Source organism: Erythrobacter sp. S267 (assembly GCF_057365045.1).
Map to the genome: position 1 here is coordinate 1,289,247 of NZ_CP200298.1, position 112,526 is coordinate 1,401,772.

The 112,526-nt window shown below is 60.0% G+C and carries 111 protein-coding genes and 3 tRNA genes (2 of these 114 cut by a window edge); 73 read left to right on the plus strand and 41 right to left on the minus strand.

Going from position 1 to position 112,526, the window contains the following annotated elements; genetic code table 11:
* The 5 genes from cysK to AC0V6X_RS06020 form a co-directional block, all read left to right on the plus strand.
* On the plus strand, nt 1-229 hold the end of the coding sequence (gene cysK / locus AC0V6X_RS06000; protein WP_486183680.1) for a cysteine synthase A. It extends 689 nt beyond the left edge of the window; the window shows 229 of its 918 coding nt (coding positions 690-918); its start codon lies off the left edge, out of view; its stop codon occupies nt 227-229.
* A 726-nt stretch (nt 230-955) separates the two neighbouring features.
* Nucleotides 956-3,082: a beta strand repeat-containing protein gene (locus AC0V6X_RS06005; protein ID WP_486183681.1), complete on the plus strand. Its 2,127-nt coding sequence runs from the start codon at nt 956-958 to the stop codon at nt 3,080-3,082.
* Between the two features lie 244 nt (nt 3,083-3,326).
* Nucleotides 3,327-4,463, plus strand: coding sequence for an FAD-dependent oxidoreductase (locus AC0V6X_RS06010; RefSeq protein WP_486183682.1), 1,137 nt, complete (start codon nt 3,327-3,329; stop codon nt 4,461-4,463).
* 108 nt (nt 4,464-4,571) lie between these two features.
* Nucleotides 4,572-4,644: transfer RNA gene (locus tag AC0V6X_RS06015), tRNA-Arg, on the plus strand.
* 24 nt (nt 4,645-4,668) lie between these two features.
* On the plus strand, nt 4,669-6,801 hold the full coding sequence (locus tag AC0V6X_RS06020) for a hypothetical protein (RefSeq protein WP_486183683.1): 2,133 nt from the start codon (nt 4,669-4,671) through the stop codon (nt 6,799-6,801).
* Nucleotides 6,802-7,119: 318 nt separating this feature from the next.
* Here the strand turns inward: AC0V6X_RS06020 and AC0V6X_RS06025 are convergent, their stop codons facing one another.
* From AC0V6X_RS06025 to AC0V6X_RS06040, 4 genes are all read right to left on the minus strand, one after another.
* A complete protein-coding gene (locus AC0V6X_RS06025) occupies nt 7,120-8,925 on the minus strand; it encodes an acyl-CoA dehydrogenase C-terminal domain-containing protein (RefSeq protein ID WP_486183684.1) in 1,806 nt (601 codons plus the stop codon).
* Nucleotides 8,926-8,981: 56 nt separating this feature from the next.
* A complete protein-coding gene (locus AC0V6X_RS06030; protein ID WP_486183685.1) occupies nt 8,982-9,443 on the minus strand; it encodes a MerR family transcriptional regulator in 462 nt (153 codons plus the stop codon).
* Between the two features lie 66 nt (nt 9,444-9,509).
* Complete coding sequence (hisI, locus tag AC0V6X_RS06035; RefSeq protein ID WP_486183686.1) at nt 9,510-9,929, minus strand: phosphoribosyl-AMP cyclohydrolase; 420 nt, start codon at nt 9,927-9,929, stop codon at nt 9,510-9,512.
* A 409-nt stretch (nt 9,930-10,338) separates the two neighbouring features.
* Nucleotides 10,339-10,983, minus strand: coding sequence for a ComF family protein (locus AC0V6X_RS06040; RefSeq protein WP_486185520.1), 645 nt, complete (start codon nt 10,981-10,983; stop codon nt 10,339-10,341).
* Between the two features lie 107 nt (nt 10,984-11,090).
* Between AC0V6X_RS06040 and AC0V6X_RS06045 the strand changes: the two genes are divergently transcribed.
* On the plus strand, nt 11,091-11,849 hold the full coding sequence (locus AC0V6X_RS06045; protein WP_486183687.1) for a methyltransferase: 759 nt from the start codon (nt 11,091-11,093) through the stop codon (nt 11,847-11,849).
* 2 nt (nt 11,850-11,851) lie between these two features.
* Here AC0V6X_RS06045 and ppdK read toward each other — a convergent pair whose 3' ends face one another.
* The 3 genes from ppdK to AC0V6X_RS06060 form a co-directional block, all read right to left on the minus strand.
* Nucleotides 11,852-14,539: a pyruvate, phosphate dikinase gene (gene ppdK, locus AC0V6X_RS06050; RefSeq protein ID WP_486183688.1), complete on the minus strand. Its 2,688-nt coding sequence runs from the start codon at nt 14,537-14,539 to the stop codon at nt 11,852-11,854.
* A gap of 75 nt (nt 14,540-14,614) precedes the next feature.
* The gene (glyS, locus tag AC0V6X_RS06055) at nt 14,615-17,113 is read right to left on the minus strand and encodes a glycine--tRNA ligase subunit beta (protein ID WP_486183689.1); all 2,499 of its coding nucleotides are present in this window, start codon (nt 17,111-17,113) and stop codon (nt 14,615-14,617) included.
* Entirely contained in the window at nt 17,113-17,982 is an 870-nt protein-coding gene (locus tag AC0V6X_RS06060) for a glycine--tRNA ligase subunit alpha (RefSeq protein WP_486185521.1), read from the minus strand. The genes glyS and AC0V6X_RS06060 overlap by 1 nt, the downstream gene beginning before the upstream one ends.
* A gap of 334 nt (nt 17,983-18,316) precedes the next feature.
* Between AC0V6X_RS06060 and AC0V6X_RS06065 the strand changes: the two genes are divergently transcribed.
* From AC0V6X_RS06065 to ychF, 13 genes are all read left to right on the plus strand, one after another.
* On the plus strand, nt 18,317-18,676 hold the full coding sequence (locus AC0V6X_RS06065; protein WP_486183690.1) for a UrcA family protein: 360 nt from the start codon (nt 18,317-18,319) through the stop codon (nt 18,674-18,676).
* A 186-nt stretch (nt 18,677-18,862) separates the two neighbouring features.
* Complete coding sequence (locus tag AC0V6X_RS06070) at nt 18,863-19,306, plus strand: hypothetical protein (RefSeq protein WP_486183691.1); 444 nt, start codon at nt 18,863-18,865, stop codon at nt 19,304-19,306.
* Nucleotides 19,306-19,701, plus strand: a complete 396-nt coding sequence (locus AC0V6X_RS06075) for a hypothetical protein (RefSeq protein WP_486183692.1) — start codon at nt 19,306-19,308, stop codon at nt 19,699-19,701. The genes AC0V6X_RS06070 and AC0V6X_RS06075 overlap by 1 nt, the downstream gene beginning before the upstream one ends.
* 4 nt (nt 19,702-19,705) lie before the next feature.
* The gene (locus AC0V6X_RS06080) at nt 19,706-19,906 is read left to right on the plus strand and encodes a helix-turn-helix transcriptional regulator (protein WP_486183693.1); all 201 of its coding nucleotides are present in this window, start codon (nt 19,706-19,708) and stop codon (nt 19,904-19,906) included.
* Entirely contained in the window at nt 19,903-20,535 is a 633-nt protein-coding gene (locus AC0V6X_RS06085; RefSeq protein WP_486183694.1) for a hypothetical protein, read from the plus strand. The genes AC0V6X_RS06080 and AC0V6X_RS06085 overlap by 4 nt, the downstream gene beginning before the upstream one ends.
* Nucleotides 20,536-20,606: 71 nt before the next feature.
* Nucleotides 20,607-21,542: a TraB/GumN family protein gene (locus AC0V6X_RS06090; RefSeq protein ID WP_486183695.1), complete on the plus strand. Its 936-nt coding sequence runs from the start codon at nt 20,607-20,609 to the stop codon at nt 21,540-21,542.
* On the plus strand, nt 21,542-22,435 hold the full coding sequence (locus tag AC0V6X_RS06095; RefSeq protein WP_486183696.1) for a TraB/GumN family protein: 894 nt from the start codon (nt 21,542-21,544) through the stop codon (nt 22,433-22,435). Before AC0V6X_RS06090 ends, AC0V6X_RS06095 begins: the two co-directional genes overlap by 1 nt.
* Nucleotides 22,436-22,547: 112 nt before the next feature.
* On the plus strand, nt 22,548-23,219 hold the full coding sequence (locus AC0V6X_RS06100) for a 50S ribosomal protein L25/general stress protein Ctc (protein ID WP_486183697.1): 672 nt from the start codon (nt 22,548-22,550) through the stop codon (nt 23,217-23,219).
* 344 nt (nt 23,220-23,563) lie between these two features.
* Nucleotides 23,564-24,133 (plus strand): aminoacyl-tRNA hydrolase, encoded by a 570-nt coding sequence (pth, locus tag AC0V6X_RS06105; protein WP_486183698.1) that lies wholly within the window; start codon nt 23,564-23,566, stop codon nt 24,131-24,133.
* Between the two features lie 23 nt (nt 24,134-24,156).
* Entirely contained in the window at nt 24,157-24,774 is a 618-nt protein-coding gene (locus AC0V6X_RS06110) for a CPBP family intramembrane glutamic endopeptidase (RefSeq protein ID WP_486183699.1), read from the plus strand.
* Nucleotides 24,775-24,818: 44 nt separating this feature from the next.
* Nucleotides 24,819-25,811 carry an SDR family oxidoreductase gene (locus tag AC0V6X_RS06115; RefSeq protein ID WP_486183700.1) on the plus strand — a complete coding sequence of 331 codons (993 nt, stop codon included), beginning with the start codon at nt 24,819-24,821 and terminating at the stop codon, nt 25,809-25,811.
* Between the two features lie 147 nt (nt 25,812-25,958).
* Nucleotides 25,959-26,183: a PEP-CTERM sorting domain-containing protein gene (locus AC0V6X_RS06120; protein WP_486183701.1), complete on the plus strand. Its 225-nt coding sequence runs from the start codon at nt 25,959-25,961 to the stop codon at nt 26,181-26,183.
* A gap of 169 nt (nt 26,184-26,352) precedes the next feature.
* Entirely contained in the window at nt 26,353-27,453 is a 1,101-nt protein-coding gene (ychF, locus tag AC0V6X_RS06125) for a redox-regulated ATPase YchF (protein WP_486183702.1), read from the plus strand.
* Between the two features lie 34 nt (nt 27,454-27,487).
* On the opposite strand, the gene AC0V6X_RS06130 is transcribed toward ychF, so the two are convergent.
* Both AC0V6X_RS06130 and mutL read right to left on the minus strand, forming a co-directional pair.
* Entirely contained in the window at nt 27,488-28,003 is a 516-nt protein-coding gene (locus tag AC0V6X_RS06130; protein WP_486183703.1) for a PilZ domain-containing protein, read from the minus strand.
* 708 nt (nt 28,004-28,711) lie between these two features.
* Nucleotides 28,712-30,568, minus strand: a complete 1,857-nt coding sequence (gene mutL / locus AC0V6X_RS06135) for a DNA mismatch repair endonuclease MutL (RefSeq protein ID WP_486183704.1) — start codon at nt 30,566-30,568, stop codon at nt 28,712-28,714.
* Between the two features lie 204 nt (nt 30,569-30,772).
* On the opposite strand from mutL, the gene AC0V6X_RS06140 reads away from it, so the two are divergent.
* The 10 genes from AC0V6X_RS06140 (at nt 30,773) to AC0V6X_RS06185 (ending at nt 39,955) form a co-directional block, all read left to right on the plus strand.
* Nucleotides 30,773-31,816 (plus strand): rod shape-determining protein, encoded by a 1,044-nt coding sequence (locus AC0V6X_RS06140; protein WP_486183705.1) that lies wholly within the window; start codon nt 30,773-30,775, stop codon nt 31,814-31,816.
* 59 nt (nt 31,817-31,875) lie between these two features.
* Nucleotides 31,876-32,781, plus strand: coding sequence for a rod shape-determining protein MreC (locus AC0V6X_RS06145; RefSeq protein ID WP_486183706.1), 906 nt, complete (start codon nt 31,876-31,878; stop codon nt 32,779-32,781).
* The gene (locus AC0V6X_RS06150; RefSeq protein ID WP_486183707.1) at nt 32,778-33,338 is read left to right on the plus strand and encodes a rod shape-determining protein MreD; all 561 of its coding nucleotides are present in this window, start codon (nt 32,778-32,780) and stop codon (nt 33,336-33,338) included. The genes AC0V6X_RS06145 and AC0V6X_RS06150 overlap by 4 nt, the downstream gene beginning before the upstream one ends.
* The gene (gene mrdA, locus AC0V6X_RS06155) at nt 33,335-35,440 is read left to right on the plus strand and encodes a penicillin-binding protein 2 (protein ID WP_486183708.1); all 2,106 of its coding nucleotides are present in this window, start codon (nt 33,335-33,337) and stop codon (nt 35,438-35,440) included. The genes AC0V6X_RS06150 and mrdA overlap by 4 nt, the downstream gene beginning before the upstream one ends.
* Before the next feature lie 50 nt (nt 35,441-35,490).
* Nucleotides 35,491-36,564 carry a rod shape-determining protein RodA gene (gene rodA / locus AC0V6X_RS06160; protein ID WP_486185522.1) on the plus strand — a complete coding sequence of 358 codons (1,074 nt, stop codon included), beginning with the start codon at nt 35,491-35,493 and terminating at the stop codon, nt 36,562-36,564.
* A 141-nt stretch (nt 36,565-36,705) separates the two neighbouring features.
* Nucleotides 36,706-36,781, plus strand: a tRNA-Lys gene (locus tag AC0V6X_RS06165).
* 116 nt (nt 36,782-36,897) lie between these two features.
* Nucleotides 36,898-38,148 carry a 3,4-dihydroxy-2-butanone-4-phosphate synthase gene (gene ribB / locus AC0V6X_RS06170; protein WP_486183709.1) on the plus strand — a complete coding sequence of 417 codons (1,251 nt, stop codon included), beginning with the start codon at nt 36,898-36,900 and terminating at the stop codon, nt 38,146-38,148.
* Between the two features lie 19 nt (nt 38,149-38,167).
* Nucleotides 38,168-38,590: a 6,7-dimethyl-8-ribityllumazine synthase gene (gene ribH / locus AC0V6X_RS06175; RefSeq protein ID WP_486183710.1), complete on the plus strand. Its 423-nt coding sequence runs from the start codon at nt 38,168-38,170 to the stop codon at nt 38,588-38,590.
* Nucleotides 38,591-38,746: 156 nt separating this feature from the next.
* Nucleotides 38,747-38,950, plus strand: a complete 204-nt coding sequence (locus AC0V6X_RS06180) for a hypothetical protein (protein ID WP_486183711.1) — start codon at nt 38,747-38,749, stop codon at nt 38,948-38,950.
* A gap of 327 nt (nt 38,951-39,277) precedes the next feature.
* A complete protein-coding gene (locus tag AC0V6X_RS06185) occupies nt 39,278-39,955 on the plus strand; it encodes a winged helix DNA-binding protein (RefSeq protein WP_486183712.1) in 678 nt (225 codons plus the stop codon).
* 119 nt (nt 39,956-40,074) lie between these two features.
* Here the strand turns inward: AC0V6X_RS06185 and eno are convergent, their stop codons facing one another.
* Nucleotides 40,075-41,358 carry a phosphopyruvate hydratase gene (gene eno, locus AC0V6X_RS06190; protein WP_486183713.1) on the minus strand — a complete coding sequence of 428 codons (1,284 nt, stop codon included), beginning with the start codon at nt 41,356-41,358 and terminating at the stop codon, nt 40,075-40,077.
* A 204-nt stretch (nt 41,359-41,562) separates the two neighbouring features.
* Here eno and AC0V6X_RS06195 point away from each other — a divergent pair, with 204 nt between their 5' ends.
* From AC0V6X_RS06195 to AC0V6X_RS06220, 6 genes are all read left to right on the plus strand, one after another.
* Complete coding sequence (locus AC0V6X_RS06195) at nt 41,563-42,192, plus strand: hypothetical protein (RefSeq protein WP_486183714.1); 630 nt, start codon at nt 41,563-41,565, stop codon at nt 42,190-42,192.
* Nucleotides 42,193-42,234: 42 nt separating this feature from the next.
* Entirely contained in the window at nt 42,235-42,702 is a 468-nt protein-coding gene (locus AC0V6X_RS06200; RefSeq protein ID WP_486183715.1) for a phage holin family protein, read from the plus strand.
* Nucleotides 42,699-43,103: a hypothetical protein gene (locus AC0V6X_RS06205; RefSeq protein ID WP_486183716.1), complete on the plus strand. Its 405-nt coding sequence runs from the start codon at nt 42,699-42,701 to the stop codon at nt 43,101-43,103. The genes AC0V6X_RS06200 and AC0V6X_RS06205 overlap by 4 nt, the downstream gene beginning before the upstream one ends.
* Nucleotides 43,093-43,668, plus strand: a complete 576-nt coding sequence (locus AC0V6X_RS06210) for a glycine zipper domain-containing protein (protein WP_486183717.1) — start codon at nt 43,093-43,095, stop codon at nt 43,666-43,668. The genes AC0V6X_RS06205 and AC0V6X_RS06210 overlap by 11 nt, the downstream gene beginning before the upstream one ends.
* A gap of 109 nt (nt 43,669-43,777) precedes the next feature.
* Nucleotides 43,778-44,008, plus strand: a complete 231-nt coding sequence (locus AC0V6X_RS06215) for a DUF4170 domain-containing protein (protein ID WP_486183718.1) — start codon at nt 43,778-43,780, stop codon at nt 44,006-44,008.
* Between the two features lie 20 nt (nt 44,009-44,028).
* Nucleotides 44,029-44,517: a GNAT family N-acetyltransferase gene (locus AC0V6X_RS06220; protein ID WP_486183719.1), complete on the plus strand. Its 489-nt coding sequence runs from the start codon at nt 44,029-44,031 to the stop codon at nt 44,515-44,517.
* A gap of 19 nt (nt 44,518-44,536) precedes the next feature.
* Here the strand turns inward: AC0V6X_RS06220 and greA are convergent, their stop codons facing one another.
* The 6 genes from greA to carA form a co-directional block, all read right to left on the minus strand.
* Nucleotides 44,537-45,013, minus strand: coding sequence for a transcription elongation factor GreA (gene greA, locus AC0V6X_RS06225; RefSeq protein ID WP_486183720.1), 477 nt, complete (start codon nt 45,011-45,013; stop codon nt 44,537-44,539).
* 121 nt (nt 45,014-45,134) lie between these two features.
* Complete coding sequence (gene carB / locus AC0V6X_RS06230; RefSeq protein ID WP_486183721.1) at nt 45,135-48,464, minus strand: carbamoyl-phosphate synthase large subunit; 3,330 nt, start codon at nt 48,462-48,464, stop codon at nt 45,135-45,137.
* Nucleotides 48,464-48,988: a hypothetical protein gene (locus tag AC0V6X_RS06235; RefSeq protein ID WP_486183722.1), complete on the minus strand. Its 525-nt coding sequence runs from the start codon at nt 48,986-48,988 to the stop codon at nt 48,464-48,466. Before AC0V6X_RS06235 ends, carB begins: the two co-directional genes overlap by 1 nt.
* Nucleotides 48,985-49,371 carry a hypothetical protein gene (locus tag AC0V6X_RS06240; protein ID WP_486183723.1) on the minus strand — a complete coding sequence of 129 codons (387 nt, stop codon included), beginning with the start codon at nt 49,369-49,371 and terminating at the stop codon, nt 48,985-48,987. The genes AC0V6X_RS06235 and AC0V6X_RS06240 overlap by 4 nt, the downstream gene beginning before the upstream one ends.
* Nucleotides 49,368-49,820: a hypothetical protein gene (locus AC0V6X_RS06245; protein WP_486183724.1), complete on the minus strand. Its 453-nt coding sequence runs from the start codon at nt 49,818-49,820 to the stop codon at nt 49,368-49,370. Before AC0V6X_RS06245 ends, AC0V6X_RS06240 begins: the two co-directional genes overlap by 4 nt.
* The gene (gene carA, locus AC0V6X_RS06250) at nt 49,817-50,998 is read right to left on the minus strand and encodes a glutamine-hydrolyzing carbamoyl-phosphate synthase small subunit (protein WP_486183725.1); all 1,182 of its coding nucleotides are present in this window, start codon (nt 50,996-50,998) and stop codon (nt 49,817-49,819) included. The genes AC0V6X_RS06245 and carA overlap by 4 nt, the downstream gene beginning before the upstream one ends.
* Nucleotides 50,999-51,146: 148 nt before the next feature.
* On the opposite strand from carA, the gene AC0V6X_RS06255 reads away from it, so the two are divergent.
* From AC0V6X_RS06255 to rpoD, 4 genes are all read left to right on the plus strand, one after another.
* On the plus strand, nt 51,147-51,599 hold the full coding sequence (locus tag AC0V6X_RS06255) for a GatB/YqeY domain-containing protein (protein WP_486183726.1): 453 nt from the start codon (nt 51,147-51,149) through the stop codon (nt 51,597-51,599).
* A 56-nt stretch (nt 51,600-51,655) separates the two neighbouring features.
* The gene (locus AC0V6X_RS06260; protein WP_486183727.1) at nt 51,656-52,066 is read left to right on the plus strand and encodes a hypothetical protein; all 411 of its coding nucleotides are present in this window, start codon (nt 51,656-51,658) and stop codon (nt 52,064-52,066) included.
* 76 nt (nt 52,067-52,142) lie between these two features.
* Entirely contained in the window at nt 52,143-53,984 is a 1,842-nt protein-coding gene (gene dnaG / locus AC0V6X_RS06265; protein ID WP_486183728.1) for a DNA primase, read from the plus strand.
* An 87-nt stretch (nt 53,985-54,071) separates the two neighbouring features.
* On the plus strand, nt 54,072-56,090 hold the full coding sequence (gene rpoD / locus AC0V6X_RS06270) for an RNA polymerase sigma factor RpoD (protein ID WP_486183729.1): 2,019 nt from the start codon (nt 54,072-54,074) through the stop codon (nt 56,088-56,090).
* A 23-nt stretch (nt 56,091-56,113) separates the two neighbouring features.
* Here the strand turns inward: rpoD and AC0V6X_RS06275 are convergent, their stop codons facing one another.
* Entirely contained in the window at nt 56,114-56,542 is a 429-nt protein-coding gene (locus tag AC0V6X_RS06275) for a hypothetical protein (RefSeq protein ID WP_486183730.1), read from the minus strand.
* Between the two features lie 182 nt (nt 56,543-56,724).
* Between AC0V6X_RS06275 and parA the strand changes: the two genes are divergently transcribed.
* Nucleotides 56,725-57,375, plus strand: coding sequence for a ParA family partition ATPase (parA, locus tag AC0V6X_RS06280; protein WP_486183731.1), 651 nt, complete (start codon nt 56,725-56,727; stop codon nt 57,373-57,375).
* A gap of 6 nt (nt 57,376-57,381) precedes the next feature.
* On the opposite strand, the gene AC0V6X_RS06285 is transcribed toward parA, so the two are convergent.
* On the minus strand, nt 57,382-58,059 hold the full coding sequence (locus AC0V6X_RS06285; protein ID WP_486183732.1) for a hypothetical protein: 678 nt from the start codon (nt 58,057-58,059) through the stop codon (nt 57,382-57,384).
* Nucleotides 58,060-58,218: 159 nt separating this feature from the next.
* Between AC0V6X_RS06285 and rpiB the strand changes: the two genes are divergently transcribed.
* The 7 genes from rpiB (at nt 58,219) to AC0V6X_RS06320 (ending at nt 63,232) form a co-directional block, all read left to right on the plus strand.
* The gene (rpiB, locus tag AC0V6X_RS06290) at nt 58,219-58,698 is read left to right on the plus strand and encodes a ribose 5-phosphate isomerase B (RefSeq protein WP_486183733.1); all 480 of its coding nucleotides are present in this window, start codon (nt 58,219-58,221) and stop codon (nt 58,696-58,698) included.
* Complete coding sequence (gene glyA, locus AC0V6X_RS06295) at nt 58,695-60,005, plus strand: serine hydroxymethyltransferase (RefSeq protein WP_486183734.1); 1,311 nt, start codon at nt 58,695-58,697, stop codon at nt 60,003-60,005. Before rpiB ends, glyA begins: the two co-directional genes overlap by 4 nt.
* Nucleotides 60,006-60,019: 14 nt before the next feature.
* Nucleotides 60,020-60,493 carry a transcriptional regulator NrdR gene (gene nrdR / locus AC0V6X_RS06300; RefSeq protein WP_486183735.1) on the plus strand — a complete coding sequence of 158 codons (474 nt, stop codon included), beginning with the start codon at nt 60,020-60,022 and terminating at the stop codon, nt 60,491-60,493.
* Nucleotides 60,493-61,257, plus strand: coding sequence for an RNA methyltransferase (locus AC0V6X_RS06305; RefSeq protein ID WP_486183736.1), 765 nt, complete (start codon nt 60,493-60,495; stop codon nt 61,255-61,257). Before nrdR ends, AC0V6X_RS06305 begins: the two co-directional genes overlap by 1 nt.
* Before the next feature lie 73 nt (nt 61,258-61,330).
* A complete protein-coding gene (locus tag AC0V6X_RS06310; protein ID WP_486183737.1) occupies nt 61,331-61,699 on the plus strand; it encodes a hypothetical protein in 369 nt (122 codons plus the stop codon).
* Nucleotides 61,700-61,877: 178 nt separating this feature from the next.
* Nucleotides 61,878-62,492: a 30S ribosomal protein S4 gene (rpsD, locus tag AC0V6X_RS06315; RefSeq protein ID WP_486183738.1), complete on the plus strand. Its 615-nt coding sequence runs from the start codon at nt 61,878-61,880 to the stop codon at nt 62,490-62,492.
* A gap of 107 nt (nt 62,493-62,599) precedes the next feature.
* Nucleotides 62,600-63,232 carry an NAD(P)H-dependent oxidoreductase gene (locus AC0V6X_RS06320; RefSeq protein WP_486183739.1) on the plus strand — a complete coding sequence of 211 codons (633 nt, stop codon included), beginning with the start codon at nt 62,600-62,602 and terminating at the stop codon, nt 63,230-63,232.
* On the opposite strand, the gene AC0V6X_RS06325 is transcribed toward AC0V6X_RS06320, so the two are convergent.
* The 10 genes from AC0V6X_RS06325 to AC0V6X_RS06370 all read right to left on the minus strand — a co-directional run bounded on the left by AC0V6X_RS06325 (nt 63,229) and on the right by AC0V6X_RS06370 (nt 72,232).
* Nucleotides 63,229-63,543 (minus strand): chorismate mutase, encoded by a 315-nt coding sequence (locus AC0V6X_RS06325; protein WP_486183740.1) that lies wholly within the window; start codon nt 63,541-63,543, stop codon nt 63,229-63,231. The genes AC0V6X_RS06320 and AC0V6X_RS06325 overlap by 4 nt on opposite strands.
* Before the next feature lie 56 nt (nt 63,544-63,599).
* Nucleotides 63,600-65,630: an alpha/beta hydrolase family protein gene (locus AC0V6X_RS06330; RefSeq protein ID WP_486183741.1), complete on the minus strand. Its 2,031-nt coding sequence runs from the start codon at nt 65,628-65,630 to the stop codon at nt 63,600-63,602.
* Between the two features lie 57 nt (nt 65,631-65,687).
* Complete coding sequence (tgt, locus tag AC0V6X_RS06335) at nt 65,688-66,815, minus strand: tRNA guanosine(34) transglycosylase Tgt (RefSeq protein WP_486183742.1); 1,128 nt, start codon at nt 66,813-66,815, stop codon at nt 65,688-65,690.
* 4 nt (nt 66,816-66,819) lie between these two features.
* On the minus strand, nt 66,820-67,587 hold the full coding sequence (locus AC0V6X_RS06340; RefSeq protein WP_486183743.1) for an ABC transporter permease: 768 nt from the start codon (nt 67,585-67,587) through the stop codon (nt 66,820-66,822).
* Entirely contained in the window at nt 67,584-68,525 is a 942-nt protein-coding gene (locus tag AC0V6X_RS06345; protein ID WP_486183744.1) for an ABC transporter ATP-binding protein, read from the minus strand. Before AC0V6X_RS06345 ends, AC0V6X_RS06340 begins: the two co-directional genes overlap by 4 nt.
* A gap of 38 nt (nt 68,526-68,563) precedes the next feature.
* Nucleotides 68,564-69,613: a tRNA preQ1(34) S-adenosylmethionine ribosyltransferase-isomerase QueA gene (gene queA, locus AC0V6X_RS06350; RefSeq protein WP_486183745.1), complete on the minus strand. Its 1,050-nt coding sequence runs from the start codon at nt 69,611-69,613 to the stop codon at nt 68,564-68,566.
* A gap of 84 nt (nt 69,614-69,697) precedes the next feature.
* On the minus strand, nt 69,698-70,408 hold the full coding sequence (locus AC0V6X_RS06355; protein WP_486183746.1) for a peptidylprolyl isomerase: 711 nt from the start codon (nt 70,406-70,408) through the stop codon (nt 69,698-69,700).
* Nucleotides 70,409-70,517: 109 nt separating this feature from the next.
* Entirely contained in the window at nt 70,518-71,030 is a 513-nt protein-coding gene (gene coaD / locus AC0V6X_RS06360) for a pantetheine-phosphate adenylyltransferase (RefSeq protein ID WP_486183747.1), read from the minus strand.
* A 16-nt stretch (nt 71,031-71,046) separates the two neighbouring features.
* The gene (locus tag AC0V6X_RS06365; RefSeq protein ID WP_486183748.1) at nt 71,047-71,961 is read right to left on the minus strand and encodes a polyprenyl synthetase family protein; all 915 of its coding nucleotides are present in this window, start codon (nt 71,959-71,961) and stop codon (nt 71,047-71,049) included.
* A gap of 1 nt (nt 71,962) precedes the next feature.
* Nucleotides 71,963-72,232, minus strand: a complete 270-nt coding sequence (locus AC0V6X_RS06370; RefSeq protein WP_486183749.1) for an exodeoxyribonuclease VII small subunit — start codon at nt 72,230-72,232, stop codon at nt 71,963-71,965.
* A 65-nt stretch (nt 72,233-72,297) separates the two neighbouring features.
* Here AC0V6X_RS06370 and AC0V6X_RS06375 point away from each other — a divergent pair, with 65 nt between their 5' ends.
* Nucleotides 72,298-72,702 carry a DUF2177 family protein gene (locus AC0V6X_RS06375; RefSeq protein WP_486183750.1) on the plus strand — a complete coding sequence of 135 codons (405 nt, stop codon included), beginning with the start codon at nt 72,298-72,300 and terminating at the stop codon, nt 72,700-72,702.
* 125 nt (nt 72,703-72,827) lie between these two features.
* Nucleotides 72,828-73,454 (plus strand): hypothetical protein, encoded by a 627-nt coding sequence (locus tag AC0V6X_RS06380; protein WP_486183751.1) that lies wholly within the window; start codon nt 72,828-72,830, stop codon nt 73,452-73,454.
* 84 nt (nt 73,455-73,538) lie between these two features.
* On the opposite strand, the gene AC0V6X_RS06385 is transcribed toward AC0V6X_RS06380, so the two are convergent.
* On the minus strand, nt 73,539-74,009 hold the full coding sequence (locus AC0V6X_RS06385) for a YbjN domain-containing protein (protein WP_486183752.1): 471 nt from the start codon (nt 74,007-74,009) through the stop codon (nt 73,539-73,541).
* Nucleotides 74,010-74,184: 175 nt separating this feature from the next.
* Between AC0V6X_RS06385 and purL the strand changes: the two genes are divergently transcribed.
* The 3 genes from purL to AC0V6X_RS06400 are packed head-to-tail and all read left to right on the plus strand — an operon-like array spanning nt 74,185 to nt 78,018.
* Complete coding sequence (purL, locus tag AC0V6X_RS06390; protein ID WP_486183753.1) at nt 74,185-76,440, plus strand: phosphoribosylformylglycinamidine synthase subunit PurL; 2,256 nt, start codon at nt 74,185-74,187, stop codon at nt 76,438-76,440.
* Complete coding sequence (locus AC0V6X_RS06395) at nt 76,425-76,763, plus strand: DUF6122 family protein (protein ID WP_486183754.1); 339 nt, start codon at nt 76,425-76,427, stop codon at nt 76,761-76,763. The genes purL and AC0V6X_RS06395 overlap by 16 nt, the downstream gene beginning before the upstream one ends.
* Nucleotide 76,764: 1 nt before the next feature.
* A complete protein-coding gene (locus tag AC0V6X_RS06400) occupies nt 76,765-78,018 on the plus strand; it encodes a TCR/Tet family MFS transporter (protein WP_486183755.1) in 1,254 nt (417 codons plus the stop codon).
* Here AC0V6X_RS06400 and AC0V6X_RS06405 read toward each other — a convergent pair whose 3' ends face one another.
* On the minus strand, nt 78,019-78,810 hold the full coding sequence (locus AC0V6X_RS06405) for a Coq4 family protein (protein WP_486183756.1): 792 nt from the start codon (nt 78,808-78,810) through the stop codon (nt 78,019-78,021).
* Nucleotides 78,811-78,945: 135 nt separating this feature from the next.
* Here AC0V6X_RS06405 and AC0V6X_RS06410 point away from each other — a divergent pair, with 135 nt between their 5' ends.
* Nucleotides 78,946-79,632 carry a nitroreductase family protein gene (locus AC0V6X_RS06410; protein ID WP_486183757.1) on the plus strand — a complete coding sequence of 229 codons (687 nt, stop codon included), beginning with the start codon at nt 78,946-78,948 and terminating at the stop codon, nt 79,630-79,632.
* Between the two features lie 28 nt (nt 79,633-79,660).
* Here the strand turns inward: AC0V6X_RS06410 and AC0V6X_RS06415 are convergent, their stop codons facing one another.
* The 3 genes from AC0V6X_RS06415 to serB all read right to left on the minus strand — a co-directional run bounded on the left by AC0V6X_RS06415 (nt 79,661) and on the right by serB (nt 83,390).
* Complete coding sequence (locus tag AC0V6X_RS06415; RefSeq protein WP_486183758.1) at nt 79,661-80,494, minus strand: Coq4 family protein; 834 nt, start codon at nt 80,492-80,494, stop codon at nt 79,661-79,663.
* A gap of 131 nt (nt 80,495-80,625) precedes the next feature.
* Nucleotides 80,626-82,521: an acyltransferase family protein gene (locus AC0V6X_RS06420; RefSeq protein WP_486183759.1), complete on the minus strand. Its 1,896-nt coding sequence runs from the start codon at nt 82,519-82,521 to the stop codon at nt 80,626-80,628.
* Nucleotides 82,506-83,390, minus strand: coding sequence for a phosphoserine phosphatase SerB (gene serB / locus AC0V6X_RS06425; RefSeq protein ID WP_486183760.1), 885 nt, complete (start codon nt 83,388-83,390; stop codon nt 82,506-82,508). Before serB ends, AC0V6X_RS06420 begins: the two co-directional genes overlap by 16 nt.
* Here serB and miaA point away from each other — a divergent pair.
* The 8 genes from miaA to AC0V6X_RS06465 all read left to right on the plus strand — a co-directional run bounded on the left by miaA (nt 83,383) and on the right by AC0V6X_RS06465 (nt 91,191).
* Nucleotides 83,383-84,354, plus strand: a complete 972-nt coding sequence (gene miaA / locus AC0V6X_RS06430) for a tRNA (adenosine(37)-N6)-dimethylallyltransferase MiaA (RefSeq protein ID WP_486183761.1) — start codon at nt 83,383-83,385, stop codon at nt 84,352-84,354. The genes serB and miaA overlap by 8 nt on opposite strands.
* 300 nt (nt 84,355-84,654) lie before the next feature.
* On the plus strand, nt 84,655-86,379 hold the full coding sequence (gene ilvB, locus AC0V6X_RS06435) for a biosynthetic-type acetolactate synthase large subunit (RefSeq protein ID WP_486185523.1): 1,725 nt from the start codon (nt 84,655-84,657) through the stop codon (nt 86,377-86,379).
* 25 nt (nt 86,380-86,404) lie between these two features.
* Nucleotides 86,405-86,920, plus strand: coding sequence for an acetolactate synthase small subunit (gene ilvN / locus AC0V6X_RS06440; RefSeq protein ID WP_486183762.1), 516 nt, complete (start codon nt 86,405-86,407; stop codon nt 86,918-86,920).
* A 52-nt stretch (nt 86,921-86,972) separates the two neighbouring features.
* Entirely contained in the window at nt 86,973-87,992 is a 1,020-nt protein-coding gene (gene ilvC / locus AC0V6X_RS06445) for a ketol-acid reductoisomerase (RefSeq protein ID WP_486183763.1), read from the plus strand.
* 16 nt (nt 87,993-88,008) lie between these two features.
* A complete protein-coding gene (locus tag AC0V6X_RS06450) occupies nt 88,009-88,608 on the plus strand; it encodes a DUF4329 domain-containing protein (RefSeq protein ID WP_486183764.1) in 600 nt (199 codons plus the stop codon).
* A gap of 517 nt (nt 88,609-89,125) precedes the next feature.
* Nucleotides 89,126-90,274, plus strand: a complete 1,149-nt coding sequence (locus AC0V6X_RS06455) for an alpha-hydroxy acid oxidase (RefSeq protein ID WP_486183765.1) — start codon at nt 89,126-89,128, stop codon at nt 90,272-90,274.
* A 34-nt stretch (nt 90,275-90,308) separates the two neighbouring features.
* Nucleotides 90,309-90,668 (plus strand): I78 family peptidase inhibitor, encoded by a 360-nt coding sequence (locus tag AC0V6X_RS06460; protein WP_486183766.1) that lies wholly within the window; start codon nt 90,309-90,311, stop codon nt 90,666-90,668.
* Between the two features lie 43 nt (nt 90,669-90,711).
* Nucleotides 90,712-91,191, plus strand: coding sequence for a hypothetical protein (locus AC0V6X_RS06465; protein ID WP_486183767.1), 480 nt, complete (start codon nt 90,712-90,714; stop codon nt 91,189-91,191).
* Between the two features lie 96 nt (nt 91,192-91,287).
* On the opposite strand, the gene AC0V6X_RS06470 is transcribed toward AC0V6X_RS06465, so the two are convergent.
* A complete protein-coding gene (locus tag AC0V6X_RS06470) occupies nt 91,288-91,848 on the minus strand; it encodes a YHS domain-containing (seleno)protein (RefSeq protein WP_486183768.1) in 561 nt (186 codons plus the stop codon).
* Between the two features lie 342 nt (nt 91,849-92,190).
* Between AC0V6X_RS06470 and leuA the strand changes: the two genes are divergently transcribed.
* Nucleotides 92,191-93,861 carry a 2-isopropylmalate synthase gene (gene leuA / locus AC0V6X_RS06475; protein ID WP_486183769.1) on the plus strand — a complete coding sequence of 557 codons (1,671 nt, stop codon included), beginning with the start codon at nt 92,191-92,193 and terminating at the stop codon, nt 93,859-93,861.
* Between the two features lie 28 nt (nt 93,862-93,889).
* Here leuA and AC0V6X_RS06480 read toward each other — a convergent pair whose 3' ends face one another.
* Nucleotides 93,890-94,105 carry a hypothetical protein gene (locus AC0V6X_RS06480; protein ID WP_486183770.1) on the minus strand — a complete coding sequence of 72 codons (216 nt, stop codon included), beginning with the start codon at nt 94,103-94,105 and terminating at the stop codon, nt 93,890-93,892.
* 169 nt (nt 94,106-94,274) lie between these two features.
* On the minus strand, nt 94,275-94,484 hold the full coding sequence (locus tag AC0V6X_RS06485; RefSeq protein WP_486183771.1) for a hypothetical protein: 210 nt from the start codon (nt 94,482-94,484) through the stop codon (nt 94,275-94,277).
* A gap of 379 nt (nt 94,485-94,863) precedes the next feature.
* On the opposite strand from AC0V6X_RS06485, the gene AC0V6X_RS06490 reads away from it, so the two are divergent.
* Together AC0V6X_RS06490 and AC0V6X_RS06495 are read left to right on the plus strand one after the other, a co-directional pair.
* Nucleotides 94,864-95,910: an amidohydrolase family protein gene (locus tag AC0V6X_RS06490; protein ID WP_486183772.1), complete on the plus strand. Its 1,047-nt coding sequence runs from the start codon at nt 94,864-94,866 to the stop codon at nt 95,908-95,910.
* 66 nt (nt 95,911-95,976) lie between these two features.
* The gene (locus AC0V6X_RS06495) at nt 95,977-96,981 is read left to right on the plus strand and encodes an NAD(P)H-dependent flavin oxidoreductase (RefSeq protein ID WP_486183773.1); all 1,005 of its coding nucleotides are present in this window, start codon (nt 95,977-95,979) and stop codon (nt 96,979-96,981) included.
* A 5-nt stretch (nt 96,982-96,986) separates the two neighbouring features.
* Here the strand turns inward: AC0V6X_RS06495 and AC0V6X_RS06500 are convergent, their stop codons facing one another.
* The 3 genes from AC0V6X_RS06500 to AC0V6X_RS06510 form a co-directional block, all read right to left on the minus strand.
* Entirely contained in the window at nt 96,987-97,517 is a 531-nt protein-coding gene (locus AC0V6X_RS06500) for an AHH domain-containing protein (protein ID WP_486185524.1), read from the minus strand.
* Nucleotides 97,518-97,554: 37 nt separating this feature from the next.
* Nucleotides 97,555-98,259 (minus strand): hypothetical protein, encoded by a 705-nt coding sequence (locus tag AC0V6X_RS06505; RefSeq protein WP_486183774.1) that lies wholly within the window; start codon nt 98,257-98,259, stop codon nt 97,555-97,557.
* A 258-nt stretch (nt 98,260-98,517) separates the two neighbouring features.
* Entirely contained in the window at nt 98,518-99,000 is a 483-nt protein-coding gene (locus tag AC0V6X_RS06510; protein WP_486185525.1) for a flavodoxin family protein, read from the minus strand.
* 120 nt (nt 99,001-99,120) lie between these two features.
* Here AC0V6X_RS06510 and recJ point away from each other — a divergent pair, with 120 nt between their 5' ends.
* The 8 genes from recJ (at nt 99,121) to phoB (ending at nt 107,796) form a co-directional block, all read left to right on the plus strand.
* Nucleotides 99,121-100,908, plus strand: coding sequence for a single-stranded-DNA-specific exonuclease RecJ (gene recJ, locus AC0V6X_RS06515; protein ID WP_486183775.1), 1,788 nt, complete (start codon nt 99,121-99,123; stop codon nt 100,906-100,908).
* Between the two features lie 105 nt (nt 100,909-101,013).
* Nucleotides 101,014-101,088, plus strand: a tRNA-Glu gene (locus AC0V6X_RS06520).
* An 87-nt stretch (nt 101,089-101,175) separates the two neighbouring features.
* Entirely contained in the window at nt 101,176-102,453 is a 1,278-nt protein-coding gene (locus AC0V6X_RS06525) for an ATP-binding protein (protein ID WP_486183776.1), read from the plus strand.
* 123 nt (nt 102,454-102,576) lie between these two features.
* Entirely contained in the window at nt 102,577-103,962 is a 1,386-nt protein-coding gene (gene pstC, locus AC0V6X_RS06530) for a phosphate ABC transporter permease subunit PstC (RefSeq protein WP_486183777.1), read from the plus strand.
* Complete coding sequence (gene pstA / locus AC0V6X_RS06535; RefSeq protein ID WP_486183778.1) at nt 103,955-105,244, plus strand: phosphate ABC transporter permease PstA; 1,290 nt, start codon at nt 103,955-103,957, stop codon at nt 105,242-105,244. The genes pstC and pstA overlap by 8 nt, the downstream gene beginning before the upstream one ends.
* Before the next feature lie 41 nt (nt 105,245-105,285).
* Nucleotides 105,286-106,032 (plus strand): phosphate ABC transporter ATP-binding protein PstB, encoded by a 747-nt coding sequence (pstB, locus tag AC0V6X_RS06540; RefSeq protein WP_486185526.1) that lies wholly within the window; start codon nt 105,286-105,288, stop codon nt 106,030-106,032.
* A gap of 266 nt (nt 106,033-106,298) precedes the next feature.
* Nucleotides 106,299-106,967, plus strand: coding sequence for a phosphate signaling complex protein PhoU (phoU, locus tag AC0V6X_RS06545; protein ID WP_486183779.1), 669 nt, complete (start codon nt 106,299-106,301; stop codon nt 106,965-106,967).
* Nucleotides 106,968-107,106: 139 nt separating this feature from the next.
* Nucleotides 107,107-107,796 carry a phosphate regulon transcriptional regulator PhoB gene (gene phoB, locus AC0V6X_RS06550; RefSeq protein WP_486183780.1) on the plus strand — a complete coding sequence of 230 codons (690 nt, stop codon included), beginning with the start codon at nt 107,107-107,109 and terminating at the stop codon, nt 107,794-107,796.
* A 12-nt stretch (nt 107,797-107,808) separates the two neighbouring features.
* On the opposite strand, the gene AC0V6X_RS06555 is transcribed toward phoB, so the two are convergent.
* Nucleotides 107,809-111,498 carry an error-prone DNA polymerase gene (locus AC0V6X_RS06555; RefSeq protein WP_486183781.1) on the minus strand — a complete coding sequence of 1,230 codons (3,690 nt, stop codon included), beginning with the start codon at nt 111,496-111,498 and terminating at the stop codon, nt 107,809-107,811.
* A 265-nt stretch (nt 111,499-111,763) separates the two neighbouring features.
* Here AC0V6X_RS06555 and AC0V6X_RS06560 point away from each other — a divergent pair, with 265 nt between their 5' ends.
* Nucleotides 111,764-112,327: a phosphoribosyl-AMP cyclohydrolase gene (locus AC0V6X_RS06560; protein ID WP_486183782.1), complete on the plus strand. Its 564-nt coding sequence runs from the start codon at nt 111,764-111,766 to the stop codon at nt 112,325-112,327.
* A gap of 90 nt (nt 112,328-112,417) precedes the next feature.
* Here the strand turns inward: AC0V6X_RS06560 and AC0V6X_RS06565 are convergent, their stop codons facing one another.
* Nucleotides 112,418-112,526 carry the end of a PilZ domain-containing protein gene (locus tag AC0V6X_RS06565; protein ID WP_486183783.1) on the minus strand. Its footprint extends 242 nt past the window's final position, so only the last 109 of its 351 coding nucleotides appear in the window; its start codon lies off the right edge, out of view; its stop codon occupies nt 112,418-112,420.

The window sequence follows — 112,526 nt, forward strand, 5'->3', positions numbered from 1 at the left end:
CACCGATGCGATTGACGGCGCGATCAAGGTCGATGCTGAAGATGCAAAGGAAATGGCCCGCCGTGCAGCGCGCGAAGAAGGCATGCTGATCGGCATCTCCTCGGGCGCGACCCTCGCCGCCATCGCACAAAAGCTGCCGGAGCTCGCCGCAGGCACCCGCGTGCTTGGCTTCAATTATGACACGGGCGAGCGCTATCTTTCGGTGCCGGACTTCCTGCCGGTGGAATAGCACCTACTCTTAGGGGCAGCGGTCTGTTTCCGCGCACCCCTATTACGCCGTTCATATTCACGCCAATGGGTTGTCCAATTTTGGGACTACGGGCCCGCATACGCGGAATCCGCTAGACTCCCTCGCAGGGACAACTAGTATTTAGTTAACGACTCGTTAAGTCGTTGATGGGTGCCGGCAAGCTTTGAAAGTTTGCTCATTCCGGTGTTGCAGCCGGACAGTTTGGGGGAAATTGTTGCACTAAGGGGCATTGTCCAAAATTCGTTGTGACTTCAGGTTGCTCCTGTGGTCTGTGAAGCTTGCATTACCAAGCTCGCGCCAACGCATTTGTGATGTTCTTTAGCTGCAAGATGCCGTTCGCGACGGCATTTGAAAACGCGTCTTCCAATCGATCCATCTCTTACGCGTTCCGGATTTTCCGGAGCGTGGCTGCGCCTGCTTGGGAAGCCCCTTTGCAGGCCAGCTTGAATGTCTGAGACCACCGAAGGTTTCCATCGGTGGTTGGGGTGGGTCGTGGAACAAGTCCGACTGATGGGTCCGTGTAACCCATTGGCAACCCAATAAAAAAGCAAGCGCAAAAGCGCTGCCGGGTACGCAATTGGCAATCGCATGGTGGGACACACTCCGCCACGCGGGAGCCATGTCGCAACGTTGATGAGCCGCCTCCCACATTCCGTGCCGAGGTGTCCTCACCAATTTACGTGTTCAACATGGAAGGCAATTCAAATGAAAAATGTGCTCTTTTTAGGTGCGTCCGCCGCCGCTTTGGCTGTGGCAGGCCCTGCTCTTGCGCAATCGCAAGAGTCGGTCATCATTCAGAACGGTGCTGACAACGCAGCAACCGTTACTCAGGACGGCAATGAAAACCTGTCCGACATCGATCAGGACGGTACCAACAACACCGCCACGGTCGATCAGGACACGGCGCCTCCGGGTTCGGAGAATTTCAGCGTTGCAGCGAACGACTCCGACATCACTCAGACCGGTTCGTACAACACTGCGACCGTCGATCAGGACAGCGACAATCAGTTTGCTCAACCCAACTCTGTCACCATCACTCAGAACGGTGACGGCATTGACGGCACGGAAGCCAACGTTGCTGATGCGACCCAGTTTGGCGACAGCAACACGACGATCATCGATCAGGGTTCTGCGGGCCTTTCGACCGGCAACAGCAACTTTGTGTCGACCAGCCAGGACGGTAGCAACAACTCGATCGATGCCGCTCAAATCAATGACAGCGCGAGCGCCGACATCATGCAGACCGGCACCGGCAACTCGTCGAGCTCTAGCCAAGGTCGCAACAACGCAGCGGCAACCACCGCTGATCAGGTCCTGATCGTCACCCAGAACGGGTCGGGCAACGTCTCGAACGCCGACCAGCGCGGCGCTCAGAACTTCGCCAGCGTCAATCAGGACGGTAACGACAACACCTCGACCGTCAATCAGCCTGGCTTCGACAATGATGTAGGCGATTCCGGTCTTGTGACTGTGGGCGTCAATCAGTTTGGTGACGACAATGTCAGCACCGTTCTGCAGTCGGCGAACTTTGGTGTCGTGACTGTTGACCAGCTGGGCGACAACCAAACCAGCGACGTGAGCCAGACCGGCCGTTCGAACAACTCGGAAGCTGACGTCAACCAGAGCGGCGCTGACCACACCAGCTCGATCGCTCAGTTTGCTGATGCCGCTCCGACCGGACCAGGCCGTCAGATGTTTGCTGAGGTCAACCAAAGCGGCACTGGCAATGACAGCATGATCAGCCAGACCAACACTCTGGGTGCTCCGCCGGTTGCCAACAACTCGGCAATTGTCACGCAAAGCGGTGTGTCGAACATCTCTGATGTGATGCAGGACGGCCATGACAACAGCGCGACCGTTGATCAGAGCAACTCGATGAACGACAGCTTTGTCTCGCAGTTCGGCAATGCTAACCTGGCTATCATCCGTCAGACTGGTTCGGACAACGGATCGATTGTAAGCCAATCGCTCGACAACCAGCAGGCTCTTATCGAGCAATCCGGTAACGGCAACTCGTCCGATGTCACTCAGTCCGCAACTGATGGGTTTGGTTTTGTTGGATCTGGCTTGTTCTCACCGGATCTTCCGACAGGCATCACGTCGCAAGCAGTTGTCCGCCAATCGGGTGATGACAACGATTCAACCGTCAGCCAGACGGGTGCGTCGAACTTTGCGCTTATCGATCAGTCCGGCAACGGCAACACCTCAGGTGTTGACCAGACCGGCGATACGACATTCGCGAACATCAACCAGTCGGGTAATGACAATATGTCGACTCTGAACCAGTCGGGCTTCGGCACCAACTTCACGTTGGCTGTTGGTATCAACCAGTCCGGCAACAACAACATCTCGGATGTCACGCAGAGCGGTTCGCTTTCAGACTTCTCTTTGCCACGGGAAAACACCGTCGATGTGAACCAGTCCGGCGATTTCAACGAGACGCTGGTGAACCAAGGTGGCGCTGATAACGTCGCTACGATTGCTCAATCGGGTAGCGATAACCTCGCTGATGTCGAACAGGCCGGAACGTTGGATATTGCTTTTGTCGAGCAAATCGGCAGCGGCAATGACTCCTTCATCGACCAGCTCGATGCAGGCGGTTCGGGCAACCAAGCCAACGCCACTCAGACCGGCGATGATGGTTACTCTGAAATCGACCAGTCGGGCACGGACAATCTTGCCACGCTGAACCAAGGCGGATCGTTGAACGAATCGTTCATCACGCAGAGCGGTTCGACGAACCAGGCCTTCGTGACGCAGAACGGAACGGACAACTACTCTGCCGTTACGCAAAGCGGCATGGGCAACATTGCCACCGTAACGCAGAACTAATCGTGCTGGCCGGCGGGGACCTTTTCAAAGGTCTCCGCCGGCAACCAGCCAACGGGCGACCCGTTGGCTCAATTCAGCGACACACTTTGCTGACGCGGAAGGTCAGCACAAAGCGCCAAATTTCCGCTGTCATGTCGCGACTTTCCTGCCCGACCGGTCTTGGCATAGGCCGGTTCGACAAGGGCCCATCTCGAACTTGCAAGACTGATTGGCTATTCCTTGTCGCCTAAGGACAGGGGAAATCATGCACACCACTCGGCGATTAGCCATGGCTGGCGGCGCTGCCGCTTTTCTGGGAGCGTGCAGCCGGGCGCCGGGTCTCGCGAGCGCGAGCGCACCCCTCGCCCCTCCTCGTATTGAGCCGCTGCGAGCCAATCTTCAGAACCTGATGAAAGTGACCGTCTGCACCCGGCCTTTCCGACCTGCCGGTCCACGTCTTGAAGTAGAGCGCTTTGGCGAGAAGACCGTCGTGCACAATTACGGCCATGGCGGTTCGGGTTGGTCGCTAAGCTGGGGCTGCGCGGCTGAGGCGATGGCCCTCGCACGCTCTCAAGGAGACGGCGAGTTCGCGGTCATTGGCGCTGGCGTTATCGGGATGACGAGCGCCATCCGTCTCGCGGAAACCGGCGCCAAGGTCACGATCTATGCAAACGAATTCCCCGCCGAAACCCGCTCCGCCCGCGCAACGGGCGTGTGGTCGCCAAGCAGCAGGATTGCTCTTCAAAGCCAAGCTCCGGCAGGTTTCGCCGAACGCTGGGAACGATGGGCACGCTATTCCTACGCCAAACACATCCAGATGGTAGGTCTGGACGACGATCCGGTCGAGCATCTGACCCAATATGCCCTGCGCGGCGGAAGTTTGGACATGGCCCCCGCCTCGCGCGACTTCCTGCATCTAGATCGCCGCTTAAGGGGTCTCACCCCGCCGTGGAGCGATGCAGACCCAGAGCGAGACCCCTTCCCAGGCAAAGCGCGGCGCAAGGGTCAGGTGATGACGTTTAACGTCGCGCGCTATTCGGATCGGTTGATGCGGCGCTTCCACCAGCTTGGAGGTAAAATGGTCCGCCGGGCCTTTCCAGACCGAGCGGCGGCATTGGGTCTTGCTGAGCCCGTGATCGTCAACTGCATGGGTTATGGCGCGAAGGACTTCTGGGACGAGACCCTTTTCCCCGTACGCGGTCAAATCAGCTGGCTGCTGCCCCAGCCATCCGCTCGCTACGCCCTCTGGTATGACGGCGTAATAGCCATCTCCCGCCGCGACGGAGTGATCGTCCAATATGCCGGCCCCAACGACGATTACGGCTACGGCGATGCAAGCGAAGAGGTCGATCCGGATGAGACCGAGCGCGCGCTGGCGACTTTGCGAGAAGCGTTTGCATAAGCTTGCGCGTGAGCGCCAATGGCCACTGGTCTACCGCTCGCGTCTCCACAGCAGCGATGGCGTGTAGCTTGCCGTTCATAGCTTTCTTGATATTCTCGCGCGTCTTGTTCCGAGGTAGCTTAGTAGGAAAAGCGCCGGGCTTCTGACCCGGAGAGCGCGGGTGCAATTCCCGCCCTCGGACCTTCACAAATTGGAGAAAGTCTGAATGAACGACAGGACGGGTGACACATATGCCTTCTTGCAGTTCATCAAGGCCAAAGAGAGTGGACAAACCGAAAAGGCGCGGCGGTGGTCCGAGGTGTTATCAGGCATACTCACCGGTGAGCTGAGGATTGGCAAACGCAACCCGGTCCAAGACATGCCCATCTGGGCCACGCCCGAAGTCCTGCGTGGCGGCTTTGCTTCGGGCGCCTATGCGGCAGGTGGCCCGCTGCTCCCTCAAGAATTGGTTCTCGCCAAAGAGCTGGAGATTGGCACCAAAGACGTCGCCACAGTGCGAGGCACGCTCAACAGATGGTTCTTGTCGGATGAAGGTCTTGAACGATTGTTCGAGTGGATCGATGAGCAGCGCTATGAAGCAGGAACGCCAGAGGAAATGGCGCTGGTTTCCGTCGCATTGCTGGCTGACAATGATCCCGAAACCGCAAAAGAAATACTGAATGAAGTCGCCCCCTACTTCGATCGGCTGAGATTCTATCCAAGGGCTCGTCTCTCGCCGCGCCCAGAGGGGCTGCGTGTCCGCAGTGTCGCTGAGTTGCGCGACGCTCTAAAAACCGTCACCCCGCGCAAAGATATTCGGGTTCAGAACGCATCGCTCAAAACATGGCTGCCGCTATATGATCGCTTGATGGATTTGATTCTTTCGCAAGACGCTGGCCTCGAAATCGATCAGGCCCAGGTCTGGCTATCCGACTACGAGGCAGCCGATAAGTCGCACATGGCAGCGCGGTGGAAAAAGGCGGGCAGTCGTTTTCAGCGATGCCGCGAAATTCTGGCCAGCCTCGCAAAAGGGGAAACACTCAAACCAGACGACCAGCGGTTTCTGGACCAGCATCGGCAAGACTATCTCGCCAAGTATGGCGACGGCGAAGAACGTAGCGCCTGCCGACAGGCTCAAAAGGCCCAAATCGTTCACAATATGCATGACGCTTTGGCGGAAATTGTGACTGATCGTCTCATCGCTCATGAGGACACAGATGGCCTAGTGGATGTGGAAGAAATCGCTGAACCGGTCAAAAGCTCAGAAGCGAGGCCCGGTGCGAGCACTGGGACACGGATGCCCCCGTCAATCCGCCGCAAGGTATGGTTGGCGCAATTGGGAAGCGTGGAGGCTCTGATCGAAAACGGGCAGATCCGCTCACCCGAGACTTTGGGCGCAGTCTTGCCCGGTTTGGCGGGCGAATTGTATCGCAGCCAGTTCCGCGATCCGCGCCACGGTTTTGCCTTTGCCAACGCCTACGAGGCTTTTCATCGCCGGCGATCTCTCCTCCTGCTCAACCTTGAATTGCAGGTTCGTCTTGAAGAGCTGCCCTGGGTTGCCGCGCTGACACGGTTCCGGGACGATAGTGATTGTGCATCGCGGCCAGAGCTCGATCTGCTTGATCGGCTTGTCTCCTTGCTGATCACCCATTTCCCTCAAGTGCAATTCCCTAATCCTGTGATTGAGCAGATGCAGGGCCTGGGCAATAGCGCGGGGCTCAAGATACCCTTTGTCAGTGAGATTGCCGCCGACATTTTCATGGGCCAGTTCTCCAATTCGTTTGGATTGGCCGCAGCGGCCGCGGTCAAACACTTCAATGGCTCACTCTACGCGCGGTATTATGATCTACCATCGACCCTATCGCCAGATCGCTTTGGCCAGCATTGCTTTGACCGAGCGGGCAAAGGCCCGGATCAGGGTTGGTCTGTCGCCTACAATGGCAGGGTGATCGAGCAGGCAATGATCCTCACCTCTCACAATATGGCAGCGGTGTTTGAGCAGCTGCCGCTGCGCGGTGTCGACTTTTCTCAAGCAGCGCTTGCAACCTTCGAATGGATCACGCGCAAGCTGCAGCAGAAGGCCGCCCACCGTCATGCAAAGCTGCTCGCGATCAAACAGTCCGCTTATGCGTGGCGGCAAATGGTGGCCTATATGTCGCGCCTCGAAGTGAGCGAGCAAATGCGGATCTGTGGTTTGATGAAGGGGCAGATTGCGGATTTTCCGGCGGATTTGCGGGAAAAGCTCACTCCTATGGTGGAGCGCCTCGAGGATGCTGCCGAGGGCAAGCACGGGTCAGCCCTCGGCGCAGAATACTTCGTTGGGTGGGACTTGGGCAATCACCCGCTGATGGATGAGTGAGAAGGCTCTGGTCAAACTCGCTGCAGCAAGGCCATACCTGCGAGCAGCTCGCTTACTCGCCAACTTGTGACATCCCAATTTCCTACAGACACAGCTTTTGCTACGCCTCGGAAAAGCCACTGCTCTTTAACAATCAAATCCCCCCGCCCCTTCGACCCCGCCCCATACTGGCGGGGTTTCGTGCGTCTTGGGGCCGTCAGCTAGATACAGCGATCTCACGGATGTGCTTCATCAACTTGCATGATCTGCAACTGGCAAAGAAAAGGCCCAGCTCTTCCCCAAGAGCCGGGCCTGATCCTGACGAATTTTTGGTGGGTGTTATGCCGCCGTTGCAAACGCCTCTTCCGGCAGTGCCATCATATTGTCGCTACCCGCCTCCAGCTTGCGACGCAGAGCGCCAGCATCCGGCAGGAAACGCTCGGCATAGTAAGCCGCCGAAGTCAGCTTGGCTTCGTAGAAGGCCTTATCGCTCGGGTCTGTTGCCAGCACCGCGCTCGCGGTCTTGGCCATTTTGAGCCAGAACAGGCCAAGCGTCACAATGCCCATAATGTGCATGTAATGGTGAGCGCCCGCCCCAAGGTGGTTCGGGTTCGCCATCGCGTTCTGCATGAACCACATGGTCGCTTGCTTTTGCTCTGCCAGCGCCTTGTCCAACTTCTCAGCCAAAGGCGCGAGTGCCTGGTCAGTTTTAGCCGCTGCAATCTCTTCGTCGATCATCTTGAAGAAAGCCTGGATCGCGCGCCCACCTTTGGAAGCAAGCTTGCGCCCACACAGATCCATCGCCTGCACGCCATTGGTGCCCTCATAGATCATCGCAATCCGGCTATCGCGCACAAATTGCTCCATGCCCCACTCGGTCACATAGCCGTGCCCGCCATAGACCTGCTGCATGTTGTTGGCGATGTCATAGCCCTTGTCAGTGCCGTAGCCCTTGATCACCGGCGTCATCAAGCCGATTAGATCGTCGGCGAGCTGGCGCTCTTCCTCGGTCTGGGCCTTGTGCGTCAGGTCCACTTGCAAAGCGCCCCATAGGCACAGAGCGCGCATTCCTTCGTTAAAGACTTTGGCGTCCATCAGCATCCGTCGCACATCGGGATGCACGAAGATGGGATCGGCCTTCTCGTCAGCTTCCGCCGGACCAGTCAAAGCGCGACCTTGACGCCGGTCAAGCGCATAGGTGACGCCATTCTGGTAGGAGACCTCTGCCTGAGCGAGACCCTGAATGCCCACTCCCAAACGCGCCGCGTTCATCATTACGAACATAGCAGCGAGGCCTTTGTTCTCCTCACCGACCATATAGCCGGTCGCCTCGTCATAGTTGAGCACGCAGGTCGCATTGCCGTGAATGCCCATCTTCTTCTCGATCGAGCCGCAGGTGACGCCATTGCGCTCACCCGGTTCGCCATTTTCGTCGAGCACGAACTTGGGCACGATGAAGAGCGAAATACCCTTCGCGCTATCCGGAGCGCCCGGCGTCTTCGCCAGCACAAGGTGAATGATATTGCTGGTCAGGTCATGCTCGCCGGCCGAGATGAAAATCTTGGTGCCTGTGATCTTGTATGAGCCATCGGCCTGAGGCTCCGCCTTGGTGCGGATCATTCCGAGATCCGTACCGCAATGCGGTTCCGTCAGATTCATGGTGCCCGACCACTCGCCCGAGATCATCTTGGGCAGGTAGGTTTCCTTCTGCTCCTGCGACCCAGCGGCTTCAATCGCGGCCGCCGCACCGTTGGTAAGGCCGGGATACATGCCAAACGCCTGGTTGGCCGAAGCCGTAAACTCTTCGACCGCAAAACCCAGCACATGGGGCAAATTCTGGCCGCCAAATTCCTCCGGCTTCGCCAGAGTGCCCCAGCCCGCTTCGACATAGGCGTCATAGGCTTCCTTGAAACCCGGAGGCGTCGTTACGCTCCCATCTTGATGACGTGTGCAGCCATGCTCGTCACCTGCCTGATTGATCGGCGCGAGAACTTCGGAGCAGAACTTGCCTGCTTCATTCACCACGGTGTCGATCATGTCCTGCGAGGCGTTTTCGAAGCCCGGAAGATTGCCATAACTAGCAAGGTCCAGCATCTCGTTGATGACAAAGCGGGTGTCGCGGGTCGGAGCGGTGTAGGTGGGCATCAGGCAATCCCTTTGCTGAGCGGAGGTTGAATAAGAAGTGGCCTTGAAGGGCTGAACTAACCGAGGTCGAGTTCCTCGATATCGGCTACGAATTGAGTGAGTTCCTTGATCGAAGAGTCGATATCGGCGCGCTGTGCTTTCAGCTTCGCGATATGCGTTTTGCACTTCTCTATCGTGACACGGCGTTGTTCTACACGGCCATCATCAAGGTCATAGAGATCGATCATCTCGCGAATTTCGGTCAGGCTGAAGCCGACATTCTTCGCTCGCATAATCCACGCAAGTCTCGCGCGATCGCGCTTTGAATAGACGCGGGTCAGGCCAACACGAGCAGGACTGATCAGCCCTTCATCCTCATAGAAGCGCAACGCGCGAGCCGTACATCCGAACTCAGACGTCAGATCAGAGATGGAGAATTGCTCGCGTGCCAGCTTGTCCGGACGATCGAGGTGAGCACCAGTGTTAAGGCCGTCCTGTGCCTGATCCGGGCTCGACTTGGAGTTGGGTGCGGTAGCCATGAAACACGGCATACCTTCCCTTTACGTGAACGTCAAGGCTTGACCTTCACGGGAGCATGGTTGGCGTCAATCATCGCAACAGGGCGACGACAATGGCGGACTTAGAGCCACGTCGTCTGGCGCACTGGGATCAAGCTTACGATAAAAACAACTCGGACGCCCCGTGTGACATGTTGGCCCTGCGGGATGCGCATAAATTACCAGAGCGTCTTGATCGCAATCGACCAAAATCTCCTCGACCGTTAGCACATTTCCGGAAGTCTCGCCCTTCATCCAAAGCTTTCCGCGTGAACGTGACCAGAAGGTGACGTGGCCCGTCACGCGCGTCCTGGTGAGCGCCTCGGCATTCATAAAGGCAACGACGAGAACCTCTTTTGACTGCGAATTGAGGATGACGGCGGTCAACAGCCCATTCGCATCAAACTTGGGCGCAAAGTGAGACCCGGTTTCACGCTCCGAGATTGAGAGAGAGGATGAATCCGACACGAATGGGCTCCTTGAAGAGGGGATAGGCCGCCCGAGAGCGGTAAGAGGTTCACCTTATGCGACAGTTTGTTGCACGATAACAACAGATGCGGATCAAAATTGGCCAAAGAAATTGTTTTACCTTCCGATTGGTAAGCGCTTTTGGAACAAGACCGTCATTGAGCGTTTCGGCGCTCACCCACGAACATGCGGCGATGCTGTAACGCAAGTCACGGCAAGCCAGGTTCAGGGGGTGACTGATTGGAGCCAACAGCGGGGTGTTGGAGCAATCAGTTGAACGAATGAGGGACATGGTCCTGATAGCGAAGTTAGGGGGTCGCTATCTGAGCTCTTTTGAGCGGATCTGAACGATTTCGTCACGTGGCGCCCGGGGTCCTTACGGACCTCGGGCGTTTCGCTTTTCTGGGTCCTACCTGCCCTTTCCACTAGGCCGATGACCATCCGCAACCTTGGCAAAGCAAGCCACACGAACTGATTTGGCTCCCGCTTGAAGCAGGGCCTTGACGCAGACATCGCTTGTCGCGCCGCTAGTCAACACGTCATCGACCAGCACAATATCGCTTCCAGCTATGCGATCACGGGCGCTGCGCTTCGCCCGAATCGCTCCTGCCAATGCCTTCTCGCGTTGAGCACGCCCCAACCCGCCAAGACTTGGTGTGCGCTTGTGCCGCTCAAGCCCGTCGATCAGCAGTTCACCTTTGCCCATTTTCGATAGCTCAGTCGCCAATAGCCCAGCTTGGTTGTACCCCCTGCCCCACAGGCGCAATCGGTGTAGCGGGACGGGGACAAGCAAGGCGGGAGGCTGATCTACATCGGGTAACTTTGATGCCAAAAGCCGCGCGAGCAACGGTGCCAGAGCAATCTTCCCTCCATGCTTGAAAGCGAGGATCAATTTGCGAGAGGCGTCATTATAGATCGTGGCTGCGACCACTGCGTCATCGGGTTCGCTATCCGCGAACTCCAGCAGACCCCAGCAATCAACACACAATGCTCCGTGGTTGGCAACTGACACACCGCACATCGGGCAGCGGGGCGGGTAGACGAGGTCGACCACCGGCGCCAAGCCAAGCCCAATTCCTTTGGTAAGTTGCGACCCCCACCTCATGAGATGCAGTGTGCACCTCTTGCGTGTCCCCTGCAAGCTCGGCAGAGGCTAAGCACATGAGCAGCACCCCGCCCATCATCTTCTCGAAGTCGCGCAAGCTGGCCCGATACAATCGGGCCCAGCACTTGGCAGCGAAGTCCCGTACCGCCGAATTTCTCTTGCAGGAGATGGCCGAAGACATCTGCGAGCGCTTGGCCTTTGTGCGCTATGACGGGCATGATGTCTTCACCCAGGGGTTCGGAGCAAAGCATCTTGCAAGTCGCTCGCCTTGGCCGCCCGAGACGCGCGTTTCCTATTCTGCCGAGGATTTCGACACTCCCTTAACATCCAAGGCGCACAGTTTCGACTTGGTCGTCAGCATCAACAGCCTCGACAGCGTCAACGACTTGCCAGGCGCACTGATCCAGATGCGCGAGTTGCTGCGCCCTGGCGGCCTTGCGATTGCAACGTTCATTGGCGGCCAGAGTTTGCTCAAGCTTCGCCATGCGATGCTCGCCGCTGAGCCCAAACGCCCCGCAGCTCGGATGCATCCACTCGTAGATCCGCGCTCGTGCCCGCAGCTGCTTCAACGCGCGGGCTGGGGGGATCCAGTGGTCGACAGCCACGTTCTGACCGCGCGCTACTCGACGATTGACAGACTTGTTGCCGACCTGCGCGAACAAGGCATGGGAAGCGTCTTGGCAAAGACTGCACCGCCTCTCAACAAGACCGCAGTCGCCCGCGCACGCGCAGCATTCGACAAGCAGGCTGACGATGACGGAAAAGTGAGCGAAACCTTTGAGATCATCACCCTCACAGGGCGGCGCAAAGGCTAGGCTCAGCCTTTCAGTGTCGCCTGAGCCGCAGCCAACCTGGCAATCGGTACGCGATAGGGTGAGGCGCTCACATAATCCAAGCCGACTTTCTCGCAGAATGCGATCGAGGCTGGGTCGCCGCCATGCTCGCCGCAAATGCCGAGCTTGATGTCAGGCCGGGTCGCCCTGCCCCGCTCTGCTGCGAGCTCAACCAACTGTCCTACGCCGTCCACATCGATGCTCACGAACGGATCGCGAGGGAATATTCCTTTTTCGACATACGGAGCGAGGAAACGCGCAGAATCGTCGCGGCTCACACCTAGGGTTGTCTGGGTCAGATCGTTGGTGCCAAAGCTAAAGAAAGCGCCCTCATGCGCGATCTCACCCGCCATCAAGGCGGCACGCGGCAGTTCGATCATTGTGCCGACAAGGTAATCGACGCGCGCGCCCTTCTCGGTGAAGACCTCTTCAGCAACCTTCTCGACCAGCGCTCGGAGCAATTCGAGTTCACGTCGAGTGGCGACGAGCGGGATCATAACTTCGGGGATCGGCGCTTCGCCCGAGGCTGCTTGCACATCGCATGCCGCTTCAAATATCGCCCGCGCCTGCATCTCGTAAATCTCGGGATAGGTGATGCCGAGACGACAACCGCGATGACCAAGCATCGGGTTAAACTCGTGGAGCTCACCTGCTCGGCGTTTCAAGTGATCGACGCCCAGCCCCGTTGCATCGGCAAGATCCTCGAACTCCGCATCCTGCGTGGGCAGGAATTCGTGAAGCGGCGGGTCAAGCAGACGGATCGTGCAAGGCAGCCCTGCCATTGCCTCGAAGATCGCGGTGAAGTCACTGCGCTGTTCGGGCAACAAGACTTCAAGCGCCTTGCGCCGCCCGCGCTCGTCTTCCGCCAGAATCATCTGACGCACTGCGCTTATTCGGGACGCGTCAAAGAACATATGCTCAGTCCGGCACAAACCGATACCTTCCGCTCCAAACTGGCGCGCCATCCGGCAATCGGCAGGCGTCTCTGCATTGGTGCGAACCGCCATGCGGCGAAGGCCATCGGCCCACTCCATTAAGACGCCGAAGTCACCGGCAAGCTCGGGCTCTACCGTTGGCACGATGCCGAGCATGATCTGTCCGTTGGCTCCGTCGAGTGTGATCTCGTCACCCTCTTTGAGTTCATGAGACCCGATCCGAAGTGTCCTCGTGCCACGGTCAATTGACACAGCACTCGCGCCCGAGACGCAAGGACGGCCCATGCCGCGCGCAACCACGGCAGCATGGCTCGTCATCCCACCGCGAGCGGTGAGGATGCCTTGCGCTGCGTGCATGCCATGAATGTCTTCGGGGCTGGTTTCGACGCGGACGAGAATGACCTTTTCCCCGCGCTCGGACCATTGCTCTGCTGTATCCGCGTCGAGCACGATCTTGCCCGCAGCAGCACCTGGAGATGCCGGAAGTCCGGTGCCCAGCACGTTGCGATCTGCATCGGGGTCGAGCGTCGGGTGGAGCAGTTGGTCGAGAGCCATCGGATCAACCCGCCGCACGGCCTCTTCGCGGTCGATCAGCCCCTCGCCTTCCATATCAACCGCCATTTTGAGCGCCGCTTTTGCTGTGCGTTTGCCCGAGCGGGTTTGGAGCATCCACAGTTTCCCGCGCTCAACGGTGAATTCAATGTCCTGCATGTCGCGATAGTGCTTTTCGAGCAGGTCGAAGACGTGGGCCAGCTCGGAGTAAGCCTCGGGCATAGCCTCTTCCATCGAGAGCGGTTTCGCGCCAGCGGCTTCGCGGGCGGCTTTGGTCAGATATTGCGGGGTGCGGATGCCGGCGACCACGTCTTCGCCTTGCGCGTTGATCAAATACTCCCCGTAATAGGCTCGTTCACCGGTGGCTGGATCGCGGGTGAAGGCTACGCCGGTGGCGCTGGTTTCGCCCATATTGCCGAAGACCATGGCCTGCACATTTACCGCAGTTCCCCAGTCAGCGGGGATGTCGTTCAACCGGCGGTAGACCTTCGCGCGGTCGCTGTCCCAGCTGTCGAAGACGGCTCGGATGGCGCCCCAAAGTTGATGAAACACATCCTGAGGGAAAGGTTCACCAAGTTCGCTTTCCGCGATGCTTTTGAACTGTGCGACGATGCCTTTCCAATCGTCTGCGGAGAGTTCGGTGTCGTTGTAGAAACCGTTATCTTCTTTAGTGATTTCAAGGGCTTCCTCGAACAGGCCGTGATCGAGTCCGAGCACCACGTCGGAGTACATCTGGATGAATCGGCGGTAGCTGTCCCATGCGAAACGTTCATCGCCCGATGTCGCGGCAAGCCCTTCGACCGTTGCGTCGTTCAGCCCGAGGTTGAGCACCGTGTCCATCATCCCCGGCATCGAAACGCGAGCGCCCGATCGCACCGAGACCAGCAGCGGATCCGAAGCATCGCCAAAGCTCTTGCCCACGGCCGCCTCGATATGCGTCAGGGCCTCTGCCACCGCGCCGCGCAGTTCGTCGGAGAAGCCTGTCCTGAGCTTTGCCGAAGGGTCAGCGCCCTCTTGCAGGTAGCGCACGCATTCCTCAGTCGTGATCGTGAAGCCCGGAGGGACCGGCAGGCCGATGCTCGCCATCTCGGCAAGGTTCGCGCCCTTGCCGCCCGTGACCTCTTTGTCAGCCTGGCGGGGATCATCGTGGGCGGCGGCTCCGCCAAAGGGGTAGACTGTCTTCACGCTGTTTTCATCCTAAGCTTGCCTAAGCCGTGTCCCGTCGGCCGGAAGGGGTATGTATGATGGGGTTGAGCGCACTCACCCCTCAATCCTGCTGAAATCCGCCACGCGGCCAACGGCTGTGGTGAAAGCGCTGAGCAGATTGAGCCGCGCCTCCCGCTTGGCCGGGTCATCATCGTTCACGGTCACATCTTCGAAGAAGGCGTCAATCGGCGCACGCAAGGTCGCCAGAGCCGCCATCGAATTGCCAAAGCGCTCCTCCGTCACCGCGCTCTCCGCTGTCGGAGCCGCTTGCCCAAGCGCATCGATCAGAGCCTGCTCTGCGGGTTCAGGGGTATATGGGAGGTCATTGCCTACAATCTCGTCATCCCGGCCCCAAAATCCAATGGCTCGCCGGGATCCCGCTTCTTGTGCTCCATCAGAAGTAAAGCTGGACCCCGGATCAAGTCCGGGGTGACGGTTGGAAGCAGTTTCCCATTCCTCTTTCTTGAGGATATTCGCCGCACGCTTGTAGCCGGCAAGGAGGTTCGTGCCGTCCTCGGTCTCGATGAAGCTTTGGAGGGCATGGACGCGGGCGAGCAGCCGGACAAGATCGTCCTCCCCGCCAAGCGCGAACACGGCGTCGATGAGGTCGTGCCGGACACCTGCCTCGCGCTGTTGGACTTTTAGGCGGTCGGCGAAGAAGTCGAGTAATCCTTCTATAACTGTCTCTCGGCGCATGAGGAATTGCACTGCTTTCTCAGCAAAACGAGGCGACAAACCTTCCGCAGCTTTTTCCATTGTTTCGGAATTGACGGTTGGCGTAGCGGCCTTTATGGCCAGCAGAAGCGTTGTTGCGTCGGCAGAAAGCTCCCGAGACAAGCGATCCACATTTGAAAAGTTCAGTTGCTCCGTCGCGATCTGATTGATTGATAGTCTCAACTGAGAGGCCGCAATGATCGCCAAAGCTCCCACTGCTGCTCGCCTCAATGCAAACGGGTCTTTCGAGCCAGTCGGCCTCTCTTCAATGTCGAAGAAAGAGAATAGCGTGTCCAACTTATCCGCCAACGACACCGCCACCGTCACCGGAGCAGTCGGAACTTCATCCCCCTGCCCCACGGGTTTGTAGTGGTCGCGAATGGCGTCGGAGACTTCGCTCGAAAGCCCCTCTTTCTCCGCATAGTAGCCGCCCATCAGGCCTTGCAGCTCGGGGAACTCTCCGACCATTTCGGTGACAAGGTCGGCCTTGCACAGGCGCGCGGCCTGTTCGGCGTAGTTGGCCAGTTCCTCCTTCGTCATCCCGGCCCCCGAGCCGGGATCCCGCTTTTCTTCTGTTGTGCTTGAAGAAGCGGGACCCCGGATCAAGTCCGGGGTGACGACATCTTCTTCAACCAACCACCGCGCCAGCTTCGCAACCCGCTCAACCTTGTCGGCGACGGTGCCAAGCTTCTCGTGGAAGGTGATCCGCTCCAGACCCTTGGCGTGCTCTGCCAAAGTCTTCTTCTGATCTAGCTCCCAAAAGAAGCGCGCATCGGACAGGCGCGCGGCGAGCACCTTGCGATTGCCGTCGACCACCACGGCGGGGTCGATTGAGGCAAGGTTGGCGGTGCAGATGAAGGCGTTGGCGAGTTCCTCCCTCTCCCCTTCAGGGGAGGGGGCCGGGGGGTGGGGAGCGGCGGCTGAGCTGCTCGCTGCGCTCGCCCCCTCTCCCAACCCTCTCCCCTCAAGGGGAGAGGGCTTTCGGCACACAAAATATTTCTGGTTCACGCGCGCGGTGAGCTGGATGACTTCGGGCGGCACGTCGAGGTAATCCTCGTCAAACCGCCCCAGCAGCGGCTCCGGCCATTCGGTGAGGCCGGCATTTTCGACCACCAAACCTTCGTCCTCAACCAGATTGAGGCCAGCTTGTTCAGCAGCTTTACGCGCGCCTTCGCGGATGATGTTGGCGCGTTCCTCGTGGTCGACGATCACGCTCGCCTCGCGCAAGTTTCCGGCATAGACGTCCGCGCTTGATATCTCGATGGGGCCTGCCGAATGGAACCGGTGTCCCATGGTGGTCCGACCACTTGCCAGCCCATCGGTGACGCAGGGGACAACCTCTCCATCGAGCAGAGCGATGATCCCAGACAAAGGCCGCACCCAGCGCGTGCTTTCGCTGCTGATCGAGGCCTCGCCCCAGCGCATCGATTTCGGCCAGCTGAAGTCGCGGATGATGACGGGGATCGCGGCGGCGAGGAGGTCGGCAACCGCCTGCCCCGGCTTCTCGATCACGGCAAAGTAGGTCGCGCGGCCCTTTACCTCGCGCTCTTCCAGCTGATCGCGGGTGACGCCGTTCTTGCGGCAGAAGCCGTCGACCGCTTGATCGGGAGCGCCAACCGGAGGCCCCTTAGCCTCGTCGCGCACAGCCTCGGTTTCGGTCGGAAGGTCACGCGCAATCAGAGCGAGACGACGCGGAGTGGACCAGATGGTGAGCTCGCCGGTTGCGACGCCTGCGGCCTGCATCTCGCGGGTGAAGAGTTTCTCCAGCTCCTTGCGAGCGCCCGCCTGCATCCGGGCAGGGATCTCTTCACAGCGCAGTTCGAGAAGGAAATCGGCCATCAGTTGAGGCTCCATTCCGGATATTTCTCGGCCCATTCGGGCGCCATCTGCTCGGCATAGGCGGCGCAGGAACCGCGCGCCAGATCGCGCACGCGGCCCATGTAAGAGGCGCGCTCCTGCACGCTGATCACGCCGCGCGCTTGCAGCAGGTTGAAGATATGGCTTGCCTCGACCGCCTGCTCATAAGCGGCAATGGGGACATTGTTGGCGAGCGCGTTCTGGCACTCAGCCTCCGCCTTGCCGAACAGGTCGAACAGAGCGTCGGTGTCGGCGACCTCAAAGTTCCACTTCGACATCTGCTTTTCGTTTTCGAGGAACACCTCGCCGTAGCTCACGCCGCGTCCGTTGAAGTCGAGGTCGTAGACGTTGTCGACGCCCTGAATATACATTGCGAGCCGTTCGAGCCCATAGGTCAGCTCGCCTGCGACCGGCTTGCAGTCAAAGCCGCCCATTTGCTGGAAATAGGTGAACTGGGTGACTTCCATCCCGTCGCACCAGACCTCCCAGCCCAGGCCCCATGCGCCGAGCGTCGGCGATTCCCAGTCATCCTCAACAAAGCGGATGTCGTGTTTGAGCGGGTCGATGCCGATCGCGGAGAGGCTGGCGAGGTAAAGCTCCTGAATGTCGCTGGGCGATGGCTTCAGGATGACTTGGTACTGATAATAGTGCTGGAGCCGGTTGGGGTTCTCCCCATAGCGGCCATCAGTGGGCCTGCGGCAGGGCTGCACGAAAGCGGCGTTCCACGGCTCAGGCCCAAGCGCGCGCAGGGTGGTCGCGGTATGAAACGTGCCCGCACCCATGCGCATATCATAGGGCTGCAAGATCACGCATCCTTGCGCCGACCAGAAATCGTGCAGCGTCAGGATCATGTCCTGAAAAGACTTGGTGGGGTCGCGCGCCGGGATCGGCTTCGCCTCAAGCTCGGTATCCATGGCGCATGCCCATTCCCGATTCGCCGTGCGGGGTCAATGGTGCACTGCACAAGGATGCGATTCGACACACAGGTGAGCGCGGTTTCTGACGTGTTTTGGACAGGCGAAAATGGCGGAATTCTGCGGTTTTGGTCATGCTCACCTTACACGAAGTCAGGTTGTCTTGACATTGTCAGCGACTCGCTACATAAAGTAAGGGCAACCTGACATTTCGGAAGGTTGATACGACAAACAGCTCTCCCTCCCCAGGAGACCTAACCGGAGAAATCCCATGCGTTCTTTCGTTCTTATCCCCGCCCTGATCGCCGCCACCCTGATTGCCGCACCGGCCACCGCATCGGCAGGGTCGAGCGACTTTGCGATCGATGTCCAAACCAGTGATCTCGACCTTGCTGATGCAGGCGATGTGACGGAACTCAACCAACGGATTAACGCTCAGGTCCGCCGCGCTTGCTCCACCGGAAGCCGCGACATGGCGTCGATCCGCCTTGAGCGCGAATGCCGCCAAAGCGCGCTTGCCGCCGCCGAGCCGCAGGTTCGTCTTGCCATCGCTCAGGCCCGCCTCGACCGCGTTCGCCTGGCTGAGAATGCTTCCCCGCAAGCATCAAGCACGGCCACTCCAGGCGCTTGATGCCCTTGTCCGCCTCCGCTTGGCTCGGGTCCACCCTGACAAAGAGCCTAAGCGGAGGCGGCACCCCCTTCCCTCCTCGCGAGATTTCAACATCCCGCTTCCCCCCTCGAATTGCTCTCAAGCCCCCAACCCGCAACACTCCGCCGCAGTGCCAGATCGGCAGCAACGCATCGTCAGGAGCCGTAAGTGAATAAAGAGCCAGCCATCTCTGACCGCCAGCGCAAGGTCGACCGCTTCTTCCGAGCGGCCCTTATCGGCGGCGTAGCTTGGACAGTGTCCTTCGTGATGTATCTGAGCCTGCTCGCGCTCGGTATGGCTCAAAGTTCGGTGGTGACCTGGCTCAATTTCGGACTGTTTCTCATCGCGTTCACAGCTGTCATCATCCAGTTCCGCAATCGCGATGCGGATGAGTTCACGGCAGAGCACTGGAACGCCGCAGCGAGCTGGGCCTTTATCGCGACCGCGGGATGGATGTTCTTCGCCGTGGTGATCGAGCGCTCTCTGGCCTCTGCCCTGTTCTATTTCACCGGCACCACGTTTCAGCCGGTCTACGCCTATTTCCTCGCCTTCCACGTGCCGATGTTCACCTTCTACGCGGTGTTCTTCGTGCGCCATCTGAGAGAGATGTGATGAACAAAGCCACCATCTTCATGAATGCCGGATGGGTTGGATTGGCATGCCTTGCCGTCTGGGCTGTCAGCGCGAGCGTTGAGCTGCCCAAGGCTGTGGGTGTGTCATGCGCGATCCTGACCGTTCTGGCCTGTTGGGTAATGCTCTTCACCCGCAACGCGGATGAGTACACGCGCGGCCTGTGGACCTCGGCTGCAAGCTTTGCCTTCGCTGCGATGTTGCTGCTTTTCCTTGGAATGCCCTTTGTGGAAGGCTTCTATGACGGATTGCGCAGCGGGTTCGATGACGAGAACCGTGACACTTACAGCCAAGATTTAACCCCAGAAGTCAGCATCGTGGTCGCCATCGGCGCCTTCTACGTTGGCCTCTTCTGGAAACGTGTGCGGGGAGGTTGAGCCGATGAAAAACCGCCTCAAAGTCTTACGCGCCGAACGGGACTGGTCGCAGGCTGAGCTAGCCGGGCACCTCGATGTGTCGCGCCAGGCTGTGAACGCGATTGAGACCGGCAAGCACGACCCTTCCCTCCCCCTCGCCTTTCGCATTGCTCGTCTGTTCGACATGAGCATCGAGGAAATTTTCGACGACGGAGACGCCGCATGAACAACGATGAAGAAACCGGCATGCCAGCCTCTCTCAAGAAGCTCCTGATCGCATGTATTGGCGGCGTTGTGATGCTGTTTATCGCCGGAATGCTGGCGGGCTACACGGCCAAGGCGCTGGAATATGATGAGCTTATCCTGCGAGATTATGGCTATATTGGCGGGCTTTCAGCACTGCTGATCCTGATCGCTTTTGTTTGCTGGAAGCTTTGGCCCGAACGCAGCGATGAGATCGTCGCTGAAAGCACGCGCAAATCGACGCTGCTCCTCCAATTGTCCTGCGGCGTGGGCGCCTTGATAGCTGTGGCCTTACTGTTCACCGAAGGCGCTGAAGATTACTCGCTGTTCTCAAACGGGCCAATCAGCCCCGGCTTCGCATTGTTTGCGATTGCAGTCTGGTTCGTTCTTGTTCCACCTCTCACCTGGAAGTGGTGGCGCACCGTCGATGAGCATGAGGCTTCTGCCTACGCCGATGGAGCACTCGTCGCGGGCCATGCCTACATCTTTATTGCTCCGGCCTGGTGGCTGGCGACGCGCGCCGGATGGTTGCCCGCGCAAGATCCGATGATCGTGTTTTTGATTGTCTGTTTTATCTGGACCGCCGTCTGGTTCTATCGCCGCTATTTCTAGACCCGGCTCCCTTGTTCACCCCTCCCTCATTCAATTCCCCTAACCCCGACCCTTCGAAAGGAAATCCCCCGATGAAACTTGCCAAATTGCTCTCGTCCTCAACCGCTGTCGCTGCATTGATGTTTGCGCCGCCCGTTTGGGCTGATGACCACGCTGAGGCTCCTGTTGAAACCGCAGCAGAGGCGCTCCCAAGCGGCCCCGAAGGCCCAGCGCTTTGGAAGGTCGCCGACGAAGACACGACGATCTACCTGTTCGGCACGATCCACGCGCTCGACCCGAGTGTTGTGTGGTATGATGCGGAGATCGACGCGGCGCTGCAATCATCCGACACGGTTGTGACCGAGGTGTTGATGGACCCGCAGAATGAGGCTGCCGCACAGCGCCTGATGCTGGAGCTTGGCACGTTTACTGACGGCACCACGCTGCGCTCGCTTCTGAACGAAGAGCAGAACGCAGCCTATGCCGCAGCCCTCGGAGGTCTCGGCATTCCAGAGGCCGCCTTGCCGCAAATGGACATTTACGAGCCATGGCAGATGGGTCTGACGATGGTTTACCTGCCGCTGCTGATGCAGGGCTATGACCTTAATGCAGGCGTCGACAAGGTCATCCTGTCCAAGGCCGGCGACAAAGAGCGCGGCGCATTGGAGACGCTCGAATATTCGCTCGGCGCGCTTGATGGCCTCAGCATGGAAACGCAAATCGAATTTCTGATGCTGAGCGTCGAAGGCGTCGGCGAAGTGCGTCAGGCACTCGATGCGATGGTCGCCACTTGGGTCGCGGGCGATGCAAACTCGCTGGCCGTGATGATGACCGAAGGGATGGATAACCCCGAAATGTTCGACGCCCTGTTCACCAAGCGTAACGCCAATTGGGCCGAGTGGATCGACACGCGCATGGATGAACCGGGCACGGTCTTCATCGCTGTGGGTGCAGGCCATCTGGCGGGCGACAAAAGCGTGCAGGACTTCCTTGCCCAGCGCGACATCACGGTTGAACGGGTCCAGTAATGCTGGCCATTCGCTCTGCCGCATTTACCCTGCTCGGGCTGCTCGCCCTTTCTGCGTGCAGTCCGGGCGAGGATGCGGCTGAGCCCGACTGGCCCTCGCCTGACCCGCTCATTTACGAAATCACCAACTCGCAAGGAGAGGTTGAGGGCTGGATGCTCGGCACGATCCATGCCCTGCCCGATGGCGTTGAGTGGCGCACGGAGGCGATTGACACCGTCGTGGCTGAGGCTGACCTGCTGCTTGTCGAAGTGGCAGAGCTGAACGACGCAGCGGCGCTTGCCACAACCTTCACTTCGCTGGCGACCACGCCCAATATCGGCCCGCTAGAGCCGCGTATTGCGCCTGACTTGCGCGATGATCTGGACGCGATGCTGGAGCGTTCTTCCTATGCTTCATCCGATTTCAACGATGTCGAAGATTGGGCCGCCGCCATCATGCTCGCCCGCGTCGATGCAATGGGGGATCCTTCAAACGGCGTCGACAAGGCTTTGATCGCCGATTTTGCAGACCGCGATGTGCGCGGGTTTGAAAGCGCTGGCGGCCAGCTCGGCATCTTCGATCGCCTTGGGCCAGAGGATCAGCAGGACTTGCTCGAAGGGACAGTGCGCGAGTGGTCGGCGGCGCGGAAGAACCCCGGCAGGCTGATGACCGCGTGGATTGCGGGCGATGAAGCCACTCTGCTCGACGCGACCCGCACCGGGATCATGGCGGACCCTGAACTGCGCGCTGCTCTGCTGACGGACCGCAATGAGGCTTGGATTGCCCCGCTCACTCAGACGCTGGATAGCGATCCCCGCCCCCTCGTCGCGGTGGGAGCTGCGCATATTATCGGGCCGGATGGGCTGGGAACCATGCTCGAAGCCCGCGGCTATACCGTCCGGCGCGTAGAATAATGTTGCGTTTTCCCGCATAATCGCTATCTGCCCGCGCTTCGGCGCTCTGGTCATCCCTGGAGGCGGGGCGTTACGAAGCAACACTGAAATATGCATTCGAAAGGCTGATATTATGAGCGACGCTCTGATTTTGCCCGCCGAAGCGCGCGAACGGGCAGGCAAGGGAGCCTCCCGTGCACTTCGCCGCGAAGGTCGGGTTCCTGCTGTGATTTACGGCGGGAAAGAAGAACCCACAACGATCCACATCGAAGAGAAAGAGCTGGTCAGGCAACTGAACATTGGCGCCTTCATGAACTCGATTGTGAAGATCGATATCAACGGCGAGCAGGTCCGTACCCTGCCTAAAGACGTTGCTCTGCATCCGGTCACTGACCGTCCGACGCACGTAGACTTCTTCCGCCTCGCTCGCGACGCCAAGATCGAAGTCTCGATCCCGGTTGTCTTCGTTGGCGAAGCAGACTCGCCGGGCCTTACCAAAGGCGGCGTTCTCAACGTGGTGCGTCACGATCTTGAACTGATTTGTGAAGCCGACAAGATCCCGGGCGAGATCGAAATTTCGGTCGAAGGCAAGGATGTCGGCGATTCGATCCACATCAGCGAAGTGAACCTGCCCGAAGGCAGCGTAAGCGCGATCACCGACCGCGACTACACCATCGCCACTCTGGTTGCTCCTTCCGCCCTTAAGAAGGAAGAGGAAGAAGAGACCGAAGGCGAAGAAATCGCAGCTGATGAGGTGGAAGCCACCGCACAGAAAGGCGACGAAGGCGAAGAAGGCGGCGAATAAGCCCCTACCCGTTTGCCTCAAACGCAATCACCAAAGCGCCGAGCTGGGAAACCAGCTCGGCGTTTTTGTTTTACGCCCTCAGACGCCGGGCGGCGGCCATCCGGCCGCCTTGGCTTCGCCGCAGTGGCGGCGGCGCGCGGTCGCGCGCTGGCTCGCCTAACGGCTCGCGATCAGCGCCGCCCTTGCATGTTGCACCAAGAATTCCCGGGCGACATTGAAGGCTTGGTCTGGTTCGGTCCGCGACCAGCGGACCGCAAGGGCGACCGCCCGCCCGCAGCGACGCGACCTTCAGGTCGTGTGAGCGAGGAGATTGCGGGCGCGGATGCGCCTGCTAAGGGAGAACAATGCAAATCTGGACAGGCCTTGGAAATCCCGGACCCCAATACGCTCTGCACCGGCACAATGTCGGCTTCATGGCGATGGACGTCATTGCGGACATGTTTGATTTCGGACCCATCCAGAAGAAGTTTCAGGGCTGGGTTCAGGAAGGCCGGATCGGGACGGAGAAAATCCTGCTCCTCAAACCCGCCACATTCATGAATGAAAGCGGGCGCAGCGTCGGAGAGGCGATGCGCCTTTACAAGCTCGACTTGGACGCCCTCACCGTTTTCCATGACGAACTCGACCTCGCACCCTTCAAGGTCAAGGTGAAGCGAGGCGGCGGGACCGCTGGCCACAATGGCCTGCGCTCGATCGACAAACATCTGGGCAAGGACTTCCGCCGAGTGCGCCTCGGCATTGGTCATCCGGGGCATAAGGATCGGGTGAGCGGCTATGTGCTGGGCAATTACGCGAAGGTTGAACAGGACCAGCTAGCCGCCATGCTTGGCGCGGTTGGTGCGGAGGCGGAGTGGCTCGCGAAAGGCGATGACCCGCGCTTTATGAGCGATGTCGCTTTAAGAATGCAGGAATAGCCGTGGCCCATCCTAGCGATGAAATGGCCGCAATGCCCCTGGGCAAGATGCTGGGCCTGGTTTGCGTTCAGGCGGCGCTCTTTACCTTTCTGGGCCTAGGGCTCTGGATGCTGTCCGGCCGTGAAGCCAGCCAGTTCGTCACCTTCGCCCCGCACGAATTCGCCTATGGGATCGCCATCGCCCTCGGTTTCATCCTCAGCGGCCTCATAACCTTCAAGGTCTTCCCAAAGTTTGGCGAACAGATGATCCGGGATCAGGCCTACAGCCTCGCATTCCTAAAGAACAAACTGGGTTTCGGCCCGATCATCGTACTCTCGCTGAGCGCAGGGATTTGGGAGGAGGCGCTTTTTCGCGGCGGTCTTCTGACGCTTGGCAGTGACTATATGCCCTTTTGGCTCGCGCTCGTCGTCAGCTCTGCGCTGTTCGCAGCAATCCACTTGGCCAAAGCGCGCGTTGCGATCTTTATCTTCGTCATCGGCTGCGTGTTCGGCGTGCTGTTCATGCAACTGGAAAGCTTGCTCGCGATGATGATCGGCCATGCGCTCTATGACGTATGGGCCATCTGGTACGTTCAGAATGAGATGGAGCGCCTGCGCGTGTTCGAAGACGATACTGACAAGCTCGACGAAGCCGCTGTCTAGCACTAGGCTCCCGGCCAAACCTGAACCAATTAAGGACGACACCCATGCCCAACATGAACCGCCGCACATTGCTCGCCGGAGCCGCCGCGACCACCGCCTTCGTTGCAGCCGCCAAAGTCGCTGCAGACGATCACGTCTCGGTCGAGCCTGACATGACCGGCAAGAGCGTTCTCATCACGGGCTGCTCAACCGGATTTGGTCGTCTCGCCGCAGAGGATTACGCCCGCAAAGGCGCGCGCGTCTTCGCAACCATGCGCAACCTGCCGCGCGCCGAAGCTGACGAGCTGACCGCCCTTGCCAAAGCGGAAGGCCTCGACCTCCATGTCATCGAGATCGACGTCCAATCCGACGAGCAGGTCGAAGCAGGCGTCGCCAAGGCGATGGAGATCAATGGTGGCCCCATTGACGTGCTGATCAACAATGCCGGCATTTCCTATGGCGGACCGATTGAAATTCAGGACATGAAGGCGACCCAGCACACTTTCGACACCAATGTCTTCGGTCCCCAACGCATGATCCGCGCCTGCCTGCCCGGAATGCGCGAGGCCAAGAGCGGGCTTATCATAAACGTATCCTCACAATTGGGCCGCGTGATCGTGCCTGCTTATGGACAATATTCGCCAAGCAAGTTTGCGCTGGAGGCGCTGAGCGAAGCGCTCGCCTATGAGCTGGTGCCGCACGGCATCGATGTGACAGTGATCCAGCCCGGCGGCTACCCCACCATGATCTGGAAGAACTCCAACGAAAACAGCCTCGCTCTGCTTGGCCGTGCAGAAGAGAAGCACACCGATGGCTACGCCGCGATGATTGAACGGCTGGGCCAGCGCACCGGCGGCGGGACGACCGATCCGATGGATGTCCCCAAGGCCATGGCCGAAGTGATCGCTATGCCCGCAGGCACGCGCCCCCTTCGCCGCGCAGTCCATCCCGGTGCAAAGCCGCAACTCGCAATCAACACGGTCAGCGCCGAAGTGCAGGTCGGCTGGCTGGGCGAATCCGGCTATGGTCCGCTGATCAAGGCTGTGCACAACGTGTGAGGTTAAAGGTTGCGCGGCCACCTTGCTTCAGATTGAGACACGGCCCCGACAGCCCCAAGACGCCCGCATAGTTTTGGGTTAGCAAGCTCTTAATTCTTCACCGCACCTCGTTTCCACGGCGCGGCGTCAGTTGGGATCTTTCTAACCATGCACCTCAAGCCGTTTCACGTGCTGATTATCCTCGCAGCCATTGGCATCGCCGCCACGCCTGCGTCAGCTCTGAAGCCACCACCGCAGGACCCACCGGCGACTGGTTCGTCGGGCAGCTCTTCCGGCGGCACGGCTGTGCCAGAACCTTCGACATTGCTGCTGTTTGGTGGCGGTGCGGCAGCATTCATGATGACAAAGCGTCGTCACAAACAGGCCAAGTAATTGGCATCCAGTTTCTGACTGAGCCCTTCCAGGCACAGTCTTCGGGGCGTTCTCTGCAATTCACGCAGAGAGCGCCCTTCCCGTATCTTGAGCCGCGCTCCCTCTGGTCAAGCGTGCCGACCAGCGCTAAGGCGCTCGCTTCCTAGTCCAATTTCACGAAAGACAACCCATGGGTTTCCGTTGCGGGATTGTGGGACTGCCCAATGTTGGCAAGTCCACTTTGTTCAATGCTCTCACCGAAACGCAGGCTGCACAGGCTGCGAACTATCCGTTCTGCACGATTGAGCCCAATGTCGGCCAAGTCGCGGTCCCGGATGAACGGTTGGAGAAGATCGCCGCCATCGCGAAAAGCGCGAAGGTGATCGCAACGCAGCTCGCATTCGTGGACATTGCAGGCCTTGTGAAGGGCGCAAGTCAGGGCGAAGGTCTGGGCAACCAGTTCCTCGGCAACATTCGTGAAGTGGACGCCATCGTCCACGTGCTGCGCTGCTTTGAGGATGACGATATTCAGCACGTCTCCAACCACGTTGACCCCATTGCTGACGCCGAAGTGGTCGAGACAGAGCTGATGCTGGCTGACCTTGAAAGCCTCGAAAAACGCGTCTCCAATGCGGAAAAGCGCGCCACGGCAGGCGACAAGGATGCCAAAATCCTCGCCAGCGTGTTGGGACAGGCTTTGGAACTGCTCAAAGACGGCAAGCCCGCCCGCCTTGTCGAGCCCAAGGATGACGAGGAAGCGAAGGTCTTCGCGCAGGCCCAGCTCCTCACTGCAAAGCCCGTGCTCTATGTCTGCAACGTTGCAGAGGACGAAGCAGCGACCGGGAATGCCTTGTCGGAAAAGGTCTTCGCAAAAGCCGCTGACGAGGGCGCTCAGGCCGTCGTGGTCTCCGCTGCCATCGAAGCTGAGCTCGTGGGCATGGAGATGGAGGACCGCTCCGAATATCTGGCTGAGCTTGGCCTTGAAGAAAGCGGCCTCGCCCGCGTTATCACCGCTGGCTACACGCTGCTTGGCCTCAAAACCTTCTTCACCGCCGGCCCCAAGGAATCGCGCGCATGGACCTTCCCAGACGGCGCAAAGGCTCCGCAGGCCGCAGGCGAGATCCACACCGATTTCGAAAAAGGTTTCATCCGCGCAGAGACCATCGCCTACGATGATTACATCGAGCTAGGTGGAGAAGGCCCCGCGCGTGACGCCGGCAAATTGCGGCAAGAGGGCAAGGAATATCTGGTCCAGGATGGCGACGTGATGCTGTTCAAGTTCAACGTCTGAGGCGTTGCGTGGCTCGACCAGCTCGGGCCGCACCTTAGCTTCCGCGTCCAAGCCGTTTGACTTGCGGCATCGCTGACCGCTTTGCGCTCTCGTCACCGCCAAGGGCATCATCAAGCTTTTCGACCAGTTCGGCCAGCTCCTCACGTAACTTCTTAAGCTCCGACTGATCGCGCTCATCCTTGCGGACCTTCCGGTCTGACACCAGACTGGCCTCTGTCCCAACCGAGGGGCTAGCCGACGCATTCCCCTCCTTCACAAGCCTGGCGAGGACATGCGCGTCGAGAGGCGCTGTAAACTGGCAGCCACACGCGCCGGTCTTGGTCCACACAATCTCGCCTGCGAGCGACTTGTAGCCTGGGATCGCGATGATGACCCGGTGATTTGGATCGAGCGGTGCCATGCACTCAACCTTGCAACCGCCGCGCGCAATGTCCGTGACAATGGCCGACAATTCCAAACCAACCGCGAATTGTTTTACCCGGACCCGCAGTCGAACCAGGTGCCGCTCATCGCGATCAAAAAACTCGATGTATTTTTGACTAGAGGCCATTGATCACTTTCGCTTCCAAGTCCAACTGGCAAGTCCAATTGGCTTGATAGAAGGTCATGGCTTGCAGCGGATTGAGGCTCGCCTCCGGACTTACCCCTAACGCGCTGTGGCAATGGCGTATCGATCTGGGGGCGTGATGTCTTTCAGCCTCAATGGCCAACTTGGTCCGACAGTTTAACCGCCGCCTATGCCCGCTATGTGTAGTCAGTCGTTTCTGATTTCGAAGCTAATTGCGACACGCTCATCCAAGCTTGTCACATTGGCAACTACGTTCGCTTTTCTATGGTAACGGCCCAAAATGAAGGGCTCCCACCCCTCATCTACGAAGCATGCCCGAAGGCGAGACGCTTCCCGTTCATTGTTGGCCTTACCCTCCCGATAGCGATTACAGCTTATCTCGACGTTTCCGTCTGTCTCCCAAAAAAACGTCAGCACGTAGCACTCGTATCCGGGGATAGGTTGGCTCTTAAGCTCGCAGCGGTAATCCGCACACTCACCACTTAGCGGTCCATCAATCCACTGCATTCGGCTTGCCGCTGTCATTTGCGCCTTCAACGAGTTGAGCATCGGGACAAGACTATCGAAGTCGGGGCAAGTCGACTGCGCTCTGGCCATTGCCGGTGTCAGCGCAAAGGCTCCCGCGAAAAACAAGCTTGCCAAACCTCGCATTTTTTCCTCCCAAGATACTCGTGCCCGCGGTCGCTACGCTCAATGCCGCCCAAACAGTTTCTCGACATCCTCCATGTCGAGCTTCACCCATGTGGGCCTGCCATGATTGCATTGCCCTGAGCGGGGCGTGGCCTCCATTTCGCGCAGCAGTGCGTTCATCTCGGCGACGGAGAGCACTCGCCCTGCCCGCACCGATCCGTGGCAGGCCATGGTGGCGAGGACATATTCGAGGCGTTCGGCGAGCAGCAGCGATCCGCTTTCTTCCTGCTTGCCATGCTTGGCAATGTCGTCGGCGAGGTCGCGCAGCAGCTTGCCCGTATCCGCCTTCGCGATCGCGCTGGGCACGGCGCGCACCAACATCGCGGCAGGACCGAAGCGTTCGACTGCGAGGCCAAAGCGCGCAAGGCCTTCGGCCGCATCTTCGAGCCTGTCGCAATCCGCCTCGTCCATTTCGACCACATCGGGGACGAGCAAGGCCTGCGAACGCTTGGTCGCCTCCTCCGCGCCCGACCGCTTCAATCGTTCGAGCACTAGGCGTTCATGCGCGGCGTGCTGGTCAACGAGGATCAGTCCGTCCTTGCTCTCGGCGATGATGTAGGTGTTGGCGACTTGGCCGCGCGCAATGCCGAGCGGGTAGTCCTGCGCGTCTTCAGGCAGCGGTGCGGCAGCCTCGGCGCGACCTTGCGGGAGTGCGGCGTCGCGTGATTGCGGGGCTTGCCCTGCCCAATCCGTCCGGGTCTCAGCGACACTATGAGCAGGGCGCTGTTGCGGAGCAGTCCAGTCACGACCCTCGAAAATTGAGCGCAAGGCGGGCGCTTCTTCGCGCGCAGGTTCCTGCTGCCACCGCTCCATCGCCGCGCGGTCTGGTCCTTGCGCGCTGCGCCTGTCTCCGGTCGCCAGCGCCTGACGAAGCCCTGAGACGATAAAGCCGCGCACGCCCTTTGCATCGCGGAAGCGCACTTCGGTCTTGGCCGGGTGGACGTTCACATCGACATCCTCAGGCGGCACGTCAAGGAACAGCGCGAGCACAGCGTGACGGTCGCGGGCGAGCATGTCCGAATAGGCCCCGCGCACCGCTCCGGTCAGCAGCTTGTCCTTCACCGGACGGCCATTGACGAAGAGATATTGGTGATCGGCGACCCCGCGATTGTAGGTCGGCAGGCCCGCAATGCCGGAAAGCCGCATCGAGCCACTCGGCCCTTCCCGCTCCAGCGCAATTTCAACCGCATTGTCTTTCAGCTCGCGCGCGATGATTTGCGCGACACGGGTGGAGAGCTCCTCATCGCTCTGTGTGGCCAGGGCCTTGCGTGTCTTGCCCTCCGCGCCGTTCTCCAGCGTGAAGGCAACATCGGGCCGGGCCATCGCCAGACGCCGCACAATGTCGAGCGCGGCGATATACTCGCTGCGCGCAGTGCGTAGGAATTTGCGGCGCGCGGGCACTTTTGCAAATATCTGCTCGACCCGTACGCGCGTGCCGACCGGCAGAGCGGCAGGCCCTTGATCAACCACTTCGCCGTGATCGACCATGATGCGCCAGCCATCTTGAGCGCCCGCCACCCGGCTCTCCAATGTCATCCGCGCAACGCTGGCAATGGACGGCAGAGCCTCTCCGCGAAAACCCAACGTGGTGACTTGCTCAATCGCTTCGTCGGGGAGCTTGGAAGTCGCATGGCGTTCCAGCGCCAACGCCAATTCATCCGCGCTCATCCCGCAGCCATCGTCAGTGACCTCGAGTCGCGTCAGCCCGCCATCGGTCAACACAACACCAATTCGCCGCGCGCCGGCATCAATCGCGTTTTCAACCAGTTCCTTAAGCGCCGCAGCAGGGCGTTCGACCACTTCACCGGCGGCAATTCGGTTCACAAGGTCACTGGGAAGGCGGCGAATTTGGGGCATTTGTCGCAAGCTAGCCCTCAGTGACCGCAAATTCGAGGGCTACCGGGGAAAATACTGACCCTCGTCAACAAAAATTTTAGCAATTTTGGCAAGCTTTCGCTAGGCGACAGGAGGTCGCGTCAATTTTGGGATCGATTGACGAGGCAAGCCACCTTTCAGGCGCTTCAGATACCCCACGATCCAGACAACGGAAACGACATAAGAATGAGCTTCTGGAACAACCTGTTCAAATTCGGTTCGCAGAACATGGCGATTGACCTCGGCACGGCGAACACGCTGGTCTATGTCCAGGATCAGGGCATTGTCCTCAACGAACCCAGCGTCGTCGCGATTGAGACGATCAACGGGATCAAGCGGGTCAAAGCCGTGGGCGATGATGCAAAGATGATGATGGGCAAGACGCCCGACTCAATCGAAGCTATCCGCCCGCTTCGCGACGGTGTGATCGCCGACATCGAAATTGCGGAGGAGATGATCAAGCACTTCATCCGCAAGGTGCATGGTCGCAAGAACCTGTTCCGTTATCCAGAGATCGTGATCTGCGTTCCCTCAGGCTCTACCTCGGTTGAAAAGCGCGCGATCCGCGATGCGGCGTCGAATGCTGGCGCTTCCGAAGTGCACCTGATTCTTGAACCGATGGCTGCAGCGATTGGCGCGGATATGCCGGTGACTGAGCCGGTTGGCTCCATGGTCGTGGACATTGGCGGCGGCACGACTGAGGTTGCGGTGCTCTCACTGCGCGGTCTTGCCTACACTACGTCTGTTCGCACCGGCGGCGACAAGATGGACGAAGCTATCGTTTCCTACGTGCGTCGACACCACAACCTGCTGATCGGCGATTCCACGGCAGAGCGGATCAAGAAGGATTACGGTATCGCTGTCGTGCCCGAAGACGGCGCGGGCGAGAGCATCACGCTGAAAGGCCGCGACCTCGTCAACGGCGTTCCCAAAGAGATCACTATCAACCAGGCGCATGTGGCAGAGGCTCTGTCTGAGCCTATCGGCGCTATCGTCGAAGGCGTGCGCATCGCGCTGGAGAACACCGCGCCGGAATTGGCTGCAGACATTGTCGACCAAGGCATCGTTCTGACCGGCGGCGGCGCGTTGATCCGCCGTCTGGACGAACATCTGCGTGAAGAGACCGGCCTGCCCGTCTCTATCGCCGAAGACCCGCTGACCTGCGTTGCCATCGGCACCGGCCGGGCGATGGAAGACCCGATCTACCGCGGTGTCTTGATGTCGGCATAAGCAACAACCACGTAAGCGCGCAGCTGCGGGGGAAATATAAGTAGAGGACTACAGGGGCCATGGCGCCGCCAACTTCGCGTCGATCGGGCTTTTCGAGAAAGCAGCAATATTCGGTCTTTACCGGATATCTGCTGGCGACGGTCGGCGCGCTCGTGGGATTGGCTTTGCTGGCACTCTCCCTTTGGCAACCATCAGCCATGCAACCCCTGCGCGGTGCGGCAAGCGATGTGACCGCTCCGGTTGGTGAGGCCACTGGCGCCGTGCGCGGAGAAGGTCAGGGCTTGTGGTCCTCCATCACCGGCTATTGGCGCGCGGGCAGTCAGAACGCGGCCCTGCGCGAAGAGGTCGAAGTTGCCCGCATCCGTTTGGCTGAGGCCGAGGCGATCGAGGCTGAAAATCGCCGCCTGAAGGCTCTGCTTGGACTATCGAGCGAGGTTGCCGAACCGATTGCCACAGCGCGCCTTGTTGGGTCCAGTTCCTCTAGTGCGCGGCGTTTCGCTTATATGGGTGTGGGTTCCTCTGACGGGGTTGAGATTGGCATGCCAGTTCACTCGGAGCGCGGTGTGATCGGGCGGGTGCTGGAAACCTCGCTCGGCTCGTCACGCGTGCTGCTGCTGACCGACACCGAAAGCGTGTTGCCGGTGCGCCGACACTCCGACCAAACAGTGGCCTTTGCCGAAGGGCGCGGAGATGGCCTCCTGCGAATTCGCCTGATCAACCTTGGCCTCAACCCGCTGAAAGAGGGCGATGTCTTCGTCACCAGCGGAGCCGGAGGCTATTACCGGCCCGGCGTCGCGGTTGCGGTGCTCTCTGAGCTGACGCCCGATGGCGGGATCGCGCAGCTGATCGCAGAGCCCTCTGCCACCAACTTTGTTGTGGTCGAGCCGATCTACGAACCCGCCGCGGTCGAAGCTTCCGAAGTGCGCGACCGGGTTGAGCTTACGCAAGAGGAGGTCAGCGATTGATTGATCGCCTTGGCCCACCCGTGCAGCGCCGCGCCTATGGCGGACAGGGGATCAACCGCGTCGAGAGCCCCTGGCGCGCACGCTCGGTCCATTACATCACCATCCTGCTGGGGTCGCTACTGCCAATCTTTGTGCTGGCGGACATCATGCCGGTCGTCCCGCCTTTGGGTTTCATCATCTTCCTTGGCTGGAGGCTGATGCGACCCGGCCTCATGCCGATGTGGGTTGGCGTGCCGTTGGGCGCGTTTGACGATCTGTTCAGCGGCCAGCCCTTTGGCAGCGCGATCCTGCTATGGTCGGTGACGATGATCACGCTTGAGCTGATAGAGACACGCTTCCCATGGCGTGGATTTTGGCAGGACTGGTTCACCGCTGGTCTAGCCATCGTGCTCTATATCGTGCTCGCCATGGTGGTTTCCGGCGCAACGATCACTCCTCCGCTTGTCATCGCATCTCTGCCGCAGATTGCGTTATCGGTGCTGCTCTACCCATTCTTTGCGCGGATCATCGCCTGGGCCGACCGCTATCGCCTGTCCCGGTCGCGGAGGATTGGATGAAGCGGTTCTTCTCCTTTGGGTCGGGAGCGAAGAAAAGAACCGGTCCCGTCGTCAACGCCTCCACCCTTCGCAACACATTCGACCGCCGCGCTGTCGTTATTGCCGGCATCCAAGGCGGCATTGGCGTGCTGCTGGCGGTGCGCATGGGCTACATCGCGATTGCGGAGAATGAGAAGTATCGGCTCGAATCCGAAAGCAACCGGGTCAATCTGACGCTAATCCCGCCGCGTCGTGGCTGGATACTCGACCGCAACGGTGCGCCGCTTGCTTCGAACCGCGCAGATTTCCGCGTCGATGTGATACCCGAGCGCCTCTCCGAACCGGACGCCATGATCGACAAGATCGGCGAGCTGCTCGATCTGGAACCAAGCCGCATCAACGACCTCAAGACAGAGATCGCCGCGACCAAAGGCTTTGCTCCCATCGAAGTCGCGACAGGACTGGATTACGAGCAATTCGCAGCGTTGAGCGTGCGCTTGCCAGACATGCAGGGTGTGATCCCACAGCGCGGTTTCTCCCGCTTCTACCCTACAGCCTCCAGCGTCGGCCACCTGATCGGCTATGTCGGGCCCGCCAATGCTGAGGAGTTTGACGAGGAGGACCGCAACCCGCTCCTCATCACGCCGGGCTACAAGATCGGCAAAGACGGGCTAGAGCGCCAGTTTGAAACCGATCTGCGCGGCGTTCCGGGTGCGCGCCGGGTTGAGGTGACCGCGGGCGGGCGCATCGTGCGCGATCTGGAGACGCGCGACGACATTCAAGGCGATCCGGTTCAGCTGACCATCGACGGTCCGCTTCAGGACTATGCCGCGCGCCGCATCGGGCTGGAGAGCGGATCGGTCGTCGTCATGGATTGCTGGACCGGAGAGCTTCTGTGCATGGCCAGCATGCCCAGCTTCGACCCCAATTCCTTCTCAGACGGGATCGGTTCGGTCGAATATGCGATGCTGCGCGAAGATGCGCGTGTGCCTTTGCGCAACAAGGTCTTGAAGGGCCTCTACCCGCCCGGATCCACCGTAAAGCCGATGCACTGCATGGCGTTTCTCAAAGCCGGGATTGACCCGCGCGAGACGATTTCCTGCGGAGGTGGACGGCGCATTGGCAACCGCTTCTTCAACTGCTGGAGCAATCACGGCACGGTCGATATGGCGAAGTCGATCTACCAATCGTGTGACAGCTATTACTACCACTTCGCCCAGCAAATCGGCTTTGAGAAAGTCGCTGAGATGGCACGCGATCTGGGTATGGGCGAGGAATTTGACCTGCCCGTCACCAGCCAGTTCTACGGCACCGTCCCGGACCCGGAGTGGAAGTTCAACAAATTCGGGCGCGAATGGCAGCCCTTTGACACGGTCAACGCCTCCATCGGCCAAGGCTACTACCTCTCCAGCCCCTTGCAGCTCGCGGTCATGACGGCGCGGCTTGCAACCGGCCTGAGGATCAATCCCAAGCTGGTGATGGACGGTCAAACGCCTGAGCCTGAGAGCTATAATTTCGAAGCCGACCACATCAATTACATCCGCCAGGCGATGAGCGATGTCGTCAACGGCCCCGGCACGGCGGGGCGCGGGCGGCTGCCCTTCCCCGATATCCAGATGGCGGGCAAGACCGGCACCGCGCAGGTCGTATCTCTCAGCATATCGGACGGGCGGACCGGCCCTTGGAAATACCGCGATCACGGCCTCTTCACCTTCTTCGGCCCGACCGAGCAGCCCCGCTATGCAGGTGCCGTTGTGATCGAGCATGGCGGTGGCTCTGGCGCGGCCTACCCGATTGCGCGCGACGTGATGACCTTCCTGTTCGACCCGGCCAAGGGGATGGACGCTCTGCGCGCGCTTGAAAGGCAATGGGGCGGAACTGCTCAGCAGCGCCTGGAGCGCCGCTATGCCGCCTATGCCGCTGAGCGCGGCGCGACCGTCGTTGCTCCACCACGCCGTGATGAGGATATCTTTGATCGCGTCGAAGCCGAAGCGCGGTTGGCGGCCGAAGAAACGCAGGAAATCGGCGACAACTTCGTGGCGCCACGCAGCGGCGACAATCCCTCTGGCACAAGCCCAAGCGACGCGCTGACCCCTGTTGAAGAACGCGGAGCCACCGAGTGAGCACCGCGACGGGCATCATTCCAGAGCCAATAGCGCGCCAGCCATGGCGGATGCTGATCCCGCTCTTCATGCTCATCACCTTTGGTGCCGCGGTGCTCTATTCCGCGGCCGGGGGTTCGATGGAGCCCTACGCCTCATCCCATTTGATCCGTTTCGGCGTGCTGCTGGTGATGGCTTCGGTCATCGCCTCGCTCCCAAGGGAGTTCGTCCGGTTCATGACCTACCCCGCTTATGCGGTGGTGTTGGTCCTGCTGCTGGGCGTGGAGATTATCGGGCAGGTCAATGGAGGCAGCCAGCGCTGGCTCAACCTCGGCTTTATGGTCTTACAGCCCTCTGAGTTAATGAAGCCGGTGATCGTTGTCGTGCTCGCCCATTTCTTCTCCAGCCTGCCGGTGGGGATGATCGGAAGTTGGCGAGCTCTGCTGATACCGGGCGCGTTCATCGGATTGCCGGTCGCGCTCGTCCTTCTCCAACCCGACCTCGGTACATCATTGGCGATCATGTTTGGCGGAGCGGTAGTCATGCTGCTTGCCGGATTACCAATGCGGTGGTTCGTCACCGGAGGCATCGCCGCCCTCGCCGCCGCGCCATTGGTTTTCTTCTTCGGGCTTCAGGATTACCAGCAGCGCCGCATCCTGACGATGTTCGACCCGAGCGCCGATCCGCAAGGCGATGGCTATCACATCATCCAATCCCAGATCGCAATTGGTTCAGGCGGCATCTTTGGCAAGGGCTTCAACAATGGCTCGCAGAGCCACCTGCAATATCTGCCGGAGCCGCACACCGACTTCGTCTTTGCAACCATGGCAGAGGAATGGGGGCTGGTCGGCGGCCTGTTCGTGCTCGCGGTGTTCTCAATCATTTTGCGCTGGGGTTTGAATGTCGCGCGCACGTCCAAGGACCGTTTCTCCAGTCTGTTGGCGGGCGGCATGGTGGCGACGATCTTCTTCTACGTCGCGGTCAATCTGCTGATGGTGATGGGCCTTGCCCCTGTGGTGGGCATCCCCCTGCCCTTCATGAGCCATGGCGGCTCTTCGATGATGACCAACATGATCTGCATCGGGGCCTTGATGATGGTCAACAGCTGGAACCGCAGAGCACCCAGCGGAGGGCTCGCGGGCTAACGGAATGCTGCATGTGCGAATTAGCCCTTTTCATTCGCAAAGGGCACGCTATATGCAGCGCCTCGCGAGATTCGGGACGCCGGTTCACACCCCTCCCCCTCGCCCCGCTTACCCAAGCGGCCGATCACAAAATCGGAATATGGACGCATAGCTCAGTTGGTAGAGCAGCTGACTCTTAATCAGCGGGTCCTAGGTTCGAACCCTAGTGCGTCCACCATACCTTCTTCCGGATGAGATCGTGCAGCAGCAGAGCCAAGCGCGCTCCACTACATTTCCACTGCGATGTGAGCGCGCGCGGGTTGCAATCACATCGAAATGTGATACTGAACTTGCATGAGCACATCGACCATCACACGAGTCCGCGACCTCATCGCTTCCGGAGAGTTCACCAAGGCCGGGATTGCCCGTGCAGCTGGCCTCCACGCCAACACTTTGCGCGATGCGAGCGAGCCGGACTGGAACCCCACCGCTGACACTCTGTCCAAGCTTCAAAGCTTCATTGACGCCAATGATGACACGCCCGTCCTCGTCGGGATTGAGGAGATCATCGATGAAGCCCGCAACGGCCGGATGTATATCCTGGTCGATGATGAAGACCGTGAGAACGAAGGCGACCTGATCATCCCGGCGCAGATGGCGACGCCTGCAGCAGTCAACTTCATGGCAACCCACGGACGCGGGCTTATCTGCCTGGCGCTCGACAAGGCGCGGGTGGATCAACTCGGCCTCGATCCGATGAGCCGCAACAACAAGGAAAGCATGCAGACCGCCTTCACCGTCTCGATCGAGGCGAAGGAAGGCGTCACCACCGGCATCTCCGCCGCCGACCGGGCGCGGACGGTATCTGTGGCCATCGACGCGACCAAAGGCGCCGACGACATCGTTACGCCGGGCCATGTCTTCCCGTTGACCGCGCGGGAGGGCGGCACTCTGGTGCGCGCTGGGCATACGGAGGCAGCAGTCGATATCTCGCGCCTCGCCGGGCTGAACCCCAGCGGCGTCATCTGCGAGATCATGAACGAAGACGGCAGCATGGCGCGGCTCGAAGACTTGATCGCATTTGCCCGCCAGCACGGCCTCAAAATCGGTACGATCCGCGACCTGATCGCCTACCGCATGCGCAATGATCACCTGGTCGAGCGCATGGACGAGCGCGCGTTTGAGAGCGACTATGGCGGCCAATGGCGCCTCATCACCTACCGCGACAAAGTGGCCAGTAACGAAGCTTACGTCCTGCAAAAGGGCCACGTCGTACCCGGCGAGCCCACCCTCGCCCGCGTTCATCCCATTTCGGTCTTTGACGATGTGTTGGGTGCGCCCGGCCCTCGCAAACGCACTCTGCAACGCGCCATGGGCGCAATCGGGGAGCATGGATCAGGCGTCATCGTGATCCTGACCCAGCGCGTGGGCACCAGCAACGAATGGTCAAAGGACGAACAGGACCGCAATATCGGCATCGGTTCGCAGATCCTTGCCGATTTGGGTGTGGATGACATGGTCCTCCTGACCAATTCGCGGCCTGACCTTGTCGCGCTGGACGGCTATGGCATCACCATCACCGACTTCAAGCCGATCCCCGAATGAGCTGACGGAGCAAGCACACATGGCCAAATTTCTCATCGTCGAAGCGCGCTTCTACGCCCATCTCAACGACATGCTCATCGCCGGGGCACGCGCGGCTCTTGAGGCGGAGGGGCATGAGGTTGAAGTGCTGACCGTTCCCGGCGCGCTCGAAATTCCGGGCGCCATCGCTCTGGCCATGGAGAGCGAGGAATATGCCGGCTTCGTCGCCATCGGCGTCGTCATTCGCGGCGAAACCTACCATTTCGAAATCGTCGCCGGCGAAAGCGCCCGCGCGATCATGGCTTTGACCATGGATGGGATCGCCATCGGCAACGGCATCCTAACCGTCGAGAACGAGGATCAAGCCCTGGTCCGCGCAGACCCAGCGCAAAAGGACAAGGGTGGCGAAGCGGCCAAGGCGGCTATCGCTCTGTATGATCTCGCGACCCGTTTCAGCCGTTAAGCGGTTATATTTGCGTGCTAAGTTGAGGGCCGCGGGCCCTGACTAGGTAGTGCTCCGGATACATCTGCAAACGTTACTTGCGTAATCCTACTCATGGGGCGCGATCGGACGGAGTCTTGATGAGAGACTGCGATAGCCCCACGATGGGATCGAAAAATGACAAATTTGACTATGGACGAATTTGGCGAGCTGCAAGACAGCCTCGCCGTACTGGATGATGTGCTGGAGAGTCTCGACCGAATAGGAGCGGGCATTGCCGCCATTCATGTCGATGCGGCGATTGACCAGCTTAGGTGCAACATTGATTACTGCGTCGCCGGACAAATTCCGATGCGCGAGCTTATTCTCCCGCATGGATAGCGCCCTCAAATGGGCGAAATCCACAAGGCCCCTGAGACATTCAGCATATTTCTCAGAGCCTTAGAGACCTAGTGAAGTCCCTTAAGCGCTTTTCCGTAATGGTCAGACGCGGGGGATTCACTACGTTTCATGTGGGGCAAAGATCACATGTGAGATCTCGCTGTAATGGTGTCCGCCCCCATGGGAGGATCAATTGACGTTGACTCGCATCATCGCAGATCCGGCTTCGCAAAAACCTTTGCTCATGCGCAGGAAAGCGAAGGGGGCTCCACTTGCGCTTCATGCACAAGACAAAGGTGCAATCTGCGCTGCTGGCGGGTCTCAGTCATGAGTGATTTCAAACCCAGCGGAATGCAGAGTGACCTCACCATAACGCCCAAAATGCGCGAAGATGGTGCTGCGGGCTCGCTGGATCTCGCGAATTTGGCGGCAAAGCTGAGTGCGATTGCGGCGGAATTGCGCGGAGAGGGCCGGTATTCTTCTGAGCGTGATGCAAGCGACGCGTTGACGACGCTTGCCGAACGCAGCGCCGGGCTGGCTAGCGGAGCCACTCGGTCCAGCGAATTGTCCAAGCATCACAATGCGCGCACTGCTCCGGGCGGGCAGCGAGGCAATCATCTCACGCTTGCAGTGGCGAGCGACAGTGGCAGCGTCGAAGCAATGCGCAGAGCCAATGCCGAATATGCGCGGGAGGCTTACGCAAAGCGACGCCGCCGTTCGGGCATCTTTGGTAATGAAGAGCTGTTTGGAGAGCCCGCCTGGGACATCTTGCTAGACCTCTACATCGCGCATGTTGATGACAAACCGGTCTCTGTATCGAGCGCCTGCATCGGCTCCGCCGCACCGCCCACGACCGGGTTGCGTTGGCTCGGATTGCTCTCGGAACAGGGGCTAGTTTTGCGCGAGCACGATCCTGACGATCAGCGCCGCGTCCTCGTGCGTCTGACCGAACAAGGGCTTTGCGCCATGGACGAATATTTCGCTAGCGCTGGGCTGTCTGCATAGCAGCGGCGCTGGCGCGCGTCCGGAGCCCGCCCTCTTTTCACCCCTGTCGAGAGGACGGCTTCGGGCGCGACCTTTTGTTTAGATCGGACTTATGTCGATCAGGCTTATCTCAATCAGCCTCAGAGTGCTCCAAAACAACCCCGGCCAGCATAGACCGCGCTGTCGCCAAGCTCTTCCTCAATCCGGATCAGCTGGTTGTATTTGGCAAGCCGGTCAGAACGCGCGAGCGAGCCGGTTTTGATCTGTCCGCAATTAGTCGCAACGGCGAGGTCCGCGATGGTCGCGTCCTCAGTCTCGCCCGAACGGTGGCTCATCACCGAAGTGTAACGCGCGCGGGTCGCCATATCGACGGCGGCGAGCGTCTCGGTCAAAGTGCCGATCTGGTTGACCTTCACCAGCAGAGAGTTGGCCAGACCCTTGGCGATGCCGTCCGACAGGCGCGCGGGGTTGGTCACGAACAGATCGTCACCGACCAGCTGGACTTTGTCCCCAATCGCGTCGGTGACAGCCTTCCAGCCTTCGAAGTCATCCTCATCCATGCCGTCTTCGATGGAGCGTATCGGATAGTCCTCGCACAATTTGGCGAGGTAATCCGCCATGCCTGCGCCATCGAGGCTCAGCCCCTCGCCCGAGATTTCGTATTTGCCGTCCTTGTAGAACTCGGTCGCGGCGCAATCGAGCGCGAGGACGATGTCTTCGCCCGGCTTGAACCCGGCCTGCTCAACCGACGCCATGATGAAGTCGAGCGCGGCGCGCGTGCTGGCAAGGTCCGGCGCAAAGCCGCCTTCGTCGCCCACACTTGTCGCGAGCCCCTTGTCATGCAGGCCTTTTTTGAGCGTGTGGAACACCTCACTGCCCCAGCGCACAGCCTCTGCAATGGAGTCAGCTCCCACGGGCATGATCATGAATTCCTGGATGTCGATCGGGTTGTCGGCGTGCTCACCACCATTGATGATGTTCATCATCGGCACGGGCAAGACGTGGGCCGAAACACCGCCAAGATAGGAATAGAGCGGCAAACCGCGCGCATTCGCCGCTGCCTTGGCCACGGCCAGACTGGTGCCAAGGATCGCATTCGCGCCAAGCCGGGCTTTGTTCGGAGTGTCGTCCAACGCCACCATCGAAAGGTCGATATCGCGCTGATCTTCGGCATCGAACGCGCCGATCAGCAGGTCGCGGATCTCTGTGTTGACCGCTTCAACCGCTTTCAGCACGCCCTTGCCCAGATAGCGTCCCTTTTCGCCGTCGCGCAGCTCAACCGCCTCATGCGCGCCCGTTGAGGCGCCTGAAGGCACCGCCGCCCGGCCAAAACTGCCATCGTCGAGCAGCACATCCACTTCGACCGTGGGATTGCCCCGGCTGTCGAGAATTTCGCGTCCATGGATGTCGATAATCGCGGTCATATTGAACTCCGGCTCGAAAGTGTTATATTAAGGTAAGACACCCCGGAGATCCACATATCCGAGGTCAAAATAGCTGCCTTCCCGCGCACCCCTATTCTCCCGATCACGGCGGTGCAAGCGGCGGAGGTTTGAATTGGGATTTAATCAGGCAGAGCGCGCAATTTCTCTCTGGAAAATCGCGCGCTGGAAGGGCAGAAAGAGAATATGGCAGAACGCAAAACCACCCGAACCACCGCCAAGTCGAGCGCGAAGGGTTCGACCCGCAAAACGACAACTCGCAAGGCTGCGCCCAAAAAGACCGGCGCGACCTCTGCAAAAGCAACGGCGAAACCCAAAGCCAGTGCCAAGACGCAAACCAATGGCGGCGGCACGGCTGAGGCGAAAAGCCGGTTCAACGCTGCTCTTGAAGAGGCCAAAGCAGGTGCAGCGGCACTGCGTAGCGAGGCGACAACCCGTGCGGACGACTATCGCGAGCAGGCCAAGTCCAAAGGAGACGATTTGATGAGTGACGCAAAAGTCTATGGCGAAAAGGCCAAAACCCGCGCTGGCGAGTTGGCCACAGAGGGCAAAGCCGCAGCCAGCGACGCACTTTCCTCACTCGGCAAAACCGTCGGAGAAACCGCTGAACAGATCGATGAACGCTTTGGCGAGCAATATGGCGATTATGCCCGCTCCGCCTCGCGCACCCTTGCAGAAACCTCTGCCAAACTCGAAGCGAAGAGCGTTGAGGAAATCGGCGAAGATGCGCGCGAAATGGTCCGCAAGAGCCCGGCAGTGGCCGTCGGCATCGCGGCAGTCGCAGGTTTCCTGCTGGCGCGATTGTTCCGTCGCTAAAATCGCAAGCGGGCAGCGGTGAACGCCAAAGGGGCTGAATGAATGGACGGTGCAGACCGGCAATCGGGCGCGGAACCTTCCGGTGATCCCGCCCGAGATGCGCCGGAAGCTGACCCGACAGAGCAAGCGCCAGGTGCAGATGATAGCCCGCCCTCACCTCCCTACAACGAGTCCCTGACCGAGGAATTGAGCGCGCTCATCGACGATGGGCGCACCTATGCGCAGGCCGAGCTCGCCTTCCAGAAGACCCGCGCCAAATTGGGCGGAAAGCTGGTCGGCGTGTCAATCGGGCTTGGCATTGTCGCGCTGATCTTGCTCCACATTGCTTTCCTTGCGCTGGCCGTCGGCCTGGTGATCGCGCTTGAGCCTCTGGTGACGATCTGGGGCGCTATTGGGATTGTCTTTGGCGGGCTGCTTCTGGTGGTGGCCTTGCTTTGCTGGATGGCTTTCCGGCGCATTCAAAAGCTTGGAACCCTATTTGCATCCTCCGATGATGGAGCGGGCACATGAGCCGGCTCGACGATCAATTTGTAGAGGACCGCGTCCTGCGCGATGCGTCAAAGGCCGTGCTGATAGCCGACATCGAACACGCAAGGGCAAGCTTCTCCGCCAAAGGTCTCGCTGACCGGGTTGGCTCGCGCATTGGTGATGGCGCGGTCGACGTGATCGAACAGGGCAAGGAGAAGGTCGGCAAGAACGGCGGAATTATCGCCGGATTGGTCGGTCTGTTGGTCCTGTGGCTCGGCCGCGAACCCTTGATGGAGGCCATTGGTCGCCTGATCGACAAAGTCGACGAAGAGCTTGAGGCTGAAAAAGCGGAGCTTGCCGAAAGCCAAACCGCAGACAATATTGTTCCAGAAGAAGGCGCCTCCCCCTCGCCTGAAACACCCGGAGACGAAAATGAGCAGTAAAACCTCCGCCGCCGATCAAAAGCGCGATGAGCTGCGCGTTAAGATCGAAGCCAGCGAACGCCGGATCGCAGAGCGCACCTTGGGTGACAGCGCGCGCGAGGCCGCCAAGGCGGCCAGTGACTATGCCAAGGCCAACCCTTTGCAAGTGGTCGGCGGTGCGATTGCGGTCGGAGTGCTGATCGGGTTGATGACCAATCCGGGCCGCGCGGTGGCGACCAAAGCCGCCAGCAATGCAGCTGGCGCTGTCGGCAATGCGGCATCCAGCGCAGGCACCAAGGTCGGCGGTGTTGTCAAAGCGCGCGGGTCACAATTCGGTTCTCTCGTTGCAGACGCATTGGTCGCCTATGGCATCAAGCTGATCGACGAAGCGCTCAGCGGTGCGCGCGCTGGGCAGGACAAGATTGAGGATCTGGGCGACACCGCCTCGGCTAAGGCGCGCGAACTTCGCCGCGATGCGGGCTATGCTGCAGGTAGCGCTGCTGACAAGACCCGGACTGTCGCTCGCCGCACTCGCCGCCGCGCCACGCGCGCAGTGCGCGATCTTACCAGCAAGGTCGGCAGCTGACGCGGCAAGAAACCTGCGGCGTTGCCTGACTTGTCTTGTGCGCCACTTGTCTTGATCGCGGCTTTCGCTAAAGGACGCGCCAACAGCATAACTTCCAAGGGGATCGACAATGGAAGAAGCCACTCCAACTCAGCGCCTTCACCTGGTTATGGGCGGGCGCGTCACGGACCCACGCGGCCACGAATTTGCGGACCCGGAAAGTGTCCATGTCGTCGGCGTTTACAGCTCATATGATGCAGCCGTGGACGCGTGGCGCGCTCAAGCGCAGCGCACGGTCGACGACGCAGAAATGAAGTATGTCGTCGTCCATATTCACAAGCTGCTGACGCCGGACGAGTAAGCCTCACGGCTCTCCCAGCCATGGCCTATTCCCTTCGCCTCTACCGAGATGCGGACTCAGAGGCGCTGTGCGATGTCGCTCAGGCAGCCATTCGCACGATCGGAGAGCATGGCTACAGCACTGAGCAAGTCTCCATCTGGGCGGCGCTCCACCGGGGCGCTCAGATGTATCGCGACCGCACGGCGCAAGGGCATGCGATATTCGTCGCCGTCGATGAGGCCGATCAACCGGTCGCCTACGCCCTGCTAGAGCCAGACGGTCATCTCGACCGGCTTTACAACCATCCCGATCACACACGGCAGGGCTTGGCCTCCCGTCTGCTAGAGATGGCGGAGGCGCATGCGCGCGAGATTGGCTGTGCGCGCCTCTACACCGAGGCAAGTGAGCTCGCCCGCCCCGCTTTTGAGCGCGCGGGCTATCAGGTCACACACAGGCGCGACTTTGAAATCGAACACGAAGGCAAGTCCGTGCCGATCCACAATTTCGCAATGGAGAAACCCCTCATTTGAGGGGACTACCCGCGAAAGTTCAGACGAATTCGATCTTTTCGACGAGGTAGAACTTGTCGCCCGATGGCACCGTGACCTCAATCTCTTCATCGACCTGCTTGCCGATCATCGCGCGAGCGATGGGCGAGGTGTAGGAGATGCGGCCCTTGGCGGCGTCTGCCTCTGTCTGACCAACGATCTGGTACTTCACCGGCTTGTCGTCTTCGTCGAGCAGCGTCACGGTCGCGCCAAAGACCACCTTGTCGCCTGACAGGGTGGCAGGATCAATGATCTGCGCACGGCTGACCTTGTCCTCAAGGTCAGAGATTTGCGCTTCAACCTGGCCCTGACGCTCTTTCGCAGCGTGATATTCAGCGTTCTCAGAGAGGTCGCCATGGGCGCGCGCCTCTTCAATCGCATCGACAATCAGGGGACGTTCCTCGCGCAAAGCTTTGAGATCTGCCATCAGCAGCTCATAGCCTTCTTGCAGCATCGGAACCTTTTCCATCGTTGCCATTCCTACATCTTTCTATGTCTTGCCCCCACCCCGACATCCCAATCGAAATTCGGGAAATTTCGACCCTGACCGCTCTCGTCTGAGCGGCCTTGCTGGGTCAAAATGTCGGGAAGGACAGCGTTTAAGCTTTGCTATAATAGTCTTGCAGTGAGCGAACTTCAAGTTGGGAAGGTGTAATTGCTGCAATTGCCGCTGCAGCTGCGACCGAGGCGGCGGCTGTCGTGTAGTAAGGAACCTTCTTCTCCAAAGCCGCCTGACGGATGGATTTGGAGTCCAAGAGCGACTGCCAGCCTTCGGTCGTGTTGAAGATCAGCGCGATGTCTCCGTCGATGATTTTGTCGACGATATGCGGTTGCCCCTCAGCCACCTTGTTGACCTTCTCCACGGCAAGCCCCTGTTCGGACAGGTATTTCTGAGTGCCCGAGGTCGCGACAATGGTGAAACCTTCGTCGATCAGGTTCTTCACCGCCGGGACGATATGCGTCTTGTCCGAGTTCTTGACCGAGACGAACACGGTGCCGCTCCGAGGCAAGACCATGCCTGCGCCCAATTGCGACTTGTAGAAGGCGGCTTCGAAATTGGTGTCGATACCCATGACTTCGCCGGTTGACTTCATCTCTGGCGACAGAACGGGGTCTGCGCCGGGGAAACGGCTGAACGGGAAGACCGCTTCCTTGATCGCCATATAATCGAGATCGCGCTTGAACGGTTCAAAGTCCGCCAGTTTCTCGCCCGCCATGACGCGGGCCGCAATCTTGGCAACCGGCTGTCCGATGGCCTTGGCGACAAAGGGCACGGTGCGACTGGCGCGCGGGTTCACCTCGATTAGATAGACCTCGCCATCCTTCACCGCGAATTGCACATTCATCAGGCCGCGCACCTTGAGCGCGGTGGCAAGCGCTTCGGCCTGGCGTTCCATCTCGGCGATGACGTCTTCGCCCAAAGAGTAGGCTGGCAGAGTGCAGGCGCTGTCGCCGGAGTGGACGCCTGCTTCCTCAATATGCTGCATGACGCCCGCGATCCGCACTTCGTCGCCATCGCACAGGGCATCGACATCGCACTCAATCGCATCGCGCAGATATTGGTCGACCAGCACGGGGCTCTCACCTGACACGTTCACGGCGGTGTTGATGTAGTCATCGAGCTGCGCTTCGGAATCGACGATCTCCATCGCCCGTCCACCCAGCACGAAGGAGGGGCGCAGCAGCACTGGATAGCCAATCCGCGCCGCCACCGCGGCTGCTTCATCGCGGGTATAGGCAATGCCATTGTCGGGCTGTTTCAGGTTGAGCTTATCGACCAGTTTCGCAAACCGCTCGCGGTCCTCAGCATGGTCAATCGCGTCGGGAGAGGTGCCAAGGATCGGGATGCCCGCATCCTCTAGCGCCTGAGCCAATTTGAGCGGCGTCTGCCCGCCAAACTGCACAATGACGCCGACAAGCTCGCCCGATTGCTGCTCTACCCGGAGGATTTCGAGCACGTCTTCAGCGGTGAGCGGCTCGAAATAGAGCCGGTCGGACGTGTCGTAATCGGTCGAGACGGTCTCTGGATTGCAATTGACCATGATTGTCTCGAAGCCCTGCTCGGCGAGCGAGAAACAGGCGTGGACGCAGCAATAGTCGAACTCGATCCCCTGGCCGATCCGGTTGGGGCCGCCTCCAAGGATCACGATTTTGCGCCGGTCAGAGGGCATGGCCTCATCCTCAGCCTCGCCAAAGCTGGGGGCCTCGTAGGTTGAGTACATGTAAGGCGTGATCGCCTCGAATTCCGCCGCGCAGCTGTCGATGCGTTTGAAGACCGGCGTGACGCCCAGCTTGTGGCGCAGCTCTCGCACTTCGTCTTCGCTGGTCGCGCCGGCCATGGCTTGGAGTGCATCGTGGAGCAGGCCGGAGCGCTTTGCCTGCGTCTCCCCCATGCCGCCAGCCACGCCGACCGAGCGCACCGCCAAGGTTGCCAAACGCTTATCGGAGAAGCCCATCGATTTGAGCCGCCGCATCCCAGCGGCATCGCGCGGCAGACCATCGGCCTGAATAGCCTTCTCCGCCTCAATGATCTCGGCGATCTGGCGCAGGAACCACATGTCGTAGCCGGTGACCTGGTTGATATGCTCAAGGCTCAGTCCCTCGCGCATGGCTTGGGCGACTTTCAGCAGCCGATCCGGCGTCCGGCGAGAGATGGCGGCGGTGATAACGTCTTCGGAGGCACCCTCCAGCTCGGGCACGCGGTTGAAACCGTCGAGGTCGGTTTCCAGCCCGCGCAGGGCCTTTTGCACGCTCTCCTGGAAGTTGCGGCCGATGGCCATCACCTCGCCCACCGACTTCATCGCGGTGGCGAGCAGCGGCTCGGTCCCTTTGAATTTTTCGAAAGCGAAGCGCGGGATCTTGGTCACGACATAGTCGATGGTCGGCTCAAAACTCGCGGGGGTCGCGCCCGTGATCTCATTCGTAATCTCGTCCAGCGTATAACCCACCGCCAGCTTCGCTGCGACGCGCGCGATTGGGAAGCCAGTGGCTTTGGACGCAAGCGCGGAGGAGCGCGAGACACGCGGGTTCATCTCGATCACGATCAAGCGTCCGTCAGCCGGGTTCACCGCGAATTGGACGTTAGAGCCGCCGGTCTCCACGCCGATCTCGCGCAGCACGTTGATGCTGGCGGTGCGCATGATCTGATATTCTTTGTCGGTCAGCGTCAGCGCCGGGGCGACCGTAATCGAGTCCCCAGTATGCACGCCCATCGGATCGACATTTTCGATCGAGCAGATGATGATGGCATTGTCCGCACGGTCGCGGACCACCTCCATCTCGTACTCCTTCCAGCCGAGCAGCGATTCCTCGATCAGCACTTCGGTTGTCGGAGAGGCCTCAAGCCCTTCCCGCACGATGCGCTCGAACTCGTTCTTGTTGTAGGCGATACCGCCGCCAGTGCCGCCGAGGGTAAAGGAGGGGCGGATGATCGAAGGCAGGCCGGTGCGTTCCAGCACCGCGCGCGCTTCCTCAATCGTATTGGCAATGCCGGAGCGAGCGCTTTCAAGCCCGATCTTGTCCATCGCCTCGCGGAAACGCTGACGGTTCTCCGCTTTGTCGATGGCGTCAGCCTTGGCGCCAATCATCTCGACCCCGTGCTTGGCGAGTACACCCTGCTCATCCAGAGCCAGAGCGCAGTTCAGCGCCGTCTGCCCGCCCATCGTCGGGAGCAGCGCGTCGGGCTTCTCTTTCTCGATGATCTTCTCGACAATCTCCGGCGTGATCGGCTCGACATAGGTCGCGTCGGCAAACTCCGGATCGGTCATGATCGTCGCCGGGTTGGAGTTGACGAGGACGACTTCGTACCCCTCCTCCTTCAAAGCCTTGATCGCCTGCGTGCCCGAATAATCGAACTCGCACGCCTGGCCGATAATGATCGGACCAGCGCCAATGACGAGGATCTTGGAGATGTCGTTGCGTTTGGGCATTATTGGCTTTCGCTGTCAGAGTTGTCTTCGGTGTCAGGTTCGGGCTGTGCGACGGGTGCGAGGTCTACGTCGATCAGGCGCATATTGGTCTGTTGCCGAGCGCATCCAGCCGCGATGGCCTCGTCAAAACGCTCAGGAGCGCCGCGCACGCGGTAGAGCGCAGGATCACGGCCGAGGAAGAACGCGCCGTTCTCATCCACTGGTTGCGCCATGAAGGCATCGACGGCCGTGGAGGTCTCGTTCGTGGAGCGGTCTAGCTGCGTGCCCGCCACTTCGTCACTGCTCGATTGGGAGAGCGCTTGGATTTCCTCCAGCCCCAGCTTGGTGATGTCGTAGGTGTAGGTCGGGGTCCAGATCGTGTCCTGCTCGCTATCAATGCCAGCGAACTCGATCAGCAAGGCCTCTTCGACGCGGGTGACACAAGCCCCCTCACCTTCCTCGCCCACACGCGGGTCTTCTGGCCAGATGAGACTGCATCCCGACAGCGCGATGAGTGAAGCAGCGAGAGTAGTGGCGCGGATCATCCGTCCGTCCCCCAATCGACCAGCCGCAATCCGGGCCGCTCGCTTTCCTTGATGCAGGCGATCTGATCATCGGTGATGTCGTCGTCCATGATCGCAAGGATGGACACGCCATCGGTGGCTTGGACAAGCACGGTGCGCCCCAACTCGCAGCGGTCCACAATGCCTTGGAGGACGGTAATATAATCCTCGATCACAACCTGCGATGCAGTCGATCCAATACTCCGGCCACTGTACACCTCGATATTCCACCGCGCGTGCATCGTGTCCTCGGCCTCGTCGGCGGTCTGGGCGACTTGGATGGGGGTGGTTGACGCTGTCCCGCCCGCGCTTGGAGCGCAGGCCGCTAAAAAAGCGAGCGCGAGGCCAGCGATAAACTCGCTCATCGGTCCATCCTGGAAATTTGGCTTACATAAAGGAAGCCACCCATTCCGCAGATCACTGAACTAACACGGACAACACTTCCTTCTTCGATCAACTTTGAAAGCCAACTTTCAACTGCCTGCGGCGCATCGTGGATCGGGATCCGATAACTGTTCACATCACCCGAAGCATTCCTTCCTCTGAACAAATCATCTGCTCGGTTCGGCGTGTAGAGTCGTTGTGAGAGCACTGTAACGGTCTCATTTGGCCTGCGATGACAACCAGTTTCATTGAGATCGCCTAAAGCGAGCTCGTCGAAACGGTAATAGTCGACGCCCTCAGAAGAAGACCAAACGACGCTGATATCGCCGTGCTTTTCCCAAAGCAGCTCCTGAGCTGATGGTTCATTTGGCGTACATGATGCGACTACCGCCAAAGGAAGCATTGCAAAGCCTAAGATCAATTGTCTCACCCCAGCCCCCCGACGAACTTCTCGAACAGATAAAAGCTATCCTGCGGTCCGGGCGACGCCTCCGGGTGATACTGCACTCCAAAAGCGCGTTTCCCCTTCACCGCGATCCCGCAATTCGAGCCATCGAACAGGCTCACATGGGTTTGCTCTACGCTCGCGGGCAGAGTGTCGCCGTCGACGGCGAAGCCGTGGTTCATGCTGGTGATCTCGACCAGACCTGTCGTCTCGCCCCAATCCTCGCCGACGCGTTGGACGGGGTGGTTTGCGCCGCGGTGGCCCTGGTGCATCTTCACCGTCTTGGCCCCGGCGGCGAGCGCGAGCATCTGGTGGCCGAGGCAAATGCCGAAAAGCGGCATGTCCGCCTCCAGCAACTTCTGGATCACCGGCACCGCATACTCGCCTGTCGCCGCGGGGTCTCCCGGACCGTTTGAGAGGAACACGCCGTCGGGCTGGAGCGCCATGATGTCCTCATAGGAGGTCTTGGCCGGCACCACCGTCACCTTCGCCCCTGCGCGCACCAGATTGCGGAAGATGTTGTCCTTTGCCCCATAATCGACTGCCACCACATGCGGGGTCGCGTCCCGAGCCGCGCGGCCATAGCCGTGGCCGAGCTTCCAATATCCGCCCTCCCAGTTCTCCTGAACCTCACGGGTGACGCGGATGGCGAGGTCCATCCCTTCGAGCCCCGCCCATTCCTGAGCACGCTGCAAGAGAGCGGCAATGTCGAAGTTCCCCTCAGGTGAATGCGCCACAACTGCATTGGGCGCTCCTGAAAGCCGGATGCGGCGGGTCAGAGCGCGCGTGTCGACGCCGGAAAGGCCGATCTTGCCATTGCGCTCCATCCACGCGGTGAAGCCCTCCATGCTGCGGAAGTTGGAGGGCTCGGTCACGTCTTCGCGCACGATGCAGCCCACTGCTGCCTCCACCTTGCCCTCAACGTCTTCAGCATTTGCGCCGACATTGCCGATATGGGGGAAAGTGAAGGTGACGATTTGCGCGGCGTAAGAGGGATCGGTCATCACCTCCTGATAGCCGGTCATCGCAGTGTTGAAGCAAACCTCGCCAACCGCCTCTCCAACTGCGCCAAAGCCCCGCCCCCAAATGACCGTTCCGTCGGCCAGAACGAGGCAACCTGTCGCGCCTTCGGGCTGCGCAGGGATATTGGCGGAAGGGGCCATGGGGCGCTCCGTTTCGTGTTGGTTTCCAGCAATGTCGCTAAGTCTCAGTCGCTAGGCTTGCGCTCGCCTGCGGTCAACCTATGTCAGAGCGCAAATTCGGGCTATCAGGGCCCTTAAGACAAACCATCCACAAGAAAGACATGATCCGATGATCCGCGATGACATCAAAACCGCCACCATCACCGCCATGAAGGCGAAGGAAAAGGACCGCACCGCGACGCTCCGCCAGATCAGCGCCAAGATCAAGGACCGCGATATTGAAGAGCGCACCAGCGGCAAGGACATCCCCGACGATGAGCTTGTAACCAGCGTCTTGCAAAAGATGGCCAAACAGCGCCGCGAATCGATTGAGATGTACGAGACCGGCGGGCGTCAGGAACTCGCCGACAAGGAGAAGACCGAGCTCGCCGTAATCGAGGAATTCCTCCCTCAAATGATGAGCGAGGACGAGACCAAGGCCGCGATCGAAGCGATCAAGGCGGAGACCGGTGCGTCTTCTATGAAGGATATGGGCCAGGTCATGGGCGCTCTGAAAGCCAAGCACGGCGCGGTGCTCGACGGGAAGCTGGCGAGCGGGCTGGTGAAAGCGGCGCTGAGCTAGGGTCTGGTCGCTAGAGTGAAATTGACCTTTTGCCGCGACGTGATAGGCCAGCGGGCATGACCTCAGAAACTGAACACAGCCTCGGCTATTACGTCGGCCGGATCGCAATCGGCGCCATTGCGATTTTGGCCGCGCCTGCCGTGCTGTTCGCATTGACTATCAGCAGTCCAACGAACGTCACTCGCCTCTGCACAACGACCGAGGGCGAGACTTTCCGACTGGTCACCTTTGCTGAGGACCAAGACCCTTGGTTAACGGATCAAGCGATCTTGGTCGACAGCGGACGCAGTGCGAAGTTTGTTCAAGACCGCATCGACACTCCCGATATGCCGCGCATGGATGAAAGCGTTCGAATCGAACGCCCACGCGCCTCGATTGCGGATTGCGGCGAACCCTTTGTGCTAAAGCCTGAGGCGCGCGATCTTGATCCAGCGGGTGAGGAATTCGCTGAAATTCACGGTGGGTGAGAACTCGCCCGCTTAACGCACAGGCTTGTCCACGCAGGCGCTTGAAGGTGGCTGCGTTAGGGCGCAGTAATCACGCATGAGCATCACCCCGCAATGGAAGGACGAGCTGCGCGCGCGGATCACGCTATCGACCGTGATCATGCGCACGACCAAGCTCCAGCGTGCGGGACGCGAATGGAAGGCGTGCTGCCCCTTCCATGATGAGAAGACACCCAGCTTCACTGTCAACGATCAAAAGGGTTTCTACCACTGCTTCGGCTGCGGCGCGCATGGCGATGTCATCAGCTGGATGACGGAGCAGCGCGGGCTGTCCTTTATCGACGCGTGCAAGGAGCTGGCGAGCGAAGCCGGGATGGAAGTCCCTGCCCCCGATCCGGTTGCCGCCAAACGGGCGGAAAAGCGCGCGAGCCTCGTCGATGTGACGACCGAAGCGCAGGACTGGTTTGTCCAGAACTTACATGGCGCTGAGGGGCGTGAAGCGAAGGAATACCTCAAAGGCCGCGGTCTTCATCCGATGACCATTCGCGAATTCGGCTTCGGCTATGCGCCAGAGAGCAAGCAGGCGCTCCCCTCCGCCCTCGCAAAGTTCGACGAGCAGATGCTGGTAGAAACCGGCATGCGGATCGAGACGGATGACGGCACCAAATATGACCGCTTTCGTGGCCGCGTCATGCTGCCCATTCAGGATGCGCGCGGGCGGGTAATCGCCTTTGGAGGCCGCATCCTTGGCAAGCGTGAGGGGGTGGCGAAATACCTCAATTCGCCCGATACGCCGTTGTTCGACAAGGGCCGCAACCTCTACAACCTCCACCGCGCCGCCCCCGCTTCTCGCCAGTCAGGTCGGGTGATTGTGGTTGAGGGGTATATGGACGTCGTCGCTCTTGCCCAGGCCGGGTTTGAGGATGCGGTTGCGCCGATGGGCACCGCGCTCACCGAAATGCAGCTCGAGATGCTGTGGCGTATGGTGGAGACGCCGATCCTGTGCTTCGACGGCGACAATGCAGGGCAAAAGGCAGCGATGCGCGCGATTGAGCGGGCATTGCCTCTACTCGCGCCGATGCGCTCGCTTAGCATTGTGCGCCTGCCCTCCGGCCTCGATCCGGATGATCTGATCAAAGAGCAAGGAGCGGGCGCGATGGAGGCGTTGCTCGCCAATCCCAAGAGCTTGCTCGACATGCTGTGGGAAGCAGAGCGCGACGCACAGCCTCTCTCCAGTCCGGAGGCGAAGGCTGGCCTCAAAGCGCGGCTCATGAGCCATGTTGATGCGATTGCTGACCGTGACATTCAGGCGCTCTACCGCCGCGAATTGCTCGACCGCTTCTCCGCCTTCGCCTTTCCGCCCCGGCAGCAAAGCGCCCGGCCCCAGCGCGGTCAATGGAACAGCGGCAAGCCCACGCCGCGCACGCTCAGCCAGGATGCTCGAAATGTCCTTCAGCGCGCGATGAGCGGCGGGCAAAGAGCCTCTTTCCAGACCGCCGTTTTCGCTGGCTTGATGCGGTTTCCCGACCAGATCGAGCGTCACTCAGAGGCGCTTTTGACACTCACCAAACTCGACCCTGATGCCGCACCGACAATCGAATCGTTGATTGAACTGTCAGAAACGCTTGATTCGGGAGGCACAAACGCCATATCGGTGTCGCAAGGCACTCCTGCCCCACCGGAAGACCAACGTTACGCCTTTCTTCGAGAAGGCACACCCCCCGGTGAAGCGCGCAAGGAATTGGCCGAAGCTGTGTCGCTGCTGACGCAAAAACCAGCACTCGAAGCCGCTATGGCGGCAACGATTGCTCGGTTTGATGAAGACCCGGAAGGCTCTTTTGCCGAGCAGGCCCGTTTGCGCGAACAGCTCAGTTCAGTGGAAGACCGTCTGAAAGCTTTCCTCGTCAGGGGTTCAAGCTCACCGGCGGAACAGGATTAGGCCAGCTTTTGCAAGCAGGTCGTGGGAATAACATCGTTGGTCTTGAGGATACGCAGGGCCAATGGAAAAACGGATTGAAACATCTCTATGGCTTCGAGTGCTAAAGCTGGCGACAAAGATGATGCGCCGCTGATCGACCTCAACGAAGCTTCTGTGAAGAAGCTGATGACCAAGGCGAAGAAGAAAGGCTACATCACCTATGATGAGCTGAACGCTGCTTTGCCTTCGGGTGAGATGAGCCCCGACCAGATTGAGGACATCCAGACGGCCCTGTCCGAAATGGGCGTCCAGATCGTCGAAAATGACGAGGAAGCGGAAGCCGAGGCGGAGGCCGAAGCCGAGGTCGAAGAGATTCAGGTCGGCGACGACAAGAAAGCCGCTGCCAAAACTCCGGCCAAACCCGCCGCGAAGAAAACCGGGACCGGTGAACGCACCGATGACCCGGTGCGCATGTATCTGCGCGAAATGGGCGCAGTGGAGCTGCTCAGCCGCGAAGGCGAGATTGCCATTGCCAAGCGGATCGAGTCCGGCCGCGACATGATGATCATGGGCCTATGCCAAAGCCCGATCACCTTCCACGCGATTATCCAGTGGTCCGAAGCCCTTAACTCCGAAGACATGCAGCTGCGCGAGATCCTCGATCTTGATGCGATGCTGTCAAAAGAGCCTCCGCCCGACAAGATGGAGGAAGAGAACGAAGAAGACGACGGCGAAATCTCCGAGGAAACCGCCGGCCCGACCATCGTTGATGATGACGACGATGACGACGAAACCTCAGAGGACGGCGAAGAAGGCGAAGACGGCGAATCCAAAAAGGATGAGGAAGAGGAGGAGGACAACACTCTCTCTCTTGCTCAGATGGAAGCGACGCTCAAACCCGACGCGATCGAGCGCTTCGCGCGCATCACCAAGCTCTTCAAGACATTCGAAAAGCTGCAGGCGGAACGCGTCGATACTATCGCATCGGGCGGCAGTTTCCCCGCCGCGAAAGAAAAGAAATACGAAAAGCTCGGTGAGGAGCTGACCGCTGAAGTGGAATCGATGCAATTCCACGCGACCAAGATCGAATTCCTGGTCGACAACCTCTACGCCTTCAACCGCCGTCTGACCGCCTTGGGTGGCCAGATGCTGCGTCTGGCAGAGCGTCACAAGATCAAGCGGATCGACTTCCTCAAGAGCTATGTCGGGAACGAGCTGGATGACAGCTGGATCGTCGCCAATGCGAAGAAGGACAAGAAGTGGGCGTCCTTCGCTGAGAAGGAAGCCGATGCAATCGACCGCATCCGCACCGAAATCACCGACATTGCCGCGCAAACCGGCATGGCGCTCGAAGAATTCCGCCGCATCGTCAACATGGTGCAAAAGGGCGAGCGTGAGGCACGGATCGCGAAGAAGGAAATGGTCGAGGCGAACCTTCGTCTCGTTATTTCCATCGCTAAAAAGTATACGAACCGTGGCCTGCAATTCCTTGATCTTATTCAAGAAGGCAATATCGGTCTGATGAAGGCGGTCGACAAGTTTGAGTATCGCCGCGGCTACAAATTCAGCACCTATGCGACGTGGTGGATCCGTCAGGCGATCACTCGCTCAATCGCAGACCAGGCCCGCACGATCCGTATTCCGGTCCACATGATCGAGACGATCAACAAGCTGGTCCGCACGAGCCGCCAGTTCCTTCACGAAGAAGGCCGCGAGCCGACCCCGGAAGAGATGGCCGCGCGCCTCTCCATGCCGCTGGAGAAAGTCCGCAAGGTGATGAAGATCGCCAAGGAGCCGATCAGCCTCGAAACCCCCATCGGCGACGAGGAAGATTCGCATCTGGGCGATTTTATCGAGGACAAGAACGCCATCATCCCGGTCGACGCCGCGATTCAGGCGAACCTCAAAGAAACCGTCACCCGTGTCCTCGCAAGCCTCACCCCGCGTGAAGAACGCGTCCTGCGCATGCGCTTCGGCATCGGCATGAACACTGACCACACTCTCGAAGAGGTCGGCCAACAGTTCAGCGTGACCCGCGAACGTATCCGTCAGATTGAGGCGAAAGCGCTGCGGAAGCTGAAGCACCCGAGCCGCTCGCGGAAGATGCGGAGCTTCTTGGATCAGTAGGGTGTTTGGAGAATAGCTACGCTTTACAAATCTTGGTTGAGACGCTCGAGGAGAACCCCGATGGTTTCATTCCCGTCTTCGGAATATTGAGCGCATGCCACCACCATCTTCTCAAAATCCTCATTGTCATTTTCGACAATTCGGGTTTTATGCTTGTCTAACCAACCGCGAGCTTCTGAGAGCGTTAGGTTCGAGGTATCCTTTTTAAGGCCTCGCTCGAGCGTGACTCTTTTGGGTATTTTGCCGAACCCACCGAAGAGATCACCCTGTTTGCTGTTTGCTTCCAGCCTCGTTCTGCGTTGACACACTTCATTGAGCAACTTCGTGAGTGCAATGTCGGTGAGCTGCGGCACAAACAATTCGACCAGTTGGCGCCTTTCTGATTTTAGTCGAGCTAACACTTCATCATTTGGAGCCACGCCTTTACCCGACTCCTCCATTACGACTAGCATAGTATCTTCGATTGCAGCTCGTAGGTCTCCCAAGCTATTCCTTTTGGCCATTGACGTCTCCGGTGTGTGATGAGCGGGGATTCTTAGGAATTGAACAAAGGGTGATCAAAATCAATGGTTAGGGCGTAAATGACGCTACGTTATCCTCACTTTCATACACTCTAAGGTGCAATTCAGTTCTAATGTCCAAACCCACAACCATTGCCATCGTCTCCCAAAAAGGCGGCTCCGGGAAGACCACTCTCGCCGTCAACCTCGCGACCCGCGCGGCTCAGGCTAAGCGGGAGAGCTGCGTTATCGACACTGACCCGCAGGCGACGGCGGCGGCTTGGAGCGATTGGCGGGGGGATTATTTGCCGGTGGTGGTGACAGCTCCTCCGGCGCGGCTTGGGCGAACGATTGAAAGTGCGAAGAAGAACGGCGTCGATTTCCTCGTCGTCGACACCCCTCCCCATGCGGACGCAGCGGCGCGTGAGGCGATCAAGGCGGCGGACATTGTCCTCATCCCAACCAAGCCGCGCGCGTTTGATTTGGCGGCGCTTGATCCGATTGCCGACCTCGTCGCCTTCGCCAAGAAGCCCGCTTTCGTGGTGCTTAACGCCGTGCCCTCTGGCGCGACCAAGATTTCCGAGGAAGCGCGCAAGGCCGCAGCGGAGATGGAGCTCGACGTTTGTCCCGTGGAGCTGGGCGACCGTGCAGCCTTCCACCGCTCCAGCGCCAAGGGCGAAACCGCGAGCGAGTTCAAGCCGGACAGCAAGGCGGCGAAGGAAGTGGACGCGCTTTGGAAATGGCTCAACCGGACGCTCAAGAAAGCGGCCAAGTCAGCCAAGTAGGCGCGCTCAATACCGGCGATTCCAATCATCGTTGAGACTGCGCGGGGTCAGCGCAATCACGCGCTCAAACACCTCAGGGATCTCCGGCTCAGGCGCGCGCGGTAACCCGGCAAAGCGGCGCTCCACGCGGCGCAACTCATCGGAGGGAATCGCCGACCACATGATCGTGTTCTGCGCCGTCAGGGCAAAGTCGCCAGCATAAGTGACTTGGCCTGCGCGCACCTCAAACCGGGGCGCGAGCTCAGTATAGCCGCGACTGGGACGAGAGATTTCCTCCGCTCCGGTGATGTAAGTCGCATCGACAAGACAACGCTCATCCTCCGCCGGAATCTTGGGGCAGCTCACCCCATGCGCGACAAGCCGATAGGTGCCCGGCGGCAGCTGATAAGCGCGCACCTTAAACTTCGTCGTGTCGTTGCCGAGCGAAAGCATCCCCTGCTTGCGCCCAAAGCGCACAACATCAGCGTCATTCTCAATGCTGCCGCCTTCGCGCAGGAAGAACACGTCGAGCCGATCCTCCAGATAGAGCGCGCTGCGCACAGAGATGACCACCGCCCCCATACCGTCATCAAGCGACGACGCGCGCGAAACACGCTCAACCTCCGTCCCCGGCTCTGCATGGAGCGCAGTGGACGGGGCCATGGTCAGAACCAACAGAAAAGCAGCGGCGAAAAAGGAACGCATGAGAGCAACCGTTTGTGTGTTTTGTTTGGTCACAAAGATGGAACAAGCGCTCGCTTCGCACAAGGGGTTCACGGTTAATCCTCACCCAAAGGAAGCCAAGCGTCGAAAAGCGCATCCTACGGGGTGGAGTCCGGCGTCGCCCACGACTATGTAGCCCGCATGCGTATTGCCATAGCCTCCGATCACGCCGCCACCGACCTGAAGGCAGAACTCGCCGAATGGTTGATGAGCGAGGGTCACGAAGTCGCCGATCTCGGCCCGCAAGCCGGGGAGAGCGTTGACTATCCCGATTACGGATACAAACTGGCCGAAGTGGTCTCCGATGGGACGGCTGAATACGGCATTGCCCTGTGCGGCAGCGGGATCGGCATCTCAATCAGCGTCAATCGCCATCCAGCTGTGCGCTGCGCTTTGGTGTCAGAGCCGCTCTCCGCCGCCCTCGCCCGTGAACACAATGATGCGAATTGCATCGCGCTGGGCGCGCGGCTGACCGGCATCGAAATGGCGAAGTCTTGCGTAGCTACTTTCCTCAACACCGAATTCGCGGATGCGGGTGATCCCACGGGCCGCCACCAACGCCGCGTAGCCAAACTGGGCACTCCGCCCATCATCAACGACCACATCGAGACGCACCAATGAGCACGAACCCAAGCGATATTTCGAACCCGATGGATGGATTCTGGCACGACGACCTTGCCACCGCCGACCCCGAAGTGGCGGCGGCCATCGGCAAGGAGCTGAAGCGCCAGCAGGACAAGATCGAACTCATTGCATCAGAGAACATTGCGTCCAAAGCAGTGCTAGAAGCCACCGGCAGCGTCTTCACCAACAAATATGCAGAGGGCTATCCGGGCAAGCGCTATTACGGCGGCTGCGACTATGCTGATGTCGTCGAAACGCTGGCGATTGAGCGTGCCAAACAGCTGTTCGGATGCAACTTTGCCAATGTACAGCCCAACTCGGGTTCGCAGATGAACCAGGCCGTGTTCCTCGCTCTGCTGCAGCCGGGCGACACGTTCATGGGCCTCGACCTGAACTCCGGCGGTCACCTCACCCACGGATCGCCCGTCAATATGAGCGGCAAGTGGTTCAACCCTGTCAGCTATGGCGTGACTGAGGGTGATGAGCGGATCGACATGGAGGCGGTCGCCGCGACCGCGCGCGAGCATAAGCCTAAGATCATCATTTGCGGCGGCACCGCTTATTCACGCACCTGGGACTTTGCAGCTTTCCGCGCGATTGCAGATGAAGTGGGCGCGATCCTGCTGTGCGATATGAGCCATATTTCGGGCCTCGTCGCGGGCGGCGCGCACCCCTCACCCTTCCCGCATTGCGACATCGTAACTTCGACGACGCACAAATCCTTGCGCGGCCCGCGCTCGGGCATCATCCTGTGGAATGACGAGAAGTTCACCAAGCCGCTGAACATGGCGGTCTTCCCCGGCCTGCAAGGTGGCCCGCTGATGCATGTCGTCGCGGCCAAGGCAGTGGCCTTCAAGGAAGCGCTGACGCCGGAATTCAAGACCTACGCCCATGCGATTGTCGAGAACGCCCGCGCGCTGGCAGCAAGCCTGGAAGAGAACGGTCTGCGCATCGTCTCAGGCGGCACGGACAACCACTCGATGCTGGTTGACCTCACTGCGAAGGACGTGACCGGCAAGGCGGCAGAGGCTGGTCTCGACCGTGCTTGGCTCACCTGCAACAAGAACGGCATCCCGTTCGACACGCGCTCGCCCTTCGTCACCAGCGGCATCCGTCTGGGCACGCCAGCGGGCACGACCCGCGGCTTTGGCCCGATGGAATTCCGCAAAGTGGGCGAGCTGATCGCGCGCGTCGTCGATGGCCTCTCCAAAAACGGCCCTGAAGGTGACGCTCAAATCGAAGAGCAAGTGCGCGGCGAAGTCGCCAAACTCTGTGCTGACTTCCCAGTTTATCCCGGCGAGTGATAGCGCTTTAACCCATGCGCTGCCCCTATTGCGCCCATGAAGACACGCAGGTGAAAGACAGCCGCCCGACCGAGGATAACACCTCGATCCGGCGGCGGCGTCAGTGCAATTCGTGTGGAGCGCGCTTCACCACTTTTGAGCGTGTCCAACTTCGCGAAGTCGTCGTCGTCAAGGCTGGCGACAAAGGCGAGGAACGGCGCGAACCCTTTGACCGGTCAAAGCTTGAACGCTCGCTTTCCCTTGCCTGCCGCAAGCGTGATGTGTCGCAGGAGCGGATCGACCAACTGATCTCCGGCATTCAGCGCCAGCTCGAAACCTCCGGGGAGGCGGAAGTGCCCTCCGCCCGGATCGGAGAGATGGTGATGGACGGGCTGAAACAGATCGATTCGGTCGCATACATCCGCTTTGCCAGCGTCTACCGAGACTTCTCGGAAGCGCGCGACTTTGAGGAATTCGCCAGCACCGTTCAGGAAGCGGCGAAGGACTGATGTCCAACAAGCCCATCCCAAACAGGCCAATCATTGTCCTAGTCCGCCCACAGCTCGGCGAGAATATCGGCAAAGCGGCGCGCGCGATGCTCAATTTCGGACTGACCGAGATGCGCATTGTGAACCCTCGCGATGGTTGGCCCAATCCCACCGCCGGCCCTTCAGCGGCGGGTGCGGATAGGGTGTTGGATGAGGCCAAGGTCTACGAGACCACCGCAGAAGCGGTCGCCGACTGCGAGCATGTCTATGCCACTACGGTGCGCAAACGCGGCGTGACAAAGCCGGTTGTCGGAGCCGATGGTGCGGCCCGTCTGATCCACTCAGAGCCGGGCCGCCATGCAATCTTGTTCGGGCGCGAGGCTTCGGGATTGGCGACCGAGGACGTCGCGCTCGCCCGCCATATTCTGACCGTTCCGATCAATCCGGAGTTTGGCTCGCTCAACCTCGCTCAGGCGGTGATCCTTTGCGCCTATGAATGGTCGCGGATCGGGCGCGAATTGGAGGAGGACACCACGAGCCTCGTCCAGCCCACAGCCGAGGACGAGCTCCTCCCCCCTGCCCCACAGGATGAGCTTGAGGGTCTGATTGCGCACTTCGAAAAATTGCTCGACCCGCGAGGCTATTTCCTGCCTGAAAGCCGCCGCGAGGCTACTGCGCGCACCTTGCGCTCTGTCCTGACCAAACCGGGGTGGAATCACCTGGAAGTGCGCACCTTGCGTGGCATCTTGAGCACGCTTGAGCGGCCAGAGCGCGGCGACAGATAACACCTACTGGACAAGGGTATAGGTGCACGTTAGCTCTTGCCGCTCCCTCTCCCCGAAACCAGTGAGATTATTGATGAACCTTGCTCTCTCGCGCGCTGCGTTGGCCGCCTCTCTTGTGCTGGCCGTTCCCGTCCTCGTCGCTCCGGCCATGGCTGATGAAAAGGCTCAGGACGAAGCTGCTGCCTCTGAAGCGCAGCCTGCGCCCGCACCCGAAGCAGCCGCTTCTGAAGCTCCCGTTCAAGCAAACGCGGCCCCGGAAGCACCCGCTCCTGCGCCAGAGCCCTCGCCTGCACCAGAGCCCTCGCCTGCACCGGAAGCCGCTGAAGAACCGGAAGAGGAAGAGCGCATTTGCCGCCGTATCCGCACCGACATGTCGAGCCGCCGCGCAACCCGCGTGTGCCTGACGCGCGAAGAATGGCGTGAGTTCAACAACCGCCGCTAAAAACGGTATCATCTGCAACTTGACGCGCGCGAGCACGCCAGCTAATGGCGCGCCTTCGAAAGTTGGTTCCGCATCCCGGTGAAGCGGTAACCGCATCGAGCATAACGGCTCGGTGGTGCGAAACCGGGTTAAAGGCTCACCGCTGGGGTGGGCGAAGCAAATTTGAAGGACAAGACTTATGTCGAAGCGCAAGAGCGCCAAGTACAAACTCGACCGCCGGATGGGTGAAAACATCTGGGGTCGTCCCAATTCTCCGGTCAACAAGCGTCAATACGGCCCCGGCCAGCATGGTCAGCGCCGCAAGAGCAAGATGTCGGACTTCGGTCTGCAGCTGCGCGCCAAGCAGAAGCTGAAAGGCTACTATGGCGACGTGACTGAGAAGCAGTTCCGTTCGACCTACAAAGACGCCACGAAGCTTAAGGGCGACACCGGTCAGAACCTGATCGGCCTGCTTGAGCGTCGTCTCGACATGATCGTGTACCGCGCCAAGTTCGCTCCGACGATCTTCGCCGCGCGTCAGATCGTTTCGCACGGCCACATTTATGTGAACGGCGTGAAGTGCAACATCGCATCGCGTCGCTGCGATGTCGGCGATGTCATCAGCCTGGGCTCAAAGGCCAAGGAAATGGCTCTCGTCATCGAAGCGCAGAGCCTGCCAGAGCGTGAGATTCCCGACTACGTTTCGCCTGATGGCAACGATAAGGTGCAATTCACCCGCGTGCCCAAGCTCGACGAAGTGCCCTACCCGGTCACGATGGAACCGAACCTCGTGGTCGAGTTCTACTCGCGCTAATTCGCGCCGAGCATACGCAACAAGAATGGGGCGGTCCTGCGGGGCCGCCCTTTTCTTTTGTGGCCACTTCAGGCACCTCTCTCGGCATACGAAGAGGGATCACCTGCATGAATGTTCTGATTGTCGACGGGCACCCGGATGAAGGCCGCTATGTCAGCCACTTGCTCGACGTTTATGAGCGAGCTCTGCCAACGGAGACCACTGTAAACCGCATCGCGCTGCGTGACCTCGAATTTACCCCGCACCTGCGCCACGGCTACCGCAAGCGCACTGACTGGGAACCCGACATTGGCATGATGGCCGAGAAACTCGACGCATGCGATCATGTCGTCTTCGCCTTCCCGATGTGGTGGGGTGCGGAGCCAGCGGAACTCAAAGGCCTGCTAGACCGCCTCTTTCTGCCCGGCTTCACCTTTGCCTATCACGAGAACGACACGTGGTGGGACAAGAACATGGCCGGACGCTCAGCCGATGCCATCATCACGATGGACACTCCGCCATGGTTCCATTGGCTCGCGCATGGCAATGCCGTGGTCCATCGCTGGAAAAAGCAGGTTCTGCAATTTTGCGGCTTCAAGCCGGTGAGGATCTTGCCGCTGGGCCAAGTCAAATTCGGCGGTGCTGAAAAGAACGCGGCCAAGTGGGAAGGCAAGGTCGCTGGACTTGCCCGGTCAATCAGGCAGGCAGAACCGGCAAAGAAGGAGTTGCGGTTGGAGCGATTCCTAAACCCCTCGGATTAATCCCTGATCCGGTCCCACTCGACGAATTCGTAGGCGATGGAGCCTTCGACCAAACGCTCCCACATGTCAGCGATCACATCGCCCGGCAGACCGCGAGCCTCCGCATCAGCTACGGCGGCATTGATGACGGCGGCCTTGCGCTCTTCGTCGCGCACAGCCTCTCTGGTGCCTTTGATGCGAGCAGCGGCGCGCATATAGCCGAAGCGGGTCGCGAGCAGCTCCATCAAAGCGCGGTCGGTCGCATCAACGCCCTTTCGGACATCAACCATGCTCTCACAGTCTTCGGGAGCTTTAGCCGGAATATCAGTCATCGCGAGACAGCCCTTGGCCTGTGAACCGCACTTTGTCGAGACTTTCCCGACAGAAATCAGCGTCCCAGCGCTTCATTCAGGAAGCGGTCAATCTCGGCAAGCATTTCAGAGCGCGCTTTGCTGTCATCCAGGCTGTGCTCAAGATCGTCAAACTCCATGTAAGACACAGACTTACCGGCATCTTCCAAAGCATCTGCCATATCCTGAGAATGACGCACATTGACATTGAGATCGCGCGTCCCGTGGAACAAAGCGACGGGCGCCTGAAACCGCTCAGCATGGCGGCGCGGGCTGCCTGCGGCGATGTGGGGCCCTCTGCCCAATTGCTCATCTCGGAAACGGAAATTGGTGTAGTTGCGCGCGGTCGTGCGCAGATATTCCAGATCCGTCACAGGCGCGATGGCCACGACAGCCTTGAACAGATCAGGGTCCACCACTTGGCTCTGCAACGCGGCATAGCCGCCATAGGACCAGCCTGCGATGGCCATCTGGTCTGGGTTGGCAATGCCCTCTGCCACCAACCAACGCCCTGCATCCGCGACATCGCCAATAGCTACATCCCAAGCTTGATAGCCATTGCGGCCAAACCAGGCCTCACCATAGCCCGATGAGCCGCGATAATTGGGCTGGAGCACCGCATAGCCGCGCGCCACGAAGAACTGCACCAACCAATCAAAACCCCACACATCACGCGCTGCTGGTCCGCCATGGGGCAGCACGATGGCGGGCAGGTTTTTGCCTTCGCTTCCCGGCGGTAGCGTCAGGTAAGCGGGGATCTGAGTGCCATCGGCGGCCGGGTAAGTGATGGGGGTCATGGGCCCCATCTCGCGCCCCAGCAGGTAATCGCGCATCTCCAGCAGCGGCTCCAACTGGCTCGCTTGCTTGTCATAAAGATAGACCGTGCCTGCCTGCGTGTCGGAAGAGGCGGTAATCAGCAATCGGTTCTCATCTGCACTTGCCCCTGCAAATCGGATGAGCGATCGATCAGGCAAAGCTCGCGCAATGCCGCGCACAAGCTTTGAAAGCTCCTCATCGAAATACTCAACTTCTAGCTTCTCCATCGCATAGCTGACCCCCACCACGCGGCGTTGGCGCCCGATGCGGATGAGGCGCGCAACGTCGACATCATCGCGGCTCGCAACAATCTGAGCTTGCTTGGTCTGCCCCGCTTGACCCAGCATGACCTCGATCACGGCGCGATAGCCGTTGACTGTGTAATAGGCGTAGAGCGAATTGCGGTCCGCATTGACGGTGACCGGATCAAAATCAGAGATTAGCTCTCCATCGAGCGTCACATCACCCAGCGTGTCCCATTCGCCGCCTTCAGCAGGCCGCGTCATAATTACGCGCTGTCCAGTCAGCCTTCCGCGTCCATCCGACAGATTGCGGATCTTGATCCGGACCGCTCCGTTCTCGTCAGCGATATAGCGCCCTGCCCCGTCATCGGCGCGCACTTCGGTTCGGCGGCGCATATTCTCCACATTCAACCGGTCGACGCTCAGCCCTTCATTGTCCGGCGCAATGCGGGTCATGAAAGTGTCCTCTGCGACTGTATTGCGGGTGATGAGGATTTTGCCGGGATCGCCCGCTACATCCAGTGCAACGATGCTCCCTCCAAACTGGTTGAACCCAAAAGCGCGCGGCTGGCGCTGTGTAATGGAATCCATGTTCTCGCCATCATGGTCGACCGCGAACATCCGTGTGTAGTTGACAAGAACACCGTCCGGCGTCTCCAGAACGCCATAGACACGGCACACGAGACGATCATCGGTCGCCCAATCACAGCCGGAGATATCGGCTGAGATTTCCGTGTTGGAAGCGATTGTCTGGATATCGGCTGTGGTCTCCAGATCGAAAACCTGAACGATCTCGGTGTGGTTAGGGCCCGGTGCGATCCATGCGATGCGATTTCCGGATGGCGAAAGGCTTATGTTGAGTACGGAAGAGCGAATTCCGAAGGCGAGCGCCACGTCCTCGGCGGTTTCCTCATCCTGCGCTGATGCTGGCGCGCTGAATGCCAGAGTACCGGCAAGCGTGGTAAGCAAAGCGTAGCCCAAGCCATGGCGGCCGACTTCGAAAAACTTCATGGATAGCCCCTATTCTGCGACCCCTCATCCTATGAAGGGAGAGTGGGGTGTCAACGCTCAGCCGCGCAGATATTTCCCGCGGAAATCACTCGCGAATTCGGCAAAGCGTCCTTCCGTTATTGCATCGCGCATCCGCTGCATCAGCTGCTGATAGAAGGCGAGATTATGCTCGGTCACCAGCATCGCACCCAGGATCTCTCCGCTCTTGTGAAGGTGGTGGAGATAGGCCTTGGAATAATCGCGCGAGGCGGAGCAATCGGAGTGTTCGTCCAAGGGCGTGGTGTCCTCGGCAAACTTTGCATTGCGCAGGTTGATCGGCCCGTTCCAGGTAAAGGCCTGTCCGTTGCGGCCTGAGCGGGTCGGGAGGACGCAGTCGAACATGTCGATCCCGCGTTCGACTGCACCGACCAAATCATCCGGCTTGCCAACCCCCATCAGATAACGCGGGCGATCCATGGGGAGCATATCGGGCGCGTAATCAAGCACGCCGAACATCGCCTCTTGCCCCTCACCCACGGCCAGACCTCCGACCGCATAGCCGTCAAAGCCAATATCGGTGAGCTTCTGCGCGCTGACGCGGCGCAGGTCTTCGTCCAAAGCGCCCTGCTGGATGCCGAACAGAGCCGACCGCGCCGCGTGTTCCTCCCCGCTGTCAAAGCCATCGCGGCTGCGCTTGGCCCAGCGCATGGAGAGCTCCATTGAGGCGGCGATCTCGTCACGCGGGCGGTCGGCGCGGGGGCATTCGTCAAAGGCCATCACGATATCGGAGCCGAGCAAGCGCTGAATCTCCATCGAGCGTTCTGGCGACAGCATATGTTTCGAGCCGTCAATATGGCTGCGAAATTCGACGCCTTCCTCGGTCAGTTTGCGCAGGTCAGACAAACTCATCACCTGATAGCCGCCGCTATCGGTAAGGATCGGCCGATCCCACCGCATGAAATTGTGCAATCCGCCGAGCCGCGCAACCCGCTCTGCTCCCGGACGCAGCATCAGGTGATAGGTGTTGCCAAGGATGATGTCGGCCCCGATTGCACGTACGCTCTCAGGCTTCATTGCCTTGACTGTCGCTGCCGTTCCGACCGGCATGAAAGCGGGCGTGCGGATGTCTCCACGCTGCATCTCGATGACGCCGGTGCGGGCCTTACCGTCGGTTGCGTTTAGAGTGAATTTGAAGCGCTTGCTCACGGGCCTATTCCCTCAGCCGCCAACCGGTTTTGAAGATGAAGGCGATGACCCCGACGCACAGAGTCAGGAAGCAAAGTGTAAGGCCGAGCGAGAGCCAGATCGAGACATCCGATGTGCCATAGAACGTCCAGCGCAATCCGCTCACCAGAAAGGCGATGGGGTTGAGATAGGCGACGGTCGACCAGATCCCCGGCAGCTCATCAATCGAGTAGAATGTGCCACCCAGAAAGGTCAGCGGGGTGAGGAACAGCAGCGGGATGATGCCCAGCTTCTCAAAACTGTCCGCCCATATGCCAAGGATGAAGCCGAACAGCGAAAAACTAGCGGTAATCAGCATGATATAGCCGATAGCTGCAAGCGGATACTTGATCTCGTAATCGACAAACAGCGTCGCTGTCCCAAGGATGATGGCGGCGAGGACGAGGCCCTTGGTCGCGGCGGCTCCGACAAAGCCGATCAGCGTTTCTGCCACGCCTACAGGGGCGGAAAGCAGTTCGTAAATCGTGCCTGTAAAGCGCGGCATGTAGATGCCGAAAGAGGAATTGCTGGTAGTCTCCCCCAGCAGGGTGAGCATCAGCAGACCGGGGATGATGAAGGCGCCGTATGCGACACCGTCCACCGGCTCCATCCGCCCGCCGATCACCGTTCCGAAGACGACAAAGTAGAGCGAGGTGGTCAGCACCGGCGACAGGATCGACTGGAAAGCGGTGCGCATCGCGCGCATCAGCTCGCGTTGGTAGATGGACCAGGCTCCTCGCAAGTTGAAGCTCATGGTGCGCCCTCCTCGGTCACAAGATCGACGAAGATGTCCTCGAGCGAAGAATCGTGCACGTCGATGCTGCGATAGTCGATGCCCGCAGCGATCAGAACCTTAGTCAGAGCTGCGACCTGCTCGCTGCCCTCACCCTGCCCGTTGCCTCCACGGAAGGTGAGCTTTGCGCCATCGTCGCTCAGCGTCACTGGAAACGCTGCGATTGTCTCGGGCAGATCGGACAACGGCTCGGCCAAAGCAATCACCGCTTCGGTCGTGCCCATCCGCTGCATGATCGCGTCTTTGTCCTCGACCATCAGGATGTGCCCGCCGCGAATGATGCCGACGCGGTCAGCCATCAGCTCGGCCTCTTCGATATAGTGCGTGGTGAGGATGATTGTCGTGCCCCGTTCGCGCAGAGCCGCAATCTGATCCCACATCCCCTTGCGCAGCTCGACATCGACGCCGGCAGTCGGCTCATCGAGGAACAGCAGATCAGGTTCGTGGGCGAGAGCTTTTGCGATCAGTACTCGGCGCTTCATTCCGCCGGAAAGCTCTCGAATTTGGCTGTCCTTCTTCTCCCACAGAGAGAGGTTCTTGAGGATCTCTTCAATCCGCGTCTTATCCGGCGCCAGGCCAAACAGACCGCGCGAATAGCTGACCGCGCGCCACACTGTCTCGAACATGTCGGTTGAGAGCTCTTGCGGCACCAGCCCGATCCGCGCCCGCGCTGGACGCCAATTGCGCGCCAGATCATAGCCAAAGGCGGTGATTGTCCCTGCGCTAGGCCGCACCAGCCCGCAAACCGCGCCGATCAGCGTCGTCTTTCCTGCACCGTTCGGACCGAGCAGCGCGAAAATCTCGCCCTTGCGGATCGACAGGTCGACGCCGTCTAGCGCCTTTACGCCGCCAGCATAGACCTTGGAGAGGCCCTCGATTGTCAGGATAGCTTCGCTCACGCCCAGCGCTTTGGCACAGTGGCGAGCGAATGCAAGGTTCAGGGCAGGAGCAGCGAGGAATCGCCGTAGGAGTAGAAGCGGTAGTCATTGGCGATGGCGTGGTCGTACACTTCCATCATCCGCTCCCGCCCCATCAAGGCGCTAACCAGCATCATCAGCGTCGATTTGGGCAGGTGGAAGTTGGTCATCAAGCCGTCGACAACGCGAAACTGGTAGCCCGGCGTGATGAAGATGTCGGTGTCGCCTGCAAATTCCCGGACTGTCCCGTCCTCTCCCGCCGCGCTCTCCAGCAGGCGCAGAGAGGTCGTGCCCACCGCGATCACGCGCTTGCCCGCCGCTTTGGCTGCGTTGAGCCGCGCAGCTGTGCCGGCATTGATGCGGCCAAATTCGGAGTGCATTTGGTGGTCGTCGGTGTCGTCCGCTTTGACCGGCAGAAACGTACCCGCCCCCACATGCAGGGTCAGCATCTCGCGCTTGATCCCCGCATTGTCGAGTGCCGAGACGAGCCGCGTTGTGAAGTGGAGGCTGGCTGTGGGAGCTGCCACCGCGCCCGCTTCTTTGGCGAACATCGTCTGGTAGTCGCTCTGGTCCTGCTCATCCACGCCGCGGCGCTGCGCGATGTACGGGGGAAGCGGCATGGTGCCGGCACGGTCGAGCAGCACCTCAACCGGCTCATCCCCTTCAAACTTCAGCGTGATAGAACCATCAGCGTTGCGTTTCTCTGCATAGGCAGTCACCCCGCCGCCGAAGACCAGCTCGTCACCGTCTTTGACCCGTTTGGCATTGCGAATGAAGGCATCCCATCGGCGCAGGTCAACGCGTTTATGCAGCGTCGCGCCGATCTTCGCCTCTCCGCCAGCGCGCCGTCCTTCGAGCTGAGCGGGGATGACGCGAGTGTCGTTGAAGACCAGCACATCTCCCGGATTGAGCAGGTTCGGCAGGTCCAGCACGCCGCGATCTTCGAGCGCCCGCTCGCTCGCATTCTGCCCGCCGCGCGCGAACAGCATGCGGGCCGCATCGCGCGGGCGCGCAGGGCGCAGCGCTATCCGGTCTTGGGGAAGGTCGAAATCAAACAGGTCAACGCGCATAGTGACGCGCGCCCTAAAGCGTTCCGGTCATGCGACAAAGCGGTTTTGTAGCGTTTACGCCATTTGGCGGAACTAAGCCTGCGACTATTGCAGCGGCGCGTTCAGCGCGTCAGCCGTAATCGTCTGTTCAACCGGCTGCGCAGAGGCAGCAGCGGGCTGAGGGCGATTGTCGCTGGCAAGGGATGCTTGCAGAATGCGCGTCGGGTTCTGCGGAGGCTCACCCCGGACGATCGCGTCAACCGCGCCCATATTCTCAATCACGCGGCCAAAATTGGTGTAGCGCTTGTCCAAGCTGAAGCGCGGGTAGAAGACGATGAAGAACTGGCTGTTGGCGCTGTTTTCATCAGTGGCGCGGGCCATCGAAACCGTTCCGCGCACATGCGGCATCGGATTAAACTCTTCCGCAAGGTCAGGGAGCTGCGAGCCGCCCTGCCCTGTGCCGGTCGGATCACCGCCCTGCGCCATAAAGCCGTCGATCACGCGGTGGAACACCACGCCGTCGTAAAAGCCTTCAGCTGTCAGCGTTTTGATACGCTCAACATGTTTCGGCGCCCATTCCTCCATCAGCCGGATCTTGATCCGTTCACCGTTGGAAAGGTCGAGAACCCAGATATTCTCTGGCTTTTCGCTCTGATCGAAGGAGACCGGCGGGAAAGTCCGCGTGTCGACCTCTTCCGCCACTGCGCCTTCATCGCGCGAATCCTTTAGAGCCTCATCCACGTCCTGCGCGATTGTCGCGGCGGGGAGCGAGAGCAATGCAAGAGCTGCAAGGGAACCGATAGTGCGTTTCAGCATGAGAAAATCTTTGTCTTGTCCAGAAATTGTGAGCCAGCGTTTAGCCCTGCTCGGCTGACACTTCAATGAATGAGTAGGCCCTCATCACCCGGCATGAACGCCCCGCCGCCTAATAATCGCCCTTGCGACCGATTTCTGCGACGCGGGCATTGACCTCGTCTTTGACCTCGGCGCTGACGAAGGGGGCAATGTCGCCGCCATAGAGCGCGATTTCCTTGACCAGTTTGGAGGCGATAGGTTGGAGCGAGACATCCGCCATCAGGAAGATTGTCTCAATCTCCTCGTCCAGCTGCTGGTTCATGCCTGCCATCTGGTACTCATACTCGAAATCAGCGACCGCGCGCAGGCCGCGAATGATTACGTTGGCTCCTTGGGCATTCGCGAATTTGACGAGCAGAGCGTTGAACCCAACCACTGCGACATTGTCGAGACCCAGCGCTTCCACCTCGCGTTCGACCATCGCGAAACGTTCTTCGGTGGAGAACATGGGGTTTTTCGACGGGTTGGTGGTGACGCCGATGATCAGCCGATCCACCAGCTTGGCCCCACGCCGAATGATATCAGCATGGCCCAGAGTGATCGGGTCAAAGGTTCCAGGATAAATTCCAACGCGGCGTGTCATGGCGGCCTCCCCGTTTCTAGCGGTCGCGCTCTACGATGAAACGAGCGAGCGCCCGCAATGTATCAGCCTCTGCCCCGTGGCTGCCCAGATGCGCCACGGCCTGATCGACGAGAGCGCGGGCCTGTTCGCGGGCTTGTTCGACGCCCATGAGAGTTACGAAGGTTTGTTTGCCTTGGCTCTCATCCTTGCGCAGCGCTTTTCCGGCGAGTTCCTGGTCGCCCTCAACGTCCAGCAGATCATCCGCAATCTGGAAGGCGAGGCCGATATCACGAGCATAGGCGCGTAGATGCGTGCGGCCTTCTGGCGGCACTTTACCCAGGATTGCGCCCATCTCCACACTCGCGGCCAGCAGAGCGCCGGTTTTGAGTTGCTGAAGCCGCGTGATGGTGTGGAGGTCGTATGTGATCCCCTCCTCATCTGCGACCATATCCATCATCTGGCCGCCCGCCATTCCGCCCATGCCGCTCGCTTTGCCAAGCGTCGCGATCAACTCACTGCGAGTGAAGGGATCGGCGCTGGTGCCGGAATCGGCGAGAATCTCGAACGCCAGCGCATGCAGAGCATCCCCTGCCAGCACTGCGGTCGCCTCATCATAGACATTGTGCAAAGTCGCTTTGCCGTGGCGTAGATCGTCGTCGTCCATGCACGGCAGATCATCGTGGATCAGCGAGTAAACATGGATCGCCTCCACCGCCGCACCGGCGCGTAAAGCAGCCGTCCGATCGACGCCGTAAAGCTCCGCCGTGCTCACCAACAGCAGCGGGCGCACGCGCTTGCCACCGCCCATCGCGGCGTAGCGCATCGCTTCGACCAACCGCGCGCTGGTGTCACCCGGAACGGGCAGGAAGGCGTCAAAAACCGAGTCAATCTCGCCCTGCACGCGCTTCAAAGCATCTTTGAGGGTCGTATCCGTGACCGAAGCGACGCTCATCCTATGCGCCTCCATCGAGCGGCGTGGTGCCCGTCGGGGAGCCATCTGCGCCCTGAACGATCTTCTCAATCCGGGCCTGCGCCGAATCGAGCCGTTTCTGGCATGCCGCGCGAAGCTTTTCGCCACGCTCGTACAATTCGATAGACTGGTCGAGCGGGACATCGCCGCGCTCTAACTGCTGCACGATCTCTTCCAGAGCGACCAGTGCCTGCTCAAAAGTCATGGTGTCGATAGACTGCGCCTGCGCAGCCGCTTGATTTCCCTCGTCCATGTCAGCGAGCATTGACGCTACCCACCGGCGCGGTCAAGGCCAGTACAAAGGAAGGAACACAGCTAATGGGAAAATATATCACGGCCTTCGTATGTGCCGCCATTATTTTCGGCGCGATGGACGCGGTTTGGCTAAGCTGGGCTGGCCCCAATTTGTATGAGCCGAGTATCGGAGAAATCCTTGCAGAGGACTTCAGAGTTGCGCCCGCTGCGGCGTTCTACGTCCTCTATCTTCTGGGCATGACCTACTTTGCCATCCGGCCCGGCATCCAGGGCGAGAGCGTCAAAGTCGCAGCGATAAATGGCGCGCTGTTGGGCGGGCTTTGCTACGCTACCTTCGATCTGACTAGCCAAGCGGTCATGCGAGTGTGGGCAACGCATGTAACACTGCTCGACATCACATGGGGTGCTGTTGCTACAGGGACGACAAGCGCTTTGGCGACGGCCATCGCATTACGGATTGCACGATAGGGCCAATTGGGAGGATCTCGGGGGCGAGAATCTCTCCGCCTTAACAGGGGACGGACATGTTTATTGGCCACTTTGCGCCAGCCTTTATCGCTGCGGCTGCCGCTTCAAGTCGGGCAAGGCCGGGCATGAGTCCGGGACCAGGCTTAGCCACGTTCTTTGTGGCGGCTCAGCTGATTGATTGGGCCTTCTTTGCCTTTGCCATGGCTGGGATTGAGAAGATGCGGATTGATCCGGCCGCAACCGTCATGGTCCCGTATGATCTCTACTTCTATCCCTACACTCACTCCTTGTTGGGAGCAGCTGCATGGGCATTGGCGTTCGGGATTGTGGTCGCCGTGTGGTTCCGCGATTCTGTGGGCGGTTTGCTAGCGGCCTTAGTCGTGGCGTCGCACTGGTTGCTCGATTGGGTCGTGCACGCGCCTGACCTGACGCTGTCGGGCTCTGGCAAAGCCTATGGCCTTGGCCTGTGGAACCACCCAGAGATCGCCATGCCGCTGGAGATCGCCATCACTTTGATGGCCTTCATCTACTACCTCAAGCGTTCTCGTGGACCGGTTGCCCCTCCGCTCATCCTCATCTGCGTGATGATGGCGCTTCAAATGGTGAACTGGTTCGCCCCGCATCCGGCTGAGGCAGGCATGCTGCTTTACGGGCAAGCGCTGGTCGCTTTTGCAGTCCTCACTGGCTTCGCGGTTTGGACTGAAAAGAATCGCTATTTTACGAAGCGCGGCGGTTTGGCCGCATCGAGCTAGCCAAGGATCAGCAACGATTAGGGCCAGGCCCGCAATTCAGCGCGCCCAGCCCTTGTCAATTTGTCCAGGTTATCGGCGGTCCGCTTAAGGGTAAACAAACTTGAAGAAGCGGTTCATCACCGCAACCCACAGGTTGAGCGTGTCTGTAAACAGCTCTTCGCTGATGGCTTCATCGTCGAGGTTCAGGTCCATCTCCACCCGAGCAGCGCCCGAATCCGTGATGTAGGCCCGGCCATACCGATTGTCTGCGTTCCATTCATTCATCGCTTTGAGGCTGCCATTCCGCGGCTCACCGAACCCAGAGTAGAATTGCAGCGAGGAGCAGTTGCGACCATCGGTGCAACCAAAGAAGAAGATGACAAAGCGCACGTCATTGGACGAACTGATAATCATCGGGTCGCCGATTGTCTCCAGATCCAGCTCAGCCGAATAGCCCGCATTTTCCAGAGCGCGCACAACACTCTGCGGGTTTGTCGCAGAGACGTTCTGCGCAGTGGCAGGCGTGGTCAGCACGAAGGCAGACAGGAACAAGGCAAAAGGTGCAAGAAACTTCATAAATCCCCCCCATGGCGTTGATATTCTTACCAACAAGCACGAGAGCTAGCACAGCGATCAAGCGGTTGCCAGTCAACGCCCCAAAGAGCAGACCTCACATTTTTCCGCGCACTTTCTGGGGATGCTTGCGCAAAGGACTGGCACCGCGAAACGCTTGCAGCTAACGCCCTTGCCCATGAGCGAAATCACTCCTGAAATCGTCGAGCAGCACGGCCTTTCTCCTGAGGAATATGAGCGCGTGTTGGCGGGCCTTGGCCGTGAACCCAATCTGGTCGAGCTGGGCATCTTCTCCGTCATGTGGTCGGAGCATTGCAGCTACAAAAGCTCGCGCTTGCATCTAAAGAAGCTCCCGACCGAGGCACCCTGGGTCATTTGCGGCCCTGGTGAAAATGCTGGCGTGATCGATATTGGCCCTGACGAGAACGGGAACGCTCAGGCGGCGATCTTCAAGATGGAGAGCCACAACCACCCCTCTTACATCGAACCTTATCAGGGCGCTGCGACGGGGGTTGGCGGTATCCTGCGCGATGTCTTCACCATGGGCGCACGGCCCGTGGCAAACATGAACGCGCTGCGCTTTGGCCGCCCCGATCACCCCAAGATGAAGCACCTTGTGCAAGGCGTCGTCGCGGGCATCGGCGGCTATGGCAATTGCGTCGGCGTGCCAACTGTGGGCGGAGAGACGAACTTCCACCCCGCCTACGATGGCAATATCCTTGTGAACGCGATGACCGTCGGGATCGCGGATGCGGACAAGATTTTTTACTCAGCCGCCACCGGCGTCGGAAACCCGATCGTCTATGTCGGCTCAAAGACGGGCCGCGACGGCATCCACGGCGCGACCATGGCGAGCGCCGACTTTGAGGAAGACGCCGAGGCAAAGCGCCCCACCGTTCAGGTTGGTGACCCCTTCACCGAGAAGCTGCTGATCGAAGCCTGCCTAGAACTGATGGCGACCGACGCCATAGTCGCGATCCAGGATATGGGCGCGGCCGGCCTCACCTCCTCCAGCGTCGAGATGGCCACCAATGGCAAGGCCGGCATCCGGCTCGACATGGACAAAGTGCCGTGCCGCGAAGAGGGCATGACGCCTTATGAAATGATGCTGAGCGAGAGTCAGGAGCGGATGCTCATGGTGCTGAAGCCCGGCAAGGAAGAGATGGCGGCGGCGATCTTCGAGAAGTGGGAGCTGGACTTTGCCGTCATCGGCGAAGTGACCGACACGCGGCACATGGTGCTCGAGTTTGGCGGAGAGGTCGTTTGCAACATTCCGCTTGGGCCTTTGGCTGCTGATGCGCCGGAGTACGACCGCCCCTACATCACCAAGGCGGAATATGCCGAGTGGGCCGGTGTCACCCCGGTCAAGGATGCGCCGGATAGCGATAATCCGGGCGCCGATCTCCTAAAGCTGCTCGCCAGCCCCAACCTAGCCTCGCGCGGGTGGATTGCGGAGCAATATGACAGTCAGGTCATGGCCGACACGCTCCAGACCGGCGGCGATGCGGCAGTTGTGCGCGTGCACGGGACCGACAAAGCGCTCGCCATCAGCACCGATTGCACCCCGCGCTATGTCCACGCCGACCCGTATGAAGGCGGCAAGCAAGCCATCGCAGAGGCCTATCGCAACCTGTGCGCTGTGGGCGCGCGACCTCTGGCTGTCACCAACTGCCTCAACTTCGCAAACCCGCAACGGCCCGAGATTATGAGCCAGTTTGTCCACGCGCTGGAAGGCATGGGCGATGCGTGCCGCGCGCTCGACTTCCCGATCGTCTCTGGCAACGTCTCGCTCTACAATGAGAGCAAGGCGACCGGCGGCGGCTCCGCGATCCTCCCCACGCCCGCGATTGGCGGGGTCGGGATCATGGAAGACGCCTCGAAAATGGTCACCAGCGCCTTCAAGGCCGAGGGCGACGCCATCTACATGATCGCGCCCGAGCATTGGGCTCGCCCCGACCCAACCCGCTCGCATCTGGGCAAATCGCTGTGGCTCGACGTGGTCAAAGGCCGCGATGAAGGCCGAGCGCCTCCGGTCGACCTGTTTGCCGAGCGCGGTGCCGGCCAGATCGTGCGCCGTTTGATCGACGAAGGGTTGCTCTCAGCGGTCCACGACATCTCCGATGGCGGGCTTGCTGTGACGCTCGCGGAGATGGCGATGTCGGGCGGGATCGGCGCTGAGGTTGAGGCAAACGCTGACTACACGGCTGCACAATGGTGGTTCGGAGAAGATCAGGCGCGCTACATTCTCACGGTTAGCCCGGACAAGATCGAAGCTTTTAACGCAATCGTCGCCGAGGGTCCCGAGATCCCAGAGGCTGAGATGGTTGGCTTCCACCGCATCGGAACCGTGGGTGGGGACAGCCTTCTGGGCATCTCCATCAGCGACCTCAAAGCCGCGCACGAAAGCTTCTTCGCTGAATGGATGGGCGCATAGAGCTCCTCCAGCCCATTTTGCATTATGGCGGGCATTGGCTGGTGCCGGTGTTAGTCGCGTGGGCTATCTGGCGCGGCGACTGGAAGCGCTATGCGGCCGTCTTGCTGGCAGCGAATGTCATCGACATCGACCACTTGCTCGCTGACCCGATCTTTGATCCAGAGCGCTGTTCCATCGGCTTTCACCTCCTCCACGGATGGCAGGCGGCGCTGGTCTTTGCCGCCATGCTACTGATCCCGCGGTGGTGGGCGCGCGCATTTGGAGCGGGCGCGCTGTGGCATTTGGCGGTCGACTATGGCGACTGCGTGATGCAGACATGGTGACGTGAATACGCAAGCCCCTCAAACCGCGAAAAAATCAACGCTCTTCTTCGTCGCGCTGATCGTGTTCATCGACATGGTCGGCATCGGGCTGATCGTGCCGGTGCTTCCCGGCCTGCTTGAGGAAGTGACTGGCGAGAGCATCGACCGCACGGCGGAAATCGGCGGGTACTTGCTGTTCGCCTATGCGTTGATGCAGTTCACCTTCGCGCCGATTATCGGAGGGCTTTCTGACCGGTTTGGGCGGCGCCCGATATTGCTGGGAACGCTTTTTCTGCTCAGCATCGACTATGCGATCATGGCCTGGGCGCCGACGTTATTCTGGCTGTTCGTAGGCCGGGTTCTCTCTGGCATCATGGGAGCAAGCTGGGCGGCGGCCAATTCTTGCATCGCTGATGTTGCTAGCAAGGAGGAGCGCGGAAAATTCTTCGGCATCATGGGGGCCGCAGGTGCAGGCGGTTTCGTGATCGGGCCGGCGGTCGGAGGGCTGCTGGGCGATATTGACGTGCGGCTGCCCTTTGTCGCCGCAGGTGTCCTCGCCTTCGCAGGCGCTGTGGCCGGGTATTTCCTCCTCAAAGAAACCCTCCCGCCCGAACGCCGCCGCGCCTTCACCATCGGGCGCGCCAACCCGCTGGGCACGCTGCTCCAGATGGGCAAGCATCCCGTCGTCCTTGGCTTCCTTGCGGTGATCTTTTTCAGCCAACTCGCCGCGCAATCGCATATGTCCGTCTGGGCCTATCACACGGAGCTGGTGTTTGGCTGGGACACGCGTGAAATCGGCCTTAGCGTTGCCTTGTTCGGGATCATGCTGGTGATCGTCCAGGGAGGGCTAACGGGCAAAGTCATCGCCAAGATCGGGCCAGAAAAGACAGTCCTGCTCGGCTTCTTTCTGTCCTTCCCAGCGAACCTCGTCTTCGCCTTTGCGCCGGCGGGCGGATACATGATCGTCGGCATTCTGATCGGATGTATGGGCGGGCTGACTTTCCCCGCAATGCAGCAGATCATGAGCAGCCGCGTTGCGGAGGATTCCCAAGGCGAGCTCCAAGGCGCCATCGCCAGCACGATGAGCATCACGAGCATCTTCGGCCCGCTGCTCATGACCAGTGCGTTCGGCACTTTCGCGGACAATGAGGGGCTGTATTTCCCCGGCGCGCCCTATCTGGTCGCGGCGAGCCTCGCCGCCATCGCTATCGGTATTGCACTCTGGAACATCCGAAGGAACAGCGCTGCTTCCGACCCCGCTGAAACTTTTGCCTAATCAGGCCGCTTGAGGTTCACTCAGAGCGATCTCGTCGGTCAAGTGCCCTTCCCGCTCCAACTGAGCGAGGCACTGGCGGTAGATTGTCGGCGGGGCGATGTTCAGCTCGGCCCGAACCTCATCAATGTCAGAGCGCATCACCGCTTCGACATCCATATGCGCCAGTTTCGCCGCCGCCTTGCCGTTGCGCTGGCCTTCGCGCACCGCGCCGTAGATTGGAGCGCTGGAGCCGGTCACCTTCTTGATCTGCCGCGCGCCCGCATAGGCGATGAACAGAATGCCAAGATTGTGGTTCTGCGAGTAGGAGAAGCCCAAAAGGCTCGTCTCACCCAAGGCATCGCGGCCATAGCCGGTCAGGACGTGGAACAAATCATGCGTGTCGCGCAGTCGGTCAAAATACCACTGCGTCTGGTCTTGCGGCAGGCTTTCGGGCGGAGCCCAGCGATGGCTCTCCGCCACCAGTCCCGCGGCACTCAGCCCCTCGCGCTTCATGAAAGCCATATAATGCTTTGCGACCGAGTTTTCGGCGCAATCCTGCCAACGCGCATGGTCGTCGAGCATGGCGGGAATGTCGACCTCATCGCGCAGGAAACGCTGGCCATCGGCGGAAGCGATGAAGTCATGCGCCTGGCGAACGGCGGTCTTGCCCTTGGTCGCTTCGATAATGTGGAAGACCTGTTCGGTGTCTTCCTTGTCCTCAACCAGCTTGCCAAAGTGATGCAGCACCCTGCGCGGCTGAAAGCCAGAAACTTCGCGCTCCGGCGCAATAAGGGGTCGATCAAGTAGAGCCATGGCGTGTTCCTCTCAGCGTGCTCATATAGGGCGACTCAAATTAGGTTCATGAAATGCAACTTATATTGATGTCAGTAAGAGGTCAAGTGAGGGCAACCCCTTCCCTTCGCGCCATTCCGCAAGCATAGGGACTGCATGAGAGACCACGACACCGTACCCTATTCGCTTGAAGCAGTGCCCGACCAAGAAAGCATTGCCCGCGCCGAAGCGCTACGCGACCGGCTGAAAGAGCGCCGCACTTGCCGCTACTTCTCCAACGAAGCCGTCCCGCGCGAAGTGATCGAGGCCGCAATTGAGGCTGCTGGAACCGCCCCCAATGGCGCCAACCACCAGCCCTGGCACTTCGCCGTCGTCGCCTCTCCAGAAAAGAAACGCGCCATCCGTGAAGCCGCAGAGGCCGAGGAACGCCGCTTCTATGGAGCGGACGGTGACAACCCCAAAGCGAGCGAGGAATGGCTCGGCGCGCTCAAGGATCTGGGCACGGACGAGGACAAGCCGTTTCTCGAAACCGCGCCCTATCTCATCGTCGTCTTCGCCCAACGTAAAGGCGGGATCGAAGAGGACGGGAAGACGCAGAACTACTACGTCAATGAAAGCGTCGGTATCGCCTGCGGAATGCTGATCGCGTGCCTGCATGAAGCGGGACTGGCGACGCTGACGCACACGCCCTCCCCCATGGGTTTCCTGCGCGAGGCGTGCGAGCGGCCCGAATGGGAGAAGCCGTTGATGATCGTGGTGGTCGGTCGGCCCAGTGCGGATGCGACGGTTCCCGCCCACGCACTAAGGAAAAAGCCGCTGAGCCAGATTGCGAGCTGGCTCTAGCGGCTTTTGTTTGTCCGTTTGGCGGCGGTTAGGCGGCTTTCAGTTCACCCGGAGTGTTCTCGCTCGAAAGCAGGTCGTAGGGGTTGATCCCTTCCTCGGCCCAGATGCGATGGCACTCACGATATTGCGTCGGCTCGGGGATATTGAGCGCGCGGCGCACGTCGTCAAACGGCTGTTTGAGTAGCTCGCGGATAGGCTGTTCGATCAGGGCCGGGGCGCCCTTGCCTGTCGCCTTTGCCTGACGCACCGCGCCCATCACAGGCGCGTTGGAGCCCCACACCATCTTCTTGATGTTGGCAGAGCCGGCATAGCCGATCAGCAAATGCCCTTGGCTCGGTGATTGGCCGTGGGTGAAGAGCAGCACGCACTGCTCACCCAAAGCATCGCGACCATAGCCAGTCAGCACATGGAACAGGTCATGCGTGTCGCGCGAGCGGTCGGCGAACCACTGCACCAGATCGTTGTATTTGGGACGGCCAAGGCTTTCTGCCTCTTCCACCAGACCGGCGGCGGTCAGGCCTTCGCTTTCCATGAAGTCGCAATAGGCATGGGCGAGGCTGCCCTTAGGCGTTTTGCGAAGCTCAGCATGGTCGTCGAGGATTTCCGGCAGGCTCGGCTCGGTCCGGCGCAAGAACTCGCCCCGCTCAGCGAGCATCAGCTTTTCGATCCGCGGCATGAAGTTCTTGGACGGCAGCGATTCGAAGATTTTGAAAACCAGGCTGGTGTCTTCCTTGTCCTTCATCAGCAGCTGGAAATTCTTGATCGCCCGCAGTGGCATATAGCGCGGTTCGGGACGGTCAGGGTGGCGCAATACAGTGCCATCGGCTGCGAATTTTGAGGAATAGTCGACGTTCGTGGTCATGGTTGCGGGCCTTGGGGGTATGGTGCTGTGATCTTGGAGACGACCCTAGCACACGTTACTTACACCTATGTTAATAGGATAATACGTTCCAAATCGCAACCCTTTTTCGGGGCATGCGCCGCGCGCGCCACTCACTCCACCGTGCGCACCAGTGCCGGATGGTCAAATTCGCCGGTGAACAGCTCGCTCGCCTCAAACGTGTAGTGCGAATTGTCGACGATCAGAGGATCGCCTTCAGGCCCGAAATAGAGGCATTCGGGATTGCACTGGATAGTGATGAGCGAGACGTAATCCACCCCCGCCTCCGAAGCGATCAAGGCAAGACGCGGATCAAGATCGTCTCGTTTCTCCGTCCGCAGCGCATTGGGCATCTGCGCCCCCTCCCCCCGCTCATAGGCCAGCGTCAGCAAGCGTGGGACGAATTGCGCCCACACTGATGTTGGCCCGACCAGCAGCACTTGCCTTTCGCCCGCGCGCAGCTCCGCCAGAGTTTCGGCGAGCGCAGGTAGGTCGCTTTCTGCCCAACGTCCGGCGAGGATCACGAGATCGGGGGATTGTGCGGCCAGGATCTCACCGAACGCCCGGTCCATCAAGGCACCGCAATAGGAATAGGCATCGCCCGGCTGCTCAATCACCGGTCGGCATCCGGCGGCAGTGATTTGCGAGATGGCACTTCCCGGGAAGTTGGCCTGGAGGCCTGGCGCAAGCTGCGCTGCGTGACTGTCGCCGATCAGAAGGACGCTGGGCTTACCCTCCTCGCTGGTCAGGCAGGCGTCCTCATCGAAGACCTGGGTACTGCTATGGATGAAGCACTCGCCTGAGCGGAAGACAGCGTCGGTGTCGTATTCCATGAAGCTGGCGATGTGCTGCCCGCGTTCGGAGAAGCGCTGGGGCCAACCGGCGGTGAATGCGAAAGCAAGCGCAGCGGCGACAAGCCCCACCGTGAGGGCGCCAGAGCCTGCAAGCAAAGGCCGCTTGGGAAAGGAGCCGCGCCGGAAGGGCTCCTCTATGTAGCGCCAGCTGAGCGCCGACAGCGCGAACGATAGGGCCACCGCGACGCCTCGCCAGAACCAGTCGAGCTCCCCCAAGGGCAGTCCAAGGATCAGAAGCACGATCACCGGCCAATGCCACAGGTAGAGCGAGTAGGAGATCTTCCCGATGAAGCGCATTGGCGCGAGGTTCAGCACGCCGGACACTAGCGAGCCCCCTCCCGATCCCGCCGCGATGATCATCGCAGTGCCTGCACATGGGATCACCGCTCGCCAACCTGGAAATGGCGTAGTGCTGTCGAAGGCCCACACCGCGTAGGCGATCAGAGCGATGCCGAGCGCCGCCAGCCCCTCCCTCACCAAGCGCCGGTCGATCAGGGGAAGCGGCGTGATCGCGACCATCATGCCAAGCAAGAACTCCCACAGCCGCGCAGGCAAAGTGTAAAAACTGGCGGCAGGATAAGCGAAGGACGCCGCGACCGACGCGACTGCCAGCGCAACCAACCCCAGCCACAGCGCATTCCTGCCGAACCGCATCAGGCCCAGCACGATCAGCGGCAGCACGATATAGAACTGCGCCTCCACCCCCAGCGTCCACATATGGAGCAGCACTTCATGCTCGCTCTCCGCATAAGCGCCGCGGTGCAGCCAGAAGTGGAAGTTGGCGAGGAAGAGCGCGGAGAAGCCCAGGCTCCAACCATATCCCGCAAGCTCGCTCGGCATCAGCAGCAGGATCGCGGCGAGGGTTATGACCAACAAGACGACCAGCATCACAGGCACGATCCGGCGGATGCGGCGCAGCAGGTAGTCGCTCCAGCGGAAGGCGCCCTCCCCCGCCTCGCGCACAACAATGCCACCGATTAGAAAGCCGGAGATGACGAAGAAGATGTCGACGCCGACAAAGCCTCCGCCAAAGCGCCCGATGCCGAGATGAAACAGCAAGACTGCGATGACAGCCACGGCGCGCAGGCCTTCAATATCAGGCCGATGCGCGCCCCTGGGCATCGGATCGTGCGTCAGCTTCAACCGGTGACCCATTGATCGCGCGGGATACCCAGCAGGCTCAGGATCGCGGTCAGGTCGCCGACATCTAGCCGTCCGTCAGCGGCCTCGCGCGCCACAGGCTTGGCGCGATAGGCAAAGCCGTAATCCGCCGCCTCCAGCATAGGAATGTCGTTTGCCCCGTCTCCGCTGGCGAGAACCCGCGCCCCTTCAGGCAGCCTCGCCGCCTCCTCGCGAAGGACGGCGAGCTTTGTGCTCGCATCGGAGATCGGACCGACCAGCCCTCCGGTGAGCTTGCCATGCTCGACGCCGAGCCGGTTGCCAACAACCCGTTCAAAACCGAGCCACTCGGCCACGCGGTCACCGAAATGGTGGAAGCCTCCGGTGACGAGGACACAGCGACAGCCGTGAGCCTTCAAGGTCGCCACCAAAGTCTTTGCGCCCGGCGTTGGGAAGATCCGCTCCTCAAGGCAGCGCTCAATCGCGCCCTCATCCAACCCTTCAAGCAACCCGACCCGCTCGCGCAGAGCATCGCCAAAGTCGAGCTCGCCGCGCATGGCCCTTTCGGTAATCTCGGAGATCTGTTCTTTCAGACCGACAAAGTCTGCCAGCTCGTCGATGCACTCCTGCCCGATCATGGTGGAGTCCATGTCGGAAACGAAAAGCTGAGGGGCGCTCACCACGCCGTCGCTTACCAGCGCGTCGCATTCGCCGAAGGTGTCATCCAGCACAGCCAGCACCGCCTCACGTGCGCCTCCATCAAGCCGCATTTCCAGCACATCCCCGACCGTCTCGGGCACGCTCACACCCTCGACAGCGATCCCGGCGGAGGAAAAAGCGCCCATCGCGGCCTCAAGCCGTGTTTCCCAATCCGGCTGGTCTGCTATCAGACGCGCGATGAGCACTAAGAAAACTCCAACTGAGACAAACGGCCAATCGGCGGGGGCACCGCCTGTTGCGCTCATTGCAGGGCCAACGGCGAGCGGCAAGAGTGCAGCCGCGCTGGACCTTGCCAAAGCTCTGGACAAACAGGGGCGAGCGGCGTGGATCATCAATGCGGACTCGATGCAGGTTTATGCGGACATCCCAGTTCTCTCCGCCGCGCCCAGCGCCGATGAGCAAAAGCAATGCGAGCACCGCCTCTATGGCGCGTGGGACGGAGCGGAAGCCTGCTCCGCCGCGGCATGGGCCGCCCGCGCCCGCGTGGAAATCGCAGAGGCGCATGAGGCAGGCGCGGTTCCGATCCTCGTCGGCGGAACGGGCATGTATCTCAAAGTCCTGCTTGAAGGCATCGCTCCCATCCCCGAAATCGACCCGAATGTGCGCGAAGTCGTGCGGGCGATGGATGTTGAGACTGCCTACAAGACCCTCCTTATCGAAGACCCCCTGCGCGCCGCGGAGCTGGAACCGGCTGACAGCCAGAGGATCGCGCGGGCGCTGGAAGTCAAACGCTCCACCGGAGTGACGCTTGCTGACTGGCAGCAGGCCAAAAGCGGCGGGATCGGCGATGACGTGACGCTCCATGCCGCTGTCCTCATGCCCGAGCGCCAATGGGTCTATGACCGCTGCGATACTCGCTTTGCCCAAATGATGGAGGAAGGCGCGGTAGAAGAAGTCGAGAAACTGCTCGCTCGCGAGCTTTCCCCCGACCTTCCCGTCATGCGCGCCATAGGGGTGCCGGAAATCAGCGCTTTGGTTCGCGAAGAGACCTCGAAAGACGAAGCGATCGCGGCAGGAGCCCAGTCGACGCGGCAATATGCGAAGCGCCAATTCACATGGCTCCGCAACCAATGCCCAGCGGATTGGACCCGCGTTGAATCTCAAAATATCGAGATTAAGTCCGTTTTCGCATCATTATTACAAGATTAATGGTTGACGCGTTACAAAGTGGCGTATAGCGACCCTATCAAGCGGTTAGAGCGTACAAAGCGCCGATCTCTTCGGGAAGCACTTGGAATTGTCACACTCAGGGGTTAGACATGCCCCACCAACGCAAAGGGTAAGGAACGAACCGGATCATGATTATCGTACTTCTTATTGGAGAAACGGGCTGATCGGTGGTTTTGTGACATACACACACCCTGACCGGCCCGACGCGAATATGCGCTTCGGGCCGCTTTTTGTTTGAGGAGAAGAATTGTGGCGCAGAAATCGGGTGCCGCTCTATTGATGGAAAGCCTGATCAATCAGGGGGTCGAATACGTTTTCGGCTACCCTGGTGGTGCGGTGCTTCCCATTTATGACGAGCTCTTCGGAGACGAGCGGATTCGCCACATCCTTGTTCGGCACGAGGCTGGCGCTGCGCATGCAGCGGAGGGTTATGCCCGCGCGACAGGCAAGCCGGGTGTGGTGCTCGTCACCAGCGGCCCCGGCGCGACCAACGCTGTGACTGGCATTGCTGACGCTTACATGGATTCGATCCCGATGGTGGTCATCACCGGACAGGTTCCCACCAGCCTGATCGGCACCGACGCGTTCCAAGAAGCCGACACAGTCGGCATCACGCGCCACTGCACGAAGCACAATTACCTTGTGAAAGACCCCGCAGACCTCGTCGCGACGGTGGAGGAAGCCTTCCGCATCGCGACCACGGGTCGCCCCGGACCGGTTGTCATCGACATCCCTAAGGACGTCCAGATCGCAGTCCCGAACACGACAACGCCAAAGCGCAAGCCCGGCTCCCATCGTTACGAGCCCCAAATGGTCGCTCCCGCTGACCAGATCGCTGAAGCGGTCGAGCTGATCGCCAAGGCAGAGCGTCCGATCTTCTACACCGGCGGCGGTGTCATCAATTCCGGCCCCAAGGCAAGCGAGTTGCTGCGCCAGTTTCAGGACATGACCAGCGCGCCGACCACCTCGACCCTGATGGGTCTGGGCGCGTTCCCCAACACCCATCCCGACTGGCTCGGCATGTTGGGCATGCACGGCACGTATGAGGCCAACATGGCGATGAACCGCTGCGACGTGATGGTCTGCATCGGAGCGCGCTTTGACGACCGCGTCACGGGCCGCCTCGACGCTTTCTCGCCCGACAGCACGAAGGTCCACATCGACATCGACCGCAGCTCGATCAACAAGACCGTGCCCGTTGACCTCGGTATTGTTGGCGATTGCGCGACTGTGCTGGAGCAGATGATCGCAGCCTGGGGCGACCGAAAGGCGCAGGATCTGGGCGAGTGGAAAGCCCGCATCGCTGGATGGCGCGCGCGCGAATGCCTCGCCTATCCAGAGCGTTCCAAGGGCAATCCGGACGCGATCATGCCGCAAAAGGCGGTTGAGCGGCTCTACCGGATCACGAAGGATCGCTCCCCCATCATCTCGACCGAGGTTGGCCAGCACCAGATGTGGGCGGCGCAATATTTCGGTTTTGACCAGCCCAACAAATGGCTCACCAGCGGCGGGCTTGGCACCATGGGTTACGGCATGCCGGCAGCCATCGGTGCGCAGCTTGGCCATCCCGACGCGCTCGTCATCGACATTGCGGGTGAAGCGAGCATCCAGATGAACATTCAGGAGCTCGGCACCGCCTCGCAATATCGCCTGCCGATCAAGGTCTTCATCCTCAACAACGAATATATGGGCATGGTCCGCCAGTGGCAGGAACTGACCTATGAAAGCCGCTATTCGAACAGCTACTCCGACAGCCTGCCCGACTTCGTGGCCTTGGCCGAAGCTTACGGCTGGAAGGGTATCCGCATAACGGAGGAAGCGGCGCTTGATGCTGGTATCATGGCTATGATGGAGCATGACGGCCCCGTCATCGTCGATTGCTGCGTTGCGCAGGACGCCAATTGCCTGCCGATGATCCCAAGCGGAGCCGCGCATACCGAGATGCTGCTCTACGGCGATCAGGTCGACGGCACGATGGACGACGAAGCGAAGGCTTTGGTCTGATTTTGGGGTTTAGGGAACCGCGCACATGAAAATCCAAAGCGCCGCGACTGAGCGGCATGTCCTCACTGTCACCGTCGATAACGAGCCGGGTATTCTTGCGAAGATCACCGGTCTGTTCACCGCGCGTGGCTACAATATCGACAGCCTGACCGTGGCGGATATCTCCGATGACCACGCGATAAGCCGGATTACCGTCGTCACCAACGGCCCGCCTGAGGTGATCGACCAGATCGAGGCTCAGCTCGAGCGGCTTGTACCCGTGCACAAGGTCACTGACCTCACCGCCGCCGGTCCGCATGTTGAGCGCGAACTGGCGCTCATCAAGGTCGCGGGCAAAGGCGAACCACGGGTCGAGGCCCTGCGCATAGCCGAACTGTTCCGCGCCAAAGTGATCGATACAACCACCGAAAGCTTCGTCTTCGAACTCACCGGACCGCCCGACAAAATCGACAGCTTCATCGCCCTGATGCGCGAGCTTGGCCTCGTCAGCGTAGGCCGCTCCGGCGTTGTCGGCATGATGCGCGGCGCTGGCGGGGCTTGAGAATTTTCCAACCTATTTCACTGATTTTCCAGACATAACGAGGTAACACCCGATGAAAGTCTATTACGACGCCGATGCTGATCTCGGCTTGGTCAAATCGAAAAAGATCGCCGTGCTTGGCTATGGTTCGCAGGGTCACGCCCATGCCCAGAACCTGCGCGATAGCGGCATTGGCGAAGTGGCGATTGCTCTTCGCGAAGGCTCCAAAACCGCTGCGAAAGCAGAGGCGGCCGGGTTCAAAGTGCTCTCCAACACTGAGGCTGCCAAGTGGGCCGACATCCTGATGATCCTTGCCCCGGACGAACATCAGGCAGGCATCTGGGAGAATGATCTTGCCGGCCACATGAAGCCGGGCAGCGCGCTCGCCTTTGCGCACGGGCTCAACATCCATTTCGGCCTGATCGAAGCGCCCGCCGACATCGACGTCATCATGATCGCGCCTAAGGGACCGGGCCACACGGTGCGCTCTGAGTATCAGCGCGGCGGCGGCGTGCCCTGCCTCATCGCAGTCCATCAGGACGCAAGCGGAGCGGCAAAAGACGTGGCTCTCGCCTATGCATCAGGTGTTGGCGGCGGTCGCTCCGGCATTATTGAGACCAACTTCAAGGAAGAGTGCGAAACCGATCTGTTCGGTGAGCAGGCTGTGCTTTGCGGCGGGATCACGCATTTGATCCAGGCTGGCTTCGAGACCCTGACCGAAGCCGGATACGCGCCTGAAATGGCCTATTTCGAATGCCTGCACGAAACCAAGCTGATCGTCGACCTGCTCTATGAAGGCGGCATCGCCAACATGCGCTATTCGATCTCCAACACTGCGGAGTATGGCGACATCAAAACCGGCCCACGGATCATCACCGATGAAACCAAGGCCGAGATGAAGCGCGTGCTCGCCGATATCCAGTCGGGCCGCTTCGTGAAGGACTTCGTGCTCGACAACCGCGCAGGCCAGCCGGAGCTCAAGGCGAGCCGCAAAGCCGCCGAAGCCCACCCGATCGAAAAGACCGGAGCCGAGCTGCGCGCGATGATGCCGTGGATCAGCGCCAACAAGCTGGTCGACAAATCAAAGAACTAACGTATTTGGTGGAGGCGTGAATGACGCTTCCACCAATCGTATTCTGTACGCCCTGTGCGCGATCGCCTTTGTGGTCGTGGTTGTACGCCTTGTGAGCAATGTGAAGGGGCCGGACGCCCTCGTCCCGCAGCTGCCTCAGTCTGAAGTGCAGGCCTTTGCGCGGGAGCAGCTCGAGGCAATTCAACGCCCCAGCTTTGACGACAATATCGAGCTGTGCGGCATCATTTGGGAAACCAGCGAACAGGAGCTCGGCGCGTCTTCTCCCAAGGAAGGGCACGAGGCGAGCTGTGACCTTGCGTACTTCGATGAGCCCGGCATGGTCCCCATCGCCAGTTTCCACACGCATGGCAGCTTTTCGCGCCAATATGACAGCGAAGTGCCATCCCTTCAGGACATCGAAAGCGACGTTTCCAGCGGCACAGACGGCTATGTCGCAACGCCGGGCGGGCGGTTCTGGCATATCGATCATGAGGCGCAGATCGCGCGCTTGGTCTGTGGACCGGGATGTCTTCCGCAAGACCCCGACTATGTGCCCTGCCCCGCCGACCAGATCGCAAGCAGCTACACAGTGCCAGAGCTTCAAGCCCGCTTCACTTCTGCGCCAGCTGCTTGCTGAGCGCCCCCTTTATGGCAACCAGCGCACGCAAAAATTGACCCGCAAGAGGGTTCCTCACCTCATGCGGGCCAAGTCTTCAGGGGTAAAAGAGGGTGTGACCGGAAGGCACTAGGAGGAACAAGCCCTCCAGCCACACCCTTAGTGCACGCCCGTCAGGCAGCAGGCGCACAAACTGTTGCAGGTATCTAGGGGGAAGCACCTGCGGGGTAAGACAAGCCTGAACTTCTTTCCGACGCCAAGCGCCATCCTCCTATGGACAGTAATCAGTGCACGCGGCCGACCTCTCCCCTGCTAACCGGGTCGTCTGTGGGGCACGCCAGCTCAGGGGGAACTGGCGAAGGGTGCCAACAGGGCAGCGACAGCCGCGTGCAAAAGGGGTTCGCGGCGTCCATGCAAAAGGTGACAGCGGCTACGAAAAAATTTCACGAAGGCCGGTTCCCAAGCAAGTTTGCACGCGCTCTCGACACACCTCGCGCAACGGTTAAGAGGCTTGAGACGCTCGAAACCCAGAGGAACTATGCGGCTCAGCGACTGCCACAATATCGACGATTTCCGGAAACTGGCGAAGGCGCGGCTGCCCTTCCCCGTGTTCGACTATATCGATGGCGCAGCGGATGATGAGCTGACCAAGGCGCGCAACACCAACAGTTACGCACGCGTTGATCTGGTCCCCGATGTGCTCGCAGGCGTGGAGGCAATCGACACCTCCTGCGAAATTCTGGGCCGTAAGAGCGCCCTTCCCCTGATGCTATCGCCCACAGCCGTACAACGCGCTTTCCACTGGCAAGGCGAGACAGCGGTGGCAAAGGCGGCGGAGAAGCACGGTCTGTGGTTCGGTATCTCAAGCCTCGCGACGCGGAGCATTGAGGAAATCGCTGCGCTTACTTCGGGTCCGAAACTGTTCCAGCTCTACGTCCATAAAGACAAGGGGCTGAACACTCACATGATCGAGCGGTGCCAGGCCTCGGGTTTCGACGCGCTCGCGCTGACAGTGGACACGATCGTGTCGGGCAAGCGGGAACGGTGCTTGCGCAGCGGCTTTACCACCCCGCCCCGCTTTACGCCCGCAAGCATCTGGTCCTACGCGACCCGCCCGCGTTGGACGCTTGATTACCTGTTCCGCGAAAAGTTTCGCCTCCCCAATCTCGACACCCACGTCAGCGAAGGATCGAGCCAGGCGGTCAGCATCGCAGAATATTTCAACACAATGCTCGACACCTCAATGGACTGGTCCGCCGCTGCTGCGATCCGCGAGCAATGGGGCGGAACTTTCGTTCTCAAAGGCGTGATGAGCGTAGGCGATGCGCGCCGGGCGGTTGAGATCGGGGCTGACGCTATCATGATCTCCAACCACGGCGGTCGTCAGCTTGACGGCAGCCGAGCGCCCTTCGACCAATTGCCCGAAATTGTCGATGCAGTTGGCGGAGAGATCGAGATCATTTGCGACGGCGGCATTAGGCGCGGGACGCATGCCTTGAAGGCTCTGTGCAGTGGGGCGACGGCGGCATCCGGCGGACGGCTGTACCTCTACGCGCTCGCAGCAGCGGGAGAGGACGGCGTGATGCGCGCGCTCGACATCCTCAAGGATGAGATTGAGCGAGGCATGCGCCTGATGGGCGTGACCAGCATTGAACAATTGACCGCGCATCGGTTGCGCTGGCATTGATGAGAAGCACGATGAACGGATCGGGAGGATCACAATGATCAAGACTATTTGGAGCGCATCAGCCGCGTTGTTGCTGATAACGGCATGCGCGCAAACGCCCGAACCTGCTGATGAGAACAATGTGCCCGAGGAACCGCAAGCCGCCGAGCTCGGCGATGCTTCGGCCACAGAACCCGACGTAGATGACAGGCCAGATGAGTGCGGCGCTGGCGCGGTTCAAAGCTATATCGGTCAAGAAGGCACTGAGGCGATTGAGGCCGAGCTTGAAGCCAAAGCAAGTGGCCGGTTCCGTTGGATCCCGCCGGGCACCATCGTGACCGACGATTATGGGCCAAGCCGGATGAATGTCATGCTAGACGACGAAGGCGTGATTGTGAAAATCGACTGTGGTTGATCGCGCGATTCGCATGACCATTTTTTCAAGCACTGGCCCCAAAATGATCAGATTTCCCGCCCCGATCTTGGCTGTAGCTCTATGCTCTTCGCTCATGCTCGCCGCATGTGGCGCGGCAGAGCCCGCTGACCCTGATGCTGCGGCTCAGGACTTCTCCGCCCGTATCAACGGCACTCCTGCGGCTCAAGATGCACAGCAAACCGCCGATGCGAGTGGAGCGCCGCAAGCGCCAGCCCCTCCGACAGTGGCGCAGCCTTTGCCTGACGCCGCTCCCGGAGCCTACAGCCCAGGCACAGCCACTGATCCCGCTGCGTCCACCTGCGGCGCGAATTTGATGGGGCCCTTCATTGGCAGACCCGCAGACGACGAGACACGCGCGGCGATCCTCCAGACAGCAAGCGCCATTAACGAGGTTCGCTTCGTTCCCGCTGGCAGTCCCTATATCCGCCCTGATCCCACCCATCCGCGCCTCAACCTGATGATCGACAATATCGGCGTCATCCGCGACGCGCGTTGTGGTTGAGGAGTAGGCGCAGCGATTAGCAGCAAAACCCCGCCGCTCCTTTCGGAACGACGGGGCCGTTTCATCCGCGCTTTCGCCGCGAATTGCTGCTGATGCTTACTGCTGTTTGTAGTGCTCGTCAGCCGAGTGGGTCGGGTAATTGACATCGCCAGCTTCGATGAAGCCGGGAATGTCAGCTTCCCAGCGGGTCTGAACATCTTCGCTGAAGTTCAGATAGAGCGTGCCATCGACAATTTCGAACACTTCGGGATCTCCGGGGGCGAGGCGGTCATTGGCCGCAATCGCCCATGCGCAATAGCCACCATAAGCAGGCGCATACTTCGCTGGATCTTCGACGAAGAGGTTCGCGTTCTCTTCGCTCGCAAAGCGATAGTCGAAGCCTTGGTAGCGAACGGTAAATTCTTCGGCGCCAACCTGAGGCGCGCCTTCACCGACAAAGTAGCTGACCACGTCGTAACCGCGCACAGCGAGGGTTTCGCCCAGCTCCTCGGTGTAGATCGGGTTTGCAGCTTCTCCACCAAGGTCAGCGAAGAGCTCGGGAGCACCTTCGGCAGTGGCGACGCTTTCATCAGCTGCGGGAGCTTCCGCAGTGCCGCATGCAGCGGTGGTTGCGAGCAAGGCGCTCAGGAAAATCGGGGCAATAAATGACTTCTTCATGGGGGTGTCCTCCAAACAAAACTGAAACTCGTGTCTGTCGGCGACTGCCTATTGCCGCCGACACCCTCCAATTCGCCGCCCTTGGAGGTTCGGTTACACAGGCGCGCAACTTTTTTGCGTTGCCGAGAGGAATTGCGCTGATTTGCACATGTCCTTGCTTGCATAGGCGGCGGAAGACCGGCAAAGATCATTGCATGAAAATCGGCACCGCACTTTTGCTACGACTTATGCGCCCCTGGGCGGCATAGTCTTCGCGCGTGTGTGACATCGGCGTGGGACTGAAGCGCTCAGGGGTCTGACGAACTAAACTCCCACTCTTCTTAGTCGAGCCGAACCAACGCCATGCTGAAGCAGCCTTCCAGAAAATATCGCCCCTTCCCGCAGATCAATCTGCCTGACCGCCAATGGCCGGGCCGCGTGATTGAGAGCGCGCCTCGCTGGCTTTCCACCGATCTGCGGGATGGCAATCAATCGATCATTGACCCGATGGATGCGGTGAAGAAACGCCGGTTCTTCGACCTCCTTGTCGAGATTGGCGTGAAAGAGATCGAAGTCGGCTTTCCCAGCGCAGGCGCGACCGAGTTCGACTTCATCTCAGGCCTCGTCCAGTCGGGCGCGATCCCCGACGATGTGACGGTGCAGGTCCTGACCCAAAGCCGCGAAGACCTGATCCGCACCAGCTTCGAAAGCCTCACCGGTGCGCGCGCTGCCATCGTCCATCTCTACAACGCGGTGTCTCCCGCATGGCGCGACATCGTGTTCCGGATGAGCAAAGACGAGGTGCGCGAGATCGCGGTAGCCGGGGCCAAAGTGATGCGCGACGAAGCAGCGAAGCGGCCAGACACGGACTGGCACTTCCAATACAGCCCCGAGACTTTCTCGACCGCCGAGATCGACTTCTCAATCGAGGTCTGCGCCGCCGTGATGGACGTCCTCCAGCCAACACCGGACAAGCCGATCATCCTCAACCTGCCGGCTACGGTCGAGGCCGCGACGCCCAATATCTACGCTGACCAGATTGAGTATTTCGGTCGCAACCTGCCAAACCGGGAGAGCGCTATCCTCTCACTCCACACCCACAATGACCGCGGAACCGGCGTTGCTGCGGCGGAGCTGGGATTGATGGCAGGCGCGGACCGGGTTGAGGGTTGCCTGTTCGGGAATGGCGAGCGCACGGGCAACTGCTGCCTCGTGACCATGGCGCTCAACATGTACACGCAAGGCGTCGATCCGGGCCTCGATTTCTCCGACATCGACCGCGTGATTGAGACGGTCGAGTATTGCAACGACCTGCCTGTGCACCAACGCCACCCCTATGGCGGGGAGCTTGTCTACACCGCCTTCTCCGGCTCGCACCAAGACGCGATCAAGAAGGGATTTGAGGCACGTGGGCAACAGAATGACGAGGCATGGCGCGTCCCGTACCTGCCGATCGACCCCGCTGACCTTGGCCGCGATTACGAAGCTGTCATCCGCGTCAACTCGCAGAGTGGCAAAGGTGGCTTTGCATGGGTGCTTGAGCAGGATCAGGGCCTCAAACTTCCCAAGAAGATGCAGGCGGACTTCTCCCGTCACGTCCAGCATATGGCGGACGAGCTGGGGCGTGAGCTGAACGCGTCCGACATCTGGGAGGCCTTCCAGCGCGCCTATCACATCGGCACCACAACGCGCCCGTTCCAACTTGTCGATTACGAGGAAAGCCGCGGATCGGACGGCACCCGGCTGTTTGCGGGCAAGATCGCGGTCGAGGGCGGCGAGCAAAGTGTCTCAGGTCGCGGCAATGGCCTAATTTCCAGTGTGGTTAGCACACTTGAAGCCGCGTTCGATCTCGACATCAAGGTGCTGGATTACTCCGAACACGCTTTGGGATCAGGTCGCAATGCACGCGCCGCTGCTTATCTGATGTGCCAATCAGGCGACCGGATCATCTGGGGCTGCGGTATCGACGAGGATGTCGCCACCGCCAGCGTGCGTGCTGTGCTCAGCGCTGCAAATTCGGCGGTATCAGCTTAGCAAAACGCGGACGCCGGCGCGACTTCGTCTACTGCGGATTCATCGATGGGGTGCAATCGTCGTTGTCGCACATCAGGTCCATCACCTGATTGCGCAGCATGGAGCGCATCGCCACCTCTGATTTTGGTGACAGCACAAGCATATTGCCCTCAACGATCAGCATATCGCGCTCTTTGAGGATGGTAATCCAACGCTCGGCTATTGCAGGCTTCAATGCCAGTTGCGCGCCGAGTTCGTCGATCATGCAGCCGCCGCCCTTGCCAGTCTCAATGAAAGCCAAAAGGAGGATGTCCCAAGCAGGCTCACCCAACAAAGCAGCATCAATCGTTTCATACCGAACAAGGCGCTGAGCCAGTAGTCTTTCGGCAAGCGCTACCAATGGGTCAAGCGAAGCGCCCGACCGCGAATGGCCATCAGTCATTGGCCTTTCCCCCTTGGAGGGAACGCAAAAAGGTTGGGGATGGTGTTGCAGGCGCCGCAGAGCGCGCATCATCAACATAGGTGACGTGTTCGATCGCATGGGCGATGTAAACGCTGGCGACATCAAGCTTCATCTTCTCAGCTGCCCGCTGACACCGATCTAGATCCGCAATTAGCGCTTTAATACTGTCAACTTCAGCCATGTTGATTCCTTATCAACGTACGGATCAAAACTTGATACAGGTCAAGTTTCACTGGCGCGGGTACTTCATTAACTTAGAAAAAGACAGCTACATTTCTGAGTTTTTACGGTGCCTCGACGTAAACTCTTGATCGCGCTGACTGATGTCTGAGTATTTTTCCACTTAGCCTATCAAAACGCCCGCGAGGCGGATTGGGTCCCCAAAAAAGTCAGGAGCATGGCAAAGGCCCTTGGATTGATCGCCTTTCACTAAATTGATCGGCTTTACCGCCAACCCACTTGCCCGGTTGAACGGTGCATCTAAAACCAGAACTTCGTGACCGCAGGCGGAGGCCCGCGAAGGGACGCGAGAAAGCCAACTTGTGGGAGAGATATACCTCGTGACTGAAGCAGCCTTAGAGCCCGACCTTCCGATCATCGATCCGCATCATCACCTGTGGGACCTGCGGCCCATGCTGCCCCTGTTCCCCGAACCGCGGCACCGCTTTATCGAGACCCTAATACCTGTGGCCTATTACGGCTTTGACCATTTCAATGCAGAAGTGTCTGACAGCGGTCACAACGTCGTCGCGACCGTCTTCATGGAATGCGCGGCGTTTTACAACGCAGCCTATGGCGAAGCCCTAAAGACAGTCGGCGAAGTCGAATATGTTAATGGTGTCGCAGCCCAATCCGCGAGCGGGTTGTACGGCCCTGCCCGCTTGTGCGCTGGCATTGTGGGCCATGCCGATCTTACAGGCGGCGCGGCGGTTGGCGAAGTGCTCGACGCCCTGAGCACCGCTGCTCCCGGTCGGTTCAAGGGTATCCGGCACCAAGGCGCCTGGGACGCTGACGCCGAAGTGCTTGGCCCGCCCTTCCACGCCCCACCCGAACTCTACCGTGATCCGACTTTCCGCGAAGGCTTTGCTGAGTTGGGGAAGCGGGGTTTACGCTTTGATGCATGGATCCTTGAACCGCAGATTGGCGATGTGATCGACCTAGCCCGCGCCTTCCCCGATACGCCCATCTGCCTCGACCATTGCGGCACGCCGCTTGGCAATGCGAGCTATGCGGGCAAGCTGGAGGAACGCTTCCCAATCTGGCGCGATGCGATCCAGGAGCTGGGCCGCTGCGAGAATGTGATGGTGAAGCTGGGCGGGCTCGCCATGCACAATTGCGACATGCCATCAGAAGGCCCTGCCGCCGGCTGGTCTTCCGAGCGGCTCGCCCCGCTTTGGAAGCCCTACATTGAAACCTGCATTGAAGCTTTTGGCACTTCGCGCGCCATGTTTGAAAGCAACTATCCGGTGGACCGCTGGGGCGCGTCCTATCCGGTGCTTTGGAACACCTTCAAACGGATTACGGCCGATGCCAGCGCGGATGAGAAAGCAGCGCTCTATGCAGGGAATGCCGCGCGCTTTTATGGGATCGAAGAAGTGCTTGGGTAGTTCAATCTTGCATAGTTGCAATGTGCAACGTAACCCGCGCCAAAGATTTTCCAGGAGAGACCATCCATGCCCCTTCCCGCCCCGTTCGACCGCCTTCGCCTAGCACTGATCGGCTCTCCGCTGTTCATTGTGTCTGGCCCTGAATTGGTGATCGCGCAGTGCAAGGCCGGGATTGTGGGAAGCTTTCCAGCGCTCAATGCGCGGCCGCAAAGCTTGCTCGACGAATGGCTCCATCAGATCACTGAGGAACTCGCCAAGCACAATCGCGAGAACCCAGATCGCCCTGCCGCGCCTTTCGCCGTGAACCAGATCGTCCACAGGTCGAATGACCGTGTGATGGCCGACATGGCAACTTGCGAGAAGTGGCAGGTGCCGATGGTTATCACTTCTTTGGGTGCGAGAACGGAGATCTTCGACGCGGTGCGCAATTGGGGCGGGATCACGATGCATGATGTGATCAACAACCGCTTTGCAAAAAAGGCGATCGAGAAAGGCGCTGATGGCCTGATCCCGGTCGCAGCGGGCGCTGGTGGGCACGCCGGGACGCAATCGCCGTTTGCCTTGATGCAGGAAATTCGTGAGTGGTTCGACGGCCTCGTCGCGCTGTCAGGCTCGATTGCCAATGGCCGCTCTGTTCTGGCTGCACAGGCTATGGGCGCAGACTTTGGCTATGCCGGAAGCGCCTTCATCGCGACCGAGGAAGCCAATGCAGACGCCGCTTACAAGCAAGGCATTGTCGATGGCTCAGCCGAAGGTATCGTCTACTCGAACCTCTTCACCGGTGTACATGGCAACTATCTGCGTTCTTCGATTGAGAATGCGGGGCTAGACCCAGATAATCTGCCGGAAAGCGACCCTTCGAAGATGAATTTCGGCTCTGGCGGCAACACCAAGGCGAAAGCTTGGAAGGACATTTGGGGTTCGGGCCAAGGCGTCGGCGCAGTCAAGTCGGTTGGCACGGTCGAGGATATGGTGGCGCGCATGGAGCGTGAATATCACGCAGGCCTCGCTGATTTGGACCAAGCTACGCAATACACTCCTTGGGCCGCGTTGGCAGAGGCCGCGGAGTAACCGCGTCACGTTGTTTCCCATAGCAGCTCCGCCATTGCATCCAGCTCGGTGAAGTCATAGCCCTCGCCCAGCGGGTCTTTGCTGTTCAAGATCAGCCGCTTGCGCTGGTCAAGCAGTCGCAAACGCAACGCGCTCTGGAGCAAAGTCAGCCGCTGGAGCGCTTCGACAAGTGCGCGTTCCGTGTCCTTACCATGAGCCGCTGACCAGCTTTCCTCGATCCGACCGACGCGTTCAATGACCAGTTCATTATAGCGGCGATGCGGGCCGCGATGCAGCGGCATCCCGGTGCGATGGGTGGCCTCATCCGTGGCAGGCAAGAGCAGTCCATTGGTGCGGAAATCATCATAGTGAACCCGGTCGCGCCCAATTGCGTCAAACATTTTGGCGAAATACTTTGCGCCTAGCAGCTGTTTGGGAAGCAGATGGTGGCGCTGCATACCGGGATCATGTTCGGGCGTGCCCGCCCGGTTGACCGAACTGAAGGGAATTCGCTTTCGATTGGGGGATACCAGGCCGTTCTTACGCCCAGTAGGAATGTGTCTACGCTTGGGTCCCCTAAGCGTCATTGAGCATCTATTCGCGCGACACTCTTATGAAACGCCCATTGCGCGACGGGCGCATCATTAATCGGCTTCCGTCGGGGGCGATAACACGTTCTGATTTATCAATGCCTCCGACCAATAAGAGCTGATTGACGAGCCTCACGCCCATGCGGGTCGCCTGCACCTTATCAGAGGAGAGCGGCGGTTCGATAAGCAATTCTTGCCCAAGCCAGAACTCCAGCCCGACGCTTTGCAGCGCGCCACCGGTAGCCTCTTCAAATGCGGTCAGGCCAAGAGCGGGAAAAGGTCCACCATCCAACCATGCAGTGACGGTCGATTCAAAGAACCGTTGGCCAATTGCGCTCTTGGAAGGAGGCCAGATAATTGCTTCGAGAAACTCAAAATTGTGCATCAGGTCTCGGGCAAGAGCAATCAGCCCCTTTGCGACAGGCATGGTCCGCTCACCGCCGACCAAATGTTGACCGGGCGAGAGGCGAAGCGCTTCATACCGCGACGCATCAGGCAAATGATCAAGGTCGAAGCGGTGCTGAATCGGCGGCATTGGCATCGCTTCGCCAGGCGCAAGACCGACCAGATCGAAAGCCAATCCTGACCTTAGCAATTCCAGCCAATTGTGCTTCTCACTGCCAGAGGCAGGCTCAGCATCAAGTGGGGTCGCCCCTTCATCTGCCGTCGCCATCTGCGCCATCGGTTCTGTCGAAGGGTCATGGCTCAACGAAACCGCGGTTTGTGAGGCTATGAAGGCTTTGACAGCAGAAGAATCAGGCCGTTTGCCATGCGCAAACAGCAAATAGATCCCATTGGGCGCAGGATCGGCTCGATCGGCGATCGTTTGAGAGTCCTTCTCTTCCCGTCAGTCCAACTCTTAAACCAGTGCTGAAAAGCTTAGCGCAAGCAGCAGCTTGGAGCTATCCCCAAGCAATTATGCGCTGCGAAAAAATTCTTTCGCAGGGATCAGCCAGGGCGCTCCCAGTCAAAACACCCCAAGCTCGATTCCTTCACAAAGCGCAGAACCGATTTTCTCGCACTTGCGTAAGTCCTTATCGGATGGCGCTTTCTTCGCGAGAATCGCCTCAGGTGTCTGCGCGGCAAAGTTTACGATCATCGGCTCTGCAACGCGTTTGAGCCGCCATCCTGTAACGATCCTGTCCAGCTGCCTCTGCGCGCCTTCCCCATCAGAGCCTGCAGCAATTATCGTTGCATAGGGGCGTCCCTCAAGCCGCCCAAGGACAGGGTAGTAGTTCGAGTCGAACATCTCTTTCATCTCGCCGCTGAGCGATGCGAGGTTCTCGGGGCAGACAAACAGATAGCCTGCCGCATCGAACAGATGATCAGGCGTTACATCCCTAGCCCGAACAAGCCGCGCCGCGGCGTGCTGAGCGGCCGCGTGCGCCATGGCCTCGCTTGCGCCGGTGCGGCTGTGCCAAATCACCAGCAATGTCCGCTCGCAGGTCATGGGCACGTGTAGTGATCAAGCCGCCCCACACTGTCAATTCACCTCAAAACGAAGGAACGCCTGTCGATAGGCGTTGTCGCAAGCCTGTCACCGCCTTGGCTAATCGGCTAAACGGTCGCCATGGCAACACAATCGCTCTCCCATGTTCTTGGCGTCTCGCAATCCCTCGGTGGCCGCGCTTGGGGCTGGCGGGGCGGTAACATGGAGCTGGGGAGCGACACGCAGGGTCTGGACAACGACATCCTTACCCAGCTCATGCTGACCCGCGGCGTGGCGCCAGAGGAAGTGGCCAAACACGCAAAGCCGACCATGCGCGATTTTCTGCCCGATCCATCAGAGTTCCGCGACATGGACCGCGCGGCTGAACGCATTGTCAGCGCGATACTCGGCAATGAACAGATCACGATCTATGGCGACTATGACGTCGACGGCGCCACCAGCGCCGCGTTGCTGGTCGAACTGCTCCGCGCACTGGGAGTGGAGGCAGGCTACTATATCCCCGACCGTCTGCTCGAAGGCTATGGTCCTACCGGAGAAGCCCTCGTCCAGCTCGCCAAAGACGGCTCGAGCCTGATCGTCACCGTTGATTGCGGCGCAATGGCGCATGAGGCGCTGTCTATGGCGCGTGATGCTGGCGTCGACGTGATCGTAGTCGACCACCACAAATGCTCACCCGACTTGCCACCGACGGCCGCTCTGGTGAACCCCAACCGCTTGGATGAGAGCGATCTTGCGGCGAGCCACGGGCACTTGGCAGCCGTGGGCGTTGCGTTCCTGCTCGCCATCGCGATCGTGCGAACTTTGCGCGCACAGGACTATTTCAAGGACCGCGCCGAACCCGATCTGATGGGCCTGCTTGACCTCGTCGCACTAGGAACGGTTGCTGATGTCGCGGCTCTGCACGGGCTCAATCGCGCCTTTGTGTCGCAGGGGTTGAAAGTGCTCGCCCGGCGCGAGCGGATCGGCATGGCGGCACTGATGGATGCGAGCCGACTGAAACGCGCACCGATTGCTTCGGATCTGGGCTTTGCGCTTGGGCCACGTATCAATGCGGGAGGGCGGATCGGAGAATCCACCCTTGGCGTGCGCTTGCTCACCACTCAGGACCCCGACGAAGCGCGCGATATTGCTGAAAAGCTGTCCGCCCTCAATGAAGAGCGCCGCGCTATCGAGGCTGCCGTGCAGGAAGCGGCAGAGGCCCAGTTAGAGGGGCAGCACAATATGGCGGTCCAAGTCCTTTCCGGCAGCGGGTGGCATCCCGGCGTGATCGGGATCGTGGCCGGACGGATCAAGGAAAAGACCGGCAAGCCCTCTATCGTGATCGCCCTTGATGAAAGCGCTGGAGAGGGCAAAGGCTCAGGCCGGTCGATCAGCGGGGTTGATCTGGGCGCTGCCATCATCGCTGCGAGAGAGGCGGACTTGCTGGTGGCCGGAGGAGGTCATGCAATGGCAGCGGGCCTAACCATCGCCGAGGGCAAGCTGTCCGCCTTCACGGAATTTCTCGATGAGCGGCTTTCGCGCGATGTCGAGCGAGCGCGGACCTCGCAAGTAATGCAGCTCGATCTCAGCCTGGCGCCCGGCGGGCTGACCCCTGAGCTTGTCGAAACGCTTGAAGCGGCAGGTCCCTATGGCGTCGGCTGGCCTGCTCCCAGAGTGGCGGTGGGGCCTGTCCGGATCGTCAAAGCCGATATTGTGGGCAAAGACCATCTGCGGATCATCGCGAGCGGAAATGACGGACGTTCCTTCAAGGGAATTGCTTTCCGCGCCGCTGAGACAGAGATGGCGCAGACCTTGCTCCACCGATCAAAGGGACGCCTGTTCCACTTGGCTGGCCGCGTCAAAATCGACGATTGGGGCCCACGACCGGCGGCCGAACTCCACTTAGAAGACGCCGCTTTTGCCGATTGATCGCGCTGCATTGTTGTCGGCCCCAGCAATTTTTCGATTTTCTCCCCTCACAGGGCTTGACCCATGTCCAACACCCCCCTAGATGCGCGCTCTCGCAACGAGCGTGGCCCGTTCGTCTAGCGGTTAGGACGCGGCCCTTTCACGGCTGAAACACGGGTTCGATTCCCGTACGGGTCACCACCTCCCCTCCCCACAGCTCGGGGCGAATTTCTCCTCCGTTCAATCTGGACTTTCGCGACAACGCTTGTCGCGTTAGAGCGGCGCATCATGGGTTCTAAGCAGACCTTCCCAATTGCCGGCATGCTGCTGGCCCTGGTGACATTTGTCGCCATGCTGATTCTTGGCGTGGACCCTGGGATTGCGTTTGCCGTGGCGATTGTGTGGGTCGGATCACTCCTGCTTGCCACAAGTCGGCCGCCAGATCAGCCTCCTATGGTGATCGAGGCACCGATCAGCCAAAAGTCGATGCGCAAGCTGGTAGAGAATTCTTCGACGCCCATTTTGGTGACGGAGAAGAACACTATCGCCATCGCCAATCGTGCCGCTCGCAAGATGCTGGGGCAGCATATTATCGGGCAGGATGCTCGCGTTACCTTCCGCCAGCCTGAAGCAATATCGCTGCTGAGCGAGGACAAGAGTGGCAAGGCCATCGTCCGTGGTCTCGTTCGCAGGCAGGACATCTGGCAGATCAACCGCCAGTCGGTCGACGATGATCGCGCTGTGATTGAGCTCATCAATCAGACCGCAGAGGCTGACATCAGCCGCGCCCATACGGATTTCGTCGCCAATGCCAGCCATGAATTGCGCACACCGCTTGCTGCGATTCTGGGCTATGTCGAAACTCTGCGCGAAAGCGGTGACAGCCTCGATTCCCCTACATCACAGAGATTCCTCGGCACGATTGAACGCGAAGGCCAGCGTCTTCAGCGCCTGATCTCCGACCTTATGAGCCTGTCTCGGGTTGAGGCAGAGAAACACGATGTCCCGCAAGAACGCCTTGAGCTCAAAGCGCTTGTGCGGCGCGCGGCTCTCGATGCGGCGGGGTCGGAGCGCGCTGGGCGTGTGATTCTCCAGCTGGAAGAGTCGCTGTCTGTGTTGGGGGATGAGCAGCAGCTGGAGCAAGTGGTCCGCAACCTCGTCGATAACGCGCTGAAATACGGGGCAACCGAAGGCGAAGTGACAGTGCGGCTCGACCGGTCGCCAGACAATATGGCCCGTATCGCTGTCAGTGACCATGGCGATGGAATTGCGCCGGAACAGATCCCCCATCTCACCCGCCGCTTCTATCGCACCGATCCGGGCCGCAGCCGTGCCTCGGGTGGCACCGGACTTGGTCTCGCTATCGTCAAGCACATCGTTGAGCGTCACCGCGGGCGGCTCAATATCGATAGTGAGCTGGGCAAAGGCACGCGCGTTGTCATGCGTCTGCCCATTGCGAAAGAGAAAACTCCCAAACCAACAAAGCCCTCCGATGGCCCCAGCGACCTTTATAGCGCTGGGGACAAAGCGGGAGACGACAGGGCGGAAACTCCACTTTTGTCTTAGTGCTGTCTTATTTCGGCGACATGCGCGTCTGATTGGGGCGTTTGCGCGCGGATTCGCATGAACCGGGGCGCTTTTCACTCTCGCCGCACCGCTCGAAGCTAGGAAGGGATACAGGTCTAGTCGATGTCGCCGATCACTCTCATCTTGATGGCTATCGGATTGGGTTTGGCTGGCTGGCTGGTTGGCCGTGCCAAGGCATGGAGCTTCCAGAAGGTTGATCCATCGGTGCGCCCGGCTGCGCGCCCTGCCTACCATGCCTGGTATGTCGCGCTGTGGATTATCATTCCGGTTCTGGCCTTTGTCGTTGCATGGTCGTTCATCGCGCCAGCTTTGGTCACACAGAGTGTCCTCGCATCGCCCGGTGCAGCTGGCCTTCCGAGTTTCGGATTTGAGCGTGAGGCGTGGCTGGCAGAGGCTCGCGCTGTGGCGACCGGCAACGCGCCCGGCGTCTTCAATGAAGGTGCAGAGGCCCTGGTCGACCCTTTTCGTGAGGCGATCGGCCGCTACAACCTGATTGGCTATGCGCTGACTATCATCATTGCCTTTGGCGGTGGCGGTTTTGCCTTCACCCGTCTGCGCCCCGATTTCCGCGCACGCACGCGCGTTGAGCGCACGGTGATGACGATCCTGTTGCTCGCCTCGCTCGTCGCAATCCTGACGACCTTTGGCATCGTCGCCAGCCTTGTTTTCGAGACTATGCGCTTTTTTACGATGGTCTCTCCGGTCGATTTCCTGTTCGGCACATTCTGGGGCCCGGACACGATGAGCAATCCGGAGAACCCGGATGCAAGCCGCTATGGCGCCGTCCCGCTATTCTGGGGAACGATCTTTGTCGGCGCGATCATCGCGATGATTGTCGCCATTCCGATTGGCTTGATGAGCGCGATCTACCTAACCCAATATGCGGCCCCTCGCCTGCGCGCTTGGGTAAAGCCGGCGTTGGAGATCCTCGCCGGTGTTCCGACCGTGGTCTATGGCTATTTCGCCGCGCTCACCATTGCGCCAGCGATCCGTGATGCGGCGGTGGCGCTGGGCATGGGTGGCGCTTCGACGGAGAGCGCGCTTGCCGCTGGCGTTGTGATGGGCGTCATGATCATTCCCTTTGTCTCGTCCATGGCCGACGACGCGATGGCCGCAGTGCCCGGAGCGATGCGTGACGGCAGCCTTGCGATGGGCGCGACGCAGTCCGAGACGATCAAACGCGTACTCTTCCCCGCTGCCCTGCCCGGCATCGTGGCTGGGATCATGCTCGCCATCAGCCGTGCTATTGGTGAGACGATGATCGTGGTGATGGCCGCTTCGCTCGCCGCAAATCTCACCGCCAATCCGTTTGAGCCAATCTCGACCGTGACGGTGCAGATCGTGAAACTTCTGACCGGCGAGCAAACCGCCGATCACCCCGCCACGCTTAGCGCCTATGCGCTGGGCTTTGTCCTTTTCGTCGTCACGCTGGTGCTGAACATTATCGCCCTGCGCGTCGTCAAACGCTTCCGGGAGGCTTATGAGTAATTCAGCTGCCACGATGGCTGGCGCGGATACCGAAACGCGCATCATTGCCCCAACCCGGACCGAGGCTTTCGCCAAACGGCTCGAGAAGCGCTACCGCTCCGAACGGATCTTCCGCGGGCTTGGCCTTGGCGCGATTGTCTTCTCGATTGCCGTGCTCGTTTTTCTCCTCAGCAGTATGCTGATGGACGGGATTGGCGGCTTTCAGCGGGCTGAGTTGGAAGTGGAGATCAACTTTGCCGAAAGCGGCCTGGTTGGTGATGAAACCTCGCTAACCGCGCCCAGTGCGATGCAGATCCTCGAAATCCAAGGACTGCCAGAGGTAGTCACACGAGCCGGAGAGGAGTCGCTCGGAGCCGAAGGCGCAGCTGAGATCAGCCGCGATGCGTGGCGCGACGTCGCTGACGCCTTGCGCGCCGATCCCTCGTTGATTGAGCGCACTGAGACCTTCTACCTCGCTGCGTCATCCGACCTTGCGTCAGGCCTTGCCGGAGAAGGGTCAGACGAATTGCGAGCGTTGGCTCAGTCACTGGCGGCTGAGGGCAAGCTGGCTGAGAATTGGGATTTGGGCTTCCTCACCCGGGCAGATGCAACCAGCCCACAGCAAGTGGGCATCTGGGGCGCTCTCAAAGGCTCGATCCTTGTGATGATCGTGACCTTTGTCCTGGCCTTCCCGATTGGTGTTCTGGCGGCGCTTTACCTTGAGGAATATGCGCCCAAGAACCGCTGGACTGACTTGATCGAGGTGTCGATCAACAACCTCGCGGCGGTGCCTTCTATCATCTTTGGTCTTTTGGGTCTGGCGGTCTTCCTGACGATCTTCCCGAACCTGCGATCAGCCCCGTTGATCGGCGGTATGACGCTCGCCTTGATGACCATGCCCGTCATCGTGATCTCAGGCCGCAACGCGGTGAAGGCGGTTCCACCCTCAATCCGCGATGGTGCGCTGGCTGTGGGAGCCTCGCCCGTTCAGGTCGTCTTCCACCACGTCCTCCCCCTCGCCCTGCCCGGTATGCTGACCGGCACCATCATTGGCATGGCCCGCGCATTGGGAGAGACCGCACCGCTGCTGCTGATCGGGATGCGCGCCTTTGTCGCAACGCCGCCGGATGGTTTCACTTCGCCAGCAACCGTTCTGCCGATGCAGATTTTCCTGTGGTCCGACGAGGTGGACCGCGGCTTTATCGAGCGCACCAGCGCCACCATTATCGTGCTATTGCTGTTCCTCCTCGCGATGAACGGCCTCGCCATTTATCTGCGCAACAAATTCGAGAAGACCTGGTGACTTTCATTCACGACAAAATCCAAGACGATGGCTCCGCGAAGATGAAAGCTCGCGATGTGTCGGTCTATTACGGTGACAAGATGGCCATCGACAAAGTGTCGATCGACATCTCGCCCGAATATGTGACGGCTTTCATCGGTCCGTCGGGTTGCGGCAAGTCGACCTTCCTACGCTGCTTTAACCGCATGAACGACACGATCCCCGTCGCCCGCGTTGACGGCTTGATTGAGCTGGAGGGCGAAGACATCCACTCCGACGCGATGGACGTGGTGCAGCTGCGCGCCCGGGTCGGGATGGTGTTCCAGAAACCGAACCCCTTTCCCAAAACGATCTACGAGAACATCGCCTATGGCCCGCGCATTCACGGCCTAGGGGAGAAGAAAGCGGACCTCGACGTGATTGTCGAACGCTCCCTGACCCGCGCTGGTTTGTGGGACGAGGTGAAAGACCGGCTCGAGGATTCAGGCACAGCCCTCTCAGGCGGTCAGCAACAGCGCCTCTGCATCGCGCGCGCCATCGCGGTCGATCCCGAAGTCATCCTGATGGACGAGCCAGCATCGGCGCTCGACCCCATCGCCACAGCCAAGATCGAAGAATTAATCGACGAATTGTCCGGCCGCTATGCTATCGTGATCGTGACACACTCGATGCAACAGGCCGCGCGTGTTTCGCAGCGCACGGCATTTTTCCACCTTGGCAAGATGGTCGAGTATGGTCCGACGTCGGACATCTTCACCAATCCGCATGAAGAGCGGACCAAGGACTACATCACAGGACGTTACGGTTAGGTCACAGCCCCGTAGCTAGGGCCTTCGAGGTTTGAGGTAGAATGGCCCAGCACAAGGAAGAAAAGCACAGGAATATGTCAATATTTCAAGATTTTCAGACGCAGGGATGGGCCATTCTGGCCAAATCCCGCAGGGACGCCCAAATAGCTTCCATCTCAGGCCGAACGCCGCTTGCAATGGCGAGCAGCCGTCGCGGCGCGGCATTCGTCCAGATCTGTTCGCCATTTGAGCGCCTCGAAGGCCCTAGCTACGGGGCTGTGACCTAAATGGCAGACCATACAGTCAAGGCATTTGATGAGGACATCACCCGGCTTCGCGGCTTGATTGCGGAGATGGGCGGTCTTGCCGAGGTTGCGATCCAGGAATCGCTCGACGCCATGGTGCGCGGGGATGAGGAACTGGGCGACCGCGTCGTCGCACGCGACAAGAAGATCGATGCGCTGGAGACCGAGGTCGACAAGCTCGCCGTTCGCATCATTGCTCTGCGGGCGCCGATGGCGGACGACTTGCGCGAAGTGATCGCGGCGCTGAAAATCGCCGGCGTGGTTGAGCGGATTGGCGACTATTCCAAGAACATCGCCAAGCGTGTGCACATGATCGAAGGCCGCGACCGGTTCGAACCGCTCACATTGCTGCCCGCAATGGGCGAAGTTGCGGGTGAGATGGTCCACGATGTCCTCACCGCCTATGCCGCACGCGACCCCAGCCTTGCACGCGAAGTGATCGCGACCGACGCCAAGGTTGATGCTTTCTATAACAGCATTTTCCGCAATCTTGTGAGCCACATGGTCGAGAACCCTGCGACCATTTCTAGCGCTGCCCAACTGCTGTTTGTCGCTCGCAACCTGGAACGGATCGGCGACCACGCGACCAATGTGGCCGAGATGGTGCACTTTGCGGCGACCGGTTCATACCCGCCTGAGGAAGACCACTAGGGCCGGTTAGCTGTAGGAAGCGCCGGACCTTGTGGAAAACTAGGGCGACGCGATTTCATCAAATTGTAGCCAAAGTGAAACAAGCACTGCGCGTCAGCCCCATGCATGTTATGTGGGGGCACGTTAGGAGACATTGGTTATGTCCGCTGCCAAGCTCTTGCTCGTTGAAGACGATCCGGCCCTGTCGGAACTGCTCGAATATCGCTTCCAGAACGAAGGCTATGACGTGCGCTGCACCGGCGATGGCGATGAAGCCATGGTACTGGCAAGTGAGGACGTGCCCGACCTCATCATCCTCGACTGGATGATCGAAGGCACCAGCGGCATCGAGGTTTGCCGCCGCCTGCGCCGTGACAAGGAAACCGCCCACGTCCCGATCATCATGCTGACCGCGCGTGAGGCGGAGGATGACCGGGTGCGCGGGCTGGAAACCGGCGCGGACGATTATCTGACGAAGCCGTTCTCCCCGCGTGAGCTGCTCGCCCGCGTGGCCGCTGTGATGCGCCGCATCCGTCCTGCTCTTGCGGGTGAGACGATCGAGGTGGGCGACATCAAGCTCGACCCCGTGGCGCACAAGGTCCAGCGGCGTGGACGCTCGCTCCAACTCGGCCCGACCGAGTATCGCTTGCTCAAATTCTTCATGGAGAGCCCGGGGCGTGTATTCAGCCGTGGCCAGCTGCTCGACGGAGTATGGGGCACGGGCTCGGATATCGAGCTGCGCACTGTAGACGTCCACATCCGGCGTCTGCGCAAAGCGATTGGGCTGGAGGGTGCGAAGGATCCGATCCGCACAGTGCGCTCTGCCGGTTACGCTCTGGAGCCTTCGTAATAACCCCTCCCATTAGTGAAAATCGCGCGACTTCGGGATGATCCGGTGGTTGCGCGGATGGCCTTTTACATTCGGCAGCTGGTCGATCAGATCGCGCGGACGGATTGTCTTCTCGCGTCTCTGCTGGCTGGTGAGGCTCGACAGGTTGCGCGGCCTGACAACCTCTTTTGAGCCTGGTCCTTTCAATTGGGGCGGTTTGCGTCCCACCAGAGGCGTCGTCACATGATCCGCCCTCGCCACAGGCGCGTTCAGCATATCATCTGACAGGGCATAGAGCTGATCGGTCGCATCGGTCATATGATGCGCGATGACGTGGATCACCTCGTCATCATATTCAACGCGCCCCCGAACCTCCATCAACCGCGCGCCCATAACGACGCGGCGCTGCTTTTCTTTAAGGTCAGGCCACACGACGAGGTTCACGACCCCCGTCTCGTCCTCCAGCGTGATAAAGCACACGCCCTTCGCGCTGCCCGGCCGCTGACGGATCAGGACGACCCCTGCGACCTTGACCATACTCCGGAACTTGCGGTCCCTCAGATCACAAGCCCGCACAAAGCCTCTCTCGGCAAGAGAGGGGCGCAGGAACGCCATCGGATGCGCCTTCAGGCTGAGGCGTGTGGTCTGATAGTCAGCGACGACTTCCTCAGACAGAGGCATTTGCGGGAGCCGCGTGGCGCTCTTCTCTGCCCCCTCATCCCGTTCCGCTGCGGCGCGGAACAGCGGCAGGTCGGGCGCAGCGATCAGGCTCCTCGCGTCCCACAGGGCTTGGCGCCGCGAGAGACCCATCGAGGTGAAGGCATCCGCGCTCGCAAGCCGCTCTATGTGAGCAGGCGAGAGCCCTGCCCGCTCGCGCAGCTCAGCGATGTCGGCGAAGGGCCCGCCCTCCTCCCGCGCGGCGACCAACTGGGCCGCGATGTGTTCGGGCAGGCCGTCGATTTGGCGGAGCCCCAAGCGCATGGCGATGTGGGTGTCGAAACGGCCTTTCTTCGGGGGCTCGCTATCGCTCGCGCCAGGCCACCCGCTCCCTCCACCCTTCCACCCGGATGCTACTCCGGAGTTATGATCCGGGTGGAAGGGTGGAGGGAGCGGGTGGCCCGGCCCCAAGGAACAGCCGGATGGCTGTTCCTCACGCAACTCAAGCGTGCAATCCCACTGCGAGCAGTTCACATCCGCTGGCAGCACCTCGACCCCGTGCTCGCGCGCATCCCTCACAATCTGCGCGGGCGCATAAAAGCCCATGGGCTGGGAGTTCAGCAGCGCCGCCGCGAACGCCGCCGGGAAGTGGCATTTGAGCCAGCTTGAGACATAGACCAGATGCGCGAAGCTCGCCGCGTGGCTTTCGGGAAAGCCATATTCGCCAAAGCCGCGGATCTGGTTGAAGCAGCGATGCGCAAAGTCGGGGTCGTAGCCGCGCGCCACCATCCGCCCGACCATCATGTCCTGCAGTTCATCCACCATACCGCGCGACCGAAACGTCGCCATCGCCTTACGCAGCCGGTTCGCCTCCACGCTAGAGAACCCCGCCGCATCCAGCGCGATCTTCATCGCCTGCTCCTGAAAGATCGGAACGCCCAAGGTGCGCTCTAGAATGCTAGAGAGTTCATCCGGGGGACCGTGCTCGGGAGAAGGCGCAGGAATTTGCACCGGCTCCGCCCCCCGCCGCCGCTTCAGATAAGGGTGCACCATATCGCCCTGGATCGGGCCGGGCCGCACAATCGCGACCTGAATGACGAGGTCGTAAAACTCACGCGGGCGCAGGCGCGGGAGCATGTTCATCTGCGCGCGACTTTCGACCTGAAAAACGCCGAGCGAATCCCCCTTGCGCAGCATCGCATAGGTCTCCGGATCTTCGCGCGGGACGGTGGCGAGATTAAGCGCGCGTCCGTGATGCGCCTCCAGCAGGTCAAGGCACTTCTTGATGCAGGTGAGCATGCCGAGCGCCAGCACATCGACCTTCAGGATACCGAGCGCCTCGATGTCGTCCTTATCCCATTCGATAAAACTGCGATCCGGCATCGCGCCATTGCCGATCGGCACCGTCTCGCTCAAGGCGCCTTCGGTCAGGATAAAGCCGCCGACATGCTGCGAGAGGTGGCGCGGCATGCCGATCATCTGCTCGGTCAGGGTGAGGACGCGCTTTAGATGCGGGTCGGTCACGTCCATGCCGGTTTCGGCCGCGTGCTTCTCGCTAATCTCGCGCCCCCACGATCCCCAGACCGTCCGCGCGAGGCTGCTGGTGACGTCCTCCGACAGGCCCATCGCCTTGCCCACCTCGCGGATCGCCATGCGCGGGCGGTAGTGGATGACGGTTGCGGTCAGGCCGGCGCGGTGGCGGCCATATTTCGCGTAGATATACTGGATCACCTCCTCGCGCCGCTCATGCTCGAAATCGACGTCGATATCGGGCGGTTCCTTGCGCTCTTCAGAGATAAAGCGGTCGAACAGCAGCTGGTGTTTCGCGGGATCGACACTGGTGATTTCGAGGCAATAACACACCGCAGAGTTCGCAGCAGAGCCCCGCCCCTGACACAGAATTGGCGGCTCAACCGAGCGGGCAAAGTCGACGATATCCTTGATGGTGAGGAAATAGCGCGCCAGATCGAGCTTCGCGATCAGCGCAAGCTCGCGCTCCAAAGTCGCCCGCACACTGTCGGGCACGCCGGAGGGATAGCGCCTGTCCGCGCCCGCCCAAGTCTCACTCTCCAGATATTCCTGCGGGGACTTACCGTCCGGGTATATCTCCTCGGGATATTCGTAACGCAGTTCGTCGAGGCTGAAGTCGCAGGCATCCGCCACGTCGCGCGCGGCTTCGATTGCGTGGGGCCAGCGGGTAAACAGGCGGATCATTTCCTCAGGCGATTTGAGGTGACGCTCCGCATTGGCGTGAAGCAGATGCCCGGCCTGTGCCACCGTCGTCTTGTTGGCAATCGCGGTCATCACGTCCTGCAAGGGGCGGCGATGGGGCGCATGATAGTGCACGTCGTTTGTGGCGAGCAGCGTCAGGCCGTGCGCCCGCGCCAGAGCATCAAGCCAGTCGATCCGCGCGATATCATCGCCGCGATAAAGGTAGCTTGCGGCGAGGTGGCTGAGAGAGGGGAGTTGCTGGGTGAGATGTGGGAGGATCTCGGCGAAGGGCGCGGTGATCGCGACCGGCTCTGCCTCCTCATCCGGCGTGTGAAGCGCGACGACATTGCTGACGACCCGCAGAGTGAACTCCGCCTCCAGATCATCAGGCGGGAGGAGGATCAGTTGCACGCCCTCGGAATGTTCCGCGAGCATAGCAAGATCAATCTCGCAAACGCCTTTCTCCTGCCACTCCCCCTCCAGTGTCTGCATCCGGCCTGCGCTGATCAGGCGGGTCAGGCGGCCATAGGCGGCGCGGCTCCGGGGGTAGGCTAGGAAGACGAGCCCCTCGACCGTCTCGATCCGGGTGCCGATCACCGGGCGCAGTTTGAGCGTCTTTGCCTCGCTATGGATGCGCACAACGCCGGCAAAGGAGTTCGCATCGGCAATCCCAATCGCGTCGTAGCCCAGCTCGCGCGCGGTTGTGACCAGATCAACCGCATCGGAGGCGCCGCGCAGGAAACTGAAACAACTCACCAGTCCCAGCTCCACAAAAGGGCTGCGCGGCGGTGGCTCAATCAGGTCGGGATCGACCTCCACCGTCCGCTTCTCAGGGGTAAGCGCGGCTTCAGGCATATCGAGGCTCAGCCTGGCAAAGTGGAGAGTAGACGAACATATGTTCTTTATATGTTCCAGCAATCAATCCAGCAAATGCAAACTACGCAAGCCTAGGCTCATCACGTAACACCGCGCAATTGCTCTCTGCACGCATTCACCGGATACGCCACCCAGCCTATGCGGCGCAGCCTAAGCTCGGCGGGGAATGTTGCACGCTGCCTTTTCCCGTATTGCGACACCGAGTTTTGTACGGATCACAAATCAATCCTCCAAGGAGATTATAATGAAGAAGATTGCATCAGTTCTCGCGCTTGGCGCCGGTTCACTGGCGCTGGTGGCTTGCGGCGGCGACGAAACCGCAAGCGCTGCAACGGCCGACCCCATCACCGCCGCTGAAGTCGAAGCCGCTCAGCAAGCTTGGGGCGAAGGCATTGTCGCCATCGGCGCGACCTTCACCGAAGAAGGCGACTACAGTGCACGCGCAGCTGAGCACATCGCCACGCACTATGCTTACGGCGAAGACACCACCATCCTGTTCAAGCCAACTCTGGCTGCAGAAGACCAGTTCCGTGAGACCACCGAAGAAGCTCTGAGCTACTTTGTCGGCACCGAAGGCACCGAAGATGGTGGTTTCGCAATCGCTCCGTACACGGCAGTTCGCTGGGAGAATAACGGCACTGTGATCGCTGACAGCGGCGACATGGCAGTTGCGATGGGCAACTACTTCTTCACCGGCAGCGACGGGAACGAGACGAAGGTTGAATACTCCTTCGCTTACGAAAAGGACGAAGATGGCGAGCTGAAGATCGTTCTTCACCACAGCTCGCTGCCGTTCAGCGCAAACTAAATTGACCTGATTTCAGGTTTGGGAGAGGGGGCTGGAGCGCTGGGCGTTCCGGCCCTTTCTTTTGCAGACCGGAGAAGCGAGCAAAAGGCGTCAGACGCGGCGGCTGCCTTTGTCTGCCTCGCCCTTCCAAATATCGGGCGTTTCCATTTTGCTCAGATGGTCGAGCACGGCTTCGTGCATCTTTCCTTCGAAAGAGACA

What these genes read in the sequence shown, in the direction of transcription:
- AC0V6X_RS06005 (WP_486183681.1), top strand. Translation starts at nt 956, where the DNA reads ATGAAAAATGTGCTCTTTTTAGGTGCGTCCGCCGCCGCTTTGGCTGTG.
- AC0V6X_RS06010 (WP_486183682.1), top strand. Translation starts at nt 3,327, where the DNA reads ATGCACACCACTCGGCGATTAGCCATGGCTGGCGGCGCTGCCGCTTTT.
- AC0V6X_RS06020 (WP_486183683.1), top strand. Translation starts at nt 4,669, where the DNA reads ATGAACGACAGGACGGGTGACACATATGCCTTCTTGCAGTTCATCAAG.
- AC0V6X_RS06025 (WP_486183684.1), bottom strand. Translation starts at nt 8,925, where the DNA reads ATGCCCACCTACACCGCTCCGACCCGCGACACCCGCTTTGTCATCAAC.
- AC0V6X_RS06030 (WP_486183685.1), bottom strand. Translation starts at nt 9,443, where the DNA reads ATGGCTACCGCACCCAACTCCAAGTCGAGCCCGGATCAGGCACAGGAC.
- AC0V6X_RS06045 (WP_486183687.1), top strand. Translation starts at nt 11,091, where the DNA reads ATGAGCAGCACCCCGCCCATCATCTTCTCGAAGTCGCGCAAGCTGGCC.
- glyS (WP_486183689.1), bottom strand. Translation starts at nt 17,113, where the DNA reads ATGGCCGATTTCCTTCTCGAACTGCGCTGTGAAGAGATCCCTGCCCGG.
- AC0V6X_RS06060 (WP_486185521.1), bottom strand. Translation starts at nt 17,982, where the DNA reads ATGATCCTGACGCTGCACGATTTCTGGTCGGCGCAAGGATGCGTGATC.
- AC0V6X_RS06065 (WP_486183690.1), top strand. Translation starts at nt 18,317, where the DNA reads ATGCGTTCTTTCGTTCTTATCCCCGCCCTGATCGCCGCCACCCTGATT.
- AC0V6X_RS06075 (WP_486183692.1), top strand. Translation starts at nt 19,306, where the DNA reads ATGAACAAAGCCACCATCTTCATGAATGCCGGATGGGTTGGATTGGCA.
- AC0V6X_RS06080 (WP_486183693.1), top strand. Translation starts at nt 19,706, where the DNA reads ATGAAAAACCGCCTCAAAGTCTTACGCGCCGAACGGGACTGGTCGCAG.
- AC0V6X_RS06085 (WP_486183694.1), top strand. Translation starts at nt 19,903, where the DNA reads ATGAACAACGATGAAGAAACCGGCATGCCAGCCTCTCTCAAGAAGCTC.
- AC0V6X_RS06090 (WP_486183695.1), top strand. Translation starts at nt 20,607, where the DNA reads ATGAAACTTGCCAAATTGCTCTCGTCCTCAACCGCTGTCGCTGCATTG.
- AC0V6X_RS06095 (WP_486183696.1), top strand. Translation starts at nt 21,542, where the DNA reads ATGCTGGCCATTCGCTCTGCCGCATTTACCCTGCTCGGGCTGCTCGCC.
- AC0V6X_RS06100 (WP_486183697.1), top strand. Translation starts at nt 22,548, where the DNA reads ATGAGCGACGCTCTGATTTTGCCCGCCGAAGCGCGCGAACGGGCAGGC.
- pth (WP_486183698.1), top strand. Translation starts at nt 23,564, where the DNA reads ATGCAAATCTGGACAGGCCTTGGAAATCCCGGACCCCAATACGCTCTG.
- AC0V6X_RS06110 (WP_486183699.1), top strand. Translation starts at nt 24,157, where the DNA reads ATGGCCGCAATGCCCCTGGGCAAGATGCTGGGCCTGGTTTGCGTTCAG.
- AC0V6X_RS06115 (WP_486183700.1), top strand. Translation starts at nt 24,819, where the DNA reads ATGCCCAACATGAACCGCCGCACATTGCTCGCCGGAGCCGCCGCGACC.
- AC0V6X_RS06120 (WP_486183701.1), top strand. Translation starts at nt 25,959, where the DNA reads ATGCACCTCAAGCCGTTTCACGTGCTGATTATCCTCGCAGCCATTGGC.
- ychF (WP_486183702.1), top strand. Translation starts at nt 26,353, where the DNA reads ATGGGTTTCCGTTGCGGGATTGTGGGACTGCCCAATGTTGGCAAGTCC.
- AC0V6X_RS06130 (WP_486183703.1), bottom strand. Translation starts at nt 28,003, where the DNA reads ATGGCCTCTAGTCAAAAATACATCGAGTTTTTTGATCGCGATGAGCGG.
- mutL (WP_486183704.1), bottom strand. Translation starts at nt 30,568, where the DNA reads ATGCCCCAAATTCGCCGCCTTCCCAGTGACCTTGTGAACCGAATTGCC.
- AC0V6X_RS06140 (WP_486183705.1), top strand. Translation starts at nt 30,773, where the DNA reads ATGAGCTTCTGGAACAACCTGTTCAAATTCGGTTCGCAGAACATGGCG.
- AC0V6X_RS06145 (WP_486183706.1), top strand. Translation starts at nt 31,876, where the DNA reads ATGGCGCCGCCAACTTCGCGTCGATCGGGCTTTTCGAGAAAGCAGCAA.
- mrdA (WP_486183708.1), top strand. Translation starts at nt 33,335, where the DNA reads ATGAAGCGGTTCTTCTCCTTTGGGTCGGGAGCGAAGAAAAGAACCGGT.
- rodA (WP_486185522.1), top strand. Translation starts at nt 35,491, where the DNA reads ATGCTGATCCCGCTCTTCATGCTCATCACCTTTGGTGCCGCGGTGCTC.
- ribB (WP_486183709.1), top strand. Translation starts at nt 36,898, where the DNA reads ATGAGCACATCGACCATCACACGAGTCCGCGACCTCATCGCTTCCGGA.
- ribH (WP_486183710.1), top strand. Translation starts at nt 38,168, where the DNA reads ATGGCCAAATTTCTCATCGTCGAAGCGCGCTTCTACGCCCATCTCAAC.
- AC0V6X_RS06180 (WP_486183711.1), top strand. Translation starts at nt 38,747, where the DNA reads ATGACAAATTTGACTATGGACGAATTTGGCGAGCTGCAAGACAGCCTC.
- AC0V6X_RS06185 (WP_486183712.1), top strand. Translation starts at nt 39,278, where the DNA reads ATGAGTGATTTCAAACCCAGCGGAATGCAGAGTGACCTCACCATAACG.
- eno (WP_486183713.1), bottom strand. Translation starts at nt 41,358, where the DNA reads ATGACCGCGATTATCGACATCCATGGACGCGAAATTCTCGACAGCCGG.
- AC0V6X_RS06195 (WP_486183714.1), top strand. Translation starts at nt 41,563, where the DNA reads ATGGCAGAACGCAAAACCACCCGAACCACCGCCAAGTCGAGCGCGAAG.
- AC0V6X_RS06200 (WP_486183715.1), top strand. Translation starts at nt 42,235, where the DNA reads ATGGACGGTGCAGACCGGCAATCGGGCGCGGAACCTTCCGGTGATCCC.
- AC0V6X_RS06205 (WP_486183716.1), top strand. Translation starts at nt 42,699, where the DNA reads ATGAGCCGGCTCGACGATCAATTTGTAGAGGACCGCGTCCTGCGCGAT.
- AC0V6X_RS06210 (WP_486183717.1), top strand. Translation starts at nt 43,093, where the DNA reads ATGAGCAGTAAAACCTCCGCCGCCGATCAAAAGCGCGATGAGCTGCGC.
- AC0V6X_RS06215 (WP_486183718.1), top strand. Translation starts at nt 43,778, where the DNA reads ATGGAAGAAGCCACTCCAACTCAGCGCCTTCACCTGGTTATGGGCGGG.
- AC0V6X_RS06220 (WP_486183719.1), top strand. Translation starts at nt 44,029, where the DNA reads ATGGCCTATTCCCTTCGCCTCTACCGAGATGCGGACTCAGAGGCGCTG.
- greA (WP_486183720.1), bottom strand. Translation starts at nt 45,013, where the DNA reads ATGGCAACGATGGAAAAGGTTCCGATGCTGCAAGAAGGCTATGAGCTG.
- carB (WP_486183721.1), bottom strand. Translation starts at nt 48,464, where the DNA reads ATGCCCAAACGCAACGACATCTCCAAGATCCTCGTCATTGGCGCTGGT.
- AC0V6X_RS06235 (WP_486183722.1), bottom strand. Translation starts at nt 48,988, where the DNA reads ATGATCCGCGCCACTACTCTCGCTGCTTCACTCATCGCGCTGTCGGGA.
- AC0V6X_RS06240 (WP_486183723.1), bottom strand. Translation starts at nt 49,371, where the DNA reads ATGAGCGAGTTTATCGCTGGCCTCGCGCTCGCTTTTTTAGCGGCCTGC.
- carA (WP_486183725.1), bottom strand. Translation starts at nt 50,998, where the DNA reads ATGGCCCCTTCCGCCAATATCCCTGCGCAGCCCGAAGGCGCGACAGGT.
- AC0V6X_RS06255 (WP_486183726.1), top strand. Translation starts at nt 51,147, where the DNA reads ATGATCCGCGATGACATCAAAACCGCCACCATCACCGCCATGAAGGCG.
- AC0V6X_RS06260 (WP_486183727.1), top strand. Translation starts at nt 51,656, where the DNA reads ATGACCTCAGAAACTGAACACAGCCTCGGCTATTACGTCGGCCGGATC.
- dnaG (WP_486183728.1), top strand. Translation starts at nt 52,143, where the DNA reads ATGAGCATCACCCCGCAATGGAAGGACGAGCTGCGCGCGCGGATCACG.
- rpoD (WP_486183729.1), top strand. Translation starts at nt 54,072, where the DNA reads ATGGCTTCGAGTGCTAAAGCTGGCGACAAAGATGATGCGCCGCTGATC.
- AC0V6X_RS06275 (WP_486183730.1), bottom strand. Translation starts at nt 56,542, where the DNA reads ATGCTAGTCGTAATGGAGGAGTCGGGTAAAGGCGTGGCTCCAAATGAT.
- parA (WP_486183731.1), top strand. Translation starts at nt 56,725, where the DNA reads ATGTCCAAACCCACAACCATTGCCATCGTCTCCCAAAAAGGCGGCTCC.
- AC0V6X_RS06285 (WP_486183732.1), bottom strand. Translation starts at nt 58,059, where the DNA reads ATGCGTTCCTTTTTCGCCGCTGCTTTTCTGTTGGTTCTGACCATGGCC.
- rpiB (WP_486183733.1), top strand. Translation starts at nt 58,219, where the DNA reads ATGCGTATTGCCATAGCCTCCGATCACGCCGCCACCGACCTGAAGGCA.
- glyA (WP_486183734.1), top strand. Translation starts at nt 58,695, where the DNA reads ATGAGCACGAACCCAAGCGATATTTCGAACCCGATGGATGGATTCTGG.
- nrdR (WP_486183735.1), top strand. Translation starts at nt 60,020, where the DNA reads ATGCGCTGCCCCTATTGCGCCCATGAAGACACGCAGGTGAAAGACAGC.
- AC0V6X_RS06305 (WP_486183736.1), top strand. Translation starts at nt 60,493, where the DNA reads ATGTCCAACAAGCCCATCCCAAACAGGCCAATCATTGTCCTAGTCCGC.
- AC0V6X_RS06310 (WP_486183737.1), top strand. Translation starts at nt 61,331, where the DNA reads ATGAACCTTGCTCTCTCGCGCGCTGCGTTGGCCGCCTCTCTTGTGCTG.
- rpsD (WP_486183738.1), top strand. Translation starts at nt 61,878, where the DNA reads ATGTCGAAGCGCAAGAGCGCCAAGTACAAACTCGACCGCCGGATGGGT.
- AC0V6X_RS06320 (WP_486183739.1), top strand. Translation starts at nt 62,600, where the DNA reads ATGAATGTTCTGATTGTCGACGGGCACCCGGATGAAGGCCGCTATGTC.
- AC0V6X_RS06325 (WP_486183740.1), bottom strand. Translation starts at nt 63,543, where the DNA reads ATGACTGATATTCCGGCTAAAGCTCCCGAAGACTGTGAGAGCATGGTT.
- AC0V6X_RS06330 (WP_486183741.1), bottom strand. Translation starts at nt 65,630, where the DNA reads ATGAAGTTTTTCGAAGTCGGCCGCCATGGCTTGGGCTACGCTTTGCTT.
- AC0V6X_RS06340 (WP_486183743.1), bottom strand. Translation starts at nt 67,587, where the DNA reads ATGAGCTTCAACTTGCGAGGAGCCTGGTCCATCTACCAACGCGAGCTG.
- queA (WP_486183745.1), bottom strand. Translation starts at nt 69,613, where the DNA reads ATGCGCGTTGACCTGTTTGATTTCGACCTTCCCCAAGACCGGATAGCG.
- AC0V6X_RS06355 (WP_486183746.1), bottom strand. Translation starts at nt 70,408, where the DNA reads ATGCTGAAACGCACTATCGGTTCCCTTGCAGCTCTTGCATTGCTCTCG.
- coaD (WP_486183747.1), bottom strand. Translation starts at nt 71,030, where the DNA reads ATGACACGCCGCGTTGGAATTTATCCTGGAACCTTTGACCCGATCACT.
- AC0V6X_RS06365 (WP_486183748.1), bottom strand. Translation starts at nt 71,961, where the DNA reads ATGAGCGTCGCTTCGGTCACGGATACGACCCTCAAAGATGCTTTGAAG.
- AC0V6X_RS06370 (WP_486183749.1), bottom strand. Translation starts at nt 72,232, where the DNA reads ATGGACGAGGGAAATCAAGCGGCTGCGCAGGCGCAGTCTATCGACACC.
- AC0V6X_RS06375 (WP_486183750.1), top strand. Translation starts at nt 72,298, where the DNA reads ATGGGAAAATATATCACGGCCTTCGTATGTGCCGCCATTATTTTCGGC.
- AC0V6X_RS06380 (WP_486183751.1), top strand. Translation starts at nt 72,828, where the DNA reads ATGAGTCCGGGACCAGGCTTAGCCACGTTCTTTGTGGCGGCTCAGCTG.
- AC0V6X_RS06385 (WP_486183752.1), bottom strand. Translation starts at nt 74,009, where the DNA reads ATGAAGTTTCTTGCACCTTTTGCCTTGTTCCTGTCTGCCTTCGTGCTG.
- purL (WP_486183753.1), top strand. Translation starts at nt 74,185, where the DNA reads ATGAGCGAAATCACTCCTGAAATCGTCGAGCAGCACGGCCTTTCTCCT.
- AC0V6X_RS06395 (WP_486183754.1), top strand. Translation starts at nt 76,425, where the DNA reads ATGGATGGGCGCATAGAGCTCCTCCAGCCCATTTTGCATTATGGCGGG.
- AC0V6X_RS06405 (WP_486183756.1), bottom strand. Translation starts at nt 78,810, where the DNA reads ATGGCTCTACTTGATCGACCCCTTATTGCGCCGGAGCGCGAAGTTTCT.
- AC0V6X_RS06410 (WP_486183757.1), top strand. Translation starts at nt 78,946, where the DNA reads ATGAGAGACCACGACACCGTACCCTATTCGCTTGAAGCAGTGCCCGAC.
- AC0V6X_RS06415 (WP_486183758.1), bottom strand. Translation starts at nt 80,494, where the DNA reads ATGACCACGAACGTCGACTATTCCTCAAAATTCGCAGCCGATGGCACT.
- AC0V6X_RS06420 (WP_486183759.1), bottom strand. Translation starts at nt 82,521, where the DNA reads ATGGGTCACCGGTTGAAGCTGACGCACGATCCGATGCCCAGGGGCGCG.
- miaA (WP_486183761.1), top strand. Translation starts at nt 83,383, where the DNA reads ATGAGCACTAAGAAAACTCCAACTGAGACAAACGGCCAATCGGCGGGG.
- ilvB (WP_486185523.1), top strand. Translation starts at nt 84,655, where the DNA reads ATGGAAAGCCTGATCAATCAGGGGGTCGAATACGTTTTCGGCTACCCT.
- ilvN (WP_486183762.1), top strand. Translation starts at nt 86,405, where the DNA reads ATGAAAATCCAAAGCGCCGCGACTGAGCGGCATGTCCTCACTGTCACC.
- ilvC (WP_486183763.1), top strand. Translation starts at nt 86,973, where the DNA reads ATGAAAGTCTATTACGACGCCGATGCTGATCTCGGCTTGGTCAAATCG.
- AC0V6X_RS06455 (WP_486183765.1), top strand. Translation starts at nt 89,126, where the DNA reads ATGCGGCTCAGCGACTGCCACAATATCGACGATTTCCGGAAACTGGCG.
- AC0V6X_RS06460 (WP_486183766.1), top strand. Translation starts at nt 90,309, where the DNA reads ATGATCAAGACTATTTGGAGCGCATCAGCCGCGTTGTTGCTGATAACG.
- AC0V6X_RS06465 (WP_486183767.1), top strand. Translation starts at nt 90,712, where the DNA reads ATGATCAGATTTCCCGCCCCGATCTTGGCTGTAGCTCTATGCTCTTCG.
- AC0V6X_RS06470 (WP_486183768.1), bottom strand. Translation starts at nt 91,848, where the DNA reads ATGAAGAAGTCATTTATTGCCCCGATTTTCCTGAGCGCCTTGCTCGCA.
- leuA (WP_486183769.1), top strand. Translation starts at nt 92,191, where the DNA reads ATGCTGAAGCAGCCTTCCAGAAAATATCGCCCCTTCCCGCAGATCAAT.
- AC0V6X_RS06480 (WP_486183770.1), bottom strand. Translation starts at nt 94,105, where the DNA reads ATGATCGACGAACTCGGCGCGCAACTGGCATTGAAGCCTGCAATAGCC.
- AC0V6X_RS06485 (WP_486183771.1), bottom strand. Translation starts at nt 94,484, where the DNA reads ATGGCTGAAGTTGACAGTATTAAAGCGCTAATTGCGGATCTAGATCGG.
- AC0V6X_RS06495 (WP_486183773.1), top strand. Translation starts at nt 95,977, where the DNA reads ATGCCCCTTCCCGCCCCGTTCGACCGCCTTCGCCTAGCACTGATCGGC.
- AC0V6X_RS06510 (WP_486185525.1), bottom strand. Translation starts at nt 99,000, where the DNA reads ATGACCTGCGAGCGGACATTGCTGGTGATTTGGCACAGCCGCACCGGC.
- recJ (WP_486183775.1), top strand. Translation starts at nt 99,121, where the DNA reads ATGGCAACACAATCGCTCTCCCATGTTCTTGGCGTCTCGCAATCCCTC.
- AC0V6X_RS06525 (WP_486183776.1), top strand. Translation starts at nt 101,176, where the DNA reads ATGGGTTCTAAGCAGACCTTCCCAATTGCCGGCATGCTGCTGGCCCTG.
- pstC (WP_486183777.1), top strand. Translation starts at nt 102,577, where the DNA reads ATGTCGCCGATCACTCTCATCTTGATGGCTATCGGATTGGGTTTGGCT.
- pstA (WP_486183778.1), top strand. Translation starts at nt 103,955, where the DNA reads ATGAGTAATTCAGCTGCCACGATGGCTGGCGCGGATACCGAAACGCGC.
- pstB (WP_486185526.1), top strand. Translation starts at nt 105,286, where the DNA reads ATGAAAGCTCGCGATGTGTCGGTCTATTACGGTGACAAGATGGCCATC.
- phoU (WP_486183779.1), top strand. Translation starts at nt 106,299, where the DNA reads ATGGCAGACCATACAGTCAAGGCATTTGATGAGGACATCACCCGGCTT.
- phoB (WP_486183780.1), top strand. Translation starts at nt 107,107, where the DNA reads ATGTCCGCTGCCAAGCTCTTGCTCGTTGAAGACGATCCGGCCCTGTCG.
- AC0V6X_RS06555 (WP_486183781.1), bottom strand. Translation starts at nt 111,498, where the DNA reads ATGCCTGAAGCCGCGCTTACCCCTGAGAAGCGGACGGTGGAGGTCGAT.
- AC0V6X_RS06560 (WP_486183782.1), top strand. Translation starts at nt 111,764, where the DNA reads ATGAAGAAGATTGCATCAGTTCTCGCGCTTGGCGCCGGTTCACTGGCG.